A 115,343-nucleotide genomic window follows, 5' to 3' on the forward strand; every position below is an offset into this window, starting at 1 on the left:
ATGGATTTTTCTTTAACTTTTAAAACAGCCGATAAGTAATCTTCAACAATTATTTGCGAAAGTCTTAGAATACGGGCGGAGCCGCTGAAAGCGAACAATTCCCCGCCCGCTTGTATAGCCTTGACTTTTTATCCCGGCGGCGGGCTATCTTCGCGGTACAGGTGAATGAGGAATGGCTACCGCTCATACTTTGGGTTTATGGCCAGCCGTTTTTTTTTAAAAATGAATGTCATTTGCATTGAAGAAAATGCGTTTTACGAACTGATCGAAACGGTTGTCAAACGATTACAGGAGAAAAAAGTCCAGGATAATGTGTGGATTTCCAGTGAGGAAGTCATGAAGTTACTCCACATCAAAAGCCGGAGCACTTTACAAAAATTACGGGACACCGGCGAGATAAGGTATAGTCAATATGGCCGGAAAGTCATACTTTACGAGAAGGCCTCGGCTTTGGAATTTTTAGAAAAGTATGCCTGTGAAACATTTTAATTTGCGGTAATAAGTCTAAATTATAGACATCGTAATCCTGTAAATCAAATCCATTTATCTGTAAAATTAAAAAACGACAGGCCGGGTAATTTTGTAATGTAAATCAATAATCATGATCAGCATTATTCTAAAAATATTATCCGGCCTTTTCTTTATGATTTGGGATATCTATTGGGGCCTGGCCTTTGGTTTTATCCTTTCATCGTTAGTTAGGGCATTTGCCTCAACAGAAAAAATTTCATCCAAACTGGGGAAGGACACGGTGGCTTCAACGGCATTGTCTACGTTTTTCGGTGCCGTTTCCTCATCGTGTTCTTACGCGGCTGCATCAATGGCCAGAACACTGCTGATCAAAGGTGCTACCTGGTCTAATGCGGTATCATTCATGGTGGCCAGTACTAACCTAGTGTTTGAAATATTTATTGTGATCGTTTCACTGCTGGGCTGGTCATTTTTTGGCGGAGAGGTCATCGGCGGCTTGTTCTTTATCATTGTATCAGCCATACTCATTAACCGGTTTTTCCCGCCAAAAGTAAAAGACGAAGCGAAAGAGAATATACGGCATAATGAACACAGCGGTCATGATCACAGTCACGAACATCAGCCTGCTGCAACAAAATCTTGTTGCCACAGCATGCCCCAAAAAGAAGTTGCTAAGCCCGGCATATTAGAACGGCTCAAAACTGCCAGCGGTCATTTTTATATGGACGTAACGATGGTGGGGAAAGACATTGCTATAGGCCTTGTAATCGCTTCAATACTGATGGTGCTCGTGCCTGATAGTTTCTGGCAGGGCTTGTTTTTAACAGGCCATACCTCAATGCCGCACTTCCTGGTTTTAAGTTGGAATGCGATTGTGGGCATATTCATTGCTGTTATTGCCTTTGTTTGTTCGGTAGGCAATATCGTTATGGCGGCGGTGCTTTGGCAGGGCGGCATCTCGTTCGGCGGGGTGATTGCTTTTATCTTGTCAGACCTGGTAACCGTACCTATGCTCTTGGTTTTCAAAAGCTATTACGGCGGTAAAACAATGTGGTATTTATTAGTCTTCTTGGTGATCAGCATCTTCCTGACCTCGCTGTTTCTTGACTATTCTTTCGCGGCACTGCACTGGCTGCCAAAATCAAACAGCAGTGGTATGCAAATGGGTGCGCAACATTTTGTGTGGAATTACAATACCTGGCTTAACCTGATCTTTATCCCGGTTTCGCTTTGGTACTTCTTCCTGGGCCGGAAAAGCATGAAAATGTAATAGCTTTGTGCTATTATGCTGCTTCGTATAAAAAACATGGTTTGCGACCGTTGCCAAATGATTGTCCGTCAGCAATTGGAAAGTCTCGGCTTTCATGTAAATGAGGTTATACTGGGCCAGGCCGACATTACGCCTGAACCGGACGAGGAACAATTACAGTTGATTTCCTCGGCCTTGAAAGTGCCGGGATTTGAACTGATAAATACAGAAACGGAAAAAACCGTTGAGGCAATCAAAAATGCGATCATTGAGCTAGTACACCATTCCGACCTTTCTGAATTTAATACGTCCGTCTCAGATTATATCTCCAAAAGAGCAGGTAAAGATTATTCCTACCTGAGCAGGCTGTTTTCAAATGCGCAGGACACGACCATCGAACGGTTTATTATCGAACAGAAGATCGAAAAAATAAAAGAGCTGCTTGCTTATGGCGAACTCAACCTGAATGAGATCGCTTATCAGATGGGCTACAGTAGCAGTGCACATTTGTCGACGCAGTTCAAAAGTGTTACCGGTTTAACACCGAGTGAATTCAAAAACTCTGGTAAAATGAAAAGGAAGCCAATAGATAAGATCTGATACAATAGGATATAAATATTTGACAAAATGATGTAAGGATTGCTGAATAGAACCGTCTAACTTAGCACAATAATAATCGAGCAATAAGCGTATTCAATAAAACATGAAATATTTAGCTGCTTTCCTGGTAATGATCTTTATGCTATCCGCTTCGGTTCCCGGAATTGCGAGCGTGCGCAAAGATTGCCAATCAAGTACCAAAAGCTGTTTGCATAGCAATTGCTGCAAGGAAACTAAGCATGGGGCAAAAAGCGACTGCCCGAAAACCGGGTGCATCTGCGTTCTGTCTTGTTGCAACTGGGGACTTGTTAAATCAACGGTGATTTCTATCACGACTGATTTAAACGGTCAGTCTCATACCCCTTTCGTTATAGGAGACTTATCGGATTATAACAATAATAATTGGAACCCGCCGAAAGCATAATCCTTTAGCTTTCGGATCAATGCCAGCCACTGGCATCAATGTTTCAATTTATTATTAATTCTTAAAATTTAAAATCATGAAAAAGTTTCTTTTCATCACCATGGTGATGTTATTATCTGCTGTATCTATTACTTATGCTAATACCCCTTGCTGTAACAGTAAAATGAATCACTGTACAACCTGCGCAAAGAGTTGCGGGCCAAACTGTGAGGATTATTGCAGCAAGACCTGCAAGGCAGACGGTACTTGTAAGAAGGTCTGTAAATTGTAATTAACAGTAAGCCGCCTCTTAACCGGGGCGGCTTACAACTATATCATTCCTCAAGACGTATACTTTTATATATTTGCATTAATGAAACGCACCGCGCTCATCTTATTAACGGCAATCTACTTGATATCCCTCATGGGTATGAGTGTGAACCGTTCGTATTGCTGCGGTAAGCTGATAACTGTGAGTTCCAGTTTTGGCGCGGGTGATAACTCAAATAGCATATCCGGGAATAAGAATAAATGCTGCGGTCACGAGAAGCAAAGCTTCAAAGTCAAAGACAGCCATTTTAGCGCCGCCTCTTTTTCTCTGAATCATCCCTCGCCCGCTATTATTCCATCGTTTATCAGCGTTGTTGACGAACCTGTTGTCAGCATATTACACACTAAAATAGTTTACAAGGGGAATGCTCCACCCGGGCATTCGGATATACCTGTCTATACCCTTAACTGTACTTACCGGATCTGATCGTTATTTCTCTTAGCTGTACATTCTGTACGGGCTAACCTGTTATTCTCAATTCATCATCTTAATTTATAATTCACGCATCGGGCTTGCTCTATGCCATTTATCCATTCTTAATTTTTTTAAAAACATGAAAAAGTTCCTGCTTATGGCTGTTGCCATCATTTTTTCCGCCGCGACCGTTTTTGCAACTACTCCACACAACGGTACCATGACCGCCGACACCGCTAAAAAAGCTAAGGCCACTAAAGTGATCTACACCTGTCCTATGCACACGGATGTAGTGGCTTACAAACCTGGTAAATGCCCCAAACCCGGCTGCGGAATGACGCTGGTGAAAAAGAGCGATCTGAAAAAGAAATCAATGAAAATGTAATTCATTTAAGCCCGGTGAAATATCCGGGCTTAACAAAATCATTAAGATGATCAATCAACTTATTACCCTGTCCTTAAAGAACAGGTATATCGTTCTGCTGATCGCGCTTGGCTTATTTGCCTGGGGTGCTTATGCGGTCAATCAAAATCCGATTGATGCCATACCCGACCTATCGGATAACCAGGTGATCGTGTTTACCGAGTGGCAGGGTCGCAGCCCGCAGATCATGGAAGACCAAGTGACATACCCGCTGGTGAGCAACCTGCAGGGCATTCCCAAAGTGAAGGCTATCCGCGCTACATCCATGTTCGGGATGAGCTTTGTTTATATCGTATTTGATGACAAAGCCGATGTCTATTGGGCGCGCAGCCGGGTACTGGAACGACTAAACTACGCACAGCGCTTATTGCCGCAAGGTATTACTCCGACACTCGGGTCAGATGGCACTGGCGTCGGGCATATTCTTTGGTACACGCTTGACGCTAAAGGCATGGATTTAGGCGAACAACGTGCTTTGCAGGATTGGTATGTGAAGCTTGGTTTGCAGACAGTTCCCGGCGTTAGCGAGGTTGCCTCCTTTGGTGGCTTTGAAAAACAATACCAGGTCAATATCGACCCGAACAAGCTGAACTATTATAATATCCCGCTTTCAGAGGTGCTCAAGGCTATCAAAAGCAATAACAACGATGTCGGCGGACGCAAGTTTGAAATGAACGGTACGGGCTACATCGTACGCGGTCTTGGTTATATCAAAACGATACAGGATGTAGAGAACATACCCGTTGGCGTAATCAAAACTATACCGGTGGCTATCAAAGATATCGCAACGGTGCAAATGGGTGGTGATGAGCGCCTGGGCATTTTCGACCGTAATGGCAACGGCGAAGCTGTCGGCGGCATCGTGGTGATGCGTTATGGTGAGAATGCAGACCAGGTGATCAAATCGGTAAAAGCTAAAATGGCCGACATACAGAAAGGCCTGCCGTCAGGTGTTAGCTTCAATATTGCTTATGACCGCAGCGAACTGATCGAGAATGCTATCGGTTCAGTAAAACATACGCTGATCGAGGAAATGATCGTAGTGTCGATTATCGTCATTCTCTTCCTGTTTAGTTGGCGAAGTGCTCTGAGCATTATTATCCAGATACCCATTACCATTGCAGCCAGCTTTATCCTGCTCAATGCCTTTGGCATCAGTTCCAATATTATGTCCTTGACCGGTATTGCTTTAGCTATTGGTGTCATCGTGGATAACGGCATCGTGATGGTTGAAAACGCGCATCGTAACCTATCAATCGCACAACAAAAAGAAAAGTTATGACCACTATAGAAAGAATTAAAATCATCGAAAACTCCTGTAAACAGGTTGGCCGTGGCGTGTTTTTCTCTACCGTCATTATTGTAGCTTCATTCCTGCCGGTGTTCCTTTTATCGGGACAGGAAGGCAAACTGTTTGGCCCGCTGGCGTGGACGAAAACCTTTATACTCGGTATCGATGCTATACTGGCCGTTACGCTAGCCCCGGTACTCATCTCCTTTTTTCTGAAAGGAAAGCTGCGAACCGACGATCATAACCCCTTGAATCGGGGACTGGAAAGAATTTACCGGCCTGTGCTGGATTGGTGCATCAAATGGCGCAAGACCACTTTGACCATTAACATCATCGCCCTAATCGTTAGCATACCACTCCTTCTTTCATTAGGGAGCGAGTTTATGCCGCCGCTGGACGAAGGAACCATCCTGTTCATGCCGGTCACCCAACCGGATGTTTCAAACGCCGAAGCCAAACAGCTTTTACAAGTACAGGATAAGATCATTAAAAGTGTACCGGAAGTGGCTAACGTGCTGGGCAAAGCCGGCCGGGCCAATACCGCGACAGATAACTCACCAATCAGTATGACGGAAACGATCATTCTGTTAAAGCCGAAAGATCAATGGCGGCCGGGCATTAAAAAGGAAGATATTATCAATGAACTCAACGCCAAGCTGCAAATTCCCGGTGTGGTGAATGGCTGGACACAGCCCATTATAAACCGAATCAATATGCTCTCCACCGGTATCCGAACGGACGTGGGTCTGAAAATATATGGACAGAACCTGGATACAATCAACGCGCTGGCAACGCAAATGAAACAAGCGCTGCAAGGTGTAAACGGCGTCAAAGACCTGTATGTTGATCCGATAACAGGTGGCAAATACCTGGACATCCAGGTTAATAAAGAGGCCATCGGCCGTTACGGCTTAAGCATCGATGATGTTAACGAGGTAGTGGAAAGTGCATTAGGCGGCATGAACCTAACCACGACAGTAGAAGGTAGGCAGCGCTTCAGCGTCAATACCCGGCTTGCGCAGGATTACCGCAATAATCTTGAAGCAATCAAACGCACACTGGTACAAACAGAAAATTACGGGCCTATTCCATTATCATCTGTCGCGGACATCAAGATCAGCGACGGCCCGGCGATGATCCAGTCGGAAAACGCCTTGCTGCGGGGCACAGTATTATTCAATGTACGTGACCGCGACCTCGGTAGTACCGTTAAAGAAGCGCAAAACAAGCTCAACAACCTGGTCAAGGTTCTGCCAAAAGGCTATTATATCGAATGGAGCGGGCAATATGAAAACCTGATCCGAGCAGAGCGGACGCTAAAACTTATTCTGCCCATTGTATTGGTCATTATTTTCGCCTGTCTGTATTTTGCCTTTCATTCTATCAGGGAAGCATTCTTTAGCTTGATCAGTATTCCTTTCGCGCTTATCGGCGGTGCTTATATGGTGTATTTCTTTGGTGTGCATTTATCTGTTGCCGTGGCAGTCGGATTTATTGCGCTGTTCGGTATCGCCGTAGAAACGGGTATCGTGATGGTTATTTACCTGAACGATGCAATGCAGCAGCTGGTGGCCCTGCAAGGAAACTCACGGGAGACTATCACCAGGGAAGACTTACGGGAATATGTGATGAATGGCGCAGTAAAACGCCTGCGGCCAAAGCTGATGACCGTTTGCGTGGCCTTATTCGGCCTGGTGCCGGTATTATGGGCAACCGGAACAGGCAGCGATGTGATGCGACCAATTGTGTTGCCGATGATCGGCGGCGTATTGACATCATCCACACATATTTTACTGGTTACGCCATTGATCTTTTTGATGGTAAAAGAATATGAACTCAGAAAGCATGGCAAGCTGGACATATTGGAGGTAAAGGAATCATGAAAACGAAACTAAAAATCATACTCACCATGCTCATTTGCAGTGCGGGTGTCGTCAAAGCGCAGACATTGCCTTTGGACAGTGTGCTAGCAAAAGTAGCTGCAAACCCCTCGCTGCAAGCTTACGACGCAAAAGCTAAGGCACAGAATGCCTATGCAGATGGTGCGAAAAATCTCGATGCGCCAAAGCTAAGCGCGGGACAATACCAGGTGCCTTACCAGCTGAGTCCGAATGGCGGTTCGTTCATGATACAGGGAGAGCAAATGTTTACCAACCCGGCAAAGCTGCGCGCAAAAGAAGATTATTTGAAAGGCCAATCCAAAGTTACCTCAGCTGATAAGGACTATTTGAAAAACCAACTATTCGCGCAGGCCAAGCAATATTATTATGAACGCGTGGTACTGGAAAAAAAACTTGCCCTATTGCAGCAAACGCAAAGCTTGCTGGAATATATGCTGAAAGACGCCAATATCAGGTTAACATATAACAAGGAGAAGCTGCCTAATATCTATAAGGCTAAGGCTGAATTATATGAACTTGACAATACACGTGAGGAACTGCGCGATGGCATCAGCCAACGGAATATCCTGCTTAACACGCTGATGAACCGGGATAAAACTGCACCGTTCGCAGTGGATACCACTATTACGCTCAAAGATTATGAAGCGGCAATTACTGACACGACAGCTTTAGCAAATAGCCGTAGTGACATTAAGGGCATTAACCGAAATATCGACTTGCAGCAACTGAACGCTCAAATGGAATACAGCAAACGTAAGCCCGATTTTGGCATACAAGCGGCGCACATGTTTAGTTATGGAGGTTATCCTAATCAGTATATATTAATGGCTTCTATAACAATACCAATTGCGCCGTGGTCGTCAAAAGAATACAAGGCTAATTTGAAAGGCGTCAGGTTTGAAACAGAAGAATTGCAGCAGAAAAAATTGGATATCCTCAACCAAACCGCAGGACAGTTAGCTGGCCTTAAAGCCGGCATGGGCAGTAAGAAAAAGCAGCTTGATAATTATCAGCAAAATATTATCCCTGCCTTGCAAAACGGCTATAAAACGGCTTTGCAGGCTTATGACCAAAACACCGGCGATCTGCCATCGGTGCTTAACGGAATCAAGGATCTGCAAATGGCAAGAATGACTGCCCTTGACCGCTTACAGGAACTATTAACCTTACAGGTAGCTTATGAAAAAGAGATTGAAAAATATTAGCCTGATCGTAGCCATCTTATCCGGTGCGACGTTGATTTCTGCGTGTTCAAATGAGCAAAAGAAACCCGCCGCATCGCAAGTGAAAGCGGCAGTGAAATACACCTGTCCGATGCATCCGCAGGTATTGGAAGACCACCCCGGAACTTGCCCGATTTGTGGCATGACGCTGGTGAAAAAAGCGGGCCAGGCCAGTAAAGACGCAGGTATCAGTTTGAATACCGTTTTGAAACCGGTTAACAATTCGGTTGTGTCGTCGGTCGCGGCGATAACACCGGAGCAAAAAGCTATTCCGACAACCGTTTCAGCAAATGGTTACCTCGATTTTGATACCCGAACATTTAATAATATCGCCTCGCGCTTTTCAGGCCGTATCGAAAAACTGTATATTAAATATGCGTTCCAGGAAATTCATCGCGGCCAGCGCATCTTTGATATTTACAGCCCTGAACTGCTCACAGCACAACAGGACCTGATCTTTCTCAGCAAAAATTCATCGCAGGAAGCTGGAATAATGCAAGCGGCCAAGCAGAAATTGTTATTGCTGGGGATGACCGACGCCCAAGTTGAACAAGTTGTCAAATCCGAGAAAGCGTTCTACAGCTTGCCGGTATATAGTCCTTATGACGGTCATGTTCACGATATGCCGCATAGCCAAATGTCAGGCACTTCGGATAACCAAATGCCGCTTGACCTAACCGGAAACCTTCCGTTGTCAATCAAGGAAGGCATGTATGTCGAAAAAGGGCAAACACTATTCAATGTCGTCGACCCGCACATGCTTTGGGCGATTATTAAGGTTTATGCTTCATCTATTGCTGCTATAAAACTGCATCAGGCGGTTACGCTATCACTTGCCGACAACACGGATAAAACACTGAGCGGCCAGGTAGATTTTATCGAGCCAACATTGCAGGTCGGCGATAAAACGACAAGTATCCGAGTGTATCTGCATAATATGAACCATGAGCTAAAAGTGGGCAGCCTGGTAAAAGCTCAAATAGAGACCGGAAATGAGCGTGGCTTATGGATACCGCGAACTGCGCTGGTTGATTTGGGGCGAACAAAAATAGTCTGGCTAAAAACCGGGGCAGCATATAGCGTACACCAGGTCGAGACCGGTATCAATGAGGGGAACGAAATTCAGATCACAAAAGGAATAACTGTCGCGGATAGTATTGCGGTAAACGCGCAGTATTTGTCGGACAGTGAAAGCTTCATAAAAACGCAAAGCAATGAATAAGATAAAAATAGCAATAGGGTTCTTAGCTTTATTAGGACTTGCCGCATGCAAACCCAAACCGCAGCAACAGGCAGTCGCAAAGGTGCAGGCAAAGGCTTATTATACCTGCTCCATGCACCCGCAGGTACATGAGGATCACCCCGGCAATTGCCCCATTTGCAGCATGAAACTGATCAAGGTGGAGATTACGGGAACTGATGCGATGAATAGTAATAAAATCGTGTTGACAGCTACGCAGATCCGTTTGGCGGGTATTCAAACTGATACCGTTTGCGATGAAAACACCGGGGTTGAAAAAACACTGACCGGAACGGTAACAACAGACGAAAGCAAGACAGACGAATTGAGCGCGAGGGTTGCAGGGCGCATACAGCAGTTATTTGTTAGAACAGTTGGTGAAAAAGTAAGTATAGGTCAGCCAGTTTACACTATTTACAGTGAAGACTTACAGGAGGCAGAAAAAGAATATTTGCTCGCTCGGCAGCAGCAAAAAATACTGCACAACCCGGATGTTGATTATGGGCAACTCACTAGCAGTGCCGAAAACAAATTACTGCTATGGGGATTATCACCCGAACAGATCAGGAATCTAGCGCAATCTGGTAAGGTATCGGCTACAGTTACTGTATTGAGCAAAATCGCGGGTACTGTTAGCGATATAGCAATTCATGAGGGCGACTATGTTACTGAAGGAATTACTGTTCTCAAAACACAAGCCTTAAATACGCTTTGGATAGAGGCACAATTATATGCATCCGAGGCGGGAAATTATCACGTGAACGACAAAGTAAATGTTTCCTTACCCGACCTGAGCGGACAGATTGTTGCAGGCAAAGTTGAATTTATCAATCCGGAATTATCAGGCCAATCCAAAGTAGATTTGGTAAGAATCCGTATTTCCAACCCGCAGGGATTAATTCGCCCCGGTATGCACGCTTATATCTCTATCGGCTCGGAAGGCAAGCGTAGTTTGGCTGTACCAGCATCAGCCGTTTTGGTTGATGGCAAGGGAAGTTTGGTGTGGGTTAAAAATGCCGATGGCAGCTTTTCGCCAAAAATGGTGTCAATCGGTTCAGGCAATCAAAACTATGTGCCGGTAATTTCAGGGCTAAATAAGGGTGACGTGGTGGTTACAAGTGGTGCCTATTTAATGAACAGTGAAGCGATATTTAAGAATGGGAGCGACAACATGGCCGGAATGAAAATGTGATTTATGAACTGGCTACTTAACTGTTTTATAAATCAGTAAAGCCGCTTGTTGATGACCGTCTGCCCTGGCAGCGATAAGTAATATTCCCAATTCCGGAACCAGTAAGGAAGTACGGGCGCCGTCGCGGGTTTTGATATGTGCAACCTGTTTATAGGAAGTATCGCTTATTTGTTTAAAAATATCAACTGCTCCGCCACCACCACTGATATAAACACATTTGTTTTTCGCATCCCAATAAAGGTCATCCACATCGCCCACCATCGGGGCGTTGAAAATTTCCTTACCTGTATCGCTATCATAAATGATCAGTTTTGCAGGTACACGGTAGCCGATTATAATATGATGCTGCGTTTCGTCATAGGCCATTGGAAAGTTAGCGCGTGGCAACAGCTTTGACCATTTGGCTGTAGGCTTTAAGGTTTTTAAGTCACAAACCCCCACTATGCCCGAACCTGGCAGATTGACCCAAAGCTTGCCTGCTTTTGCATCCAATTGAAAGGATTCGGGGTGTGCAGGTAATTTAATATCCCCGATTAACTTATGGCTGGCTCCGTCGATAATGCCGATTCCACCCGTCCCGTAACCAACGTAAATTTTATCGGGATCCGCGTCATAGCGTACATCATCCGCGTCATCATTAAATTTGATGCTACCTGTTTTTGTAAATGTTTTAGCGTTATAAAAATAACATTCGCCGGTACCGCCGTTGGCCACAAACAATTCGTCATGTTTGGTAATATAAGCTACGCCTTGCGGCTCATCCAACCCGGAAATGCTCCCGGTCACTTTACCACTTTTCATATCAACAATCTCTAACGTATTATTACCTAAAGCGGCGATATATGCGATCTGATCTTTGATATTAATATCAATATGATCAATTCTTCCCTTGACATTTGGCAAGACAATCTCCTTTTCCAGCGTAAGATATTGTTTTCCACTTTCTTGAGCCTTACAACTACTAAAGCAACCCAGCACGATAAATAGAGGTATTAAACGATAGCAGTCCATATTGATGATTTAAATAACCGAATCTAGGATTTGTTTCTGTTATATTTCTGAATTTTCAATAAGCACCAGTACTGTTAACTTTACCATCTATGAAATGGATCACCCGCGAACATCCAAAAATTGACCGTATTGCCTGCCCCTGGCTAATTAAGCGATTCATTGATCCTAACGCTGAAATTATCTATGTACCCTTTGCTGAAGTTCTTACCAAAGCTAAGGAATTAGATGCCACGCCGTTCGATTTGCCGGGTGTGGAATACACCCATTACGAAGACCAATGCAGTTTTGATTATTTCATCAAAAAGCACCAACTGAAAGATGAGGCACTTTACCGTATTGCCGCCATCGTTCGGGGGGCTGATACCGACCGCCACGATTTTGCACCGCAGGCTGCTGGCCTGGAAGCGATATTTTCGGGATTGGCCTATAATATTAAAGACGACCATGAATTATTGGAATTGGGGATGACCGTCTATGATGGATTATATAGCTGGGCCAAACACCTGCACCAATTGAAGCATACCCAGGGTGGTCCCGTTGAGCAAATGCTACTGGAGGTTTACCATAAATATCTCAAAGACAATTCCAGGAAAGCTCCGGCCTGGACAAAAGAACTCAAGGAAATGATACAGGATCAGCTCGACACCAATATGAGTTTAAGCTTACAACAGCTTTCTCATGACCTGGAGATCAACCCTTCCTATTTGTCACGAGAGTTTTCGAAATACTTTGATAACCTATCATTTGGTGATTACATCCGGAAACTCCGCATTGAAAAGGCGACGAACCTGTTAGAAAAGACAAACTATTCATTGACGGAGATCGCTTACCTGACCGGATTTTCCGACCAGAGCCATTTTAACCGGATATTCAAAAAGCAGATGGGAATGACCGCCTCAGAATATCGGAAAACCCTGCAAAAAAAGTAAAATCTGTACCATTAGTAATAGCTGTTCTATTTTGCGCCACAACAAAAAGATAGTATTGCATAATATATACTATCAACTATGGAAACAAAGAAATTCTCCCGCAGGCAGGTCCTTCAGGCTACAGCCATTTTAGGAACAGCTTTATTATTACCGCTTCAGCACAGCGAGGCTAAAGTTTTACCTTCAGGTAATACTCCCGGTCTTACACCCGAAGAGATCGCGGCCATCGAAACCGCCATCGGTAAAAAGGGAAGCTATAAAGAAGCGGAATCGCTTCATACTACGGCCTTGCCCCGCAATGATTTAAAGATGACGCTCAAAGGCGCACCGATCCCAATCCCCTTTGGATTTGGCGGCTGGGTATCCTTCAAAAAATCGATCGACGGAAAAACAGCTATGGTGATGGGCGATACCGTTCTACTCCAGGAGGAAGTTAACCCGATGATATCGGCAGCGCAGGCGAACGGATTGGAAATAAGCGCGATACATAACCACTTTTTCTACGAGGAACCAAGGATATTCTATATGCATATTCAAGGGATGGGTAGTATTGCCGAACTTGCAAAAAAGTACGCGGATACCATTCGTGATAGTAAAATATTTCCAGCAAATCAACCTGCTCCGTCTGCACCATCAAGTATTACAGGAAAGGAAAATTTCGACATCCCTGCACTTGATGCGATTGTTAAATATACCGGCACCGTAAACGGCCCTACCTATAAATACACTATTGGCCGTGCCGATTTGAAAGTAATGATGATGGGCGTGGAAATGACGACCAATATAGGCCTGAATACCTGGGCTTCGTTTGCCGGCAAACATGATGACGCCCAGATCGCAGGCGATATAGCGATGCTACCCGACGAAGTAAACAGCGTCATTAAAACGCTCCGCCTGCATAACCTTGAAGTAGTCGCCGTCCATAGCCACATGCTGAATGATGATCCGCATATCATATTCCTGCATTACTATGGCCGGGGCAAAGCTGCGGATTTAGCGCAGGGCTTCCGTGCAGCTTTGGACGTGCTGGGTAAACCGATGGGTGGAATGAAAATGTAAAACTGGTTTTAATTTTTAGCTTATGAAATGGATCACCCGTGAACGGCCAAAAATAGACCGTATTGCCTGCCCCTGGCTCATCAAAAACTTTGTTGACAGCGAGGCGGAATTCATTTATGTGCCAAAAGAAGAAGTTTTTGAAAAGGCTGAAATGCTTAATGCGATCCCATACGATATACCCGGTACGGAATATTCGCATGAAGGGGAACGATGCACGTTTGATTATATCGTGAAAAAACACGAATTGACCGATCCGGCGATTTTGCAGATCGCTGAAATTGTACGTGGTGCTGATACCGCACGCTTTGACCTGGCACCGCAAGCAGCCGGTCTTTGGGCCATTTCTGCTGGATTGTCGTATAATTTTCGCAATGACCATGAGCAACTTGATTTTGGCATGCAGATTTACAATGCCTTATATAGTTGGGCGAAATATGTACAGGAGGAAAAACATACATGGCAGAACAACTGATCAAAAGTAAACCAGTGTACTCGCTTTGGGATATTACTAAATATTACCTGAAGCTGGGCACCTGGGGCTTTGGCGGCCCGGTAGCTTTAGTAGGTTATATGCACCGCGACCTGGTAGAAGATAAAAGCTGGTTGACCGAGGAAGAATATAAAGAGGGGTTGGCCTTAGCACAACTGGCACCAGGGCCGTTAGCGGCGCAATTGGGTATTTATATCGGCTTTGTACATTATGGCCTGATCGGTGCGACTTTAACGGGATTGGCTTTTGTATTGCCCTCGTTTATTATGGTTGTCTTAATAGGGATGGCTTACCGGCTCTACGGAGGGTTGCCGTGGATGCAAGCCGTATTTTATGGCGTTGGTGCTGCGGTCATCGGTATCATCGCCATGAGCGCATATAAGCTTACAATCAAGACGATTAGCAAATTTGAAATAGTTGCCATGAAAGGTAAATGGCTTCTGTGGCTATTTTACATTATCGGAATCCTTATTACCGTTATTACTCAAAAAGAAGAGATCATTTTGTTTTTGGCTTGCGGCATCCTGTATATGCTAATCAAAGCCCCGCCGCGCTGGATCAGGAAACCGACCGCTGTACCTGTCGGAATTTTGTTTTCCGTTAGTTTCTGGAAATATGACAGTAAGCTCCTACCTGAGATCGGCTGGTTCTTTTTAAAAGCAGGCGCATTTGTGTTTGGGAGCGGGCTAGCTATCGTTCCTTTCCTCCATGGTGGAGTGGTTAAGGAGTTTGGCTGGTTAAATGAAAAACAGTTTTTGGATGCTGTGGCAGTGGCAATGATAACACCGGGGCCGGTAGTGATCACGGTTGGTTTTATCGGCTATATAGTCGCCGGATTTCCTGGAGCCTGTGTAGCAGCCTTAGCGACTTTTTTACCGTGCTACCTTTTCACGATAGCCTTAGCGCCGTCGTTTAAAAAGATTGCTAAAAACGCAGGTATCAAAGCTTTCGTTGACGGGATTACCGCCTCTGTTATTGGGGCCTTAGTCGGCTCGGTGATTATCATCGGGTTGCGGTCAATTATTGATATTCCGACTACATTAATCGCAATTACTGCGGTATTAGCATTGATCTACAACAATAAAATAAAAGAACCAGCTATCATTGGGACTGCTGCGGTTATCGGCGCTGCGCTTAAATTATTGTAATTCTGTAAAAGCAGTTTGCAGATCGTATTTTAGGAAAATGCTGTTTTATGCCGCATTTCCTCTAAACAATATTTTTACTTATCGGCTTATTCCTGGGCCGCGGTCATAGCCCTGGTCTAAATCTTCTCCGGGGCCTCTGTCTTTTTTTTGTATCCGGTTTTGCTGTTGCTGCTGTTTCTCAGCGAGGAGTTGAGCCCGAGCCGAAATATTTTGTACCAGCTTATTTGCCCAATCCGGTATTTGTTCGGCCTGCTCTTTAATCTGCCCATTTTCAATTTTTAAATAGGGATGGAATTTTAAAGCTTGTTGATTGTCCGATGCAAAGCTTCTGACCAATAGCACCTCATCAAAATCCCGGAAATGATTTTGCAGGTTTTTGAGCCCCTCATTGTAATTGGCGGTAATGTTATCTAAAGTGACATCATGTCCACCCATTGCCACCCTTACTTTTACCCGTTCAACAGATGCCTCCAGGCTGTCCAGGCCAAAATAAACAAGCCGTGCTTCATATCCTTTGTTCTTAAATTGATTAACGGTGTTCATGACCTCTGCAGACCTGAAATTGGTTTCAAAAGCACAATCCATACGCCTTGTCTGCACCTGATCTTTCCAATCGGAAAAAATATGTCCGTTTACGGCTTCATACAGGTTTCCACTGTCAAGACCGGGGAATTTCTGTCTTAACAGGGCCAATTCTTTATCGCCGTCAAATACCGGGGTGCCCGGAGGCAGCATAGCGGCGGACAGCGTGCTCTTGCCGGCGCCATTAGGCCCCGCAAAAACATACAGTTTTGGCTGCTCCATTAGAAATTCCTATTGAGAATTTGGCTTTGCCCTGTGGTACTATCTGTCCTGACCAATTCCCTGTGGTCGGCATATTGGCGGACAAACATATTTTTAGATTTGGCATCCCCGGTGTACTGATAAACATTGTATTGACCGGCATTCAAATGCTGGGCTTCGACCTTTTCAATTTCCGGGCGCAGTCTGTCTTCAAGCTCTTTTAGAGAACATTCAAAGATCGGTTTATAAGTTAACTGCTCCATTAGCCGGTGTAATTCGGAATGCTTATCAATCGAGGGTGCTACCTTAGACCAGTGTTTTAACGGAATAAGAACACCGACGGGTTCCTGCCTGGCATTGACAAAAATACTTAGGGTGTCCTGCCCGGCAAATTCATTCAAATTTAACGATTTGTTCATGGCAATACAAATTATTGTTTAACAATCGGATAGCTATGGGCGGCTGATTTTCGCCCCATACCACCCTTTCTGTGCACGGGTTTTTCGGTAGCCGGGTGCTCATCAGGTAACGGGGCAACCGGTTGGATATTTCTGGTGTTGAGCATATCACTGAGCGTATGCACTTCCCAGCCAAATCCAATCGTCAAACCGCAGAAAATGGACCCGACAACTACCAAAAGAAAGTAAATAATGAACATCCATTTGGATTTTGCGTTGAAATGATGGTGGTGTTCGACCGGGATCACCTTGGGCACTGCATCTATCCGTTTATCCAGTATTGCGCAACGCGCCTCGAAATTTTTTTTGTAGTTGTCATTTAAACCTTTTAATTCATTCCTGATGGCTGCCAGTTCCGCGCTATGGTCAGGCGCATAAACCTTTGGATAGGAATCTGCTTTAGTTTCCAGCTTAGCAATCCTCTCGGCTTGTTCCTGGCTGTGCTTGACCAGTTGATCGGTAATCTCTTCCTGGCTGTTTAGCCGTTCTTTGAGTTGATTTTCCATACGATTTGTGTTGTATCATTTCCTAAATAATAACCTTTATAAATGCATCGAACTTTCATGATCTTGCGAATAACCCCGCCCCTTTTTCTTTTTTCGGCGGAACTGGCTGTCATCCATTGCCGGCTGATTGCCGAAATGAGACTCCTCCAACAGGGTGCCCAGCAATGATGGCCTGCTGCCCTTGATGCCAGGCGTCGATACGTGCTGCTGGCTGTTTTCACGCATGCGTTCGCGTAGCTGGTCGGCCAAAGATTGCCGTGGCCGTTGTTCCTGCGCTACACGCTGGCTGATGAATGCAGACAACCGACCATAACTGAGGCTGCGGTCGATTTCCGATCCTTTGAATTTATACTGCCCTTTAGTGAAACTGATGCCCTGAACCTCCTGCGTACCGCTTTTATACTTATACTGCATACCAATGCCTTGTTTCTTCAATTGTTGTTGCAGTTCATCCATGCTACGCACTTTTTGGCTAACGGTTTTAATGGTATCAAAAAGTTCGTATTTCACTTTATCCGGTCCTTTGAGCTGTTGACGGTTAACATGCTCCTTACCCTGGCTTAGGTGCAACCCCTGTTTCAGCGTCAGCGATTTACTGATCTTGACATTTTGCCAGCGTTGCATGCTGTCTGATATGGTTTTTCCGGCATAATCGACCCGGTTATACACGATATGCAGGTGTGGATGTTTAGTGTCGTTATGTTTGACGATCAGCATTTGGGTATCACCAATTTTCATCCTTTGTAAATACTCCTGCGCAATCGTCAGCATGCGTTCATTGGTCAGTTTGGGGGCGTCCTCGGGGCTAAAATTCAGCGCAATATGACCTACTGCTTGCCCCAGCCCCGGGTTGAGTTTCCGCTGCATATTAAAATCAGCAATGGTCTGCCTGATGTCCTCTGCACGTACTCCCTCGGCGTGTAATACCTCTGCTTTATTTTTGAGCATACAATACTCCACGCAGCCCTTAAAGCTCTTTCCCGATTTCACGATCTTGCCCATCATGGTTATTCAAGTATTTTAAAGTATCATCAATTTCGACCAGCAGGCTATCGCATTTACGGGCGATAAACAACAGCTTGCCGCTGTTTGCCTGTTTGGCCAGCTGATTCAGGTTGTTTGCCATCCCGGTCAGCACACGTAATACCTGCATTTGTTCGGGTGTCCAGCGCGATGATATTTTTGCAGCCTTGGCTGCCTGCCTGATCCAGGTGCTGGCGCGCATGCCGGCTTCCCTGGCTTTTGCCCGGATCAAAAACAGCTCCGCAGCATTGATCCTGATCCTTAATACCTGATCACGTCTGACCTTTCCTTTTGGCCTGCCGCCCTTACTTTTTGGGCGAACTGACGCGGATTTCTGTGCTGTTTTTTGCGGTACTGTTGTCATATTGGTTTTACTACACGACGCATAAATTCTTAATAAATCCTTGATTCTCTTTTTGCGACCATCGGGAGCAAAAAGCAAGTTTGCCTGCCTGCCGAAGGCATGGCGGGAGTTTTTGTGGTAACAAAAACACAAACTTGCTTCTTACTACGACGCAACTATCCCGATAGACTGCTAAATGTAAAATGCACTGCTATTAAAGCCCTGCTGTCACTTCAGGCCAGTAGATCAGACTGCCATTTTTCGGGTGGTAAGACGGCTGGTAGCGGATATAGCCAAAGCGATCCAGCTCTTTTATGCACTTATGGTAGGTGGCAATCGAAGCAATTTTGCTTAGGTTCATCAGTTCACGCCGGTTCACTGCGAACGGGCTGTTAAATTCACTGCGATGCCAGCAGATAAATAAAGCTGTAAACAGGCTGACGTGCGTAGCCAGCATCCTGCCATCGGTTGCCATGCGCCTGATCCATTTGCTGTAATCGGCCGTTTCTTTTTGATTCGCTGCCTGTATCATTTACGGCCCCCTTCCAGTACTTTATGGATATCCTCTAATTTATAGTACATCATCCCACCTATCTTGGTATAGCGCAGTGTGCCGTTGATCCGCAGGTTTTGCAATGTACCTGGAGAGATATTCAGCAGCTTCCTGACCTCAACGCTTTTCAGCCATTGTTTGCTTTGTGCCTGACCGGGCTGCAACAGGGCTTTCATTTCTGTTAATAACTCATTTTTGAATGTCGCCAGATCCTGCCTGGTAATTAATTCTACTTGCATCTTCTTTCCTTTCTGTTAATTATTAAAATTTTGTTGCATAATTTTGAGCACTTCGCTCTTTTTGAAATAGACCCTTTTGTGCAGGCGAAGAAAAGGCAGCCCTTTCTTCATCCAGTCGGTAAGGGTAACCAGTGACACGCCCAGTTCTGCGGCCAGTTCCTGTTTGGACAGCAGCCGCTCCTCGGCTGGCTGGCTGCCTGCTGTTCTAAAATGTTCCTGTAGTTCTGCCCTGACCGCTTCCCTGATGCACTGACTGAGGGCTTCATTATTGATGATCTGCATAGCATTTGTTTTGGGGCAAATGTGTGCTATACAGTTAAGTTTTCGTTACCATGCGGTTCCGCATGGTAAATTGAAGGGGTTTAAGTTAAGCCGATTTCGTTTGGCAATATGCTCAATATCAGCTTGATGGTATTAATGACAATAGCAGGCTGAAAAAAAATTGTGCGGCTGCTTTAACTGCGCTTTTTGATAGACTTAATCTCGAAAAGTTGTTGATCTGCGGCGATAGTAGCCGAACGGTTACTTGGTTTGCTTCTGTCTTTTGGGAAATAACGTCGGACCCGGTCAAAGTCGATCTCCTCGTGACCCTCCCGGAAATACTTGCAGATCAGTTTGACATAGACGATGGGAAATTCTGCAAATAACAACTCCTTACCTTCCGGCAGCTTAAGGTCCAGCATTTTGATGCCCAAATCAAGAAAAGCGAGCAGCCTGCCTTTGGGTATATTGATATACTGTTTGGTGTCGAGGCTTGTTGCTTTTTTCAATTCGGATTTCAGCGCTGCGATCTGTTGTTTAAGGGTATGGATTTCCGATTCCTGCTGCGCGATCACAGCGTCATTTGATTTGTGGAAATGCCATTGGTCAAGCGGAATCAGTATTTCGGTAAATTTTCTAAGCCGCTGGATTTCGCGCTCATTCCGGATATGGTTTTTATCATACACATCCTTACCGGTCAGCACTTTTAATTGTCTTTCGACCATATCCCATAAATATTTAAAAAAGGATTCTTCGTTACCGTCCGGATGGTTGGCTAAATAATAAGCCAAGTGGTGCCGGTAAAATTCGCCCAGCCGGTCATCACCAATGGCAAAAACGCGCTTAAAAAAGTGCTTTAGAAAATGGGCGCGGTTCCAGGAAAGCGGGTTGCCAATATCAAGTGTATCGCTTGCAAAATCAAAACGGTCACGGTGTTTGAAATAGGTATTACTCATAGGTTGTTTTAGTCATAGATGAACAAAGCTACTATTCGGTTCGTAGTTTGTCAAAAACAGGTTCGGGAACAATTTGGGTAAATTAAATTGTGATAATTTGTATGAATTCGTATCTTTGATGTAAGTCCTTTGCAGTCATTTAGTTGCAAAAAATTGGTGAGCATCTGGTGAGCACCAAGACAAAAACTTTGTTTTTAGCGAAATTAGGGCATAGTTCATGTCCCGTCCATTCCGCTAAGAAGCCTTAAAAGCTTCGTAAAAGCGCTTAGATTACTGGTCTAAGCGCTTTTTTTATGCTCAAAAAAACGCAAAACACCGCAGCATTTATGACCCAGCCAGCGACCTATTCGGTGACTGGTCCGGAACACCTAATTTAGTCATCAAATTGATAGTTAACTATTTGTAAATCAATTATTTGACCCCATAAAATCGAGCCTCAAAACAGCTCGTTTTATATCAAGTTTTAGGATTTGCAAACCGTCTGGATAAGGCCTGATATCGGATGAGTTTAAATCACCTCGGTCCCGTTTGGTCCGAGGGTTCGGGTCCCGGTAAAAATGATGCAAATCTTAATTTTGGTGACTATTGCGGTGACCTATTTTATCCACTTGAAAAAGGTCACCGAGTATGGGGTTAATTGATTGATTTTAAAGCGCTTGAATAAGTGAGAATTGGTCGCGAAAAGCGAGTTTTCGTGACCTGATTAATTATCAGGTATTTAAAATTTTATTCAAATGAAAAATGCACAGAAGTTTTCAGTCCTGATCTGGGCTGACAAAAGAAAAACGGATTCACAGGGAATGGTTCCGCTTTATGCAAGGATCACCTATCTGAGCAAACGTTGTGAGATTTCCCTAGGGCGAAAAGTTGATCCAAAAAAGTGGGACGCAGAAACAGGGTATTTAAGAGGCAACGGCTCGGAGGCTAGGGATGTCAACACTCAAATCATAGAAGCGACCAATGAGATCCGCCGGGCCTTTGACGATCTGAAACGTACGGAAGATTTTATTACGGCTGAAAAAATCAAACAGAAATACACCGGTGAAGGAAACATTCATCGCATGTTATTGGAGGTATTTGACGAGCACAATAATCAACTCGAAAAACTGCTGGATAAAGATTTTGTAAGGGCTACGCTTACCAAGTATAAAACCGTTCGTAAAAAGACAGCCGAATATATTCAGTTCCGGTATAAGAAACCTGATGTTTATCTGGAGTCTATCGATTACTCTTTCGTAACCGGTTTAGAGATGTACCTGAAAACTGAGGATAAGATCGAGCATAACACCGCCATGCGGTATATCAAAAACCTCAAAAAGATCATCAACCTGGCGGTCAATAATCAATGGATGAGCCATAACCCATTCAACCTTTTTAAATGCACTTATAATAAGGTCAACCGCGTGGAACTGGAATGGGAAGAGATCAATCTGCTGGCCGAGTATCATTTTAAAGTGAAACGATTGGCTGAAGTGCGCGATACCTTTTTGTTTTGCTGCTACACCGGTTATGCTTTTGTTGACGTGGATAAACTAACCCCTCAACATGTGGTTACTGGTACCGATGGGGTAACCTGGATCAAGACCACCCGAACCAAAACTGCTATCGAGGCCAACGTTCCGTTAATTCCACAAGCCATAGAAATTATTGAGCGCTATGCAGAGCATGACGCCCGCATAATCGAGAACAGGTTGTTGCCGGTAAAGAGCAATCAAAAGATGAATGCCTATTTAAAGGAGATCGGCGATCTGGCCGGTATCGAAAAGGTGTTAACCACCCACATCGCGCGGCACACTTTCGCGACTACAGTTACCCTTGAAAATGATGTGCCCTTAGAAACGGTAAGTAAGATGCTTGGCCATACCAAGTTAACGACTACGCAAATCTACGCGAAAATGAAAGATAAAAAGGTTAACCGGGATATGCAGGCGTTAAAGACCCGATTGAAAATTATGGGAGAAAGCAATCTAAATGAAATTGTTGAGGAGGAGATGGTATGAATTTAGAAAAATCAATTATTACAGATATTCAATCGATTATCAGTAAGGCGAGAGAATCAGCAATACGTGCAGTAGACCATGAACGCGTTGTAATGTATTGGCAGATCGGCAAAAGAATTTTTGAAGAAGATCAAGCCGGTGAAGAGCGGGCCAAATACGGTTCTCAATTATTGAAGTTTTTATCTGACGAGCTTCAGCCAAAATATGGAACTGGGTTTTCGCGGCGGAATTTAGAATGGTTCAGGCAATTTTACAGAACATTTCCAATTGCGTCCGCACTGCGGACGCAATTGAGTTGGACACATTACAAGCTGCTTTTAAGTTTAAGTAGTCAAGAGAAATTAGGTTTTTATTTAGAAGAAGCCGTCAAAAATAATTGGACGGCAAGGCAACTGGAGCGCCAAATAGGCAGTCAGCTTTATGAACGAATGTTATTAAGTACTGATAAAGAAAAGGTTTTGTCGGTTGCGAAAAATGAACAGCAGCCTGACAAACCACAGGATATCATTAGAGATCCAATGATACTGGAATTTTTAGGATTAAAACCAGAGGCTGCCTATTATGAAAAGGATCTTGAAAATGCATTGATTACCCATTTGCAGGAATTTATGCTGGAATTGGGTAACGGGTTTTCATTTGTAGCCCGTCAAAAGCGTATCCATCTTGATGGTGATGACTTTTTTGTTGACCTAATATTTTATAACAGGCTATTACAATGCTTTGTCATCATAGAACTGAAAACGCATAAGATCACGCACCAGGATATTGGTCAATTGCAGATGTATGTAAACTATTATGACCGCGTTGAAAAGCTCGAGTATGAAACATCAACGGTGGGTATATTATTATGCCTGGAGAAAAATGATACTGTCGTAAAATTCACTTTGCCCGAGAACAGTAACATATTTGCCTCAAAATACCAGCTTTATCTGCCATCAGCCGAACAGCTGGCCAGTGAAATAGAGAAAGAGATCAGCAAGCAAAAGGCATTGGGACAGGAAGATCCTTCAGTTGACACTCATTAGAATTGCTTTTCCAATTTGATTTCAAACGGATTGTGAATGCACTTCATTCACAATCCGTTTATTTTTTAGTAAAATTACGCCTATTGGATGACCCTGTCGTCCAAAACGCAGCGTCATGACCATTCAAACGATACCTTTCAGCAATCTGATATCGATCGATAGAACTTCCGCCATACCCTTATTCAGACAACTAGCGAACGCCTTATTGACGTTAATCAGAAATGGCAAAATTAAGCCGGGACATCGATTACCTTCAAGCCGTGAGATGGCTGCGATGATCAAGCTTAACAGAACGACGGTGATCGCAGCCTATGATGAATTGAGATCGCAGGGATGGCTGGAAGTTTTCGGAAAAAAAGGAATATTTATTTCCAGTCAATTGCCGGTGATCAATCCAAAATCTTTTAAACCTGAAAAGCGGTTCACTCCGAAGGGTCTAAGTCAATCAGATTTTTATCGCCAGATCAATTTCGATCGCCCCCCTTACCGGGAGATAAAGCCATTTCATTTGCTCATCAACGATGGTTACCCGGATTCAAGGATCACACCAATTGACTCCTTGTTCAATCGTTATAAAGCATTATTGAGCAAAGCCGATCTTCACAGCCCGTTAATGACTGGTAATGTGGCCGGAAGTTTGTCGTTAAGAAGGGAACTTGCTGATTTTTTATCAAAAACGAGAGCCTTAAATATTGAAACTGATAACGTACTGGTCTCACATGGCGCACAATTAGCAATTTATATAGCTGCAAGCATGGTACTGAAAGCTGGAAGTACGGTGATCGTCGCCGATATGAATTATATACTAGCGGATAAGCTGTTTGAACAATTAGGTGCAAGACTGGTGAAAGTCAAAGTTGATGAGAACGGCATAGATGTAGACGCGATCGAAGAAATTTGTAGCAGGTGCCTCCCAGACCTTTTATATATCATTCCGCACCATCATCACCCGACAACCGTAACCCTCAGCGCCGAACGGAGAATGAAACTAGTGGATATTATCCGCAGATATCAACTGCCGGTGATAGAAGATGATTACGACTATGATTTTCATTATAACAATAGTCCTATATTGCCGCTGGCCAGCGCAGATCATAACGGCTATGTGCTGTATGTTGGTTCTATCTCTAAAACTTTAGCTCCCACTATACGATTGGGCTATCTGGTAGGCGACGCAGATTTTATTCGACAGGCATCAAGGCTTAAACAACTAATGGAAATACGCGGAGACGTTTTGTTTGAAGAGTCTGTGGCATATTTATTTACTACGGGCGAATTCCAACGTCATTTACGAAGGTCGGTTAAATTATACCGGCAGCGTCGCGATCGGTTTTGCGAACTTTTAAAGACCTCGTTAGGCGATCTTATCCAATTTACCATACCGCAAGGAGGCATGGCTGTTTGGATCGTTTTTCCCCAAGATTACTCTATAAGCGAGCTTTCGAAGCGGCTTTATGCCAAAGGAGTTTATCTGAACGATGGCAGCCTTTATCGCTACTCAGATACCATAAACGGTATCAGGGTTGGTTTTGCTTCACTTAACGATGCCGAAATGGAAAAATTTGCCACAGCGCTTGCTCAAGTCAAATAACCAAAGGCATTACCTCAATGGAGCTACTCTCGGCTCAATATAGGTTAGGGTTCAGTTTGCTCTAAGCCAATCGTCAAATGTGATCAAACCGGCACGGAATTCGCCTAGTGGCACCAAAAGGTCTTTGGAAATGTCAAAAAACATGTATTTGTTATCATTGTTCGAGATAAGCACTTTGCTATCGCCTTTATGGTTGAGATATCTTTGAACGAAGTCGGTCATTGGAGCACGTTCCGGTCCGGCGATCTCGATCGTTCCGTTTTTGGGTTCCTCCAGCGCCAGCTTAACAACAAGCTCGACCACATCTATAGCAGCGATGGGCTGGTAATCAACTGTTGAAATGTTAACTTCTGTCTCTTTGCCCTGTACTGCAATTAGCGTTGTGATATGTTCATGAAATTGCGTGGAGCGAATGATGGTATAAGGAATGCCGGAATTTTTGATGTTATCTTCCTGTTCTTTTTTTGCTTGAAGGTACCCGATATACGCAACCCGGTCTGTTCCAACGATCGATAGTACGAGGTGATGTTTAACGCTCGCTTCCTTTTCGTACATGACAAGATTTTTACCCGCAGCACGAAAGAAGTTTAAGGCCGTTTCATCATCTGGTGAGGGGGAATTGGACAGGTCTATAACGATATTTGTTCCAACCAGTGCTTCTGCCAGGCCTTCGCCTGTGACAATGTTTATCCCCTTTGAAGGTGAACCAATGATTACTTGATGTCCTGCATCAGCCAATTTTCTGCTGACGTCTTTACCGATTAGTCCGGTCCCTCCAACTACTAAAATTTCCATAAGTTTATTGTTAGATTATTCATTACACCATTTAGTCTCTTTATAGAAACAAAATAAGGTGATTTTCAAATGTAGATGACCATCCAAACTTTATAAATGAGACCATCCACGAATAAACGCGGTCCTTTGATTTTTGATGCCTACTGTATGTCATTGACATCGCACTTCACGTAACTGTTAAAATTTTCCATCCGACTCGGATAGAGTCGGAGGTTTTAACTTTCAATATCTGCCAAATTTGTAACAAATTATTTCAAATGATATGCATTATGGCAGCAGAAATCATAACCAAAGAAGATTTGCAGGAGTTTGGCCAGCAACTATTGAATCAGATCAAAGGACTCTTAGGACAGGCAGTTGAAGAACCCAAAAAGTGGCTGAAAAGTTACCAGGTGAAAAATCTGCTTAAGATATCTGATAACACGCTTCAGACATTAAGAGATAATGGTACGATTCCCTTTACCAAGATCGGGGGAATTTTATATTACAGTGTTGACGATATTAACCGGGTATTGACCGGAGAAGTAAAAAGCAAAAGGATAAGGATCAGGGCTGAACGCGCAATCTGAACAGCGAAAGCTGACCCAACTGTTCAAATGGTGATCGGCTTTCTAAAACCTCATGGTCTTGTCGATTTCCGGCTGATTTTCACGGATGCTGGCTGTCAGTGGGCCAGGTGGCGGATGATTGATTTGGTTTAGCCCGAATGAAACGATCATTTTATCCCATTGAAGTTTTTGGCGGCCTACTCCTTTCATCCGTTCAGGCATTCAACGCATTGCCGTGCAATTTCAAGCTCTTCATTCGTCGGGGCGATCAATATTCGTACAGGCGATCCTTCGGTGCTAATGTCGCGAATTCCATGTTGTGTCCTATCGTTTTTTTCAGCGTCCAGGCGAATGCCCAGAAATTCCATCTCACTACAAATCATTTCGCGGATCAACTTGTCATTTTCTCCAACACCGGCGGTAAACACCAATGCATCCAGCCCGTTCAGGGCTGCTATGTAAGAACCAATATACTTTTTAATGCGATAGGCATAAAGCTCATAAGCTAACTTTGCGTCTGCATTGCCTTTGTTAATTTCCTTAGTAATATCGCGCATGTCACTGTAACCGGTCAGACCCAGCATTCCACTTTGTTTGTTAAGCAGAACACTTACAGTCGCCGGGTCGTAGCCCATCTCTTCAATCAGATAAAAAACTACGGTTGGATCAATGGTACCCGATCGGGTACCCATAATGAGGCCTTCCAGCGGTCCGAAACCCATACTGGTATCTACTGCCCTGCCATCCTTTATGGCACTGATGCTGCACCCATTTCCCAGGTGAATCGTTATCAAACGGGCATCCTTTTTGGCCAGGAATTTACAGGCTTCTTCCCCGACGTATTTGTGGCTCGTCCCATGAAACCCGTAAACGCGGATATGCTGTTGCGTGTAATAGGATTTCGGAATAGCATAACGAAAAGCTCTTTCAGGTAAAGATTGGAAAAACGCCGTATCAAATACGCCAATATGCGTGGCCTTCCTGAAGACTTTTTCCGCCACAACGATCCCGTTATAGGCTGGCGGGTTATGCAATGGGGCCAATTGAAAAGTGAGCAACAATTTCTCTTTCACCGCGGGAGTGATCACCGTAGTGCTGACAAAATATTCTCCTCCGTGCACAATGCGATGGCCGACAATGCTCACTTCGGACGTATTCTGCAATACGGGGTTCTCGCCTGTGGTTAACAGCCGGTTCACTTCCTGGATGGCTGAATTGTGATCAGGCATATTACAGGTGTGAGAAACAACCGCTTCTATATCATTCAAGAAGGTTTTGTGCGTGACGACCGCATTTGCCAGGCCAATCCGGTCGGCCAGGCCGACGCAGACCGGTTTGGGTGACGGCCAGTTAAAAAGCTGGTATTTAAGCGAACTGCTGCCCGCATTGATGACAAAGATATACATAGTTTCAACTAGACGATTTCCTGACATTGGATAGCAGTTATAATAACAGTATTAAAAACGTCATCAACCGTACATCCGCGGCTAAGATCGTTCACAGGTTTGTTAAGCCCCTGTAGCATGGGGCCGATAGCCAAAGCGCCTGTTTCGCGTTGTACAGCCTTGTAAGTATTATTACCCGTGTTCAAATCGGGAAATATGAGAACGCTGGCTCGGCCGGCAACTTCCGAGCCTGGCATTTTACTGCTTCCAACTGCGGCATCTACTGCCGCATCGTATTGAATAGGCCCCTCCACCATTAAGTCGGGCCGGCGGACCTTTACAATTTCTGTAGCCTTTCTAACTTTTTCAACCTCCTCACCCTCGCCTGAAGCGCCGGATGAATAGGAAAGCATGGCCACCCTGGGTTCAATACCAAATTTCATGCTGCTTTCGGCGGATGAAATTGCAATTTCTGCCAATTGCTCTGCCGTCGGGTTTGGATTTACAGCACAATCGCCAAAAACCGAAACCCTGTCGGGCAGGCACATAAAGAAGACGGAGGAGACGACTGAAATGCCCGGCCGCGTCCGGATAAATTGCAAGGCGGGCCGGATGGTATGCTGCGTAGTGTGCACAGCGCCTGATACCATACCGTCGGCATAGCCTTTATAAACCATCATGGTCCCGAAATAAGAAACGTCAGTCATTAAGTCCCTTGCCATTTCCATGTTAACATTTTTGTTTTTCCGGAGTTGATAAAGTGTTTCTACGTATTCGTGATAATGGCTGTCGGTCGCCGGGTTAACGACTTTGATATCAGCCAAATCGAGGTCGATGTCATGCCGTTGTATCACCGCGTTGATTTCTTCGGGGACACCCAGCAGGGTGAGTTCAACAATATCCTGCTTAATAAGCCTGGCAGCAGCTTTAAGAATCCGCTCATCGGTACCTTCAGGGAGAACAATATGTTTTTTATCGGCTTTCGCGCGGCTGGTAATCTGATACTGAAACATCCTCGGCGTTAAACCTGACGACGGGATAAACGTGATGATCCGTTTGTCCAGTTCAGAAAGATCAACGTGGGTATTAAAAGTCTCGATGGCCAACTCTATCTTCTTTAAGTCCATTGCTGTTATTCTTGACCGAATTGATCCGACTATATTACTGGTTTCGAACGTTCCGGTCGAAACGGCAATTATGGGGACGACGGTTTGTAAGCCTTCGATTAACCTCGTGATCGGCTCCTCGGGCTCATACCCGGCAGTTAAAATAATGCCGGCAACCTTCGGATAACTCGAGGATAAATTCGCCTGTAGCGCGCTGATCACTATATCTCCCCGGTCACCTGGGGTTACGATCAGGACATTTTCTTTAAGGTAGTTTAAAAAATTTGGCACCTGCATCGCGCCGGTGACAAAATGATCGACTCGGTTAGTGAGCTGTTCTGACCCGAATAATAGTCTGCCATCCAACTTTTCATGGACCTCTCTCATAGATGGATTTCGCAAGGCTTTATCTGCTGGTATGACCGCCAGCAGCGTTTCTGTTGGTAACTGCCTTTCCAGAAGCGCCCGCACATCGCTTAAGCTGGCTTGTTGCACTTTATTGACAACCACTGCCAAAACGCTGATCTCTCTTGCTTCAAATTTGTTTAGCGTAGTGAGCACGGTGTTAACGATCTGGGCAGTGGAACGCCCTTCTCCTGATATTACCGCTATTGCGGGCGCACGCAGGTTTTTCGCAATCTGCGCATTCAGTTCGAACTCAAATGCTCCGCCTTCCCCGCGATAATCCGTTCCCTCAACGACGATGAAGTCATATTGAGCTTCAAGATTTTTGTACTTTCTGATAATGATATCGATCATCTCACCTTCACCTTCAGATTCCATGTGGCGCGTGGCTTCCTGCCAGGTCAGTGCATAAGATTCCTCGTAAGAGATCGGCAGATCAAAATGGCTAATAATAGTATTGATATGTTCATCCTTCTGCTGGCTGTTCCGTTTGCTGATCACCGGTTTAAAGAAGCCAACTTTCCGGGCCTTGCCTAATATCATATTAATAAGTCCTAAAGAAATGACCGACTTGCCAGTATTTCCTTCAGTCCCTGTAATAAAAACGCTTTTAATCATGTTTTTTAAGTTGAAATCCTTATTCTTTGTCAAGTTTGCCAGTGAAGTCGTTCACATTTTATTGAATGGCAATATAGCTGGAAGAGTAGTTGATCCGGCCGACCAATCAGCCGTCCGTCCGGTTATCTTATTAGCGAACGGCGTTGTTGATTAAGTGGCATTTCTCCAGCAACTATCATACTGCATCCGCACGGCACTTTGCATCAGCAACAGATAGAAGGAGGCGACAGTTTCGCGTCATGTCCTTGTCTGAGCTATTATGAATGTAAAGATAGGCATTTGTCCAGCGGCGCTACAAAGGAATGGGAAGATAATTCAGCAAACCAGCCGCCTAAGCCTGATTTTTAGAATGGTGACGGAAAAAACAGAGACCTTTTCCGTTTGGAGCAATTTATCCGGCGAGACGACTATCTACACTGCGCGATAATAACAAGCCGTTTTAAAAGCTAATCTTTGCCCTCAGAAACCCCCTGTGGCGCATGCCCCTGAAGTTACTGTTCACCTCGGCAAAAAAGGATTGCCATACCAGATCGACATCCAGGTTGGTGATCAGGTTATACTGAATAAATGGAAAAAAAATAAAGAGGTTGGTGCCGGGTGCAAACAGGAATGTCGTATTTGCTGACAGCCGTGGCGAAAACTGTTTGCTTGTTGTAAGAATAAGGTTCCATTTCGTCGGCATCAGGTTTTTAGGCGAAATATTCAGATCAACGGCGTTTGCCTGGCTAATAGGCTTAGACAGTCCGTAGTTGTTATATAGAATCCCCAAATCAACATACCATTCCCCGGCGAATTTATAATCGCCTTCCAGCGTCAGGTTGAAATGCCCTGTTGAATCTTTTCCAGCAATAAAGTACTGCAACTCGCCTTTGAACCCTGCATCGCCAATATATCCCGTCCAGCCTGCACCTAAAGTAGGCTTATTATAATAAATGCCGGAAATGAACTGAAAATCGTAATTCCATTTGTTGAACGATAATTTTATAGCCCCGATATTTCCGTCCCGGAGCCGGGTACGGGCATAAGCTGCCTCAAGATTTACAGCGCCACCTGGGATATATTTAATTTTAGCGCCGTCAACACCCGGTCGCTCTTCATAATCAAAGTCGAGAAAATTGTAGCTATTGAATATATCGTTCGGGTTCCAGGTAGCCGCCATTCCCCAATTGATCCGTTGCCGGCCGAATCTCAAATCCAGTTGATCTGTCCGGTAATCCACATACAGCCGCTCGGCATTGCTGATAAAAACCACCTCCCGGGTGTTTATCCATACCGGCTGCATGTTCAAATATTCGTTTTCCGCGCGGAGGGCAACGGAACCGGCAGGCATATCTGGCGCCTTGCTGTAAAACAGCCGTGAACGGACTTCTGCCGCAGCGGTTATTTTACCGGTGGGTTTCCATTTTACATTAACCCGGTTGTGCACCAGGTTGGCCCATCCTGCATTGCTAAAGCTGCTGTCGAGGCTGAGCATCTGCATATCCTTGATATAACCGCTAATCACGAATTTGCGGGTTGCTGCAGTGTCCTGGGCCAATACAGTGCAAGCATTAACCAGTATTAAAAGCAGGATCAGCAACTTTTTCATGGGAGTAATTATTGAGTATGCGCAGTGGAAACAGCAGCGGTATCGCTTACAATGCGGCCGTCGACAAGCCTGATTACCCGCCTGGCCCGGTCAATCACGCGCTGATCGTGGGTAGAAAAAAGAAACGTCATACCTTCTTCCCGATTCAGTTTAAGCATAATATCCAGCAGGTTCGATGCGGATTGTGAATCCAGATTGGCAGTGGGTTCATCGGCCAATACGAATTTGGGCTTGCTTGCCAGTGCACGGGCAACAGCAACACGCTGTTGCTGCCCGCCTGATAACTGTGCGGGCCGGCTGTCGAGCTTATTTTCCATTTGTATTTGCCCGAACAATTGTTTTACGCGGCGGTCTCTTACTGACGACCCTTTCCCCTGCAGCAACATAATAAATTCAACATTTTCCCGGGCTGTAAGTACAGGGATCAGGTTGAATGACTGGAATACGAATCCGATGTTCTGCAACCGGAAGTCGATCAGCCGTCCTGAAGACAACCGGGTGATATCAACACCATTGATATAGATTTGGCCGCTATCCGGTTTATCGAGACCGCCGATTAAGTTGAGCAAAGTAGTTTTGCCCGAACCGGATGGCCCTACCAATGCGGTAAATTCTCCCTTAAGCAGATGAAGATGCACGTTGTTGACTGCATGCACAGGAACCGTGTCTGCGTTATAAACCTTGCTGATGTTATGCGCATCGATCACCGTTTCTTTTTTATCCGGTATTTTTTCAAGTGCTGCCATATCCATAATTACTAACTACTTATCGCATTAATGCTGCCGCCGGCCGTAGCCTTAAAGCTTTAATCGCCGGGAATAAGCTGGAAATAATCGCCGTGCCGATGACGATCAACAAGATACCCGGCAGCTTATCACCAGGAAACTCAGGATAGACCATTGTTCCGAAACCGAAGCTGCTCATCATTTCTTTGCCCATGCCGGCGATGTTAAGCCCTGATTTATTGAAATAACCTACCACAATCCAACCTGCAAGGATACCAGCAGGCGCGCCGGCGACCGTAATAAAAATAGTTTCGGTAAGTATCAGGAAAAACACACGTATACGCGTGGTACCGAGTGCCACCATCATCCCTATTTCCCGCGTGCGTTCAAGTATCGCCATCAGCATAGTATTAACAATGCCAAAAGCCAAAGCAAACATGATAATAACCATAATAATGTAAGAATACTGATTGGTTGTTTTGATCAGCAGATCTGTTTCGGGGGATATTTCGCGCCAGTTCTCGATTTGATAGCCGGGAAATCTGCGCTGCAACAATGTCTGTACGGAAACGACTTCTTCATCATTTTTAAGCAGAACTGCTATTTCATGAAATGCTCCCGGTATATTTAACAGGTTATCCAGGTCGGCGATCCTTACATACACATTTCTTTCGTCAAGCGGCGTATTGTTGCTTTGATAAATCGCAGCGACGCGGAATGCGCCGGATACCAGATTTCCGGTACTGTCTGTAAATGTCAGGACCAGTTTGGACCCGGTTTTCAACTTCATTTTCAGGGCTAGCTTTTTACCGATCATCACCTGGTTCCGGCGATTGGCATCAAAGGGCTGCCCGTCTGTGATTTTTGCCTTTAACTGCGATGTCCGATACTCCAGTTCGGGGATAATGCCATTGATCCGCACACCAGCGCTACCGCTTGCAGTGGCCAACATGCCGTTGGTGACACTCCGCGGAGATGCTGCTTTCACCTGCGGTAATTTATTAATCGTGTTGAACAGCATTTGACCGTCTGACAGTATGAATTTCGGCTCCTCGTCTTTCTTAAAACCAGGCTCGTGGATTTGCAGGTGGCCTTGTTCTGCATCGATCACATCACGCACACGGCTTTTCATCATTCCTTTATATAAACCCAGCACCGCAATTCCCGCAAAAAGGCCAAGTGCTATCGACAACACAATAACGAGGCTTCGCAGTTTATTGCGCCAGATATTCCGCCATGCCATCAAAAGTATCATCATTTATCGTTTCATTGCTGTTACCGGGTCAAGCCGGATGATTTTGTAAATCGGGTATAGCGACAAAACCAACCCGACTGCAAGGACAATTAATCCCTGGGTAATAAAATTCGAAGGATTGGCAGAGGTTGGGAATACGGCCTCAAAGCCGAATTTTTCATAGGCCTTTGCTGTTTCACCGCCCATTCGCAGGGGAAACTTATGAAGATAATACACCAGCGGTATGCTTACTACAATACCCAGGATGCATCCTGTGCATACCGTAAACATGGATTCAAGCATCAGTAAACCGGCCAGTCTTCTCTTTTTCATGCCGATAGCAAGCAACATACCCATCTCGTATTTACGCTCCACCATTACCATTAACAGGGTACCAAATATGCCGAAGCAGATCAGCAGGTATAAAATGCCCTGAATATATTTCATGCTGTTGGTGTCTGTGCGGATATGTTGCATTACTTCCGGCATGATCTCTTCCCAGGTCATCACCTCATAACCCGGACCTAAAGATGAACTGATGGCAGAGGCCGTTCCCTGAAGCCGAGTGAGGTCATGTAAAGAAAGTACATAGCTGGTGGCCATGCCGCCGGCGCCATACAAATCAGCCGCCGCAGATATCGGCATAAACAGTGTGCGGTCATTCAATTCCGGAGATCCGAATTTGATAATGCCTTTTACGGGGTACTTTCCGGCAGCCATTGCCCCGTGATATCCCTGGCCGATCAGGACAACCGTATCATTCACTTTAAGCTTGAGCTTACCGGCAAAGCCCTGCGCGATCAGCACCATCCTGTCCGTATCGACCAGGTATCTCCCGTCAACTATTTTCTGCCTTATCGATGTAATGTCGTTTTCCCTATCAGGATCAATGCCCACCACGAGCGCTCCTTTTGTTATATCGCCGGAAGACGCGAGTGCAAATGATTCCAGCCGCGGGGTCAGGGCAGAAACATTTTTATTCCGTATGATCTGATGCTGCAAAGAGGCCGTGGCCGGGAAACTATTATCTAATACCTGTTCATCCCAATACCCCTTTTGATGCACCTGCACATAGCCGGTATAAAAGCTGACTACATTTTTTACAAGGTTATCGAAAACACCTTCCTGAAGACTACTTGCCAATACGGACAGGATCACTGCAAAGAAGATGGCAGCGATGGTGATCATGCTTCTGCTCCGGTTGCGCCAGATGTTCTTCCAGGATAATTTGATTAACCACATATCATTAGAGCGTCTGTGTTTTTTCAACGGTGAAGAACCGGTCATCAATCGGTTGGTTGTAGCGGACGGCCTTATATATCATCTCGGTTTTATGGCCTTTTTTATCCGTCGGGATCATCTCAAAACGCGTTGGGATCAGCCGGTCATCCATTACTTTGATGTCATAGCTGTTCATGGTATTTATCAATTTACCATCCTCGTCATAAAAGCGGCAGTTCAGTTCCAGAAAGTCCTTTTTATCAATGCAGGTGATCACCTTGCTCCATACAACGGCCGCATCGGGTTTAGGTATCATCGTGATGATGAAGCAGGGCCGGTTTTGTATGACCGTATCCCCTGTAATGGTATGGTTATAATCTTCAACAACCGACGACTCTTTGACCAGGTCGTCATTGGTAAAATCCGTTCCCATCCAGTTTTGCCCCATCATCGAAGGCGGGAGTTTAACGGTTCGTTCCAGCGAAGGCACCCAGGTCCATACTTCTTTCTTTCTTTTCAGAAAAACTACGCCTTTGTCCTTTGCAGGCGCGGTGATCAGGATCATTGCAAGGCTATTTCCTTTCATCCATGTTTTGCAGTTCATTTCACGGGTCCAGGCAGGGCGTATCGTCCTTATCACCATTTCTGCCTGCATGGTACTTCCGCGCATTTTTTGATCTGCCTTCCAGACAACCTCAGTGGCTTGCTGCGCGGTTGCTGTCAGGGAAAAAAAAGCCATAAAAACTAAGCATGCGGATGTTTTCATGATCTGCTATTTAAATCCAAGTTACCGGTTGGCAAATGATGGCAACCTGATTGTCGTCAGGAAAAACAGTGAACCTGGTCAATTTTGGCGGACAGTTCTTTTCAACCACAACATATGGCAAATCAGTCAGCCTTATTTTTCAGCATCATAAGTAAAGCATAGGCCCCTTTGGTCACAAAAACAGCATTGGCATTCGCCATATCTACCTGAACGAAACCACCTTTTGATTCCCCGCAGTTTACACCGACCATCTGATAAGTTTTATCGCCGGTGACTTTAAAGACGTAAGATTTACCCTCAAACTGAACAATCGCATCTGCGGGCAGGGTGCTGGCCTTCCTGTTTTTCACCTCCACCTCCGCGTTCATGTAGGCGCCGGGCACCAGGGCCTTGTCATAAGTTTCAAAATGACAATGCACATCTGCTGCGCGGTCTGCTGAAAGGTCGTGCCCTATAAGCAGTACCCTGCAATTATATTTCTTATCCGGGTTGCTGTTGGTATAGGCCATCACGCTTTGGCCCAGGTATAACTGGCCCAGGTCTTTTTCAAATACTTTCAGGGCAAGATGGATGTCAGAAGGATTAACCAACTCAAAAAGGACCTCGGTCGGCGATACATATTTACCAATATTGACATTGACCTTCGATACAAAGCCATCAATTGGCGAATGCACATTGACACTTTTTTCGATATGGGTCTCGCTGATGCGTGCGGGATCGATACCGGCAAGCCGCAGTTTCTCTGTCAGAGAGGTTACCAGGATACGGTCAGCACGATAATCGGCCTCTGCCTGCTGGGTCACTTTATCGCTGGCAGCCCTGCTCGCGTTAAGGTCTTTCTGACGCTGGTAGTCTTTTTCCAGAACGGCGAGCTTAGCTTTTGCGGTAAGATAGTCCTGTTGCAATTGTATATACTGCTGGTCTTCAATTATGGCAATAACTTCACCTTTTCTCACGCGCATGCCCGGCAGCAAGTGGGTTGACTTCAGGTAACCGCCCAACGGCAAACTTATCGAAACCATATTCTGCGGCGGTACGTCCACCTTGCCGGTCAATCTAAGCGTGCCGGAAATTTCTCTTTCAACGATAGTTCCGGTAATAATGCCTGCGTTGCGGAATTGCGCATCGCTTAGTTTTACCGAATTTTCATTAGCCGCCACCGGTTTCTGACTGTCTGCTATAGTATTGTTTTTACCACGGCAGGCACCGAATAATACCGCCACAGTTATGATATATGTGCTTGTTTTCATTTTTGTCAAACTTATCTGTTGGTTAAATAGTTGAGCTGAATCACCGTTTCATTCAGGGTTCTGACCGCGTCCATGTATGCATTGCGTATGGTAATCGCCTGGCTGATTACCTGTACCCATTCCAGGTAATTAATGGTACCGGCAGCCAGCTGCTTGTTGGCGGTCTGGCTGATTAAGTCAGCGTTTTTCAGATAGCGCCCCTCAAAAGCCGCTACAGTATTTAAGGCAGTATGATACCGTTGCAGCGCCATAGCATATTCCGTTCTGAGGTTTTGTACACCTGCCTCATAAGTGTCTGCTGCTAATTGGCGGTTCACGCGCGCCCCTTTAATGCGGGACTGCTGACCGCCCGGAAAAACCGGGATTCCAATACCTACCAGCACGGAACTAAAACGGTGCCCGCCGTTATAATACCGGTCATCAGCCCCAAGCCCTTTGATGCTGCTGTTGGCATAGCCCAGTGAAAGCTCAGGCAAAAGCCTGCTTTTCTCCAGTTTCCATGCGAGGGAAGCGGTTTCCCGCTGCTGGGCAAGCATCATAAGCGCGGGGTGCTGAACCAAAAGCGATGTGTCGGTCGCTGCAGCATCAGGTGGTTCGATTTTCATACTACTTTGACCGGGATGAAAGCGAGTTTCCGTATTGAGCAATAATTGAAATTGCATTTGCAATACAGCTGCGTCCTGTCTCAGCTCACTCTGCTGTATTTCGATCTGCGCCAGCAAAGCTTCGGCACTGCTTTTTTCCAGCAGGTTACTTTCACCTTTTTCCAGGCGCAACTTCGCCCGGCTATAAAAAGCCGCATACAGACTATCCGTATAATCCAGCAGGCGCTGCTTTTGATTCAGGTAAAGCATTGCTGCATAGACCTGCCCAACCTGTTTTTTTAGTTCAGCTTCTTTGACGGCAATATTCCATACACTGGTTTTCCATTCCTGGCGAAGCAAGTCCTTTTGCCGGGCATATACTGTTGGAAAACTGAAGGATTGATTGAGGGAAAAACGGGTATCGATGTAGATGCTATTGATCTGCCCGATGTCGGCCGTCACACTGGTTTGCGGAAGGCCACGGCCACTGCCTATAAGAATTTGCTGATAGGCCGCTTTTAACCGCTCATTTTTTACCTGCCGGTTGTTCTTTATTGCGGTGTCGATTGCAGCCTTCAGGCTGATCGGAGTTTGTGCGGAGACCGGGGTACTGTTACCTGTAAAAATGGATAGAAATATCAAGCCGGTTGCAGCCCCGGCTTTACGTATCCTGAACTTTAAGCCTTGCTCGAAAATGATGTACAGAACCGGCAGTACGAAAAGCGTTAGAAATGTCGCGATAAGCAAGCCGCCGATGACGACGGTAGCCAAAGGCCGCTGCACTTCAGCGCCGGCGCCATTACTTATTGCCATAGGTAAAAAGCCCAGCGAGGCCACAAAGGCAGTCATCAGCACGGGGCGCAGGCGTACTTTTGTACCCATCAATACCACGCGTTTCAAATTCGTTATGCCGTTTTGTTTAAGCTGGTTAAATTCAGCTATCAGCACAATGCCGTTCAATACGGCGACGCCGAATAGGGCAATAAACCCTACGCCCGCGCTGATACTGAAAGGCATCCCGCGCAGGGCCAGAAACAATATACCGCCGATGGCGGAGAGCGGAATGGCAGAATAGATCAGTAAGCCTTGCTTAACTGAATTAAAAGCGAAGTACAGCAGCAGGAATATCAGCAGCAGAGAGACCGGCACGGCAATCATCAGCCGCTGCTTTGCTGCGTTGAGGTTCTCAAATGCCCCGCCATACGTGACGTAATAACCGGCCGGTAACTTAAGCTCACGCCCTGCCTTGACCTGCAGTTCCTGAACGATGCTTTGCACATCACGTCCGCGAACATTGAAGCCAACAACGATGCGGCGTTTTGCGTCTTCCCGCTGTATCTGGTTGGGACCGTCCTTAATACTGACATCAGCCAGTTGGTAAAGCGGCACTTGCATACCATTAGGTGCAGCTACCAGCAGGCTCTGAATATCTTTCAGATCTTTCTTTTGTTCCCCGCTGAGGCGTACCACCACGTCAAAGCGCTTTTCACCCTCGAACATCATGCCAGCACTTTGACCAGCCAGGGCGGTATTTACTGTCCGGTTGATATCGTCAATATTTAAGCCGTATTGCGCAATAGCGTCCCGGTTATAGCTAATCAAAATCTGCGGCACGCCGCCAACGGCCTCTACGTATAGGTTTTTAGCGCCGTCAACGGTGCTGATAATTTTGCCTAACCGGGCAGCATACCGGGCCAGTGTATCCATGTCTTCGCCAAATATCTTACAAACCACGTCCTGCCGGGCGCCGGTCATCAGCTCATTGAAACGCATTTGTACCGGATACTGAAAGCCAGCCGTAACGCCCGGAACTGCCTGCAGCGCACCGCCCATTTTTTGTGCCAGTTCATTAAATGTTTTGGCAGTTGTCCATTCGGCCTTAGGCTTCAAAATCACCATCATATCACTGGCGTCCATCGGCATCGGGTCTGTCGGAACTTCACCGCTGCCAATTTTGGTGACCACCTTTTCCACTTCCGGAAACTGTGTTTTCAGGATATGGGCAGCTTGCTGGGTATTGGCAATAGTCGTGTTTAAGCTGCTGCCGGTTAACACCCGCGTATCTACTGCAAAGTCGCCTTCTTCCAGAGCCGGGATAAACTCCCCGCCAAGCTTAGTTAACACAAAAACAGCAACAATGAACAGCCCCGCCACTGTAACTACTACGGTTTTGGGGAAGGCAAGCACTTTTTGCAGAGCGTGCTGGTAGGCCTGTTCTATTTTTGCCATCAGCCGGTCTGAAAAATTAGGAGCATGCTTCACCTTTTTACTGAGGAAAACCGAGCTCATCATCGGTATATAGGTAAGGGACAGTAAAAAAGCGCCTAGCAACGCAAAGGCCACCGTCTGGGCCATTGGTTTGAACATTTTGCCCTCAATGCCCTGCAAGGTGAAAATGGGTAAATAAACCACCAGGATGATGATCTGGCCGAAAACTGCGCTGTTCATCATTTTGCTGGCGGATTCTTTTACTTCCTCGTCCATCTGCCGCTGTTCCAGCCGGTTGATCTTCGCAAAGTGTTTGCTATGGCTTAACTTGTGCATCACCGCTTCAACAATAATCACCGCCCCGTCAACAATCAGGCCGAAGTCAAGTGCGCCAAGGCTCATCAAATTGCCGCTCACGCCAAACAGGTTCATCATGATCACGGCGAACAGCATCGCCAGCGGAATAACCGAAGCCACTAACAGGCCCGCCCTTACATTGCCCAAAAACACGACCAAAACAAAAATGACGATGAGCGCGCCTTCCAACAGGTTTTGCTCAACAGTTCCGATCGCATTATTTACCATTTTGGTACGGTCAAGAAAAGGCTCGATAATCACGCCGTCGGGAAGCATTTTCTCTATTTCTGCGACACGTTTTTTTACATTTTTGATAACGGCGCTGCTGTTGGCCCCTTTCAACATCATCACCACGGCGCCTGCAACTTCGCCCTGATCGTTATAACACATCGCTCCATAACGTGTTGCATAGCCGGTTCTGACGTCTGCCACGTCGCGTATGAATAAGGGCTGCCCGTTATCAAGCGATTTAATAACCGTATTCCTAATATCCTCTGTGCTGCTAAACAAACCCTGGGTCCGGATATAAAGCACAGCCGGCCCTTTTTCAATATAGCCTCCTCCTGTATTTTTATTATTCCGTTCAACGGCATTGAAAATGTCGGCTATCGTCACCCCATGTGCCTGAAGGCGGTTAAGATTTACTTCGATGCTGTATTGTTTTAGCTTACCGCCAAAGCTGCTCACTTCTGCCACACCCTTTACGCTCAACAACTGGCGGCGCACAATCCAGTCCTGTATCGTACGAAGTTCCATTGCGTCATACCTGCTTTCATAGCCGGGTTCAGGTCTGACCACATATTGATAGATTTCTCCGAGGCCAGTGCTTACGGGGCCTAATTCAGGGTTGCCCACGCCGGCAGGTATTTCGGTCTTTACTTGTTGAAGACGCTCTGCCACCTGCTGACGCGCCCAGTAAATATCTGTTTGGTCATCAAAAACAATGGTGACCAGGGACAAGCCGAAACGCGAAAAGCTGCGGATCTCTTTCATGCCGGGGATATTGGCATTTGCCTGTTCTATCGGATAAGTGACCAGCCGTTCAATATCAGTTGCGCCGAACGATGGCGCTGTTGTGATCACCTGCACCTGGTTGTTGGTGATGTCAGGCACGGCGTCGATAGGCAGCCGCGTAAGCTGAAAGGCGCCGTACCCGATAAGCGCTATGAGAAATAAGCCTATAATTAACTTGTTTCTCACAGAAAATTCGATAATTCTGTTAAGCATAATAAAAAGATTAAATGATACTGCCCATGCAGGACACAGGAAATCAGAACAGGTTGATTTTCCTGTTCTGTCAGTTTAAATGGATTGCTTAACAAAATTGCGGCGGTTGCCAGATGCCGGAAAAATAACCGCCGGGAATGAAACGGTCTCTATAAAATGTTATACCATGCGGGACTAATTCTAATGGCTTGGTTGAAATTGTTACGCCTGCCGGTAATACGAAAACGACCGACTGGTTTACCGGGCATTTATCGGTGCTCTTAAACGGCAGCTTCATATCCTCCTCGTAGTCCTTGTCTTTCGGGCTGCCATGAACATAATGAATATCCAGAAATGCCGCGAACGAAAGGTGGCGATCCAGCTTGTGATGCTCAGCAAAATGTTCAAAAATATAAGGCAACTTCAACAACTGATATGCGTCTGTTGCTGAAAGCAGAAAAACTGCCAGGAACCCTATGGCAATAAACTTTTTCACTAACGATCAAATTATTTAATACCGCCCTTTCATCAGCCAAAATTATTTAATTCACGGCCTGAGAATAGTGACAAATATCACCCGGCATCCTGATTTTAATCTGAATTTTGACCGCCGAGTGAGTCTTAGCCAGGCGATAGTCGCCGGAAATTTAGTTTTCGTAGCCGGGCAGATTCCCATAGACACATCTGATGGCAAATTAGTGCCCCGGGGGAATAAGGGCAAACCCAACAAGTTATGAAATACATCGGGGCTATATTTACTGAGGCAGGACTGGATTTCAACCATGTTGTAAAAGCCAGCCTTTTCCTCACGGATTTGCAGGTATTTGCCGAGGTGAACGAAGTGTATAGCAACTATGGCACCCTGCCCCGGACTTTACAAATAGCCATAAAAGGCTGTTTCCCCGTACATAGGGAATAAGCAGCCCTTATCTGCGGCTGAATACGGATTTTGAATTTATAAATTCTATCAATGCCGTACGGTAAGATGCGCCGATTGGAAGATCCTGTTTTCGGACAAGCCTATGGTATTGCCTTCAATACTCCTGATCTCTGTCAAGTTGATAATAAAAGATTTATGGGTTCTCATGAATACCGTTCCCGGGAGCGCGGCCTCGATCTCTGTCATGGTCAAGTAAGCGACCTGCTTACCGCCGCCCCCCCCTTTTTACTGGCCTACCATAAATACTGCGTTGCTAAACAACAATTTACCGTTTTCCCAGAAGCTGCGGAATAGCGGGTCGTCGGCAAAATAAATTACGCTTCCCCGTCCCATTGGCTGTTCGCCTATAAGCATACCATCCTTGATCTTTTCTTTGCTTTTCTGACCAACAAAGCCCGACACCAGGCCGTTCTTTTTTACAGTTCCGACGTTCCACCCGCCGTCGCCGAAATAATCATAAATATCATCGCTTAGCTTTATGGTGTAATAATAAGAAGGTAAGCCGAACCCAAGCGGATGAGTGTTGTCGAGGTTTACTTTATAGATGGCACCCGGCACACTCGAGCGGATCGCATCCCGGTCGCGGTCGCTGTAGGTCACCATGTTGGGCATTTTATCTTTACCCTCGCTTTTGTCGTCTTTCTTATCTTCCTTATGTTTAACCATGAAGCCTTTTTTATCAACCAACTGCCCAATAGCATTTTGCAGGGCGATCAGCCTGCCGCCATCGTGCACCCAATTCTCCAGTTTTTCAGAAGGAAAATTATCATAATCGCCGTCAGGAAAAATAGCGACATCAAAATCACTTAACCTGGCACGATTCAAATCGCGGTAACGTATCTGCGTTACCGGATAGGCTATCTGCTGCTCAAAATAATGCCATATTTCGCCCATGGCTTCAGCGTTTATGTCATCGCCGGTGACCAGCATCACCCGTGGCTGCTTTATATAACGCACCGCATCTGAACCAAGGTCATAACCTTTATCAACAAAACCGGATGTTAAAGGCGTCAGATCCTGGTTTAACGAGGCCGCAATACGGGCTACGCTTTCATCGAAACCGGCTTTGTCATTCCCTGCGCGCGTTATCAGTAGCGATCCTGCATTAAAGTGCTTTCCGGCTGCGTCGAATGGTTTTTCTGAATAACGAACTTTAATACCGTTTTTTAACAATGCGGCCAGAAAGCGCACATCGTTAACCGATTGCCATGATGAAACATAGGCATAGGCATGCACGTTAACCAATACCGATGGCCGCGCTGCGCTGAAGGTAGCCGTAGTTGGCTTTAACGATTCCTTCACTCCGTAAGCTTTTAATCCATAAACATACGGCAGAGACCAGGCTGTAATATCATAAGTGTTTGAATCGGTTACAAAGGTTTTTGGCTCAAGCAGCACGTCCAGCAATACCGATTTGGGCTGATAAGCATTTATCACCAGGTCGTTGGGGCTGATTTCATATTGTTCGTTTTTGCCGGTTATGTAATCATATCCGTTTATGGTATTTTTTAAGCCGAAGCCATATTGAATGCCGTTACGGTCAAGCAAAGTGGTCAACGCATTTACTTTGTCTACGTTGTCATTTTTTATCACATAAGTTTTATACTCGCCCGGAGGGTTGGAGCGGCTATTATCAAAAAACCTTTTAAACTCGGTTAACAGTTTTTGCGCATAAGCCGAAGTGATTTCGAGTGTGCTTAAACTTGTTGAGTGATGGTGTGCCACACGCTGTACCAGAGTTACGGTGTCGCCCGAGCGGCTAACTACTGCCAGGCCCGCACTTATGCCCCCCTGCTCGTAAGTCATCCCAATTGAACCGTTATATATCGGATAAGTATCGCCGTATGAAGGGTACAACAAATCAAACTCCTGCTTGGTAAAATACAGCCACCCATTCTGGTCGAAATATTTGGCATTGTTTTTCCCGATGGTTGTCTGCATTTCACGCTGCCATGGGGTAATAACCTTGTGGAACGGCTCGGCGGCGGGAGCAAAATAATACGGTGCATTATAACCTTGTTCGTGATAATCCACATGTACCTGTGGCAGCCACTGGTTATAAAGAGCGAGGCGAGCCTGCGTTTCCTTCTGTGTTTGCCATGCCCAATCCCGGTTAAGGTCAAAATAGTAATGGTTCACCCTGCCGCCCGGCCATGGCTCTGCATGCTCGCGTGAATATGGATTAGCATCTGGTCTTTCGCCTTTAACAGAATTATAGAAATTTACATACCGGTCACGGCCGTCCGGATTAATACAGGGGTCGATAACTGCTACCATATTTTTCAGCCATCCCTGGGTACGGGCGTTGGATGCATCTGCCAGGTCGTACAATGTCAACATCGCAGCCTCAGACGACGCCGGCTCATTACCATGAACATTATAGCTCAGCCAGCAAATAACCGGTGTTTTGGTTGTGGCAGCCGAAGATGAAGCAGAACCCGTTTTAACTGCACTGTTGCTGGCACCCGTAACCGCCACCGACTCCAGGCCCGCCAATCGCAAGTTATTAGTCCGGATCTCTTCCAGGCGGCCAATATTTTCATCAGAAGCGATAAACATTGCTATCAATGGCCTGCCCTCGCTGGTAGTACCATATTGCTGCAGCTTTACGTTTTTAGAGTGAGCCGCCACATACTTAAAATATTCGATAATTTTATAATGGGGAGTAAATTGTTCACCAAGTTTGTAGCCTAAAAATTGTTCTGGCGACTGTATGTTTTGAGCGGAAGCAAAATAGCAGACACCGGTAAAAAGGAGTGACAGGAGTAGCTTTCTTATCATAGATAATCAGTTAAGTTAAAGGCTAATTTATAAAATTATTTTAAAGAGCGCCATTTCTCGCAGCATCAGCAGGAATATATTACCAGTAGCTCTTTATTTTCAGATCCTGTCCAAAAACGGTTGCCAATAATTATTACAGGACATTAGCCCCCCTCTAAATCTCCCCCGGATGGGGGGACTTTAGCTTAAGGATATTTTAAGCCCTCCCTTCCTGGGAGGGTTTGGGTGGGGCTAAAACCGGTATATTTATATTTTTAGACAGCTTCTCAGATTTTAAAATGCCAAAATTTTTAGCATATTTGCATGTCACACAGCCCGGTTAGCATATAATGACCCCATCACAAGCCCTTCAAAAATATTTTGGTTACAGCGCGTTCCGCCATCAGCAGGAAGCTATCATAAACAATATCCTGGACAAAAGGGATGTACTCACGCTGATGCCTACCGGCGGCGGAAAATCCTTATGCTATCAATTACCTGCTGTATTGCTTGATGGACTGACCCTGGTGATCTCGCCGCTTATAGCTTTGATGAAGGACCAGGTTGATGCGCTGAATGTGAATGGCATACCGGCTGCTTTTTTAAACTCGAGCCAGTCGCCTAATGAACAAACCGAAATCGGCATAAAACTCAAAAATAATCATATAAAACTGCTGTACCTGGCACCAGAGCGTTTATTTGGAAAAGATGCAAGGCTGATGGATTTTCTGAAAAAGCTGCCTGTCTCACTCATAGCCATAGATGAAGCACATTGTATATCGCATTGGGGGCACGATTTCCGGCCGGAATACCTGGCGCTTTCGGGGCTAAAAGAAGAATTTCCAAAAGTGCCGGTAATAGCATTAACCGCAACAGCGGATAAACTCACCAAAAAAGATATACTCGAAAAGCTGAACCTAAAAAACCCGGAAGTTTTTGTTTCTTCATTCAACCGGGAGAATATTACCTATAAAGTAGCGGCCAAACGCAATAGCTTTAACCAGCTGCTGGCCTTTCTGGAGGGCCACAAGGATGATTCTGGCATAGTATATTGCCTGTCTCGTAAATCGACAGAAAAGCTGGCGGAAGATTTAAAAACAGCAGGCTACCGGGCCGAAGCTTATCACGCGGGGTTGGACTATACCGTTAAAGCCCGTACGCAAGAAGCCTTTCTGCGGGATGAAGTTCGGATAATAGTAGCAACGATAGCCTTTGGAATGGGCATTAATAAATCGAACGTGCGGTACGTAGTGCACATGGACCTGCCAAAAAATATTGAAGGTTACTACCAGGAAACAGGCCGTGCGGGGCGCGATGGCTTGCCCTCAGATGCGCTGTTACTTTTCGCCCCGGGAGATGGCATGAAGCTAAAGCAATTTGCAATGGTTGAAGACAACCCGGAGCAAAGCCGTATTATGCTGAAAAAGCTGGATGATATGGTAAAATATTGCCAGCTCCACTCTTGCCGACGCCAATACTTATTGAATTATTTTGATGAGGCTTTTCCTCCAAACTGCGGGGCTTGTGATGTTTGCTTAACAGAGTTTAAAACCTTCGATGCCACACTCATCGCACAAAAAGCACTTTCTGCGGTGGCAAGGCTCAGGGAGCGTTTTGGCAGTGCATATATAATCGACTTTCTGCGCGGCTCAAAAAGCGAAAAGATTTGGCAAGAACATAAGCAGCTTAAAACCTACGGCATAGGGAACGATATCAGCAAACCTGAATGGCAACGCTACTTGAGTGAACTCATGCGCCAGGGTTATTTGGAGGCCACCAATGATATGTACCCGGTATTAAAACTTACAACTAAAAGCGAGGCGGTACTTAAGGGGATGCAAAAAGTTGAATTGCCGGAGATTGAAAAAGTGGAGGAACAACAACGGCATCAAGTATTACCGTTCGAAGCGCCGCTGCTAAACGATCTCAGGAGCCTGCGCAGTAATATCGCTCATCATGAAAACGTTCCGCCTTATATTATTCTTTCAGACCTGGGCTTGCAGGAAATGGCAACTTACCTGCCGCTAAGTTTGGACGAACTGCGGCTCATCTCTGGCTTCGGCGACGTGAAGCTTGCCCGTTATGGCCGCGAGTTTTTGGAGCCTGTAAAAACATACGCCAGTAAAAACGGGCTGGCGTCAAGGATGCAACAAAAATCATCCAAACGGGAACGCAAAACAAACGGAGAGCGATCGTCGGTTCCCAGGTCATCTGACACAGCCAGGGAAAGTTTTACGATGTATCGTTCGGGTAAGTCGGTGGCAGAAATTGCCGAATCACGCGGATTGGCCGCCGCCACTATAGAGGGCCATTTAAGCTTTTACATCTACAAAGGAGAAATGGAGGTAACAGAATTAGTTACGCCGGACAAAATACAACCCATAAAAGACGCCGTGGAAAGCTATGGCGCAGAAAAACTATCGCCTTTAAAAGAGGTTTTAGGCAATGACTTTAGCTATGGCGAAATTAAAGCCGTAGTGGCCTGGGTGCGGAAGAACGGTGAATTATAAGACAATTATAAAATCGGCCCGGGCGGCATAAAATAAAGTGTGTCTGCACCTATAAAGCGTATGAATACATCGCAGCTTATCATTTTAAATTACGAGGAAATAAGGCGACGCAGCATTATTCTCTGGAATAGCATACCCGAAAAACTTTATGATTGGCGGCCGGATAACGAGGCAATGAGTTTAATTGAACTGGTACGCCATGTGCTGGAAAGCGAATACATCTATCAAAAAATAATCATAGCCCGTGGCGATAAAGGCGACCTAAGCACGCCATGGGAAAACCGTCCATATACAACAATAGCCGGCGAGCTAATTTTTGCCGCCCCTTACCGGGAAGATTATTTTAAAATGATAAGATCATTTTCTGAAAAAGGCCTCGAGGAGATAGAGATTATCAGACCAGCACTTGGCCAGCAAAGAAAATTAGGGGATTACCTGATGAGGATCGCATATCATGAAGCCATTCACGCCGGTAATATAATGAGTTGCCTAAGAACAGTCGGGATAACGCGCCCCAATATATGGGATTAGTTGGCGCAGTCTAAAGTCCAGAGTCATGAGTCTTAAGTCTGTAGCCGGCTTTGGACTCATTACCCCAGGCTAATGATTTATTCGCTACTCCTGGCCTGCCCGGCCTTTCAACGTTTCAAGATTCTGACTCAACGCCTCTTTAAGATCCATATCATTCTGGAAACCGAAAAGGGCGCTTTGTAATTTCATCCTGTCGTTATGGTCAAGCGCAGGCAGCGCTGCTATAATATCGTCTATTGTTAATTCGATGTGATTTGACATACCCGAAAATACGTGCTAATTTTAATACTAAGTGTTAAAAGTTGTTAACGGCTGTGCAAAAGTTAGCTCAAATTTAAAACTTCCGAAATCTTGGGGACTTTTTAAATTTGATGAGATGCTCAAAACAAAATCAACTTATTTCGTCCTGATAATTGCAACCATTGCTTTAGGCCTTTTATCGAGACATGTTAACGGTATTCCGCTTTTTATCGGCGATATTTTATGGGGATTGATGGTTTATTTTATCGTGCGTTTCCTGTTAATTGGTAAAAAAATTAAATGGGCTGTTGCTGTAAGCTTAATATTCAGCTATAGCATTGAGGCCAGTCAGCTTTACCAGGCTCACTGGATAAATAACATCAGGCACACCATCATAGGCGGCCTGATTTTAGGCTATAGCTTTTTATGGAGCGATATGCTTTGTTACACTGCCGGAATTGGGGTAGGAGCGCTAATCGATATAAAACTAGTGGCTAACCAAAATAACATTAGTAGGTAATAATAGCCATTCGTGATGGCTTATTCCCGTTCAGAATATACTTGTCTGCCTGCCTTTCCGTGGCACAAAAAGTGAGTAATCAAATTCAGGCATTTCCCGGCCGGCCATAAACCGGGTATAGGCCATCTTAAACATCTGGTGGATAGATTCTGCAACTTTTCCTTCGCCACTCATTCGTCTTCCAAATTCGCTGTCGTTAAGGTTGCCGGCATGGCAAGACTTTATCATATTCAGCACCTTTTCAGCGCGGTCGGGGAATGCTTTATAAATCCAGTCAGTAAATATTTCACCTATGCTGCCGTTTAAGCGCACTATCGTGAAGCCTGCGGCCAACGCACCGCGGTCTGCTGCGGCTTTTATTATCGCAGGCACTTCGTTGCTATTCAATCCGGGTATTATCGGCGCTGCCATTACCCGGCAAGGGATGCCTTTTTCGGTCAACTTTTGAATTACTGCCAGGCGGCCGGTAGCCGTCACCGTCCGGGGTTCAAGTTTTTGCCGGGTTTGCTCGTTTAATGATGTAATAGACACATTCACATGCACAAGGTTCATTGCGGCCATCTCGGTTAAAATATCTATATCACGCAATATCATATTGTTTTTGGTGATTATACTTACAGGGTTTCTGTATTTAAGGAAGACCTCGAGTAGCGAGCGCGTTATCTTTAGTCTGCGTTCTATTGGCTGATAACAATCCGTATTGCCCGACAGCAGGATACACACGGGCCGGTAATTCTTTTTATTGAAGTAGTCCTCTAAAAGTTGCGGCGCATTGCGCTTCACGATTATTTTGCGCTCAAAATCCAGCCCTGCGCTAAAACCAAAATACTCATGAGTGTTACGGGCATAGCAATATATACAGCCATGCTCACATCCCTGATAGGGGTTAATGGAATACATGTGGCTTAGGTCAGGACTGTTGGACTCGCTGACGATCTTTTTTGGATTCTCTTCAAAAAGCTGAGTGGCGGTATTTTCAAGCAGGGGTTCATCAAGCCCCTCAATATGCTCCAGTACGTATTTATTTTTTAAATACTTGTTATGAGTATTTACCTGCGCTCCCCGCCCTTTAAAAAACTCCGGATTCTCCTCATGTGACATGAGAACAAATTTACTAAAAATATTAGTAAATTATACCTCTATCAGTTTATGTTTTATTGCATATAATACCAGGCCGATACGGCTTTTTACTCCCAGCTTTTCAAATAACTGGTCGCGGTAGCCGTCAACTGTACGTATGCTGATGCACATTTGGGTGGCTATTTCTTTATACGTTAACTCTGAAGCCGCCAGCTTGATAAATTCCAGTTCACGGATTTGCAATGTAACCTGGTCATTCTGTTCATTAAAGGTATTTATCAACAGCCGGGTAACAAATTCAGGGTAATAAACCTCGCCAACCGACACTTTTTGCAAAGCGCGCTCAAATTCGTGTGGTTCTGAGTCTTTTAGAAGATAACCCTTTGTACCCAGCTTGAGCATCGTGAGCACTTTTTCGGGGTCTTCCAGCATCGACAATACGATAATCCGGATTTCGGGATAATTTTCCTTTAGCCACAAGGCTGTAGCTGCCCCGTCCATCACCGGCATGTGGATATCCAGGAGCACAATGTCGGGCTTAAGTTTTGAAGAAATCCGGCGAATCATTTCTTCGCCGTTGCCAGCCTCAAAAAGTATCTTAAACCCTTTAAAGTTATTGATTAATGACGCGATCCCGCTCCTGAAAAGCTTATGGTCATCAACTAATGCTATCTGCACATTTTCCATTAATGTAATGCGATTTTTTGTTGTAACAAGTTTAGGTGAACATTTACAGTGCATCCTTTGCCAGGCGAACTATCTATTTTTGAGACTGCACCTATCACCGCTGCCCTATTTTCAATATTCATCAAACCAGAACCCTGGCTATGGTCCAATGAGTTAGCTGAAAACCCAACGCCATCGTCACTGATGGTTAAATTAAATACTCCGGACTTATAATCCAAACCAATTTTAAGATGTGCCGCGCCAGAATGCTTCATTGTATTATTAACAACCTCCTGAAAAATGCGGAACAATACCAGCTCACGTTGTTCCCCGAGAGGATAAATATCGCCGTTCACAGTAAATACTGCTTTTATAAGGCCGCTTTTATTGAGTTTATCTACCTCCTTTTCAACGGTCTTTACGAGTCCCTGCTTGGTGATATACTCAAAGCTTAAACTTTTTGACAGGTCCCTGAGGTCGGTAATTACCTGGGCGATCAGATCGCGGTTCTCGTTTAATTTAGTCTGCTGCGGCTCGGTCACGTTGTTAATCATAGCCAGGTTAAGTTTCACGAAGGATAATACCTGGTTTATGTTATCGTGCAACTCCCGGCTTACATGGGCAAAGGTCTGCTCCTGTATCTCCAAACGCGCTTTTAAAAACTCCTGCTTAAAATTAGCTTCCAGGCCTTCACGTTCCGCTTTGTTTTGAACCTGGCGTTTTTGATAGAGTACAATAAAATAGATAATAAAGCCGGCCAGGAAAACAAAAAAAACGGTTGTAGCGACAAACACCACGTATAATTCACTGCTGTTTGGAGCCGCGCTAACCATTATTCAGCACGCTAATTTTTGTTTTTCTATTATCTATAAGCAATGATATGCCGATTACAATATAGAATATAAAATTAACAAAGACTGAAAAATAAACCAAAGGAACAGCGTCCAGCTTGTTTTCTATAAAATAGCTCAGCAATGCAAAGTTTAAAAACATGGTTGTGGCGTAAAAAAGCATATTGAGATTGAACCAAAACAAGCTTTGTTTAAATAAACTTTGTTCTGCAGGCGATAGCAGCATCTGCCGGAACAATAACAGCGCATAAATAACATATACGATGTGCGACGCTTCCAGTATAAGTGATGGAAATTGCGTTAGTTTTTCAAAGAAAATAATGTTAGCGATCTCCAGCAACACCATCCCTCCGATTACATAAATTATCGACCTTTTTATTGCCGCCGAGTTGATGAGATAATAATAAGTGAGTGAAAATAAAGCAAACTCTATTACGGCCCAAACGTGTGCCTGCGGCATACTATTATGAGAGATTTTGCCGTAAATTTTCTTTGTGCCCTCGCTTATTAACGTACACAGTATTGTTATTGTCAATAACCTGAAAGCTTTATTAAGCTGCCTGTATCGTGCAAGCCCGGAGATGATTACAAAAAGTAACACCACCAGGTAAATCAAAAATATCTCATCAAAACTCATAATTGCTTATTTAACAAAGGTCAGTACAAAATGGCGGACACGGAGTAAGCTGATCCCATGTTTCGTATCGGCCCACATAAGGTGCGGCGCCGGGTACTTCAGGATAGTCCGGGTTGATTTCTGCCCCGGTAAGTATAAGGGTAAATTTGTTGTCGGCCGATGTGGGGAAATCAGGATGCTTGGCGAAGAATACGCTTACACCAACGTTATTTTTATCGCTCAAAATAGCGTCGAGGCTTCGGCGGCTAATAAAAAAACCATTTAAAAATTGACCGTCGGGTGTTAGGAGCGCCGGACCGTTGGTGTCTGAGTTTCGGGCCTGGTAGGCCGCAATTAAATCTTTCGCAGTGTCTTTGTCAATTACAGATGCCATATCAATTTGTCTATTAGGGTTAGATAATGCTGGCTAAATATAGCGTTTAACCACATAAATGACATCGTTAAATAACCGTTTTTTCGTCGTTTTTTAACGTTAAAAATACCGTTATTTAACGGGTTGACAATGTGACCAAATATTGCGATATAGCCGACCTCCGGATGAGCACAGTAGTTAAACAAAAGCCCGCTGCAGCCGTTAACAAACTGATGCGTAAATTTTTACAAAAACTTTTAACACGGCCGGCTATACAGCTGGCTAACCGCATATCCTCGCAGCCCGATAAAGGCCGGGTTGAAAAGGCCTTAGCCAAGCTTTACCGGCAGATTGCAGCAGGTGACACCAGGCGGGGGAAATTATTAAATTTCGATTCTGCAAGAGATAAATTTATAATTCTGTCTGATCAGCACAAAGGCGCGCGGGACGGGGCTGACGTATTCGCCAATTGTGCCAAAAACTATGTGGCTGCATTGAACTATTACAATGAAAAGGATTTTTTTTATATAAATCTTGGCGACAGTGAAGAACTTTGGGAGAATCTTTTCGCAACCGTAAAACGACATAACAAGTTAACTTTTGAAGCCGAAAAAAGATTCCTGGGGCGAAATGCTTTTATTAAAATATTCGGCAATCACGATTTGTACTGGGATAATGATCCGCTGGCACAAGTCAATCTGGCGAGCATTTATGGCAACCCTGTGGATATTCATGAAGGGGTTATCCTTAGAACCAGCATCAAAGATCGTCCGCTCGAAATTTATATGACACATGGTCACCAGGGAGATTTGCAAAGCGACGGCAATTGGTTTAGTAAATGGTTTGTATCTGACATTTGGGGGCCGTTCCAGGCGTATCTTAGAATAAATCCGAACACGCCTGCTAATAATGACCAGCTAAAAACCGACCATAATCGAATTATGTATGAATGGAGCTCGAAAAGGGAAAACCTGCTGCTGATAACCGGCCATACGCATCAACCGGTATTTAGATCGATGACGCAGCTGGAGATACTTTTCGATAAATTGCATATCGCCAAAAAAGAAAACAACACCAGCGAAGCAGAGAAAGTGCAAAGTAAAATAGATAGTCTGCACCTGAAAACCAGTCGCCCGCCTGATTTTAATGGTTACCTGGATACTTATTTCAATACCGGCTGCTGTTGTTTTGACGATGGTGACATCACAGGGATTGAAATTGCTAATGAATGCATCCGGTTAATTAAATGGCAATATGCGCCAGGCAGGGAAAGCGACAGGGTGGTATTGGAGGAATGCAGGCTGAATGAGTTAAAACTGCAATAACCCTGATTATTCCTCCAGCAAAAACACAAAAAGCTCCTTAGGCCCGTGCGCGCCTAAAACCAGCGTCTTCTCGATATCTGCAGTGCGGCTGGGCCCGGTAACATTGCTTATCATGGACGGTATGTTACCCTCATATTTATTTTTTATCAGTTTAAGGCCATCCTTAATGTCGACAACTAATTGCGAAGTATACGCCAGCACAATGTGAACCGGCGGGTAAATGCTCAGCCTGCGGCCCGCCATATTTCCATTTGAAAGCAGGATGCTCCCATTCCGCGCTATCAAAGCTTCACAAAGCGTAAATCCGACTTCGGCTTCTTCAAAATCTTTATCAGTTGAATAGTAGGGATATTCAAAACGGTCGAGTATGGCCTGTAGGTCAGGTTCCCAGCAGTAAATTTTATGCCATTTACGCGCTTCGGCCAGTTCGAGCAAGTTTTCTATAAATTGCACCTCGTCCTCACAAAAAAGGAACTGCCCGGATATGGCGGTAAACTGCTCGGCAAACATAACTTCCGGCAACTCTTCAGGCTGGGGATAGTGTGGCAGATCTTCAACGTTCGGATAAGGGTTATCCCTTTTCTCCAAAAGAGCCTTCCGGATCTTCTTTAATAGTTTTTCTTTTGGTGTAGTTATATCCCTCATAGTTAGTCCTTAGTCGAAAGTCTGGAGTCAAATTAAAAGGTCTTAAGCCTTAAGTCCAAAAAAACTTTCGACTCAAGACTTAAGACCTCTGGCTTAAGACTATTATTAACTGTTTATATCCTTCTCTTCAGGATTGCGGTTAAATGTTCCAGAATGATCCGCAACACCCTCTGGTATCAGCGCAGATGCAGCAGGGCCCTGGTCGCCTTCAGGACCGTTCACAAATTCATCATAAGTGGTGCGATTGTCGAACGGTCTTTTGCCTAATATTTCCTCCAGATCACTCTGGAAAAGTATTTCTTTTTCCAACAGCTTGTTAGCCAGCTTCTCGAGACCCTCGCGCTTATCTATCAGCAGCTTTTTAGTCATCTCGTAAACAACAGCTATCTGGTTGCGAACCTCTTCATCAATCATTTCTGATGTTTTTTCCGAATATGGCTTGTTGAACTGGTATTCCCCCTGCGTATCGTTAAATGATACATTACCAACCTTTTCGTTCATACCATAGATTGTCACCATGGCGTACGCAAGTTTGGTGATCCGTTCCAGGTCATTTTGTGCGCCGGTCGATATTTTTCCGAAGGTTATATCTTCGGCCACCCGGCCTCCAAGCGTCATACACATACCGTCAATCAATTGCTCAGTGGTGTACAGAAACTGTTCTTTAGGCAGATACTGAGCGTAACCCAGGGCAGCAACACCACGCGGAACGATAGAAACCTTAACCAGCGGGTCGGCGTGTTCCAGGAACCAGCCTGCAATAGCATGGCCGGCTTCATGGTAAGCTACAATGCGTTTTTCCTCAGGAGAAATGATCTTGTTCTTTTTCTCCAAACCACCTATTACGCGGTCGATAGCATCCTGAAAGTCCTGCATATCAACAGCCTCTTTATTCTTGCGGGCAGCTATAAGTGCAGCTTCATTACATACGTTGGCAATTTCAGCACCGGCGAATCCCGGAGTTTGAGCTGATAATTTCTTTGCGTCTACACCCTCAGCAAGTTTAACCGGCTTCAGGTGTACTTTAAATATTTGCTCACGGCCAATCAAATCCGGTTTGTCTATAGACACCTGGCGGTCAAAACGGCCCGGGCGCAATAAAGCAGAATCTAACACATCAGGGCGGTTGGTAGCAGCCAGGATAATGATGCCTGAATCGGTGCCGAAACCATCCATCTCAACCAGTAACTGGTTCAGCGTGTTTTCTCGCTCGTCATTACCGCCAACAATGTTATTTTTACCGCGGGCGCGGCCAATAGCATCGATTTCATCAATGAAGATGATACACGGCGCTTTGTCTTTAGCCTGGCGGAATAAATCGCGCACACGCGAAGCACCCACACCTACAAACATCTCCACAAAGTCGGAACCCGACAGCGAGAAGAAAGGCACCTGCGCCTCGCCGGCAACAGCTTTTGCAAGCAACGTTTTACCGGTACCCGGCGCGCCTATCAACAAGGCGCCTTTTGGTATTTTTCCGCCCAGGTTGGTATATTTTTTGGGATTTTTAAGGAAATCGACAATTTCCATTACTTCCTGTTTAGCTTCTTCAAGGCCGGCAACGTCATTAAATGTAACCGAAACCTGTGCTTCTTTATCAAAAAGTGTAGCTTTTGATTTGCCGATATTGAATATCTGGCCGCCGGGGCCGCCGCCTGCTCCACCGCTCATGCGGCGCATAATAAACAGCCAAACAGCAACCAGCAATACAGCCATTATAATGCACTGTACAAACCAGTTTGAAAGCAGGCTTTCATGGCCCGGTTCAATGCTCACATCTACTTTCTGGGCATCGGTAAAGCCGGCTTCTTTCTCAGCATTATTTATCGATGTTTTTATACCTTCAAAGGTTGCATCGGTAAATGTGTATTGCGGCGAGTCATTAGCGCCGCCAAAGCCAATTTTGTTTTGCTCTCTTTTAGCGTCGCGATACTGCTGCTTTGTTGATAAGCTTTCAGGCTTAATATAAACTTCGGCCACTACGAGGTCGCCGCTACGGTAACAAACCACTTTCGATACATCATGCTGCTTCAGCATCTCTTCCGAAAACCTCTGGAAGGTAATGTTGTTGGTAGTGGTAGTGTTTAAAAGACTGGCAACAACCAGCAGCACAACAACTATTATGGCATAAAACCACATAAAGCTGGGCCTGGGTGATTTTGGCGTTATCTTTTTGTTCGGTATCTTCCTTATCGGTTTTGGATTTTCCAATTTCTTATCTTTCATTAATTTACAAACTCAAACTTACAATCTTTATTTTAAAATTCACGGTATGACGATGACGCGCAATAAACCCTGATTGTTGCGAATACTTACGCGCTTTTATACATTTTAACTTCAGCATCGCCCCACAAATCTTCCATTCCATAAAACTCACGTTTATCCGTGCGAAAAACGTGCACAACCACATCTACATAATCCAGCAGTATCCATTCAGCATGCTCAAGGCCCTCTTTGCGGTAGGGTTCCTGTTGCGTGGTTTTATAAATTTCTTCTTCTACACTATTGGCTATGGCTTTTACCTGGGTAGCCGACTCAGCATGTGTTATCACAAAATAATCGGCAACAGAACTAAATATATTACGAAGGTCTAACCTGATAATATCGTTTCCTTTTTTTTCCTGGATGCCATGAATGGCTAACTCCGAAATATAGGCCGCTTCACTTAACGCTTTGTTTTTTCCCATCAAAAAGAATTAGTTTTGAACGATTCGGTATTTAATAATATTATACTTTGCAAAATAACATATTTTCAGGATTATTTGTTGGTCAAAATTTATTGACAATTCAACAAGTAGACTCAACCAACAATTATCTTAAACAGTTAGTGTCAAATTCCAAGCCATTGATTGAAGGAACGGTCATTATGGCAGTCGATCAATACGCAGGCCGCGGTCAGCATCAAAACGGCTGGTTTGCCGAACCTGGTAAAAATTTAACCTTTAGTATTTTATTAAAGCCATCTTTTTTACCGGTTTCACAGCAATTTGACCTTGTGAGGGCCATTAGCCTGGGCGTTTTTGACGCCTTGCATCCATTGCTTGGCGACGGCCTAACCATAAAATGGCCCAACGATATCTATTACGGCAACCGTAAACTTGGTGGTATGCTGATTGAAAATATGATACAGGGCTTACAAATAAAAAATTCCATTGCGGGAATTGGCATAAACATTAACCAGGAAGGCTTCCCCGAAAACCTGCCAGGCGCCATATCTGTAAAGCAAATCTTACAGCAGGATTATGATTTAAAGTATTTATTATCCGAAATTTGCCGCCATGTGGAAGCGTACTATTTAAGTTTGAAAGCTGATAAAATTTCGCTTGTAAGGAATAAATATTTGTCGCGACTATACCGGTTAAACGAAGAGGGGGAATTTAAGTCAAAAGAAGGAAGATTTTCCGGAATGATACACCGGGTTACCGATTCGGGTTTATTGGTGGTGAAAAACAATAAGGGTGAAGATTTAGAGTTTAGCCTGAAGGAAATCGAGTTTTTGCATTAGCATATTGGAGTAATTTATGGTATGCAATTGTAATAAATGCCTTCGCCGGAGAATATGAATTTTTCTATCCCGATTGCCGACTAAAAAAATTTAACACGAAAATTAATATAAACTATAAAAATGAAAAAAGTACTGTTAGCTGCTGTTGCCCTGGTGTTAAGCTTTGGCGCTAAAGCACAAATTGAGTCGCATGTAAAATGGTCTTATGCTGCGAAAAGGCTGAGCCCCACCGAAGCCGTTGTTTTTCTGAAAGCAACTATTGATGATGGCTGGCATGTTTACGGCCTAAACGTTCCTGATGGCGGCCCGATAAAAACATCGTTCACTTTTGCTAAATCAAAAGATTATAGCCCGGTTGGCGTACCTACACAGCCAACCCCTATAAAAAAATATGAGTCGACGTTTAAAATGGACGTAACCTATTTTGAGAAGTCGGTAATATTTCAGCAGAAAATAAAGCTTAAATCAGCAGGCGCAACTACTGTAAAAGGTCAGTTGGAATACATGACCTGTAACGACCATAAATGCCTCCCTCCCGAAGATATTGATTTCACCATACCGGTAGGTAAATAATTTAAGGCAGCAATGAAGTTATTTAAAGGCCGTGGCGCCATAAAAACCGGACTGTTCCTGCTGGTCGCCTTTGTTGTGTTCTTCGCACTCGGTGTAAAACCAGTTAAAGCTTTTCAGAATAAAAAGTCCGATACCGCCGTATCCACATCTGATGTGCAATTTACGGATATACCGACAGCGGCAGACAGCGCAAAGGAGTTTCAGAAAAAACAAGCTGAACTAAAAAAGAAACAGGCTACGATAACAACAGCCCAACCCGCCGCAGAGAAATCTCAGACACTATGGGAGATATTTATTGCCGGCTTCGTGGGCGGTTTACTGGCCATTACTATGCCATGTATCTACCCTTTGCTGCCGTTAACGGTAAGCTTTTTTACCAAAAAAACCGGTTCGAGAGCCAGGGGTATCCTGCATTCTCTTTTATATGGGCTGTCAATCATCGTAATTTATGTGTCGCTGGGTCTGATCATAACCTTAATTTTCGGCCCCGATGCGTTAAATGCCCTGGCAACCAACGGAATATTTAACATATTTTTCTTCCTGTTGCTGATCGTATTCGGCATCTCTTTTTTGGGCGCGTTCGAAATCAATCTTCCAAGCTCCCTAGCTAATAAACTGGATCAGAACTCAGAAAAAGGCGGCATTATCGGGATATTTTTTATGGCTGCTACACTGGTAGTTGTGTCGTTCTCATGTACCGGTCCGCTGGTTGGCAGCCTGCTGGCCGCTGCCGCCACGAAAGGCGACCGCCTTGCACCGGCTATGGGTATGTTTGGCTTTTCGCTGGCGCTTGCTTTGCCATTTACGCTGTTTGCTTTGTTCCCGTCAGCTTTAAAAAGCCTGCCTAAATCAGGCGGATGGCTTAACAGCATTAAAGTTGTACTGGGCTTTTTGGAACTCGGTTTTTCACTTAAGTTTCTATCCAACGTCGACCTGGCATACCATTGGAACTGGTTCGACAGGGAGATATTTTTGTCTTTGTGGATAGCACTGGCACTATTGATGGGCTTGTACCTGATAGGCAAGATCAAGTTTTCGCATGACGACGACTTGCCGCACCTTTCTGTACCACGCACCTTTATAGCGATAATTGTATTTGCCTTTACTTTTTACATGATACCCGGTTTGTGGGGCGCCCCACTCAAAGCTTTAAGCGGCTTTTTGCCCCCACCTGCAACACAGGATTTCGATCTTTCGAGAATAAGCGCCGGTACTGCTGCCGAGCCTGTTCAAAACGTATCCATCAAAGAAAAGAAATACGAAAAAGTATTTGAACGCGGGAAGCATGCAGGCCTGAATGAATGGTATGACTATGATCAGGCATTGCAGGTTTCTAAGGAGCTTAAAAAGCCAATTTTAATTGACTTTACCGGTTGGAATTGCGCAAATTGCCGTAAGATGGAAAACGATGTGTGGCCAGACCCGCGCGTGCGAAAACATATGCAAAACGACTTTGTGCTGCTTGAACTATATGTGGATGAAAAAGTAGCGCAGCTTCCCCCAAATGAGGTGTATACATCGACTTATAGTGGAAAGAAAATTACTACCGTTGGCGGTAAAAACAGCGACTACGAAACGGTTAAGTTCAATACTAACTCACAGCCATATTATGTTATCACTGATAGCGAGGGCAATGTGTTGGTACCGCCGCAAGGCGCAAATTTTAACGTAGATAATTACGTTAAATATTTAGAAAGCGGTTTGGCCGCCTATAAGAGCAAACAATAGCACAGTCTTGCATTTTTGTCATTGAGCAAGGTACAAGCGATCCTGTCGTTTTGTAATCCGCCAGATATACCGACGAGGTTGCCTTGCTTGTATCTTGCTCGCCAATGACAAAGTTTGTTATACGGGGTATATCCTCTTTTACAAAAACCCTCCCCTATCATCAAAAAATAGTGTAAATTCGCGGCGGCTTTAAAAACGTATCATTAATCCACTGTTTTTGCGTTATTAAAGCATTGTTTTTCGGACTCTTTACACAGCGAACAGCGCCAAATACGAAATGACGCAAATTAAAAACATAGGGCTTTTTACTTCAGGCGGCGACTCGCCGGGCATGAATGCCGCCATCAGGGCGGTTGTGCGTTCGGCTATTTATTATGGCATAAATGTAACCGGTATCCGCCGCGGTTACGAGGGTATGATAAAAGGGGATCTGTTCCCAATGGACCGCAAGTCGGTAGCTAACATACTGCAGCGCGGCGGTACCATGCTGAAAACAGCCCGCAGCGACTACTTCCGAACACCTGAAGGACGTAATGAAGCCCATGAAAATTTAAAAAAACACAACATAGATGCGCTTGTAGCCATAGGCGGCGACGGTACCTTTCGCGGTGCGCGCGTGTTTGGTGAAGAATTTGACTTTCCGGTGATCGGCTTGCCCGGTACAATCGATAACGACCTTTGCGGCACTGACTTTACCATAGGGTACGATACTGCTATAAATACGGTGATCGACGCTGTTGATAAGATCCGCGACACGGCCGAATCGCACGACAGGCTGTTTATTGTGGAGGTGATGGGCCGCGACTCGGGCTTGATCGCTTTGCGTACCGGCATTGCAGCCGGCGCAGAAACCATCCTGATCCCGGAAACAAAAACCGACCTACAGTCTGTTTATGACAAACTGGAAAGCGGCCGTAAAGATAAATCCTCAAAAATTATCATGCTCGCCGAAAACGGCGAAGCAGGGGATGCCTTCGAAATCGGCCGCCAGATAAAAGAGCGTTTTCCGAATTACGATACCCGCGTGTCTGTACTGGGCCACATACAGCGCGGCGGCAGGCCATCGTGCATGGACCGCGTACTGGCAAGCCGCCTGGGGGTTGCCGCGGTAGAAGCTTTAATGGCCGGCCGTCGTAACGAGATGGTTGGCTTGATACATAACGATATTGTGTATACGCCATTCGAGCACGCCACCAAGCACATTGCCGAAATCAATCCTGACTTTTTAAAGATCGTTGAGATTTTGGCGATATAACCGGTTCCGGGAAATGATCAGGCTAAACCGGTGCATTTTTTAATCAGCGGTTGTTTCACGGCGATTGATATTTCTCCCACGAATTGCCGCCTTGCCCCATAAATGTTTTATCGACGATAAGACGGATAACCTCGTCAATTTCATTGCCCACCGTTAGCAGATGTTCTATAATTTCCCTGTTGTCGGGATTAAAAAAGTTCACCCTGTCCATAATAGCAATGAGGCCCAATAAACTGGCTACCGGGCGTCGCAGCTCGTGGGAAGTTAATGAGGCAATGTGACGCAGGCGATCGTTCTGCTCAATAATGGCTTTTTCGGTCTTGAGCCTTTCTGTAATGTTACGTGCAAAGCAGCCCACGCCAATTATTTCATTTTTAGACGTACAGATGGGGTTAAAACTCACTTCAAACGATAGCGTTTCACCAGTATCCGGGGCTACGCTTTCACTAACAATAGAATATGCTTCGCCGGCGAGCGCACGGGCGTAATAACCCTTCCAGGCATTAACCGAATCCTCATTATATCCCGAATGCAGGTAGGAATAATCACCGGGCCGGGGCGCAACACCGGTTAAATGTGCAACCCGGCTGCGGTAAGCCTGGTTCATGTAAACATACCTGGTTTCTTTATCAACCGACCAGATCTGGTCTTCGGTGTTATTAATCAGGGCTTCAAGGCTGTTTTTCGTGCCGATCAATTCCTGCTCCCGTAATAGCGCTTCTTCCTGGTAACGCAATTTATCAGTTACGTCAGCAGCAACCACAATGCGGCAATTCGTATCTTTATATTGTATATCGTGACTGGTAATTTCAACGTAAACAGCGTGGCCCGCTTTCGTTCTATGCTTCCACATGCCTGAGCGGACGATACCTTTGGTTGCAGCTTGGTTTACGCTATTTTCATCAAGGTGATTTTCAAGCTCTTTTACATCTTCCTTACTCCTTAAATCGCGAATGGTAAGCGATAAAAACTCTTCTTCATTATAACCGTAGCTGCGGATTGCTGCATTATTTACTTTTAAAATGCGCAGGGAGGCTATATCATAAACCCACATCGGGCTGGGGTGATCATCAAAAAAGAACCCAAGTCCGTTAAGAGGTAAATCCTGCATATATTAAATTAAGTCCCTTGGGCATATTGTAAAAATAACAATTATTTTTGCGATAGTACTGATTACAGTTGGTTTTTGAAAGAGGTTTTTGGTTTTTTGTGATCAAATGTTGAAGGCCTTGCATCAAAAATAGTTCAAAGCTTAGTAAGGCCGCCGAATAATAAACAACCATTTGAGGCGCCTTACTACTGATAAACTAATCTTAATGAGATTTTTAAATAATAAATAAAAATCCCTACCTTTGCCTCCCCGCAGAAAGAACTCCGGGGATAATGTTGAATACATAAAATTAAACAATGGCAACTAAAATCAGATTGCAAAGACACGGTAAAAAAGGCAAGCCCTTTTATTACATCGTGGTAGCCGATGCGCGCGCGCCGCGTGATGGCCGTTTTATTGAGCGTTTAGGCTCATACAACCCTAACACCAACCCTGCAACTATCGACATCAACTTCGATAAAACGCTTGATTGGGTGAACAATGGCGCACAGCCAACCGATACCTGCCGTGCAATCCTTTCTTATAAAGGTGTATTGTACAAAAAACACTTGCAGGGCGGCCTTAAAAAAGGTGCATTGACTGAAGAGCAGGTTGAATCGAAATTCCAGGCATGGCTTGACGCTAAAGAAGGAAAAATCACCGGAAAGAAAACAGGCCTGGTGAACGCAAAAGAAGAAGCTAAAAAAGCTGCCTTAGCTGCTGAAGCTAAGAAGAAGGAAGCTAAAGCCGCTGCAATTGCTGCTAAAAACGCTCCGGAACCAGAAGCTGCTGCCGAAGAAGAAGTATCTGCTGAAACTGAAGCACCTGCAGAAGAAACACCAGCTGCTGAATAATTTCTATAGCAAACTAATTATAATGGCGAAGCGACCTAGGGTTCTTCGCCATTGTTGTTTTAATATATCAAAGTTATAACCATCACGATGGGTTTAAAGCCCTTAGCTATGGTTGAAATGCCTTCATCATGACAACAGATGATTGTTTCCGCATAGGCAGTACCGTAAAAACCAAGGGGCTGAAAGGTGAGCTGCATGCTTATATAGATTTTGACGACATCGGGAAGATAAAATTCAACTCGGTTTTCCTGGAAATCAACGGCAAGTTGGTGCCTTATTTTATCAGTTCGATGAAATACCTGCAAAAAAACGCGGCCTACCTGGTTTTAGAGGATGTGGATACTATTGAAAAAGCTGCGCCGCTTGCAAAAAAAGATATTTATCTGCCCAATAAGCTGAAGCCTAAAAAGAAAAAAGAAGAATTTACCCTATTCGATTTGGCAGGCTTTACCGCCATAGACGACCACGAAGGTGAATTGGGCAAAATAACGGACGTGCAGGAATATCCCCAGCAAATACTGGCCACCGTTAACTATCAAAACTGCGAAGTACTATTCCCTTTGAATGCGGAAGTAATAAAGGGCATTGATGCAGTAAAAGAAATTCTATACGTTGATTTGCCCGAAGGATTATTGGATATTTATTTGGGGTAATCAGATCTGTTTTATCATATTTAAGAATGCAACTTCATAAAAGTATAAAAGCTTGTTCGCTATTCGATGGGGGTATGCAACGCATTACAAGTACAAATACCTTGGTCTTGTATGATATTGATTATCAATTACTCTCCATTTTTCCGGCTGCGAAAAGCGTAAGCCTGGCCCCCTCCATAAATCACTGTAAGTCAGCTTTTTTTAAAAATGGTAAAACTGCAAAAAGCTGATTATTAACATTTTATACAGCGTTCGGGGTGTTCGGTGTTGAGAAAAACGGAACACCTTTCGACGAAGGGTGATTATTAGAAAGATAAGCTTCAGCCCATCGGTAATTCATTAAGCAGTTAGATTTCCACTTTTTACAAAATTTACTTGATTGAATGTAAAGTTTATTTTACATTTGGTAAATTAACCTTTACAAAATGAAATCGGGCTTCCTTTTTCCTTATTGGTTTCGATTTTTGGGCTGGGGATGTGTTATTGCGCATGTGCCACTGTCAGTTATAGGCCGCAGCCAGGGCATGACCAATGCGCTGGACCAACCAACCGCAGCGCAAAATCTTTTCAATTCTGAGCATTTATTTTTTATCGCCACTGCGCTCTTAATGACGCTCGGGCTTTTCTTTGTAGCATTTGCGAGAGAAAAAATCGAAGATGAGCAAATATGGCAGCTGCGGCTCAACTCGTTACGCTGGGCTATTTATATCAATTATAGTATCCTGCTTGTCAGCCTGGTTGCTATCGGTGATACAGTGCACATCCTGGAACTGAATTTATGGGTACCCTTATTATTTTTTATTATACGTTTCAGGTGGCTTATCTATCGGCTTAACCGCCCGGCAAACGAAACGGCTGGGTTATGAAGAACACGATACGAATTGAGCGGGCCATAAAAAACATTACGCAGGCCGAACTTGCAGCAGCCGTTAACGTGTCCCGCCAAACAATTAATACTATCGAGAGTAATAAATATGTGCCCTCGACTATCCTGGCATTAAAAATAGCGCGGGTATTTGGCAAACCGCTTGAAGAAATATTCATACTGGAAGATGGGGATTAAAAAAATCAGGAAATAATACAAGCGAAAAGTATATGAAAACTAAAACGACATTTGCGCCGGAGCTGATCATCCCGAATGGAATAACCGATATCAGCTTTTATAGCAAAGCCTTTAATGCGGTTGAATTGTGGCGGCTGAACAATGATGACGGCTCGGTACATGTAGCCGGTTTTACCATTGATGACGCACTCTTTCACATTCATGAGCAAACTGCACATAATGGCGGGTTCAGCCCGGATAAGTACAACGGCACAACTGTTGCTATCGGTTTAATGGTAGATGATGTACATGCGGCGGTCGCCCAGGCCGAAGCCGCCGGCGGTCAGATCACCTCGCCGGTAACAGACTATGATTACGGTTATCGGCAGGGCAGTATTACCGATCCGTTTGGGCATCATTGGACTATTGAGAAGATCATCGATCCTGATATTTTAACAAGCGGCAATTATGGAAAATAACGTAAACGGAAATTTTGAAACAGCCATACGGCCAACGCTGTCGGTAAGCAACGGTATTGCCGCGGTGGAATTTTATAAAAAGGCTTTTAATGCAGCAGAGCTAATGCGTGTGAGCACCCCGGATGGTGCTATTGTCGCAGAGCTTTCCATAGAAGGGGCGCGTTTTTTTGTGGCTGACGGCGCTGCAGATAATGAGCATACACCCGTAGGCGGAGCCATTCCTATACGAATGGGGCTGATCGTTGCTAATCCGGATGCCGTTGCCGCCAGCGCAAAGGCAGCAGGCGCTATTGAAGTTTATCCGGTTGCCGACCAGCATTATGGTTATCGCCTTGGCCACTACATCGACCCTTTCGGGCATCACTGGGAGATTTGCAGGCCGCTGCATTCACACTGATTTACAAATTATATAGGCTGATTTTACCGGAACTACATTAAAACCTTTCGGCTTCCGCCTTTAGCTTTCACCTCCGAAAGAGTTATCTTTGCCCCATGCGTTTTGATATCATCACGGTTTTGCCGGGCCTGCTCGAAAGTCCTTTTGCCCACTCCATTTTACAGCGTGCACAAAAAAAAGGGCTCTCGGAAATCGTGGTGCATAACCTGCGCGACTATTCTGACCATAAACAAAAAAGCGTAGACGACTATCCCTACGGCGGTGGCAGCGGCATGGTAATGACCATACAGCCTTTTGCCAATTGTATAGAAAAGTTAAAGGCCGCGCGCGAATACGACGAAGTGATCTTCATGTCGCCCGATGGCGAAACGCTGAACCAGCAAATTGCCAACCAGCTGTCTGTAAAAAAAAATATCATTATACTGTGCGGTCACTACAAAGGCATAGACCAACGCATACGCGACATTTTTGTAACACGCGAGATATCCATCGGTGATTATGTATTGTCTGGCGGCGAATTACCAGCTGCCGTATTGGTGGACGCAGTAGTGAGGTTGATACCCGGCGTGCTGTCTGACGAAACCTCTGCGCTATCGGATTCCTTCCAGGATGGGCTGCTCGACGCCCCTGTTTATACCCGCCCCGCCGATTGGAATGGCCATAAGGTACCTGATATACTGCTCAGCGGCAATACCCCCGAAATTGAAAAGTGGCGCTTTGAGCAGGCCGTTGAAAGGACCAGGGCAAGAAGGCCTGATTTGTTGGAAGAGTGACAAATTGCAAACCGCAGTGGCGTGTTGCATACACACCAACTATCCATACAAAGTAATGTTTACAGCATTAAATCTCCAGCGTTTGCTGCATGCGCTAAAGGTCTATTCAACCTAAAAGTGTAATTTAGATTGCAACCAAAATGCACCCCTTGCATTATAGTGCTGCAGCCATGAACCGCCAGCAGGAAGAACATCTTATTGAAGAATGCCGTACCGACAGGGCTGCCTTCGGACAGGTGTTTGATTATTGGTATAAACCGATATTCGGCTATATATTGCGCCGCACGGCCGACTACGACCTTTCAAAAGACATTGCCGCGGAAACTTTTCTTAAAGCATTTTTGAAAATCGGCAGCTTCCGTTACCGGGGCATCAGCCTTTCCGCCTGGCTTTACCGCATCGCTACCAATGAGCTGAATCAATATTATCGCAACAGTAAATACAAGCCACGGTCGCTGCAGCAATTGCTGGAGAACCCGCAAATGGAAAAATTGCTGCACCAGCCGTGCGATGATGAACGCGAAATAATGGAAAGAGAGCTGCAGGCCTTTGCCGACTTTAACGAGATACGCGCCAATCTGCTGAGGCTGGATATTAAGTACCAGGAAGTGATTGCGCTGCGCTATTTTGAGCAGAAAACCAATAGCGAGATCAGCACCATACTAAATAAAAATGAAGGAACTGTAAAGTCGCTGCTATCGCGCGGGCTTGAAAAATTAAGAAACTTGCTTTAACGCTGCAACTAATCACTGCATTTGCATTATAAGGGTAATTAACATGAAAGAGGAAAACGAATTTTTAAAGAAAATGGAGACCCTGAAAGTACCTGAAGTAAACCCGGCGCAGCACCCCGGCATGGTAAAAATGGCCATCATGAATGCGCAGCGTTCGGCGGCGCTGGGTGTTTGGCTGATAATAGTGCCGTGCTATTTTTTGCTTTGTGTTTTAATGTATTACTATTTTCATATTAAGGCGGGGTGGTTCGGATCGATGTTCACCCAGATAGCAGGCCTGGAAAATATAAAAGGCATGGTTTTTTTTGCTCCGGTCATTTTCCTGTTATTGCCGGTTATTTGCATCATTATTAATGCACTGGCTATCACACATGTAAGCTTTCAGCGGATGGACCTTGATCGCAGCAAGGCGCGCGAATTGAATATCACCATAAAAATAAAAATGTTAAACATTGTGCTTATCTTGATTAGCATAGCAATACTGTTTGCTTTTTTAAGCTTTGCAATGACTGAATCCATATCTATTAAAAATTAAGATCATGAGGCTAAACTGGTTTACACGCAAAGGAATATTTTATAAACCCGCATCAGTGACCGGCTGGGTGTTGTTCGTCATTGCCGTTGTTTATGCGGTTTATACGTTTATCGACATCGACAAACGTTCGCATTCAGTTAGCGATACGCTCATTAACTTTGTTTTTAACCTGCTGCTGATAGGGGTGGTTTATTCTGTTATCGGGTATTTTACGGAGGCAAAAGTGGAAAAGACTGAACGCGCTGAATAGATTATATAGGGTTGTTAGCAACATCACAACACGGCGACTTAATCAACTCAATCCAACATAATCAACCGCGCACAAAAAAATTTACAATCCCCCTTTTTTATATTAAAAAAAATCTCTATAATTGCAATCCGATTTTTACGGGCTAAAAATCGGCTTTAAGAGCTAAAAATCATGGATTTAGTAAAATTTGTTGAGGAACAATCAGTAGAGAAAAGAGAACTTCCATCTTTTAAATCAGGAGATACGGTAAGCGTTCATTATAAAATCAGGGAAGGAAATAAAGAACGTATCCAGGTTTACCAGGGTGTAGTTATTCAGCGCAACAGCGCCGGAAGCACTGAAACCTTTACTGTTCGTAAAGTATCAAATGGAATTGGTGTAGAGCGTATTTTCCCGATCAACTCGCCAAATATCGACAAAATCGAAGTGAATAGCTTTGGTAAAGTTCGCCGTGCAAAACTTTACTACCTGCGTAATCTTACCGGCAAAGCAGCCCGCATCAAATCAAAGCGAGTTTAATTACACTGACCTCAAAAAGGTAGTTAGTTACGATACACAACGGCCTTTCTGGTATTCCGGAAGGGCTTTTTGCTGTTTTAATTTTTGCGGCGACACAGAACGGTACTTCGCTATCCTTCCCATAACGGCTAACTCGCTATCTTTTTAACAAATGCATGATTTTAATTTCCGGTTAAAACAATCAGGAATGTTTTGTGTTTCATCAGACACAGTGGTGTAAAGTCCCTAACATTGATAAACCAGCAAGATTATAATCCAAGCACGCCTGCGGATAACCCGGTTGATTTCCTTTTGTTCGAGAATCTGCCTATCGCGATATATACCTGCGACAAATCGGGTAAAATTACTTCATTTAATAAAGCGGCTGAATCACTTTGGGGGCGTATTCCGGAGGCCGGGGACAAATGGACCGCCAGTAGAATATTTACAATTACCGGCGAGGAGGTCATGCCGGAAAATAGTCCACTGGCACGAACAGTAGCTTCAGGCGTACGGGGTAATGTCGACGAAATTATAGTTCAACGGCCCAACGGCGACCGCTTATATGTACAGTCGCATCCTGTTCCGGTTTTCAATGCTGCCGGCGAGGTTACAGGCGGAATCAATACCCTTATTGACGTTACAGAAAAACGCAGCAGCGAAAACAAACAGGCAATGCTTGCGGCTATTATTGAATCGTCCGAAGATGCCATTGTAAGCAAAACGCTCGAGGGTATTATTACTACGTGGAACCACTCGGCCGAAAGAATGTTTGGTTATAGTGAAGCCGAGATCGTAGGCAGATCCATCATGACGATTATACCCGATAACCGCAGGCAGGAAGAAGATTTAATTATCAGTAAGATAAAAAAGGGTGAAAAAGTTGAACACTACGAAACTTACCGCCTCACTAAATACAATACAGAAATACCCGTTTCGCTTACGATATCGCCAATAAAAAACAAAAATGGACAGGTAATAGGCGCTTCAAAAATCGCCCGGAATATTACAAAACAAAAAGATGCCGAAGAAAGTCTGCAGCGTTACGCCAATAATCTTGAAACGCTGAATACCGTAAATAATATGATTTCTGAACACCTGGATGTGCAGGAAATATTGCAGCAGGTAACGGATGTTACCACACAGGTAACAGGTGCGGCGTTTGGTGCATTTTTTTATAATAAGGTGGATGAGCGCGGTGAATCATACATGCTTTATACCTTATCGGGCGCCCCGAGAGAGGCTTTTGAGAAATTTAGTATGCCGCGCAATACGGCTATTTTTCATCCTACATTCAGTGGCGAGGCAACGGTGAGATCTGACGACATTACCAAAGACCCGCGTTATGGCAAAAGCGCACCGCATTATGGTCAGCCAAAAGGCCATTTGCCGGTAGTGAGCTACCTGGCTGTACCTGTAATTTCTAAATCAGGCGAGGTGATTGGTGGTCTTTTTTATGGTCACCCTCAGCGGGGTAAGTTTACTGTTCACCATGAGCACTTAATTGAGAGCGTGGCCAAGCAGGCAGCCATAGCACTTGAAAACGCGACACTTTATGAAGAGATCCGTAAGCTTAATTCCAAAAAGGATGAATTTATTGGCCTGGCCAGCCACGAGTTAAAGACACCTGTGACCAGCCTGAGTGGCTACCTTCAGATTATTAACCGCCGCCTTCCTGAAGGTGATGCTAATAAATCTTTTATAGAAAAAGCCCTGGTGCAAATTAATAAACTTACCGGGCTGATATCTGACCTGCTTGATGTATCGAAAATTGAAACCGGACAACTGCCGCTGTCGTTTACCCAATTCGACCTGGTGCAATTAGTCAATGAGGTTACAGAGCTTATACAATATTCGGCTAGCACCCATGTACTGAGGCTTAACTCAACGGTTGATAACCTTAGCGTGACCGCCGACAGGCAGCGCATAGAGCAGGTAATTATTAATTTATTGTCAAACGCCATAAAATATTCCCCGGGAGCAAGCGCCGTTGACATTTCAGTGTCGGCAGACGGAAATAAAGCGCTTGTGTCGGTACGCGACTTCGGCCCCGGAATAAATAAAGGCCAGCAGGAACGCATTTTTACGCGCTTTTACCGTGTAGAAGACATGGCGGTCCATATATCGGGCCTGGGCATTGGCTTATTTATAAGTAAAGAGATTATAGAGCGGCACAACGGTCGGTTATGGGTGGAAAGTGAGGTGGATAAAGGCTCCGTATTTTTCTTTGAGATCCCTTTAGATTAACGCTGCTCCCTTTCAGCGGCATTTCCCGGGGCGATCTGCCCGACGCCGAAATACTGCTCCAATTCATTTAAGGTTGATGAGCTAGTGGCAATATCTTTAATAATTTTTCCTTTTTCCATCAACAGCACCCGGTCGCATACGTCAGTGATATGATTTAGGTCATGGCTTGATATTAACGTAGTTACGCCCCGGTTTTTATTAATGTCCTTTAAAATGCTTTTTAACCTGAATTGTGTGCTTGGATCTATGTTGGCAAAAGGCTCATCCAGCATCAACAATTCCGGACCTTGCAGCAGGCATGAAGCTACGCCAACCTTGCATTGGTTACCTTTTGAAAGATCGCGAATATATTTGCCTTTTTTTAAAATTTCCCCGTTGAAAAAATCGGTAAGCCCTGCCATAAAATCATCTACATGAGCCCGGCTTTGCTGATGAAGGCTACCTATGAAATAAAAGTATTCCTCGGGAGTAAGGTAATCAATCAAAAAACCTTCATCAAGGTATGAAGCCGTGTAATTCTTCCAATTTTCATGTCCGGCCACATTTTCGCCATTTGATGATACATGCCCGGCATCTGGCCGTATCAGGTCGAGCATCATTCGAAACATCGTAGTTTTTCCGGCGCCATTATTACCCACCAGGCCGACGCTTTCGCCCTTATTTATATTTAATTCCTGAACGTTTACGACGACAGCGCCGCCATAAACTTTTTTAAGGTTTTTAATTTCAATCATATTATTTGTTTCTAAACCCTTCTGCTATTGTATAACGTTTATTGTAAAAATCGGCCGCCAGCTTGTTAATCCAGAAACCGCGGGTAAGTACGCCTGTCAAGCCTATAAGTCCCAGGAGGGCCAGCCCGGTATTGGCCTGGTGAAGCAATGCCAGGGGGCCGTAGATGAGGAATGGCGTAATCAATAAAGGGAGCGATAAAATCCACTGATTGCTGCCGATGCCTTCCCAGTTAAATGCAGCGCCCCTGGAAAGATCCATACGCTTATAATTACGGTTCGCAAAAAACAGCACGATAGTGGTATTTACGCCGATGTTCCACATATACATTATAATCTCGATCACCAGCGTTTTCCAGCCGAAATAAACATAGGGAGTGGTAAGCAATAAAAACAGTGTCGAAATAATAGTGAATAACAGGTACTTGGCCTTCAAAAAATCAACGAAGTTTACTTTGCTCACCAGCAGCCCATCAAAATGCGAAGCCTGCCAGCTGTACATAAACTGCCCGTAATTAATGATGAAAATACCGGTCATAAACATGCTTACAAAAACCTTATACCCCTCGCCGCTCATTTTTGGATTGGTATAAAATATGAGTCCGTAAAACATGATGAATAAGCCCATAATAAACGCTGAGCGGGACCGCTTGTTACGGAATATCAGTTTAAGTTCATTGCCCACCAGATCTCCGATATTGCCAAAATGATTAAGTAAGGGATAATCGGTGCTGTTTTTATATCTGGCTACTTTACGGGAGCCAAGTTCTTCCAGGTAAAGATTATCCTTCAGATATAAAAAATTAAGATAATACATAGCTGCTCCTAGTATTACGGGAACAATGGCCAGTACCGGATAGTGAATTAAGTTGCCAAAAAACAGGTAAGAAAAATTACGTATTGAAAAAATATGCCACAGAAAATCAGATAAGCCGATCAGGATGATTACGGCGGCCGCAACTAAAAATATCCAGCCGTTTAAATTCGCTTTTCTTTTCAAATAAAGGGCCAAATAGTTATTAAAAACGGTAAGCCCTGCTATGGAAGCAATGAAAGCTATAGCGGCAAGGCCACCTGATACCGGCGCAATAACCTTAAAAACAAAAGGCACGAACAGCAAAAAGGGCCAAAGATTAAATACCGAAAAAAGCGCAGTAAATGCAAGATAGCGAACCAGTGAGTTCCGTTTTACCGGCAGCTGCAAGTATGGCTGTACACGTAATGTAGGCAAGTCCTGTAATTGCAGGCGGGAAAAAAGGTCGGTTAAATAATACAACAATATGATACCGCAATAAGTGATCATCATATCCTTTCCCGCAGCTTTTTCTAAAAATTTATCGAGACCAAAGCCGATAACGCTAACAATAGCCAGGAAATATAAAATCAACAGGCCCATAACAATACGCACAGCAATGCTTTTACCGGTATTTTTGGAACGCCAAAAGGCCTTTAACTCATGCCGAAGAAAAGTCGACGTCATAAATGCGATTAGTTAATAAGGGTAATGATAGGCAAAAAAACGCAGTTTAGGGGCGTTCAGGCAAATTTGATAAAAATAAGTGTTGGATTCAGGTGTAATCCTAAAACAATTTTCTGAAAGTGTAATAAGTCAATATTTATATCTCTCGCCCCAAAGCTTTCTTAATTTTTCTTTGGTTTCATTTTCGCGCGGATTGTTACCAGGCTCATAAAGCTTGGCGCCTTTTATAGCGTCGGGCAAAAAATCAAGGTCAGTAAAATTGCCTGCGTAGCTGTGGGCGTATTTATAATCCTTTCCGTAGCCGATATTTTTCATCAGCCTGGTAGGTGCATTACGCAGGTGCAGCGGTACAGGCAAGTCGCCGGTTTCCTTAACCATCGCTATAGCAGCGCCAATTGCCGTGGTTGCTGAGTTGCTCTTGGCTGATGTAGCCAGGTAAATAGCAGTTTGCGATAAAATCAATTGCGATTCGGGCATGCCAATTTTGTTCACCGCCTCAAAACAGCTTTGCGCTAATAACAGGGCGTTAGGATTTGCATTGCCAATATCTTCCGAAGCCAATATCAGCATCCTGCGCGCAATAAACAACGGATCTTCACCCCCAACAATCATCCGCGCCAGCCAGTACACGGCGCCGTTAGGGTCGCTGCCGCGCATGGATTTTATAAAAGCGGAAATGATGTCATAATGCTGCTCACCGGTCTTATCATACAGTGCCATATTTTGCTGCACATGTTCCAGCACATTCTGGTTTGTAAGCGTAATTTTCTTTTCGGTAAAGGCGCTTACCAACAGCTCAAAAATATTCAGCAGCTTGCGTGCATCGCCCCCGGAAAGGCGTAGCAGGGCCTCAGTTTCTTTTATGGCGATGTTTCTTTTCTGCAGTACTTCGTCTTCCTTCATTGCTTTGACTAACAAACCCATCAGGTCGTCTTCGTTCAAAGGCTGTAAAATGTAAACCTGGCAGCGCGATAACAACGCCGAGATCACTTCGAAGGATGGATTTTCTGTAGTGGCGCCAATCAGTGTAACGATGCCGCGCTCTACAGCGCCAAGAAGAGAATCCTGCTGCGACTTGGAGAAACGGTGGATCTCATCGATAAATAAAACCGGCAATGCCTCGCCTTCTGATTTTAAGACCGAGGCCCTTTCAATCACTTCCCGCACATCTTTTACGCCCGAATTGATAGCGCTCAACGAGAAAAATGGCCTATCGAGCGTTTGAGAGATGATATAAGCCAGCGTAGTTTTACCTACGCCTGGCGGTCCCCAGAATATCATCGACGGCAATGAGCCCGATTCAATAGCTTTACGCAATACCGCACCCGGGCCAACCAAATGTTTCTGACCCACATAATCGTCGAGACTTTTCGGACGCATACGCTCCGCTAAAGGCGGCAGGTTGTTCATAGGGTAAAAATCGCAAAAGAAAACGCCATATCCTAAAAAAGTTAGTAATTTTAAAACAATAACATGAGCAATAAGTTTACACGCGATACTCACCATTTCCTCTGCGATGAGCTCGCCAAACGCGACAGCGACCTCGCCACTATCCTTGATAATCACGGCTATCCGCCTTTCTGGAACCGGCCGAACAGCTATGAGACGTTAGTGCATATCATCCTGGAGCAGCAGGTATCTCTGGCATCCGCGCTGGCGGCTCTCAATAAATTGAAAGAACGTTTAGGAGGATTGACCCCGGCGAAACTGCTTTTATTGAGTGACGAAGAAATGCGGGCTTGTTACGTAAGCCGCCAGAAAACTATCTACCTGCGATATTTGGCGGAAGCGTTATTAAGCGGGCAACTGGATTTATCAGCCCTGGAAGATATGCCCGGCGATGAAGTTCGCCTGAAGCTAACAGCTTTAAAAGGCATTGGTAACTGGACGGCCGATATCTACCTGATATTTGTTTTGCAACATGCCGATGTGTTTCCAATCGGCGATCTGGCAGCAGTAAATGCCTTAAAGCGGGTAAAAAATCTTCCGTTAGCTGCAACACGTGAGGAGATTTTGCAAGTAGCGGAACAATGGCAGCCATACCGAACCATTGCCACTATGTTACTGTGGCATTTTTATTTATCGGCGCCGGGAACAAAGAAATAGCCGGACTTCCGGGGGCTCGAAAATTCCGGCAGTTTTATCAGGAATTCTCCTTTCATGCCCCACCGCTTTCAAAATTCGTGTATTCGGAAAAACTTTGCAGCATTCTTTTATCTAAATAATAAATTTTGCCTTTGGTGCAACGCAAGCATCAAAATAGTAGTCTGTTACATTAAACAAACCGAATGTTATGAAAACATACTTAACCTTACTACTAGTAGTATGCCAAAGCGCTGCAGTATTAGCCCAGACCGATAAAACGCCCTACCTCACCAAATCATTAGCTAACAATGCCATCAACAATGTTGTTGTATCCACCTCCGCCGGCGGTATTATGGTGAGCGGTGAGAGCGGACAATCACCTCGTATTGAAGTTTACATCAAGAGCAACAACAACCAGGAATTATCAAAGCAGGAAATCGCCAAACGCCTGGAAGAAGACTACCTGGTGAATATAGACGTAAACGGCCATGAGCTAAGCGCTACCGTTAAAAACAAACATAATTTCGTAAATTGGAGACGCCAGCTGAGCATCTCTTTCAAGATATATGTGCCGCAGGCGGTATCTACCCATTTAAGAACCAGCGGCGGAGGGATCAGTCTCGACAATCTGAAGGGGAACGAAGAATTTTCGACCAGCGGCGGAGGCCTTGACGTTGAAAAGGTAACCGGTGTGATCCGCGGGCGTACCAGTGGCGGCGGCATTAACGTACGTGATTGCGGAGACGATATCGACCTGCATACCAGCGGCGGCGGTATTGACGCCAGGAATTGTACCGGAAAGATCTCATTAGTAACCAGCGGCGGCGGCCTTGAATTGAATGACCTGAAAGGTACCATCAACGCACATACCAGCGGTGGAGGGATTAATGGCGGAAATATTGAAGGTGAATTAATAACCTACACTTCTGGCGGCGGCATAGATTTAAGGAATATGAACTGCAGCCTTGACGCCGGTACCAGCGGCGGCGACCTCCGTGCCGAAATGAAAGGTACAGGAAAGTACGTTAAACTGCGCGCCAGCTCCGGCAGCATCGACCTGGTTTTGCCAACAAAGGGCTTTAACCTTGACATCGCTGCCCAGCAGGTTAGCCAGTTAAAACTCACCAACTTTAGCGGCGAGTGGAACAGGAACCATATTCGCGGCGCCTTGAATGGCGGCGGCATTCCGGTTGAGGCCCATGCATCAAGCGGCAACGTTAATATCAGGTTCAATTAATCAGGATAACCCGTTACCTGCTAAAACAAGAATGGCCGGCTTTTTGACAAGTCGGCCATTCTTGTTTTTATACAATCGTGTGATCTTTTCCCTATCGGTAAAATCCAAAAAATTAAAATTCTGCGTTTTTAGGAAACCTGGGGAACGGTATCACATCCCGGATGTTACCCATACCGGTTACAAATAATACCAAACGCTCAAAGCCTAAGCCAAAACCTGCATGCGGGCAGGCCCCGAAACGACGCGTATCCAGGTACCACCAGAGTTCCTCTTTAGGTATGCCCATTTCGTCCATACGTTTCTCCAGCCTGTCGAGGCGTTCCTCGCGTTGTGAACCGCCGACGATTTCTCCGATACCAGGGAACAGGATGTCCATTGCGCGGACAGTTTCATTGCCATTTGCATCCGGCTCGTTCTGGCGCATGTAGAATGCCTTTATTGCTTTAGGATAGTCGGTTAATATTACCGGCTTTTTAAAATGCTTTTCAACCAGGTAACGCTCATGCTCCGACTGCAGATCAGTGCCCCAGCCTTCAACCAGGTACTGGAATTTCTTCTTCTTATTCGGAGTAGATTCCTTTAGTATATTGATGGCCTCGGTATATGTAAGACGCTCGAAATCGTTGTTCAAACAAAATTCCAGCTTCTCGATAAGCGACATTTCTGAACGGTCCTGCTGTGGCTTTTGTTTTTCCTCCTCGGCTAAACGCTGACTTAAAAATGCCAGGTCGTCGGCATTTTTGTCCAGCGCATATTTTATGACGTATTTCAACAGCGCTTCTGCCAGATCCATGTTGTCATTCAGATCATAAAATGCCATTTCGGGCTCAATCATCCAAAATTCAGCCAGGTGACGGGTGGTATTTGAATTTTCAGCACGGAAAGTTGGGCCAAAAGTATAGATATCGCTCAGGGCCATGGCGCCTAATTCACCCTCCAGTTGGCCGGATACGGTAAGATTGGTTGGCCTGGCAAAAAAATCTTCAGAAAAATCAATTTCTCCGGTGTCAGTTTTTGGCGGGTTAGCCAAATCAAAGTTGGTAACGTGGAAAGTTTCGCCTGCACCTTCCGCATCCGAAGCAGTAATAATTGGTGTATGCAGATAGACAAATCCTCTCTCCTGGAAAAATTGGTGTATAGCAAATGACAAGCTGTTACGCACCCTGAAGATCGCGCCAAATGTGTTGGTACGGAAACGAAGATGTGCGATCTCCCGCAAAAATTCAAGGCTCGGGCGGTTTTTCAATTGCAGCGGGTAGCTTTCCGGATCACAATCGCCCAATATTTCAATTTCCTTTGCTTTTAGTTCTACACGCTGACCTTTGCCCATCGACTCTACTAATAAGCCTGTCGCACTAATTGCCGCGCCAGTGGTTATGCGTTTCAGCAGGGCAGCATCTGTATTTTCAAAATCAACAACAACCTGCAGTGTATTATTGGTCGAGCCATCATTTAAAGCAATGAACTGATTATTACGGAACGAGCGTACCCATCCTTTAACAGTAATTTCAACGTTTGTTTCAGTGCTCTCTAGTAATGCTTTAATCTTTTTCCGCTGGCTCATATATTCATGTATTTTGAGGCTCAAAAATACGATAATTTGCTGTTTGTCTGAACCGGAATTAACAGAATTACCGAATTGACAGTATGCGTTTTATTATCCCTGGGCAATAACGGCTTAAAAATATCCGGTTCCTTTCAATACCGTTGCCTATTTAGCTAAGTTTGCCCATCATGAATCCAAAAGCCAGCCTCGTTATAGGCATCCTTTGCATATCCTTTTCGCCCATATTTGTAAAGCTTACCGACGCTTCACCCATTACCTCCGGGTTTTACCGCATTTTCATTGCCTGGCTTTGCTTGTTGCCCTATTGCGTCGCTAATAAAAGTTTAAGGATCGCGCGAAGAGATCTGATAGTAGCTCTTATTGGCGGTATTATTTTCGCATCGGATATTGCGGTCTGGAACCTGTCGCTCATTAAAATATCGGCGACGGTATCAACACTCATCGCTAACCTTGCACCGGTGTGGGTAGGGCTGATCACCTGGATTTTATTTAAGAAACAAGCCGGCAAGTTGTTCTGGATTGGAACTGGTCTGGCGATAGCCGGCATGGTGATACTGGTTGGTTATAAGCATTTGTTGTCGCTGCAGTTTAACATAGGTATTCCTCTGGCCCTACTGGCAAGTTTGTTTTATGCCATTTACATCATTATAACTCGCGGCATTCTGCAAAACATCAGCACCATAACCTTTATGTTTTACAATATGCTTGCCGGTAGTATTTTTCTGCTTATTGTAAATTTGGTAATGGGTGTTGAGATGATTCATTTCCCGGTGTCAGGCTGGCTGTGTTTCCTGGGAATGGGGTTGTTATGCCAGCTGGCCGGTTGGTTAACGATCAATCATTCCCTGCGTTTTTTGGAATCCACAAAGGTATCTATTGCATTATTGAGCCAAACTGTAATAGCCGGCTTTTTGGCGATCTGGTTCTTAAAGGAGACATTGGAAATAAATGAGATTATTGGCAGCGCTGTTGTATTGGCGGGTATCGCCGTAACATTTTTGAAGAAGAGAAATGTGGCAGTGTAATTTTAGATATAATATTCATAAAATGGGGGCGCTCATTGCAGTTAACTGTGATCATAGTGCTGCCAAAAAACATCGTGCCTAGCGCGGCGCATCCCGGACTGGATTGCCTGCGTTAATATGGAGTTTCTTAAAAAGGTGCTCCCGGTAATTAGCCCCTATTGGTATTTCGGCATTGTTTAATTCAATAATATTGCCCTTAACTGCTGCTATCTTTTCCATATTTACGATATATGAACGGTGTACCCTGAAGAATTTGTTCTGCGGCAGCATATCTTCCAATATCTTAAGATGCAGACTGGCCAACAGCCGCTTATTATCAATATATACCGAGCAAAAATCACGTTCAGCCTGTATGTAGCTGATCTCGCTATGGTTTACACGGATCAGCTTGCTGCCTTGCCTGATAAAGAGGTAATCGGGTACATCCTCCTTTTTACCTGGCAACTGCGTATGGTTTTGCATCCGCTCCATAGCTTTCTGCACTGCCTGGTAAAAACGTTCAAACACAATGGGCTTTAGCAGATAATCGACCGAATTCAGATCGAAACCTTCTACAGCATATTGCGAATAGGCAGTTGTAAACACCACCAGGGGCGGTTTCCTTAGCGAGCGCAGAAACTCTGTACCGCTGATAACCGGCATCTGAATATCCAGGAAAACCAGATCGACGGCGTATTCGTGTAAGCCTTCATAGGCCTCAGCTGCATTAATACAGCTTTTTACCAGCGAAACTTCCGGGATTCGATCGATATAAGTTTTCAGGATATCTCTTGCTATCGGCTCGTCATCAACTATCATGCATTTTATTTTCATACTAACTGTATTGTTAAATCCGCTGAATAAGTTGGTCCAGTTATCGAAGACTCGTATGAGTAGTCCTCCGGGTAGTAAAGCCGCAATCTTTTCTCAAGATTTTTTAAACCGATGCCGCCGTGCCTGGAGCCGCTCCGTTGCCGGTCAATATCGTTTTCAACCGTAAAGCGAAGCCGTCCATTCAATATGTCAAAAAAAATACTGATAAGCGACCCTGGTTCGTCCGGACTAAACTTAAATGCGTTCTCTATAAGCGGAATCAGCAACAATGGCGCTATTTCATAACCTGTATCATCCATGCTGCAATCGAAAACCACTTTTGTAAAATTCAATCTTACTTTTTCCAACTCAATATAATCATTGATTAATTTAACCTCTTTTGTTACCGGCATGCTATCTTCGTTCGAGTCATACAGTATATAGCGCAGCAGTTCAGAAAGACGCGATACAAGATTGGCGGATCGGTCTTTATCACCACTCATGATCAGGCCATAAATGTTATTCATGGTGTTGAATAAAAAATGAGGGTTTAGTTGTGCCTTAAGAAAATTAAATTCCAGTTGAATATTTTCTTTTGCAAGCTTTAAGCTATCTATACTGCTGCGGTAGGCATTTACAGCGATTTTAATACATAAAGGAATAAAAAGCGTCAATATCAGCGAAAATGGCGTCCCAAAACTCAATAAGCGCTTCAGCACAATGCTGGTAATATCCGACCGGATTAAACTGTAATAACCAGGCTGATGCTTTGCTAAGGTAATCATACAGTCCGGGCAGGCTTTTAACAAAATGCGTTCCGTGATGGTGTCAGCTATTGTATAAAGTATCAATAGTATAATTAGTAAAGCAAAAGTTTTAGCATACTTTTTTTTACGAAGAAGATGCTTCCAAAGAACCCCAGTCAGCACATAGTAAAAAGCAGCCACAAGGCCTGTGCTGAATAAACTCAACAGGGCCAATGTTGGTGGAGGAAAACCGCTGTAAACATTAAATGTGATCAAGGTAAGGTAAAACCGCAGCACAAACAGCAATCCCCAAAAAGCCGCGTGCAGGGCAATCCGGGCCAGCGTTTTCGGGTATAACAAATCGGTGATCTTAATTATTGGCATAAGTAAATTTGCCACTTTATGTTTATTACACCAATAAAAAAACGACGAACGTAACAAAAACGCCTGCAAACAAACGGTTCATGCCCATAGTAAAACGTTCAGAATTGTGGTATCAAAAGATAAACGAAATGCCGGACTGCTCTTATGTTAAGGCACAAATGCGCAAACATGAGCACAGTGCCTGTGGCCAAAAAAGGTAAAAACTCAGTTAGTGCAACAATCCGTCTTATCGCACCGGTTCATCGTGATAGAAGTAATTATTTAACTCAACTCGGGATGATAGCGTAGACCGGGTGTAAGAAAATACAGGAGCAGCATGCGGGAATAACGGTAATTAAAGGGGGAAAGAATTGTTACGAAACTTAGCATGATTACCAGGTAAAGCCAGGGATTATTGCTTCCGGTCAACACGGCAATCGCCACAGCGGAAGTAATAAGTTCTGCAACAACAAAAGCGTAACCTACATACATGGCTGCATAAAAATAGCCTGGTTCTTTTTCGTAAACCAACCCGCAATGGGCGCATTGTTTACGTATTTTGTTATCGAAAAACCTGTATGGGCCGTGCTCATATACCTTACCGACCCGGCATTTCGGACATTTGTAGCTTATTAATGCAGGTAATAAGGGAATGTACCTGGGGGATCTGTTAGCTTCCATACTTTCTGACTTTTGCTACAAAAATAAAAATATGGTTTTTCCTGATTGGTGACAATTGTCACCTTTTTTAATGCGGTTGCAATGGTAATTTAGAGCCTCCATGCATACTGGTCATCTATTAACGCCCGGTTGGACCCCTTGCTTTAGAATGTTTATCTTAATTGCAATAAAGAATAAGATATGAACAGGTTAAAATTGTTACTAACCCGGAAGAATGTGGCTAACTTAGTGATGGTGCTGATTGCAATTGTCCTTATAGTCAGTCCGCAGGCAAAAGCAATACTGATAATGGGTATGTTGAAGCTGGGATTGATGCGCGCCCCTACCGAAAGCACCGCTCCGGCAAAAACAGCACCGGCATTAAATATTTTGTTGCGTTCAGCAGACGGGGAAATTCTGCAAACGAGCCAGCAGCAGGGTAAAGTATTGATAGTTAATTTCTGGGCAACCTGGTGCCCTCCCTGCATAGCCGAAATGCCCTCAATCGATAAAATGTCCCGCCATTACCAGAACAATGCGGGTATAATGGTGCTGCCCGTAGACGTGGATGGCAATTTATCCCGGTCATCGGCATTTATGAAGGATCATCATTACGGCCTCCCGGTTTACCAGGTTGATACAGGGTTGCCGGAGGGTGTGTTTTCTGGCTCCATCCCAACCACCCTTATTATTAATAAGCATGGACAAATAGTTGCCAGGCATGAAGGCGCCGCCGATTATTCGGATAAGGCGTTTTACGATTATTTAAATAAGCTGTTGCAGGCTCCGTGACTGGCCAATAATAGGCTAACGTCTGTGAGGCATGGGCCCATCCCGTCTTTTTTGTTATTTTTGTGCTGTAAACTCCCCGCCTATGTCAGCCATATCCAACCTGCTTCATGATCATTTTCCGGAACTGGATAGCCAGCTTAAAGAATTTATTGCCAATGTGGCTGCCGTAAAAGCCATTCCTGCCGGCACTGCAGTGATGCGCAGCGGTCAGTATCTAAAAAACACAATGCTGATTGCTGAAGGACGTATTAAAATATACAGGGAAGGCGATGACGGGAACGAGTTTTTCATGTACTACCTGGAGCCGGGGGATGCCTGTGCGCTGTCGATGATCTGCGCTGCTACGGCCAGGGAAAGTGAGATAATGGCCAGGGCGGTCGAAGATTCTACTATCATCATGATACCGGTTCAGTATATGGAAGAGCTGATGAAAAATTACAAAAGCTGGTACCGGTTTGTTGTGGAAACTTACCGGCACCGCTTTGAAGAACTGCTGGAAGTGCTGGATAGCGTGGTATTTAAAAACATGGATGAGCGGCTGGAGATTTATCTTAAAAATCAATTCAGGCTGCTTGGCGCCAACGAGTTAAAGGTTACCCATCAACAGATCGCATCAGACCTGAACACTTCGCGCGAAGTGGTTACCCGGCTGCTTAAAAAAATGGAGCAGCGTGGCGACATTAAGATTCACCGTTCCCATATCGAACGAATAGCTTAACGTTTTCGTGCAGGATTATCAACACCAGCCCATTCTAATATCTTTTCGAGCGGGCAAAAACGCGTAAGCGAGGACTGCACCAAATTTACGCCAACAAATGCGCCCAGTAACATCCAATATGGACCAACTAACCAGGTAAGCAGCAAGCTAACCAGTACCAACGTACCGGCAACAGCTCTAATAATTCTTTCTTTCATCGTAATAAATTTTATTAGATATAAGCTTCAACAGGCATCACAAAACCCCTTAAAGGGAAGCCATTATTTCTCAGTTCATTATCCCGGGCTATAAGGTCGAGTGCATCCGACGCCTGGCTGGCTCCGGTGAAGCTGAAACCAATTACCGCCTCTGCATTACTCCCTCCTGCGGCAAACCAATCGCCGGTAAGCGGCTCTTTAAAGTCAGGTCGCTCGCCAATGGCATCGACCAGACTAAATACGTTTATACCTGCTTTTTTTAATAACCCCGTTATATGTGCAGCATCCTCCCTGATGCCCAGCACAACCAATACTTTCATCATATCAAACTTTGGTTAATTGCTTTTTCCTCATCATTTTAAAATACAGTAGCGGCACCACCAACAGGGTCAGAAAAGTGGAAGTGATTGTTCCTCCCATCAGTGAAATAGCGAGGCCCTGGAAAATTGGGTCGAACAAAATCACGATAGCGCCCAACGCCACAGCCCCTGCGGTTAGCAGGATTGGGGTCGTTCGCACGGCCCCGGCCTCAATGATAGCCTGTTTGAGGGGAATGCCTTCCCTGAGCCTGATATTTATGAAATCGATCAGCAAAACCGAGTTGCGCACCATTACTCCGGCCAAAGCAATAAAACCTATCATGGAAGTGGCTGTAAAGAATGCGCCCATCAGCCAGTGCCCAACTATGATCCCGATAAGCGAGAGCGGGATAGCCGCCAGCATGATAAGGGGAACGGTAAAGTTTTGAAACCAGCCAACTATCAGCATGTAGATGATAATAATTACCACCAGAAACGCAATACCCAGGTCACGAAATACTTCGAAGGTAATCTGCCATTCGCCGTCCCATTTCAGCGAGAAATTATCTTCAAATGAAGGTTGCTTAGTGTATTCTTCGGTTAACGTATATCCACTGGGCAGCTTTACCTCTTTCAGCCGGTCAGAAATATCACTCATGGCATAAGAAGGGCTTTCAAGCTTACCGGCCATGTCGGCTGTTACATATACCACGCGCTTTTGGTTTTTACGGTAAATGGCTTTTTCTTTTATCTCGTTTACTACCGTAACCACGCTACCTACGGGCACCGGGGCACCCTGCTGGTTAATTATCTTGAGCCCAAGCAGATCATTAACATTTGTTTTGCTGCCGTCGCCTAACTGCAGCGAGATGTTTACCGGCTCTACTGTGTTATCTGTATGTAATATACCCGCGCTCTGTGCCCCCAGCGCAGCATTCATGGTAGCTGCCACTTGTGCCGGGGCTATACCCAGCCTCATAGCTTTGTCCTTATCCACCACAAGGCGGTAACCAGGCTGGTCATGCTCTACACGCCAGTCTACGTCTACCACGTCGGGTGTTTTTTGCATGAGGGCTTTAATCTGCCTTGCTACGGCAATCTGCTGGTTGTAGTCCGGCCCGTATATCTCGGCAACCATTGTCGATAGTACCGGCGGTCCCGGCGGCACTTCTACCATCTTCACATTCGCATTATATTTACGACCTATGGCCTGCACCGCATCACGCATACTTTTTACTATAGCGTGGCTTTGCAGGCTGCGATGTTCCTTATCAACCAGGTTTACCTGTACATCTGCCACGTTGTCGCCGCGCCGCAAGTCATAATGCCGTACCAGGCCGTTAAAGCTGATCGGCGCCGCTGTGCCGATATATTCCTGGTAATTAACAACCAAAGGCTGTTTGGCTATGTAGGCAGCAATCTCGCGGGTTACGGCGGCTGTTCGTTCAAGTGTTGTGCCTTCGGGCATATCAATCACTGCCTGAAACTCGTTCTTATTATCAAACGGAAGCATTTTTACCGCCACCGCTTTGGTATAGAACATAGATATCGATGCAAACAGAACAACTACTGTACCCATAATAAAGGCCCAGCGCTTCCAGCGTATTTCAAGCATGGGATTAATAAAGCGGTAGTAGATGCGGTAAATGCCCGTCTGCTCCAATTCTACCGGCGGCTTTTCTTTACCTGGCTTTTCCTTTTCACGCAGGAATATATAGCCGAGGTAAGGCGTAAGTGTCAGCGCCACTATCAGCGAGAGCAGCATGGCAATGGATGCGCCAATGGGCATCGGGCTCATATAAGGCCCCATTAGTCCGGATACAAACGCCATCGGCAATACAGCCGCAATTACTGTAAAAGTTGCCAGAATGGTAGGATTACCCACTTCATTAATGGCATAAAGGGCTGCCTGCAAAAATGGCAACCGCTTCATTTTAAAATGCCGGTGCATATTTTCGGCGATAATGATGGAGTCGTCTACCACAATCCCGGTGATGAATACCAGGGCAAAAAGGGTGATACGGTTAAGCGTATAATGCAGAAAATAATAAGCAAAAAGCGTTAGCGCAAAGGTGACGGGGACTGAAAGGAATACCACCAGTCCGCCGCGCCAGCCCATAGCCAGCATCACGAAAAGCGTAACCACCACAATGGCGATAAAAAGATGAAGCAGCAATTCGCTTACCTTGGCCGATGCGGTTTCACCGTAATTCCGGGTAGTAGCAACCTGTACATCAGCAGGGATTACCGTCTTTTTCAGGTGTTCAATCTTGTTTAGTATCGTTTCGGAAATGCGCATGGCATCAGCGCCTTTTTTCTTTGCGATTGAGAGTGTAACAGCCGGGAAATCGGCCCCTTTTATTTTCGAGGTATCTGCAGCGCCCTTGCCGAAATAAACATACTGGCTCGGTGTTTCGGGCCCGTCTGTTATTGTGGCTACCTGTTTTAAGTAAACCGGCTGCTGACCATTTGTGCCAACTATAATATCTGCCACCTCATCTGCGGTGTGCAGAAAGTTACCGGTCTCCACGGCAAAGGCTGTATCGTTTTTATACAAATTCCCCGCGGGCAACTGTACATTATTCGCCTGTAACTGGCGGGCAACAGAAAGAAAATCGACACGGTTGCCCGCCATTTTGGCTTTATCCAGTACAACTTTTACCAGGCGGCTGCGGCCGCCAATAATGTTTACGGCTGCAACATCCGGTATTTTCTTAATTTCACTGCTTAATACCTCGCTTATCTGCCGAAGGCGGTAGTCATCATATTGTTTACCCCATACGGTAAGGCCAAGCACCGGTACATCGTCAATGGCCCGGCTTTTAATTAACGGCATGGTCACCCCCTGCGGCATTTTGTCCATATTCTTCAACAACTCGCTGTATAGCTTTACCATTGATCGCTCTACATCTTCGCCTACATAAAACTGAACGATAAGCATAGCCTGCCCCTGCATGGTTGTAGAGTATACATACTCTACACCTTTAATATTGGCAACTATTTTTTCCATTGGGGCTGTCACCCTTGTTTCAACCTCCTTGGGCTGGGCCCCGGGGTAACCGATCATAATATCAGCCATCGGCACCTCTATCTGTGGCTCCTCTTCGCGCGGCATCAGAAACGTACTGTAGGCGCCGATCAGCAAAAAGGCGATCATCAGCAGTATAGTAAGCTTTGAAGTAATAAATGCTTTGGCAATGTTGCCGGCAAATCCTTTTTCCATTTTTGTTCAGTTAATGCTGATGAAACTTATTTAATGCTAACCGGCGCGCCGTTATATAGCCGCCCATCGGCTTGGGTTACAAACAATTCCTTATTGTTCAAACCAGACAATACTTCCACCTGGCTACCGGCAGTTTTGCCAAGACGTACCCATCGCAGTAAAACTGTATTAGACGGGCTAATGATATAAAGCCCGGACAATTCATCCTGGTGAACAATAGCTGATGCCGGAACCATAAGCTGATCGTTGTTGACAGCAGATGCGGCCCCCGGGAGCGTAATAATTACGTTCGCAGACATCCCTGCGTATAAGCCGGACTTTTGTCCGTCGGGAATATCAGCTTTTATAAGGTATTGTCCACCGCCGCCTTCGGCTGATACGCTGATCTGGCTGACCCGGCTGTTGAATGTTTTGGCTGCTGACGGCACATTGATGCTAACCGGCACGCCCTCTTTAACCATTCCCACCTGGCCTTCTGTTAAATAGGCGCTTACCTGGTAACTGCCCGATTTCTCGAGGGTAAGCAGTGGCTGACCGGGGCCGGCCATACTGCCCGCATCGGCCATTTTTTGCGTAATCACTCCTGTAAATGGTGCGGTAATGTTGGCGTATGCTAACGATGCACCTGCTTCGTTGCGCATTGCTTTGGCAGCTTGAAGTTGCGATTGAGCCGCATGATATTGCAAGGTAACATTGTCCAATTCTTTTTGTGTAGCGCTTTGCTGCTTAAAAAGCGTTGTAAACCTATCCAGGTCTTTCCTGGCATTGTTATAGGCAGCTTCGGCCGCAGCAATTGCCGCTTCTGCCTGTGCCTTTTTTGCGCTGATATCCTGGCTGCTTATACTTACCAGCAACTGGCCTTGTTTAACGTGATCGCCTACCTGCACGTGCATGGCGGTTATGTATCCCATAACGCGGGTACTGATATTGGCAACTTGAGTGGACGAGATTTGCCCTGTAATATTTATTTGTCCGTCACCCGTGGCCGAAGCATGAGCCGCTGTAACCGGAATAGGGGCCGTTTTATCCGTCTGGTTCGCTTTTCGCTCAGGCGAGGTACAAGCGGCGATGAATAGCATAAACAACGCTGCACCTGTTATCTTCGTGGTTAAGTAGTTCTTTTTCATGATTGAGTTACTGGGGGTTTTCTGTTGCGGTAAGTAAGCTGATGTATGCCAGCGTAAGGTTTTGAGTGAATTTAGCCTGGGCCAGTGCCAGCTGACGTTGCGCCAGTTGTGTTTGTGCTGATAAAAGATCTATAGTATTGACCAGCCCCTGCTCATACCGGTTTTGTAAAATACGCAGGGCTTCTGCGGCCTGATCTGCCGCGGTGCTTTGCTGTTGCATAGCAAAACGGGCATCGGCAAGGTCACGCAAAGCTTTACTCAATTCCAGTTGCGCCTGTTCTTTTTGCTGAGCCATCTGCCCGGATAATTTTCTGCTTTGGAGCGTCTTTTCAGCAACATCGCTGTGTGTGCGGTTACCTTTAAAAATATCCCACGAAAGCTGCAAGCCTGCGAAATATGAATTGGCATTAAACCCCGTTAACCGGCTATCGTTATACTGGAAATTACCAAAGGCATTGAGTTTGGGAAGAAAGTTCATTTTGGCCGAACGCACCATGAGGACAGAGGCGTCAACTGCTTTTTGCATGGCCTGCAGATCGGGCCGCTCGTTCGGAACAGTTGTCACTGTTTCTGAACTAAACGAAAAATCTCCTTTGATACGATAAACAATGCCAGCCGGCGCGCCTGTCAATATGCCTAATTGATCGGAAGCATTTTCGATATTGCTTTTGGCTTTGGCCAGATCGGCCTCGATAGTGCTCACTTGCACCTGGGCGTTTAATACATCCGATTTTTGGATCAGCCCCTGCTTATAATGATCGTTGGCAAATTTGTATGCCGAGTGTGCAGTAGCCAGCGCCTTTTCAAGTACAGCACGGCCTTCGTATGCCAGTTGCAATTGCAAACAAGCCTGCTGCACCTCGAATACTACGTATTGCCTTGTACGCAAATTGCTGTAACCGTAAACATTTGTTTGCATCTTAGCAGCCTTACGTGCCAGCCACATATCCGGGTTAATCAGGGGCTGTTTAACTTCAAGCTTCGCATTAAAATTCCCTTTTACATCGGGATGGTTTAATAACGCAGGGTTAAAATCGTTGGAAGTAATACCACGCTGCTCCAGCTTAAACCCAAATGCCGATAAAGGGTCGTTTGTGATAAGTGCAGTATAAGTGGCCGTTACTTCGGGTAAAAAAACTGCGTCTGTTTTATGATAATTCGCCTCAGCTATTTTAACATCAAGCCCTGCTATGGCAATTTGCCTGTTATTTGCAAGCGCAGCATGTATGGCACTATCGGGAGTAATTTCTACCGGCGCATCCTGCGCAAATATCCTGCCGCCTGCAAGCATTAGCGCCAACAGGCCATATCGCATTATTGGGGAGCCATATTTTCTCTTCATTTATCGAATAAATTTTTATCAAATGTCGGTAGCGCTTCATGGTCTTCTCGGTGACTTAAATCACTCAAACGCCTTTAATAAAAAAGGCAGCCGTACAGCCGCCCGCATAAATAATATAACGACGCTATTTAGATTGCCTGCAGGTACTTATGCCCAGCGGCAGGTAAAGCGGGCAAAAACCAACTAAACTGGTTAACACAAATATTGCTGCGACAATCAAGAATATTATGGACCATATACCTGTTAGTATATGGGTGAAATAGAGGGTGATTATTATCAACGCCACAACAATACGCAACACACGGTCGAACGTTCCCATATTCTTTTTCATATCTTAAGTTTTAAAAGTTATTTATTACATTAACGCGGCCAGGAGTTTATTCCGCCGACTAAATTGTAGGCGGTAAATCCTGCCTGCTTCATTTTTCTTACCGCAGTAGCGCTACGGGTGCCGCTGCGGCAAAAAACAAAGTAAGTCTTGTCAGCTTCGAGCTTCTGTATCTTTGCGTCAAAATCCCGCGACATAAAATCGATATTTATAGCCTTGCCAATTGTACCGGAGGTAACCTCAGCTGGCGTTCGAACGTCTATTAACTGGGCCTTAGATATACTTTCAAATGCTTTTTTAAACTGGTGGCCCTCCAGATCATGCTCACTCTTACCGAAAAAATCCTTCAACATTGCTTTTATTTTTGAAAATGCCATGGTTTTAATAATCTGTTATATGTGTTTTATTATAAATTTCATTATTATCCGTCAGGCTGGGCATGACAGTCGTCATCCAATTAATTGACTTTCAGCACAGATAGAAAGATTAGTTTGTTATGACCAGGGACAGGCGGACTCGATTAGCCGGAAGTTGCCCGACTGTTTTATGGCCTTGAAGCCACCCTTAACATCAACGAGGTTGTAATAACCCCTTGCACGCAGCATGGAGTTAAAAATCATAGAGCGGTAGCCTCCGGCACAGTGTACATAGTACGTCTCGTCCTTATCTATATCCGCCATATGGCTGTTAATATCGTCTAAAGGCAAATTTCTGGCTCCGGTCACATGTTCAGCCATGTATTCGGATGCTTTTCTCACATCCAGCAGGTGAAGCGGCCTTCCAGAATTCAGCTCCTGCGCCAATTCATCAGCTGAAACAGACCGGATATGATCTGTTTCCTTTCCGGCTGCAGACCAGGCCTCTATTCCGCCCTCCAAATAGCCGGCAGTGTTGTCAAAACCCACCCGGGCCAGGCGTGTTACTACTTCTTCCTCGCGGCCCTTATCAGTAATCAATAATATAGGTTGTTCTATATCAGGGATCAGTGCGCCTACCCAGGGCGCAAAATTGCCATCGATGCCGATGTTAATGGAATTGGGAATAAATGACCTTGCAAATACCTCCGCGTCCCTGGTGTCGAGCAGCAAGGCGCCTGATTCATTTGCAATCACCTCAAAAGAATCAGGCGAAAGAGGCGCCATGCCATTATGGATGACATTGTCGATGCTTTCGTATCCTTCCTTGTTCATTCTAACGTTTACCGGAAAATACGCCGGCGGTGTTGTTAACCCCCCTGTTACTTCGGCAATAAATTCATCGCGTGTCATGTTTGCGCGCAAGGCATAGTTGTATCTTTTTTGATTGCCCAATGTATCGGTAGTTTCTTTACTCATGCTCTTTCCGCAGGCAGAACCAGCGCCGTGTGCCGGATAAATAATCAAATCGTCGCTAAGCGGCATAATTTTATTCCTGAGCGACTCGAATAGTGTGCCTGCTAGTCCTTCCGTAGTCATGCCTGCAGCCTTTTGCGCCAGGTCCGGCCGGCCAACGTCGCCAATAAACAACGTGTCGCCGGAGAATAAGGCTGTTTCTTTACCATTTTCATCTGTCAGTAAATAACAAACAGATTCCATGGTATGCCCCGGTGTATGTATGACGCGTATAGTTACGGCTCCGAGTTTCAATTCTTCACCGTCCTTAGCAATATATGCCCTGAACGAAGGGGCGGCTGTAGGCCCATAAACGATTGTTGCCCCGGTTTTTTCGGCAAGGTCAATGTGTCCTGATACAAAGTCGGCGTGAAAATGGGTTTCCAATACGTACTTGATTCGGGCGCCGGCCTGGTCTGCTTTTTCGATGTAAGGGTAAACTTCGCGCAGCGGATCGATAATGGCTGCCTCGTCCCCCGATTGAATGTAATAGGCGCCCTGCGCCAAACATCCGGTATAGATCTGCTCGATGATCATTGCATTGATTTTTATCTGTACAAAGTTTCCAAACTTCTTCATCATAAACTGTGACTTCTGTCACTCAAATAATTTAGCAACGTACAGTACTTATTTATCATCGGGTGTCCGGCGCAATGGCATAGCGCATGAACCGCCACAGCAGCCTGTATTTGTAATTACCTGGTAAAGTACAAATACTCCGAGCAAACCGATCAGCCAGTTACTTTCAGATATTGCCATGTATATAATTGCGGCGGACATCATCAGTCTGACAATCCGTACCATAGTCCAGCCGGTTAACAGCTGCGCTTTAAAATTCTCCATAATTTATTTTTTTAACAGTAACTCCTTAATAATAATATAGATACCCATAGCCAGCACAAACCAGCCAAACCCCTTCTTTAGTTTGCTGCCATCGATCTTTTTACCGAGGTAGCCGCCGATAAAAATCCCGGCGATTGCGATGGCTGTGATTTTTCCAAGAAAAAGCCAGTCGATATTAAAGTGACCCAAATCGCCTGTAAATCCTATAAGGGAATTAAGTGCAATGATCAGCAACGAAGTACCAATCGCTCTTTTCATCGGCAGCCCGACAAATAACACCAATGCCGGTATCAGTAAAAATCCGCCGCCAGCACCCAGGATACCTGTTGCCAGGCCAATGGCAATACCATAGCTCATAAACTTTGGAATATTTAATTTTTTGTCCTTTCCAGCTGCTTCTTCCTTGTTTTCGCCACTCCTGATCATGGCTCTGGCTGCCCATATCATTAATATGGCAAATAGTACCATTGTAAGGATATTCTCAGTTAGTTCAAACGAACCAACCCAGGCAATGTGCTTAGGTATGGCAGGTATAATAAATCTTCGGGTCATGAAAACCGTTGTAATCGAGCTAAGCCCAAAGAGAAGTGCGGTTTTGATGCTTACCAGTCCTTTAAGATAATTATTGATTGCTCCGACCAGGCTGGCGGAACCCACAATAAACAACGAATAAGAAGTTGCCAATAAGGGTGTAGTGCCAAACAGATATACCAAAACCGGCACTGTCAAAATTGAGCCGCCACCGCCAATAAGACCGAGCGAGATGCCAATCAGAGCTGCAGCGAGATAAGCCAGTACTTGCATATGCAAAATTTAACAAGCAAATATGGCTAAGCATCTGCTCAATAAGGGTGACTAATGTCACTGAGGGAAACATAAACGTAATAATTTTAACAGCTGACCAAAAATCTTCAAGTGCATACAAACAATTATCCTCAAAGCTTGTTCCCGTTTATGTTTTTATTACGGTACTAAAAACCGATTACGACCTTTTACCTGCTGATGCCAAAATTGAAAACCAGGACGCCATATCGCATGACTAAAAACCGGCGTTTTTTATTCCCTGATTTAACCATAAATCATCCGGACGCTTTATGAAACTTGCGACCCAAATATCGCTGGGGTTGTTTATAGCTATCTCTATTGACCTGGTTGACTCGTATGTAAATTATTCTTTAACGAAAAAAGTTAATACGAACACCGATTTTCTGACTACATCGGAGGCTATCATCCGGACATCCAGCAACTTAAACCGGAGCATTATTGACATGCAAAACGGTTTGAGGGGGTTCTTGCTTTCGGGCAATCAGAGGTTTCTTGTGCGTTACGAAAGCGGATTAAAAACGATCCCTGAACTACTGAAACAGGAAAAAGGTCTGATTATTTCCTCAGCGCTGCAAACGGCCCGTCTTGATTCTATCAAAGCTATTCATAACGTATGGCTCACTTTTGCCAATCAAATTATTGATGCAAAAAAGAAGGCCATTGCCGATCCCCGCTTGAATAATAACTACCGGAAATTATTTGAAGAGCAAACCAATTTAAATACCGGCAAAAATTACAACGAAGAAATCACAGCTCTGTTTGCATCATTTGATCAGTACGAATATGATGTGCGGGCAAAAAGGAGAAAGGCGCTTACCGATTCAATTGCCGCGACGGACAGATTTTCACTTTTTTTTAGTTTATTACTCATTGTAGCCGGATCCGGGCTATCAATTTACCTGGTGAGGAAAATAACTCAACGTATAGACTCCATGGTGAAATTAGCTGAAGATATCTCTGCGGGGGAGTTCCCTACGGTAACCGATGACAAGAAAGACGAGCTTACAAGCCTTTCGCTGTCGCTCAACCTGATGTCGCAAAAACTCAGCCGGAATATTACCGAACTGGAGAGAAAGAACGATGAACTGGATCAGTTTGCCTATGTGGTTTCGCATGACCTGAAAGCTCCGATAAGAGGTATTTCAAACGCAGTACAGTGGATAAAGGAAGACTTGCCGGAGGAAATGTCTCCCAGCATGAAGAAGTACCTAGGCATTATTCCGGAACGACTGAAACGCATGGCCGATCTTATTGACGGGCTACTGGCGTATGCGCGGATTGGGCGGGGAAAATATCCCAGGGAAATAGTGAATGTAGCCGACTTAATCAGGGAAATAGCGGATCTTGTTGTTCCTGAGGGATATCAACTGACTATGAAAAATCTTCCGGTACTATCTACCGAAAAGATATTGCTTGAACAGGTATTCGGAAATTTGCTGAGTAATGCCGTAAAGTATACACCGCAACAAGGTGCGCAGATAGAAGTAAGCTGTAGTGAACACCGGAATTTTTATGAGTTTGCTGTGTCAGACAACGGCATTGGTATTGAACAGGAGTACCATAAAAAAATTTTTGAAATGTTTCAGACGTTAAGAGAAAAGCATGACGAAGAAAGTACCGGGATTGGCCTTGCTATCGTAAAAAAAATTATTGAAGGAAATGAAGGGACAGTCAGGGTTGTATCTTCGGCGGGCAAAGGCACGCGTTTTTTGTTCACCTGGCCTAAGAACTAACATGAAAAAGATTTTATTAGTTGAAGATGACGAACTCGACGTTATAAGCGTACAGAGGTCTTTGAGAAAGATTGAAGTGGAACACGAACTGGTTACGGCCTATAATGGCGTCGAAGCTTTGGATAAGCTGCGGGGAAACCAGCGCAATCCCCCCATGAACCCTTTGCCTGATGTTATATTATTAGATATAAACATGCCGAAAATGAATGGCTTGCAGTTTTTGTCGATATTAAGAGACGACCCGCTACTAAAGCACCTTAAAGTTATTATTATGACAACTTCGGGAGAAGAACACGACAGGGCAGTAACCGGAAGACTGGGTGTTTCGGGCTATCTTATTAAGCCGTTAAATTTTACCAATAACGATAAGCGGCCTGACTCTATGGACGGTTTCGTCCAATTCCATCTCCGTAATATCTTAGCGAATCTGGAATAAGGCCGAAAAAGCGCCCCTGCACTGATATTTATTGCTAAATTGCCATGGTAACTTTTTACTATGACCATTAGCGAAATTTTATCCATCACCATTGTTTTAGCCGCGGTATTCGCCTACGTTAATCACCGGTTGATTAAATGGCCGCCTACTATAGGTATAATGGTGATCTCGCTCAGTTTATCGATGTTGCTGGTTGTGTTCGGCAGTTTACACCCGTTTCTGTCAAAAAAGGCGCTTCAGCTGGCGTCATCTATTGACTTCCAGTATGTGCTGATGAATTTTATGCTGAGCTTTCTTCTTTTTGCAGGGGCGATACACATTAATGCCGACCAGCTAAGAAAAGAGAAGTGGCCTGTATTGCTTTTTTCCACACTCGGGACGCTCATTTCAACCACGATCGTAGGTTCTGCTACGTGGCTGCTATTCCAGGTATTTCATTATCCTGTTCCGTTCATTTACTGCCTGCTTTTCGGGTCGCTCATATCACCAACCGATCCGATAGCCGTGCTGGCTATCTTAAAAAACGCGAAAATACCATCCTCGTTAGAATTGAAAATATCAGGCGAGTCCCTTTTTAATGATGGGGTGGCAGTGGTAATATTTATCACACTTTTCGAGGCCGCTCAAACGGGTGCGGCTACTATTGATTTTGTGAGTGTATCCAGGCTGTTTTTACAGGAGGCCGTCGGAGGGGTTGTGTTTGGGGCTGTATTAGGTTATGCCGGCTATTATGCCCTCCGGCCGATTGACGACTACAAAGTGGAAGTGCTTGTTACCCTGGCGATAGTAATGGGCGGTTATTTTATTGCCGGGCGGCTGCACATATCCGGACCATTAGCAATGGTAGTAGCCGGAATAATTACCGGTAACAAAGTAAAGGACCAGGCCCTCTCTCATGTAAGCAGAGATTATTTAGGCAAGTTTTGGGAACTGATAGACGAAATATTAAATGCTGTATTATTTCTATTTATTGGCCTGGAAATGCTTGTCATTAAGATTAACACAACAGTGCTGATTATAGGTGCGATCATGATCTTAGTCGTGCTGTTAGCTCGCTGGGTTTGTGTTCTGCTTCCTGTTCAACTGTTACAGTTTAAAATCCGGTTCGAAAAACATGCAATTGCGATTTTAACTTGGGGCGGTCTGCGGGGCGGCCTTTCGGTGGCGCTGGCCTTGTCATTAACCGCAACAATGCATCGGGACGAATTTGTTTTGATAACCTATATGGTGGTTGTTTTTTCAATACTGGTGCAAGGGCTGTCAATTGGTTGGGTCACCAGGCGACTGCTTCGTGAAAATTAAGACAGCACATATCTGATAGACTTACTTACAATACCTCACCTCATAAAGCCATTTTAACTGGCACTCTGCTTATTTACGTAATATCACGCGACTTAATACGTAAAACTACGCGATGTTAAAATAATAAACGCGGGATTTTGATTAATTTAGGCTGAAAACAAGCTAATTACTGCTTTTATGCAGTTTATATCTTGCCGGGCCGACTTGTTTTGAAGTTGAAATAATAATTAATAAGTATTAGTTTTATAGCGACTATTATTAATAACCTATTAATTTGAACTCAAATGAAAACCACAACTGGTCCGTCTGTACTTACAGGTAAGGAAGGCGGCGAACTTGACCTGGAGCAAGCAAAAACCTGGATAAAAAATCACCAGGACAGGCATCCGCACGAGCCTCATTCACATTATTTCGGAAAAGAGATATTACAAAAAATTTTAAACCAGGAAGGTTGTGTTGGCTTGCGTTTTCATCACGGCCACAGTGGTGCATTGGGTGAAGAAGGTGGTTCCCGCCATCTCGTCATAACAGGGGTAACTGCCAACGGCAGTGATATGATGAATGTTAAGCCGGCAAAGCTAAACAAAACAGAAATGGCATCAGTAACTGCGTTTGATACCGTCGGCGACCAGTCGGTACCCTGCCCTGGTTCGTTAGGCTGCCCTTAACAAAAACAACATGCTTCAATTTTTAACTTTATTAAGCGTTGTGTCGGGTTTATTTCCCGTCCTGGCAGCGCTTTTGAATTATAAGCACCTCGATAAGGTGTTAAAACTTGCAACAGCTTTTTTCCTGATGAATGTACTGTCAGACCTGTTGCAGGTTTTAACTTTGGTGTTAAGGACAAAAAATAATCAGCCTATCTTACATGCCAATATTATTTTAAGCGTCCTGTTTCTTATCGGTATTTATTATTATTCTTTTGTTTTTATCAGGTTAAAAAGATTCGTATTATCAACAGGCTTAGTTGCTGTACTTGCCTTGATTTACTGCCTTATCTATATTAACGGCATTTGGGACTATCCCTCATCGGCAAATACCGTTTTAAGCCTGCTGACTATACTCTTCTCCATAATTTATTTTGTGCAGTTATTAAACCAGCAGGAGTTTGTACACATTGAGCGACTCGGCTTTTTCTGGATAAACTCCGGATTATTGTTTTATTTTTCAGTCAATATCTTCCTTTTTATGCTTTTTAAAAGGATGATTGCCAACCACCTGCAGGAGTATTATATGATACACAATGTAACGAATATCATAGCCAACATACTGTTTTCCGTGGGAATGCTCTGTAAACCGCAAAAAAGCGCATGAGCGGCTACGTTCAATTTCGGCCTGCGTACTACCACTGAACTTGTTACGTAAAACTACGTGATTATTTACGGGCAGTGCTTTTGGTCAAATCTGTAACAGTCTGATTAAAAGAAAATTACACTAAACAGGGCAGATTCGTCTTCCCTGAGTGTTCGCTCCCTTAAGTTGAAATACTAACTAATTAGCTTTAGTTTTAGATAGTATTTGCAATATCCCCAACGATTAAACTATGGAAAAAGAATCAAGGTCTGCCGAATTGACCGGCAGGGAGGGCGAAATATTTAACTTTAAACTGGCTGCCCAATGGACAAAAAACTATCGTGATATAAACCGCGGAGAGATTATATCCCAGTTTTTTGGACGCGAGATTCTGAATAAGTTGCTTGAACAGCCCGGATGCATGGGTATCCGGATGTACTATGCTAATGATAAACCAGTTAACGGCTGGCAGCGAATTATACTTTCAATAAGCCGCTTTTTGTTGAAAGTTATAGGCAATATAGAAGGCAAGCCCCACCTGATATTGGTTGGCGCCTCCAAAGACGGCAGCGACATACTTCCCGAGGCTGATTTAGAGGCCGAAGCACCGGAACAGCTGACAAGCGCCGGCATGAGGGCTGCAACAGCTGCGGCAGCCCCAACAGGGCTGGTTGTACAAATAGCTATGCCCTGCCCGGGTTCGGCAAACTGCCCCAAAAATTCACTATCGGGCAAATAATACCTTTACACTAATGTCTTTAGAGAATATCCTGAACTATTTATCGCTTTTCTCGGGTCTTTTTCCGGTTATTGCAGCTATTTACCGATATAGAACATTAAGCTCTGTGTTAAGGCTGATGGCAATATTTTTCTTTATTTCAGCCCTTGTTGACACCCTCCTTCTGATAACACCCCGGATAGGTATTCTTAATAATGCTCCGTTGATCCATGGCTTCACCGTAATTATCGTCATTTTTTTTGGTATAGTTTATTACCGCTCTTTCTATATACCCTCACTAAAAAAAATAACTCTCGGGGCTTGCATACTGGCTTTTGCAGGAATTATATATGGCTTGATTATCGAGGGAATCATGTCTTTTCCATCCTTTGCCAACTCATTTTTAAGCGTGGTCTTCACGCTGTTGTCACTTTTATATTTCTACCAGTTGCTAAATGCGAAAGAGTTTGTGCACATTGAAAGCCAGCCCATGTTCTGGATAAATTCTGCAGTGCTGTTTTATTTCGGAATAAATATATTTTTGTTTATGCTGTTCGATAAATTTTTTAGTCACAGCACTGATGATGTTTGGATAATTCACGACCTTACCAACGTATTTGCTAATATTTTTTATTCAATAGGATTGCTTTGCCAAAACCGACGGACGAAAACGACCTTATACCGATACTGATTACCGGCACGCTGGTAATTGTTATCCTGATTGTTTTTTTATTCTTTTTCGTGATTATCTATCAGCGAAAAATGATAAAGAACCAGGCCGAGGTGCGCAAACTGCACGACGAGAAACAGACCGACCTATTAAACGCAGTTTTTGAAACGCAGGAAAGTGAGCGAAAGCGCCTGGCCGAAGATCTGCATGACAGTGTGGGGCAGGTATTATCAGCTATAAAGCTTAATCTGCACCGGCTCGAAAAAAAATCGGCTGATAAAATTGCCGACCCTTTGCTGGCTGATACCCGGCGCCTGACCGATGAGAGCATACAGGAGATACGAAACATCATCCATAATGTATTGCCACCGGTTTTAACAGACTATGGCCTTAAAGAAGCCCTTGAAGGCCTATGCCTGAAAATGCAGGAAACAACAAGCGTTAAAGTGCATTGTAAGACTAACCTCGATGAAATAAGGCTGCGGCCCGAACTAGAGCTGGCTTTTTACCGCATGGCCCAGGAATTATTCAGCAACGCTATAAAACATGCCGATGCCAGCATCATTCATTTAACCATTACCAAAGAGGATGGATGGCTGGTGATGGAATTTAAAGATAATGGTAAAGGATTTAACATGGATGAAGTGAAGCATGGTTTCGGGCTCAAAAACCTGCAAAGCCGGATTCAATTGCTGAACGGCGATGTTAAAGTTTACACAAAGCCGCAAAACGGCACTATTACGATTATAAGGGCAATGATATAATAACCGCTTTTGCTACCTTTATTTACTTTTAAGCAACTATGGAAAAAATCAGACTAGCAATTGCGGATGACCACAAGATTTTTAGAAATGGTTTAAAGGCTACGCTGGAAGATTGTGACAACTTCGACCTCATTATCGAAGCATCCAACGGGAAGCAGCTGATTGGCATGCTGACCGAACTTACCCCTGATGTGATCTTGATGGATATCAAAATGCCCGAAATGGATGGCATACAAACCACCACTGCCGTAAAGCAGAAATATAAGGACATTAAGGTGCTTGCCTTATCAATGTTTAATGAGGACAAGTACATTGTCGACATGATGAAAGCAGGGGCTTCAGGCTATCTTCTGAAAAATGCGGAGCCAGAAGAAATCATTGAGGCCATACAAACGGTATATCATAAAGATTACTACTTTAACGAACACCTTTCAATAACCTTAATTAAACAGCTGGCAGGAAACAACGCAGGGGGTGGCCCGTCACAATCACTAGCTGATTTTAATGAGCGTGAAATAGAAGTTTTACGCCTGGTATGCCAGGAGTATTCCAACCAGGAAATTGCCGATAAAATTTGCCTGAGCGTGCGCACTGTTGAAGGCTACCGCGCCCGTCTGTTCGAAAAAACACGTTCCAAAAACCTGGTGGGCCTGGTGATTTTTGCAATCAGGACAGGGATAATTAATGTTTGATTTTAACCTAAAAGCAGAAAGACCAAAGCTAACGCCTATACGAGCTTTAACCTTTCTGCTTTTAGCTAACGTTATGCTTCCACCGACAACTTTTCGCCAATCTGTTGCCTCCACATGGCGTAATACAAGCCTTTTTGCGAAAGCAAATCAAAATGACGGCCCGATTCCACTATCTTACCTTTTTCAAGGACGTAAATCTGGTCGGCGTGCATAATGGTTGAAAGGCGGTGGGCTATCAGTATAGTGATATGATTATCCAATACAGACACATCGCGGATGGTTTCGGTAATCTCTTCTTCGGTTATAGAGTCAAGCGATGAAGTAGCCTCATCAAATACTAAAATATCCGGCCTGCGCAACAAAGCGCGGGCTATGGATAAACGCTGTTTTTCGCCACCCGATACCTTCACACCGCCTTCGCCAATAACCGTACTTAATCCTTTGTCTGCCCTGGCCAGCAAGGTTTGGCATGCAGCCCGCTGCAAAACTTCCATACATTCCTCGTCGGTAGCGCCGGGGCGTACGAACAACAGGTTCTCGCGAATGGTGCCTGAAAACAACTGGGTATCCTGTGTAACAAAACCAACCTTTTCGCGCAGTTGGTCCAGGTCTAGTTCTTTACTTAACGTACCGTTATATAAAATATCGCCTTCAAGCGGCTGGTACAAGCCAACCAACAGTTTCACCAATGTGGTTTTTCCTGAGCCTGACGGACCAACAAAAGCAATGGTTTCCCCTGTATTAACCTCAAAGGTGATATTATTGAGCGCGTTGCGGTTAGCGGTTAAATGCTTGAAGGTTACATTATCGAATGTAAGGGTTTTAACTTTTTCAAGCAATACAGGCTTTTCCGGCTTAGGGTCAATAGGAGTATTTAATATACCCTGAAAGTTTCCTAATGACACCTCGGCTTCGCGCCAGGCCACAATAACGTTACCTAATTCCTGCAAAGGGTTGAACAGGAAAAACGAATAAAATAAAAAACTAAAATATTGCCCGGGAGATATCGTTTGCTTAAATATCAATAGCAACAACACCACAACCATCATACTGCGCACAAAGTTTACAGTGGTTCCCTGCACAAAGCTCATACTTCGCACATATTTTACCTTTTTGAGTTCAAGACCGAGTATCTTGTATGTGGTATTATTAAGCCGCTCGATTTCCTGCTTAACAAGACCAAGACTCTTAACAAGCTCGATATTCCGCAATGATTCAGTTGTGGAGCCCGCAAGAGCTGTGGTTTCTGCTACGATGGTGCGTTGTATTTTTTTAATGCGGCGGCTCATGGCCATACTTACGAACGCAATTATGGGGATGGCGCCAAAATAAACGAGGGTAACCTGGTAACTTACCCTGAGCGAATAGATAATTACAAATATCATCCCGATCAGGCTCACAAACAATATTCCGATAAATGAAGTGATGAATTTTTCATTATCCAGCCTTACTTTTTGCAGGATGCCTAACGTTTCGCCACTTCGTTGGTCTTCAAAAACCTGGTAAGGCAATTCCAGCGAGTGCTTCAGGCCATCGGCATACATTTCGGCGCCGGTTTTCTGGGTAATGATATTGGTAAAATAATCTTGAAAGTTTTTTGCTATGCGCGATACCATGGCAACGCCGATAGCCATGCTCACCAGCACAATAATATTGTGCACGTAGGTTGAATATTCGAGTGTAGCGCGTTTCTCAATCACCTCGTCCACAATGCGGCCAGTGATGTATGGATCCAGCAGTGAGAAACCAATATTGAGGGCGGCCATTAAGAGAGCCAAAGCAACTACCCAGCGATGTTTTGATAAATATGATAGGAGTATTTTCATCCGGCAAAAAAATTTTTCAGCAAAAATAATTAAAGCACGGCCCTAAGCATCTCATTGCCATTAATTTGACATTTGGCGTATCTTTTTGCTAATGCTCCTTAATCACGGATGTACGGAGTGACAGAACACATCCCGCCACCCTGCAAACAACCGGCATTAACTATCCGGGAGTTGGCTTGCATGTAGAAAGCACCATTCATCATGTATTCGCGGAGGTATCATATATTAAGGTATGGCCTGCGTCTTAGGTTTGCTTAAGATATTGATAAACAACCTATAAGCACCCGGAACACCGGCGGGCAACTGCCTGAAAAACGCCAGCGAAGTATAAACAAACCGGCCTTCTCCGTAGCTGGTGGTTATCAGGGCGCCATTGTTGGGGCTTTCGCCGGGGTCATTCATTTGCAGCGGTGTTTTATATTTCGGGTCGATGCTGCCGGCAAAATATAAGCCGCGTTCCTGAACCCAGCCGTTAAAATCGCTGTCATTGATTTTATTGGGATAATTAAGCACCGGGTTCTGACTGTCCAGTACGGTTATTTTTGCATGTTCATCGGTTACGCGCTGATTCACCGGCTTAAACGGATATGGGCCAATTTGCTTTGTTACCAAGCCGTTATTATTGTTGTACTGAATTACAAGGTTGCCGCCATTTTTTACATAATCCAACAATTTTGGCTGTTCAACAGCCAACCGCGGGTTTACATTGTATGCCCGAACGCCGGTAACAATGGCGTCGTAACCAGACAGGTCTCCATTCATAATTTCCTTTTCCGTAAGTTCATGTACATCATAACCAACCTGACGTAAAGCTTCGGGAACTAAATCTCCTGCACCCTCTATATATCCAATCTTTTTACCCGCGATTTTAAGGTCGATGTTTACCAGCTTAGCTTCGGCAGGTGGGAACAAGGTAATATCCGGAATATGTTCGTATTTAATTTCCTTTATGCCAAGGCTGAATGGTTTGTTGTAGCCATCTACAGAAACTTCTACCCTGATCACCCCGTTTTGCGCGGCCGCATTTGCCGGAGAAACCCGGAAACTCTCTGTCCACTCATCACCTTCGGCCTTGTTTGTTATCTCTATTTTCTCAGGGCTAACCGTCCACCCTGCAGGCGCCTGCAGCTTTACAGAGCCGCTGGTAACCTTTTGGAAGCTCTTGAGTTTCACCATCAGATTTTGCGGCGAAGGGTTATTAAAAATATAATCGCGGCTGCCAATATCAGCAGTTACAGGGGGCGCTATTACCAACGGTTTATAAATTTCGCCATAAACAGGGCTTACATATTTGTAATACAAACGGCGGTCATAACGGATGGCCTTGCCCTCAATCACAAACTCAAAATTTACGGTTGGTAAATCAGGGTTTTCAGGATTACCCACGTATTGCTGGCCCGGTATGTTATAAGAACCGATACTGTGCGGTGTTTCAAGCCAGTAAGGTTGCGTTACTTTATAATCACCGGCGAATACGCGGCTGTCGAAGTTTTGCAGTTCATTTGCCGGTATTACCTGGCTGTTATATCCTTTTTCTGTTTTGCCTATACGGATGGCATTTAACTTAACCTTGTTGTTATACCTGTCGAGCACCTGCGAATGTATCACAATGCTATCGCCAATTCCATAAACAGGTTCGGCGGAATAGGCCTCGAACCACAAGCCGGCACAGGCCGCAATCAGGTTATGAAGGTCTTTAGTTTTTTGAGCGCGCCAATAAGCGTCGGGTATCTTTTCAACCCCCGGCAGTAACTTAACCAATGCAGGCACAGAAGTTTCAGGATTATCGGCATCAAAGGCCTTCCGGATGACACCGATTGCTGCAGCAATATCCTCGCCGCCCTTCACTCTTTTCCACGTTGTGTTTATCCCATCCATTAAATCATCTTTTGGTGCATCGCCTAAAATAGTTTTAAAATATTCGTATGATTCGCCTCTTTGCTTTGCCGAGCCGAACCCTTGCGTTTTGTGGTTCGAACGGCTTTCGGCAGCAAGCTCGCCATAGCCTTTACCGAGGGTTGGATTATAAACACCAACATTTATCTTAAACTGGTCGGGCCTGATGGTATTGGTATTGCCGAAGTTAAAAGTATTCCAGAGCAAACGTTTGGCCTGCCATGGCCGCACAAATTCCAATTGTTCAGGAAACCGCTTCGGGTCGGCAGCTGCAGTAAATGCTTCCTGCGCCAAAATTGCCGATGAAGTATGATGACCATGGCCCCCCTCGCCTGTTGTGGGGAAGCGGCAAATGATCACATCCGGCCTGAACTTCCTGATAACCCAAACTACATCGCTTAAAACTTTTTCTTTATCCCATATCTTCAAGGTCTCCTCAGGCCCCTTTGAAAAGCCAAAGTCATTAGCCCTGGTAAAGAACTGCTCCGCACCGTCAACACGGCGGGCTGCCAACAACTCCTGGGTTCGGATCAATCCTAAAAGCTCGCTTTGCTCATTCCCTAGAAGGTTTTGCCCTCCGTCGCCGCGCGTCATCGACAGATAGCCCGTACGATAGTGTTTTTCCTGGGCGAGGTAAGCAAGCAGGCGGGTATTTTCATCGTCCGGATGTGCAGCGACATACAGCACACTGCCCAGTACATCCAGCTTTTTGAAGTTTTGTTGGATAGTTGCAATATCGGCTGGAGGGTTGGTTTGAGCAAAGGCAAAAGATGCCGTAAACAACAGTACGGCAATAAGTTTGATGCGGTTCATGCTAACAAATATATTGAAAGATGTGTGGAAGTCCGAAAGTCGGGAAGACTGAAAGTCCGAAAGATGATTTTGAAGTGAGAAAAAGTTGCTTATTGAGATATGAGGAGTGATTTATAACAAAAGCTTTACATAAACCAGTTGATACAGCTTAGCCGGCATGTGGCTATGTTATTTCTATTAATCCTCTCATCCGTGACGATATCTCAACAGCTACCCTCTTTTGTGGGATTGTTATATTTCTTTAGCTTTGGAACGCGGTACCTGGCAGCACATGAAGAACTATTTAAAAATCATAAATATAGACGAATACTCCATTACGCCGAAGTATCTTCAGATAAGCAATTCTATTTTGCGGGGTATTGAAGAACAGAAGATCGAAAAAGATGATATCCTCCCATCAATAAACGACCTGAGCATTGCGCTCGAAGTATCCCGTGCCACCATCGAGCGGGCGTATAAGGAGCTTAAAAAGCACGATGTAATTAAATCTGTGGCCGGAAAGGGCTATTTTATCTCAAATACGTCCTTTAATCAGCCTGTAAAAGTGTTGTTGTTGTTTAACAAACTGAGCAGTCATAAAAAGATAATCTACGATGCGTTTGCCGAAACGCTGGGAACCAATGCTGCCATTGATTTCTATATTTATAATAATGATTTTAATGTTTTTAAAAAACTCCTTTCCGGTAATATAGAGCATTATTCCAAGCTGATCATCATTCCACACTTCATCGAAAATCCGGAAAATGCGCTTACTATTATCGACAGCTTGCCAAAGGAGAAATTAATCCTGATGGACAAGCTCCCTGAAGGACTTTCCGGAAATTTTGCTGCTGTTTATGAGGATTTTGAACGGGACATCTACTTCGCCCTGGAAGAGCTATTAGAAAGGCTCGGTAAATATCACACTATTAAAATCATCTTTCCGGATAACAGCTATCACTCTAAAGAAATACTGAAAGGTTTCCTTAATTTTTGCGGCCAGTATGCCTTTGATTATGATATTATCCATCATGTAAAAAACGAGAGCCTGCAGCCAGGCACTGTCTATATCAACCTGATGGAGGACGACCTGGTAGAGCTTATACAAAAGCTTATCTTGGGCAACTTAAAAATAGGCGAAGATATCGGCGTAATAAGCTATAACGAGACACCGTTGAAAAAGATCATCCTTAATGGCATCACTACGATTTCGACCGATTTTAAGCAAATGGGGAAAAAGGCTGCCGAAATGGTTCTGACCAGCAGCAAAGAACATGCAGCTAATCCGTTCAGGGTTACCGTTAGAAATTCATTATAGGGGATTACTTGCGGCGGCGGTTGCTGTCAACAGCTGCTTACTGCTAAAATCCTCCTGGTAAACTACGTGCTTATCATCGCCCAGTTTAACATTTTTTATCTCTCCTGCGCCTTCGAAGCCGATCATGATGCCACGTATCTTTCCGATACTTCGTCTAACTGCATCAGCAAAAATTATCTTGCCATTAAGATAAACCATAAACTTATGATCTTTAACAGAAAAAGCGATGTGTTGAAAATTTGAAAAATCGCAACCAAATGCGCTTAGATCAGCGTCTTTCCCGCTAATATCCTTCTCGCCGTTATAGAGACTGAGGGCGGCAATACAACCCTTGTCGGCCAGGGGAACACTAAGTCCGTTACCGCTGCCAATAATACTAATCAGCATTTTGCGGCAGGACGATTGCTCCCGGGTGGAGGTGTTTCTGACGGTCGCCTCAAAACTAAAATTATCACCAGCCAGCCCTCCGAATTCACGGACGTTGTAAAATAAGGCCCACGAATCATTAAATACCGGCAATCCATTTATCCGCGCAAACGTCTGCCCGGTTATCCCTAATGCGTTCGGCATATGGATGGAATCGCTGTTGAGGTAAGATGGAACAGGGGACTTATCAATAAGGCCCAGCCACCCGGCCGTTTTAATAAACACCGGCTGCTCCTTTTTAATCTGCCCGTCGACAACAAGCTTTGCATCGAAATAGCCGGGTAGATAATAAATAGAGGTATGCTGTTTGCCACTTCCCGAGACTTGTTCACGACGCCGGGGATCCCAGCTTTGCTGGATATATACACTGTCGGAGTGATAGCCAGAGGCGTCGTAGTTAAACACCACTGAATTTGGCATTTTGTCGCTTACCACCCTCGCAGTAAATTGAGGAGTGAAATTTCTGTCGGGAATGGACTTTTTATTGGCTACGAGAGACAATAAAAGATACAAAACGCCAACCGCCATGATAACCGATAAAGCGACGGTCTGAAATTTGTTTTTGCGCACCTTCTTTAACGGCGCAACCACTTCTTTTTCAATCTTTGCAGCTGGCTCCAAAATTCTGGCATCGTCCGTGTGTCTCTTAAATTGTCGCCAATCGGCAAAGCCCAGAAACAGCGCGAGAGAATTAAGCGTAATAATTGTGGGCGTGCTGTCGTATTTTACCTTTCCCCAAATCCTTTTCAAAGTCGATACACTCAACCGGGTATTTGTTTTTTCGAATATGAGCTCGCTTAATTTTTCAAAGTCATAGTCGCCCCAATTGCTGCTGTTATCCCAGCCAAGCATCTGCTCTGCCAGTTCGCGCCAGGTAACTATATATGGCTTTTCGGTACCCATGAGTTTGAAATGTTTGTATAAACTTACTAACAGATCTGAAAATTACAGCACTTTATAAAAGTAAAGTTAACCAGGCTATTCTGACGGTTGAAATACTCTTTTGTAATGACGTGTGAAAGCACTTTTTGTTACAACAGCGACATTAGCCTGAATGGACTTGAATATCTCTTAAAATCTGCTTGAACGGGCTTAATCCTGCTATAAGCTAACCTTTGCTTCGTAATCAATCTAATAGCTAAGATGAGTTTTTTGAAACAGTTTTAACGACGTCGGTGACCGAAATGAAAATCTGGCAGCAGAAAAACTGTAAATTTTTCATTCAGAGTGAAAAATTTACAGTACAGCGTCCGGAAATTCAGGTTGGCATTTAAGTTGAATACGGTTGGATGAGTTTAATTAATTATAAGTTCAATCATTAAAATTATTTAAGGAGGAAAACCCATGACATTGGTTAAATTTAATTCCGACAAAAAGAACAACGCATTAATGCCGGGCTTTAATGATGTTTTCGATTCTATTTTTAACGACACCTTTTTTTCTGACCGCCTGGTAACCCGTGTACCTGCCGCTAACATAAGCGAGACAGCCGACCATTACCACATCGAACTTGCTGCTCCGGGATTGAAAAAAGAGGACTTTAAATTAAACCTGGATCGGAACGTGTTAAATATTTCGGTCGAGCAGCATATGGAGAACTCTTCAGACAGAAATTACAGCAAACGCGAGTATAGCTACAGTTCCTTTGTACGCGCGTTTACTCTTCCTGATAGCGCCAATACCGAAAATATCGATGCTACTTATACCGATGGGATCTTAAAGATAGATATCGCCAAAAAGGAAGAAGCAAAAGCCGTGCGCAGGCAGATAGAAATAAAGTAAGCGATTTAGTTGAATGATAGCCGAAGGCCTTCCATAAATTGGGGGCCTTTGCCTGTTTAATATGATTATGAAAAAGCAATTTTACCTGCTGCTCAGCCTGAAGACAACAAAAGGATTTGCAACTTACGGCCAATACTTTTTAGGAGATGAGCGCCCCAGTGCCGAATTGATATTTAATGGTTTAAAAGGAACCACAAAAATTAATGAGCACGCTTTACTGCACCTTGATTTTATGGAGACGGTAAATGACCTGCCTGTAAAGGTAAAAACAAAATGCTGTACGCTGGAAGAACTGGGAGAAAACTGCAAATGGATAGCTAAAGAAACATTCAGGTTGTTAAACCTGGAGGAATGGAATAGCAAAAACTAAGCAGCGGCTGGCAAAGGCAGTAGCTTTTTGATAACGCCGATTAAAGTATCTACATCAAAAGGTTTATGAACAAAGCCATCTGCGCGGCAATTTTTTGCAATGTCGGCGATATCGGGGGCAGTCGAGAAAATTACAACCGGTACCGACTGAAGTGCTTCTATGGCTTTTATTTCCTTACAAAGCATATGACCTTCCCTGTTGTTCACCCACTCGTCAAGCAATATTAAATCTGCTTTTAATTTGATCAGGGCCGAGCTGCTGTAGCGTGCGCCCAGCACCGCATATCCCTCTAATTCCAGGATGTAGGTTACGATCTGCTTAATTTCCTCATCGTTTTCAATAACGAGTACCTTTTTTTTCACGTATGCCTTTTTTAATTAGAAGTAAAACTAATGAAATATTTGTTATTGCAAAATAACTAAAGTTAATAATTGCGGCACAATCTAATCGTTAGAAAGACTGCTAAAAAAAGACTCACATTTGGTCTCTAACACATATCTTTCTCGGAATAATTATTGGATATTAACAGCACCTGCATATTTAGAAAAATAAATGGCTAAATTGAACCTGCTTTAAGGAGATTTTTCAGGATTAAAAGTATCAGACTTTACGACCTGCTTAAACATCTGATTGCATTAACTCGCCGATATGACAACAAGGATTTTAATTTACGCATGGGTTGGGGCATTTACATTGGGAACATTGTATGTAAACGCCCAAACAAAAAAACACCAACCGGTTGATGCTAAAATAGATGCGGTGATAAAAAAGCTTACGCTCGAAGAAAAAATAAAGATGCTGCACGCCAATAGCAAATTTGGCAGTGCGGGTGTGGAGCGCCTGGGCATACCGGGATTGATGACCGACGACGGGCCATTGGGCGTGCGTGAGGATGTGAAAGAAAACTGGTCGTCGGCGAATCTTACTACCGATTCGGCCACATTTTTTCCAAACGGTTCTGCGCTGGCAGCGACCTGGAATCCTTCGCTCGCCTATCGCTACGGGCATGATATCGGCGAAGAGGCACGTGCGCGTAAAAAATACATCATTCTGGCGCCGGCCTTTAACATCTGCCGCACCCCGCTCTGTGGTCGCACTTATGAATATTTTTCTGAAGATCCCTTCTTAAATTCCCGGCTTGCTGTGCAAAGTGTAAAAGGTATTCAAAGCCAGAATATAGCTGCCTGTATAAAGCATTTTGCTGTAAACAACCAGGAGTTTGAGCGCGGCAGGGTCAATGCAGAAGTGGATGAGCGCACTTTACAGGAAATATACCTTCCTGCATTTAAGGCTGCTGTAACCGAAGCTAATGCATGGACTATAATGTCTGCCTACAACAAACTGCGTGGCGTTTACTGTGCTGAGAATGCTTACCTGCTGAATGATTTATTAAAAAAACAATGGGGGTTTAAGGGGATTGTTATCAGCGACTGGGGTGGAACGCATAGCACGGTAGCGGCGGCAAACGACGGTCTAGATCTGGAGATGGGCTCATTTGGCGCTTATGATAATTATTTCTTTGCTAACCCGCTGCTCGACTCGGTAAAGGCCGGCAAGGTTAGCCTGAAAACTATCGACGAAAAGGTTCACCGCATTTTATGGGTGATGTACCACACCTCGATGAGTGAAAATCCGTCGCCCGGAAAGATTAATACTCCACAACATGTCACTACGGCCTACGATATTGCTGCCGAATCAATTGTGCTGCTGAAAAACGATAAGCAATTGCTGCCGCTAAACACCTCGCATATTAAATCGATTGCAGTGATCGGCGATAATGCTACCCGCACCTTCCACTTAGGTGGTTTCGGGGCCGGGGTAAAGGTTCGTTACGAAGTTACAGCCCTTGCGGGGTTAAAAAGCAGGCTGAATAATAAAGTAAAAATTACCTATGCGCAAGGTTATAAAGGCGTTTATAAACCCATGCGAAAAAATGTCCCAAACGAACCTGATAAACAGGATACAACTTTGCTGAATGAAGCCGTTACTAATGCTAAAAGCGCTGATTTGGCCATAGTATTTATTGGTGGTAACAGGGAGTACGAAAGCGAAGGGCACGACCGTAAAGATTTAAGTCTCCCCTTTCATGAGCAGGAACTGGTTGACGCTGTAACCGCTGCAAACGCTAACACTATTGTGGTATTTGTTGGTGGCGCTCCCTACGATCTCAGCAAAATAAAAAAGAATAACCATACCATCGTTTGGTCGTGGTATAACGGACAAGAGAATGGTAACGCGCTGGCCGATGTGCTGGTCGGTAAGGTAAATCCATCCGGCAGGATGCCGTTTACCTTTCCGGCCGAACTAAAAGACTCTCCGGCACACGCGCTGAACGCTTACCCTGGCGAGAACCTGAGCGTTGAATATAAAGAAGGGCTGATGGTAGGCTATCGCTGGTTTGATACCAAAAAAATTGAGCCTTTATATTGCTTTGGTTATGGCCTGTCGTATACAAATTACCAGTATCAATCAATTACAATAGCAAAAAAAGCATATAAAGCAGGCGAAAATATTGCTGCTGTAATTAAATTAAAAAACACCGGAAAATTTGCAGGTAAGGAGACCATACAGCTGTATGTTAGCAAAGCCAACTCTATGGTTGAGCGTCCTGCAAAGGAACTGAAAGCTTTTAAAAAAGTAATGATAAGGCCGGGTGAAACTGCGAATGTAGCACTTAGTGTCCCGGTTAAGGATTTAGCTTATTTCGATACAAAAACCTCCGGCTGGGTAGTTGAGCCGGGAAAATATACTTTGCTTGCCGGCGGCTCGTCGGGAGATATAAAAGTGACAGGAAATATAACAGTGGTAAACTAATGCGTCCGTGTCATTAAGAACAGCGATACGGCGGCTATTTTTTTTGTTGGTCAATTGCCATGAAGAAATGCTTCCCGTTTTCTATCTGTCATATGTCCATAGTTTTGCCTCGCTGGTGGATGATGGCCGTTTTTATTTTTGTCCAGATCCGGCGTGCGGGCAATTTTGCAGGAAATAATCTGCATCTGGTCGATTTTTTTTTCACAGGAACGGAGTTTTATCGCTCTTTGAATAAAAAGAGCATCATGAAAGCATTAATTCAAACGTTCCCCTCCTGGTTAAAGGTATCGATCTATTTTTTGATCATGTGGTTGGCCACCTTTATTGCCGGTATCTTTCCGGCGCTGAACAGTCTTTTCTATTTTTTTGCGGTATCGCTGTTTGCCAGCTGGCTTTTAATCCGTACTGATCATTCTAACCTGTCTTCACTCGGTTACTATCCGCGGGGGCGGCGACATTGGAAACAACTATTTTATGGTACTCTGTTCGGCGGCGTTATGCTGGTTATAACAGCTGTTATTACACTTGCAACTACAAAAGCAGATTGGCATTTCAACAAATTAACGGATCCGATGTACATGCTGATAGCCTTCGCGATGTGCGTTTGTTCAGCCTACATCCAGGAATTCGTTTTCAGGGGTTATCCTTTTCAGGCTTTATTAAAGAAATACAAGCCCTGGGTTGCACAACTGGCAATTGCAGTCCCATTCGGCCTTATGCATATTAACCACGCAATGCAGCTGCAGGATATAGCAACGGTGATGCTGACAACCGGGCTGGGCTCAGTACTGTTTGGCCTTGCATACATTAAAACCAGGAACCTGATGCTGCCTGCAGGTATACATTTAGGGTGGAATTATGCACAGGTGCTCATACCCCGCACCTCCGGCACCTATCCCAACGCACTGATCTCTGTTACGGGCGGTCAAACCAGTTACGGTTCATCTTTCATTCTGACGCCGTATTTCGTGGTAGTTACAGCTGCAATCCTATTATTATTGTTCATGGACTTTGATTATACCAGACCAGATAAAGCGCCACAAAAAGCGAATGTATCGTTGCAAAATGATTTAGACAGTTAAAAATATGACGATAAAGAACAACAAGGCGATATTTGCGCCGATAATAGTAATCGCAAGAGTATTATTATTTTATATATTATGTACCATATCGTTCATCGCAGCCACCGCTTTAACAGAGAATGTTGCTCCGGGACTAAAGGATCATTTATCCGTCACACTGGGCATTATTTCAGCACTGTTGCTGATCGTCCTGTTCAGTCGTATCGAAAATATAAAATTAAAAGATACGGGAGTATTACCCGGACGGACGACTACTCCCCGCTTTTTTTGCGGCTATCTTATCGGCTTGACTATGGCTTTCGGCCAGGCTTTTATATTGACGGGCTTCGGACATGTTCACCTGGAACTGAATCCTCATCTTTCCATTATCCAAATACTTTCGTTCTTTATATTATACATGCTCGTAGCGCTAAGGGAAGAACTGGTATTCAGGTCTTATGCATTAACCATTTTTAAAAAATCTTTGGGGCTGGCTGTCGGCCTCTCCATTATAACCGTTATATTCATTATTGAACATGTGGCTGCGGGCATGCCGCTCGTCACCGCCATAATTGGCTCCGGTGCAGGCGGCTTTCTATTCGGTTATGCAGCATTAAAAACCAAAGGGCTGGCGCTCCCGTTGGGCCTCCATAGCTCGTGGAACTTTGGACAATGGATGTTGGGTTTTAAAGGCCGCCCGGGAATTTGGCAGGCCATTACAGAAAAGCTTTTTACCGCACATGCACAGCACACCGGCATGGCAGCTTTTGCCTTTGTAATGCTGATAAGCATTGCCGGCATTCATTTTTATTACAAGCAGAGCCGCAAGAAGATTGAGATCAAAGATAGAATTTCTTAACGCCGAGGTAATCAAACCCAGTGGCATCCGCGAGCCTCTTAATTCAATAGTATGCGCCCGTCATGTATCGTTTCCATATCGGGCCATACCGAATCGACCACACAGAACCATGCTGTCCAAAAATATACAAATTTGATGTACCCCACGCTGTAAGGCGCCGCAATAAGTGCTTTAACGCTCTCAATTGCGTATGCAAAACAGCGCAGGCAACGGTTTGCATTACTGCCCCAATATCCAGGCAAATATTAACGGAGCAACAATTGTCGCGTCGCTTTCGACGATAAATTTCGGTGTGTGTATATCCAATTTGCCCCACGTGATCTTCTCATTTGGCACCGCACCGGAATATGAGCCATAAGAAGTTGTCGAATCAGAAATCTGGCAGAAATAGCTCCAGAACGGAATCTCGGGCATTTCCATGTCCTGGTAAAGCATCGGTACTACACATATCGGGAAGTCGCCGGCAATACCGCCACCTATCTGGAAAAATCCTATCCCCTTGCCTGATGAGTTTTTTACGTACCAATCAGCAAGCCAGGCCATGTACTCGATGCCGCTCTTCATAGTAGTGGCTTTTATCTCACCTTTTATTACGTATGAGGCAAAGATATTGCCCATCGTACTGTCTTCCCACCCCGGTACTACAATTGGCAGATTGCGTTCCGCGGCTGCCAGCATCCATGAGTTTTTAGGATCAATTTCATAATATTGCTCCAACTCGCCGCTCAGCAATATCTTATACATGTATTCATGCGGAAAATAGCGTTCGCCATTGGTGTCAGCATCTTTCCATATTTTATGGATGTGTTTTTGCAGGCGGCGGAACGCCTCTTCTTCAGGGATACAGGTATCGGTAACACGGTTATAGTGGTTTTCGAGCAGATCCCACTCATCCTGCGGGCTTAAATCCCTGTAATGCGGAACGCGTTTATAATGTGAATGAGCAACTAGATTCATAATATCCTCTTCCAGGTTTGCCCCGGTACACGATATGATATCTATTTTACCCTGGCGTATCATTTCGGCAAGGGAAATGCCCAACTCGGCAGTACTCATAGCACCTGCAAGGGTAACCATCATTTTACCGCCCTCAAGCAGGTGCGTTTCGTATCCTTTGGCTGCATCAACCAGTGCCGCAGCATTGAAATGCAGATAATTTTTTTCGATAAACTGGGAAATAGGGCCTTTTGTAGTGCTCATATTGCAGATTTATAATTTTGTGCAAAAGTATGGATTTTGACGGATTGTACCATTAAAAGAAAAATAAGCCTGCAAGTGCACGAATAATATCCAGAAAACGAACAAGGTCTAAATTTCCTGAACTCTTTCGCAGCCTGGCCCATCGCCGTTAAAAAAACGTCCCCGACCAAACATTATACTGAAAATGCCCTTATCTTCGCAGCATCTGCATTACATGAAAAAAATCTTTGTACTGTCTATCTTCCTGCTCAGTTTTCAATGCGTATTTGCGCAGCTAAATTTTCTGCCAAAGTTCATCAGGCAAATGTATTTTAAGAAAGACACCGACAGAAGGCCAAGCTTTGTGTTGCTGCCTGCGTTCAGTTCGTCGCCCGAAACTGGTGTCGAATTTGGGGGCGCAGCACTGCTGTCTTTTTATAGCGATACCACTAACCATACCACAAGGGTATCTAACTTGTTTGGTTATTCAACCCTTACCACCAAGGGCCAGGTAAAGCTAAGCCTGAATGCCAATTACTGGACACCTCAGAACCGTTATCATTATACGGGCGTTATCGCTTTTTATAACTATCCGTCCAATTTTTACGGAGTGGGCAATAATACCCGCGCTGCCGATGTTCAGCATGTAAACGAAAAGCGCTATAAGCTGGGCTTTAGCGGTGAAAAAAAGATAAGTGACAATTTTTACCTCGGCGTGGTGGCTGGTGTTATTAAATACTTTTACCCGTATGATTACAATTACAACGATATAATTTATGCCCCGAATGTTGAGAGCAGGCATGGTGGCGCGAGCGCATACATCGGCCCAAGTTTTACGTTTGACACCCGAAATAATAATACCTATACCACGCGTGGCATGGT

114 protein-coding genes and 1 pseudogene (1 of these 115 running past the window's edge) are annotated in these 115,343 nt (G+C 44.6%); 60 read left to right on the forward strand and 55 right to left on the reverse strand.

From position 1 onward, the window contains the following. Positions 1-222 precede the first annotated feature (222 nt). The 10 genes from Q3W13_RS16930 (at position 223) to Q3W13_RS16975 (ending at position 10,739) form a co-directional block, all read left to right on the forward strand. On the forward strand, positions 223-489 hold the full coding sequence (locus Q3W13_RS16930) for a helix-turn-helix domain-containing protein (protein WP_302865753.1): 267 nt from the start codon (positions 223-225) through the stop codon (positions 487-489). A gap of 112 nt (positions 490-601) precedes the next feature. Next, positions 602-1,741 carry a permease gene (locus tag Q3W13_RS16935; protein ID WP_302865756.1) on the forward strand — a complete coding sequence of 380 codons (1,140 nt, stop codon included), beginning with the start codon at positions 602-604 and terminating at the stop codon, positions 1,739-1,741. A gap of 15 nt (positions 1,742-1,756) precedes the next feature. Then, positions 1,757-2,320 carry an AraC family transcriptional regulator gene (locus Q3W13_RS16940; protein ID WP_302865758.1) on the forward strand — a complete coding sequence of 188 codons (564 nt, stop codon included), beginning with the start codon at positions 1,757-1,759 and terminating at the stop codon, positions 2,318-2,320. A gap of 776 nt (positions 2,321-3,096) precedes the next feature. Next, entirely contained in the window at positions 3,097-3,480 is a 384-nt protein-coding gene (locus tag Q3W13_RS16945) for a hypothetical protein (protein WP_302865760.1), read from the forward strand. Between the two features lie 127 nt (positions 3,481-3,607). Beyond that, positions 3,608-3,853, forward strand: coding sequence for a heavy metal-binding domain-containing protein (locus Q3W13_RS16950; RefSeq protein WP_302865761.1), 246 nt, complete (start codon positions 3,608-3,610; stop codon positions 3,851-3,853). 46 nt (positions 3,854-3,899) lie between these two features. Then, the gene (locus Q3W13_RS16955; RefSeq protein WP_302865762.1) at positions 3,900-5,174 is read left to right on the forward strand and encodes an efflux RND transporter permease subunit; all 1,275 of its coding nucleotides are present in this window, start codon (positions 3,900-3,902) and stop codon (positions 5,172-5,174) included. Further along, entirely contained in the window at positions 5,171-7,066 is a 1,896-nt protein-coding gene (locus tag Q3W13_RS16960) for an efflux RND transporter permease subunit (RefSeq protein WP_302865764.1), read from the forward strand. The genes Q3W13_RS16955 and Q3W13_RS16960 overlap by 4 nt, the downstream gene beginning before the upstream one ends. Beyond that, complete coding sequence (locus Q3W13_RS16965; protein ID WP_302865766.1) at positions 7,063-8,289, forward strand: TolC family protein; 1,227 nt, start codon at positions 7,063-7,065, stop codon at positions 8,287-8,289. The genes Q3W13_RS16960 and Q3W13_RS16965 overlap by 4 nt, the downstream gene beginning before the upstream one ends. Next, the gene (locus Q3W13_RS16970; protein ID WP_302865767.1) at positions 8,264-9,529 is read left to right on the forward strand and encodes an efflux RND transporter periplasmic adaptor subunit; all 1,266 of its coding nucleotides are present in this window, start codon (positions 8,264-8,266) and stop codon (positions 9,527-9,529) included. The genes Q3W13_RS16965 and Q3W13_RS16970 overlap by 26 nt, the downstream gene beginning before the upstream one ends. After that, entirely contained in the window at positions 9,522-10,739 is a 1,218-nt protein-coding gene (locus tag Q3W13_RS16975) for an efflux RND transporter periplasmic adaptor subunit (RefSeq protein WP_302865769.1), read from the forward strand. The genes Q3W13_RS16970 and Q3W13_RS16975 overlap by 8 nt, the downstream gene beginning before the upstream one ends. 12 nt (positions 10,740-10,751) lie before the next feature. Here the strand turns inward: Q3W13_RS16975 and Q3W13_RS16980 are convergent, their stop codons facing one another. Then, positions 10,752-11,750 (reverse strand): YncE family protein, encoded by a 999-nt coding sequence (locus Q3W13_RS16980; protein WP_302865771.1) that lies wholly within the window; start codon positions 11,748-11,750, stop codon positions 10,752-10,754. Between the two features lie 89 nt (positions 11,751-11,839). Between Q3W13_RS16980 and Q3W13_RS16985 the strand changes: the two genes are divergently transcribed. From Q3W13_RS16985 to Q3W13_RS17000, 4 genes are all read left to right on the forward strand, one after another. Further along, positions 11,840-12,679, forward strand: coding sequence for a chromate resistance protein ChrB domain-containing protein (locus Q3W13_RS16985; RefSeq protein WP_302865772.1), 840 nt, complete (start codon positions 11,840-11,842; stop codon positions 12,677-12,679). 78 nt (positions 12,680-12,757) lie between these two features. Further along, positions 12,758-13,738, forward strand: coding sequence for a DUF1259 domain-containing protein (locus tag Q3W13_RS16990; RefSeq protein ID WP_302865773.1), 981 nt, complete (start codon positions 12,758-12,760; stop codon positions 13,736-13,738). A gap of 22 nt (positions 13,739-13,760) precedes the next feature. After that, on the forward strand, positions 13,761-14,210 hold the full coding sequence (locus tag Q3W13_RS16995) for a chromate resistance protein ChrB domain-containing protein (protein WP_302865775.1): 450 nt from the start codon (positions 13,761-13,763) through the stop codon (positions 14,208-14,210). Beyond that, positions 14,195-15,376, forward strand: coding sequence for a chromate transporter (locus Q3W13_RS17000; RefSeq protein WP_302865777.1), 1,182 nt, complete (start codon positions 14,195-14,197; stop codon positions 15,374-15,376). The genes Q3W13_RS16995 and Q3W13_RS17000 overlap by 16 nt, the downstream gene beginning before the upstream one ends. A 78-nt stretch (positions 15,377-15,454) precedes the next feature. Here the strand turns inward: Q3W13_RS17000 and Q3W13_RS17005 are convergent, their stop codons facing one another. The 9 genes from Q3W13_RS17005 to Q3W13_RS17045 form a co-directional block, all read right to left on the reverse strand. Then, entirely contained in the window at positions 15,455-16,180 is a 726-nt protein-coding gene (locus Q3W13_RS17005) for a zeta toxin family protein (protein ID WP_302865780.1), read from the reverse strand. Then, entirely contained in the window at positions 16,180-16,560 is a 381-nt protein-coding gene (locus Q3W13_RS17010; RefSeq protein ID WP_302865782.1) for a hypothetical protein, read from the reverse strand. The genes Q3W13_RS17005 and Q3W13_RS17010 overlap by 1 nt, the downstream gene beginning before the upstream one ends. A 29-nt stretch (positions 16,561-16,589) precedes the next feature. After that, on the reverse strand, positions 16,590-17,123 hold the full coding sequence (locus Q3W13_RS17015) for a hypothetical protein (RefSeq protein ID WP_302865783.1): 534 nt from the start codon (positions 17,121-17,123) through the stop codon (positions 16,590-16,592). 36 nt (positions 17,124-17,159) lie between these two features. Next, a complete protein-coding gene (locus Q3W13_RS17020) occupies positions 17,160-18,128 on the reverse strand; it encodes a relaxase/mobilization nuclease domain-containing protein (RefSeq protein ID WP_302865785.1) in 969 nt (322 codons plus the stop codon). Continuing rightward, a complete protein-coding gene (locus Q3W13_RS17025) occupies positions 18,091-18,510 on the reverse strand; it encodes a MobC family plasmid mobilization relaxosome protein (protein ID WP_302865786.1) in 420 nt (139 codons plus the stop codon). The genes Q3W13_RS17020 and Q3W13_RS17025 overlap by 38 nt, the downstream gene beginning before the upstream one ends. Before the next feature lie 193 nt (positions 18,511-18,703). Then, on the reverse strand, positions 18,704-19,021 hold the full coding sequence (locus Q3W13_RS17030; protein ID WP_302865788.1) for a hypothetical protein: 318 nt from the start codon (positions 19,019-19,021) through the stop codon (positions 18,704-18,706). Then, positions 19,018-19,281, reverse strand: a complete 264-nt coding sequence (locus tag Q3W13_RS17035) for a helix-turn-helix domain-containing protein (protein WP_302865790.1) — start codon at positions 19,279-19,281, stop codon at positions 19,018-19,020. Before Q3W13_RS17035 ends, Q3W13_RS17030 begins: the two co-directional genes overlap by 4 nt. A gap of 15 nt (positions 19,282-19,296) precedes the next feature. After that, positions 19,297-19,563 carry a helix-turn-helix domain-containing protein gene (locus tag Q3W13_RS17040; RefSeq protein WP_302865791.1) on the reverse strand — a complete coding sequence of 89 codons (267 nt, stop codon included), beginning with the start codon at positions 19,561-19,563 and terminating at the stop codon, positions 19,297-19,299. A 173-nt stretch (positions 19,564-19,736) separates the two neighbouring features. Continuing rightward, positions 19,737-20,498: a hypothetical protein gene (locus Q3W13_RS17045; RefSeq protein ID WP_302865793.1), complete on the reverse strand. Its 762-nt coding sequence runs from the start codon at positions 20,496-20,498 to the stop codon at positions 19,737-19,739. 734 nt (positions 20,499-21,232) lie between these two features. Between Q3W13_RS17045 and Q3W13_RS17050 the strand changes: the two genes are divergently transcribed. The 3 genes from Q3W13_RS17050 to Q3W13_RS17060 all read left to right on the forward strand — a co-directional run bounded on the left by Q3W13_RS17050 (position 21,233) and on the right by Q3W13_RS17060 (position 25,114). Further along, entirely contained in the window at positions 21,233-22,498 is a 1,266-nt protein-coding gene (locus tag Q3W13_RS17050; protein ID WP_302865795.1) for a site-specific integrase, read from the forward strand. Continuing rightward, complete coding sequence (locus Q3W13_RS17055) at positions 22,495-23,523, forward strand: YhcG family protein (protein ID WP_302865797.1); 1,029 nt, start codon at positions 22,495-22,497, stop codon at positions 23,521-23,523. The genes Q3W13_RS17050 and Q3W13_RS17055 overlap by 4 nt, the downstream gene beginning before the upstream one ends. A 115-nt stretch (positions 23,524-23,638) precedes the next feature. Next, entirely contained in the window at positions 23,639-25,114 is a 1,476-nt protein-coding gene (locus tag Q3W13_RS17060; RefSeq protein WP_302865799.1) for a PLP-dependent aminotransferase family protein, read from the forward strand. 51 nt (positions 25,115-25,165) lie between these two features. Here the strand turns inward: Q3W13_RS17060 and Q3W13_RS17065 are convergent, their stop codons facing one another. Next, positions 25,166-25,909 (reverse strand): SDR family oxidoreductase, encoded by a 744-nt coding sequence (locus Q3W13_RS17065; protein ID WP_302865801.1) that lies wholly within the window; start codon positions 25,907-25,909, stop codon positions 25,166-25,168. Positions 25,910-26,178: 269 nt separating this feature from the next. Between Q3W13_RS17065 and Q3W13_RS17070 the strand changes: the two genes are divergently transcribed. Further along, positions 26,179-26,478 (forward strand): helix-turn-helix domain-containing protein, encoded by a 300-nt coding sequence (locus tag Q3W13_RS17070; RefSeq protein WP_302865802.1) that lies wholly within the window; start codon positions 26,179-26,181, stop codon positions 26,476-26,478. 185 nt (positions 26,479-26,663) lie between these two features. Here Q3W13_RS17070 and Q3W13_RS17075 read toward each other — a convergent pair whose 3' ends face one another. The 10 genes from Q3W13_RS17075 to Q3W13_RS17120 form a co-directional block, all read right to left on the reverse strand. Then, entirely contained in the window at positions 26,664-27,890 is a 1,227-nt protein-coding gene (locus Q3W13_RS17075; RefSeq protein WP_302865803.1) for an acetate/propionate family kinase, read from the reverse strand. After that, positions 27,872-29,971, reverse strand: coding sequence for a phosphate acetyltransferase (pta, locus tag Q3W13_RS17080; protein ID WP_302865805.1), 2,100 nt, complete (start codon positions 29,969-29,971; stop codon positions 27,872-27,874). Before pta ends, Q3W13_RS17075 begins: the two co-directional genes overlap by 19 nt. Before the next feature lie 439 nt (positions 29,972-30,410). Then, positions 30,411-31,559 (reverse strand): DUF1302 family protein, encoded by a 1,149-nt coding sequence (locus tag Q3W13_RS17085; protein WP_302865806.1) that lies wholly within the window; start codon positions 31,557-31,559, stop codon positions 30,411-30,413. A gap of 8 nt (positions 31,560-31,567) precedes the next feature. Further along, positions 31,568-32,305, reverse strand: a complete 738-nt coding sequence (locus Q3W13_RS17090) for an ABC transporter ATP-binding protein (RefSeq protein WP_302865808.1) — start codon at positions 32,303-32,305, stop codon at positions 31,568-31,570. A 19-nt stretch (positions 32,306-32,324) separates the two neighbouring features. Continuing rightward, on the reverse strand, positions 32,325-33,542 hold the full coding sequence (locus Q3W13_RS17095; RefSeq protein ID WP_302865809.1) for an ABC transporter permease: 1,218 nt from the start codon (positions 33,540-33,542) through the stop codon (positions 32,325-32,327). Continuing rightward, positions 33,543-34,760 carry an FtsX-like permease family protein gene (locus Q3W13_RS17100; protein ID WP_302865811.1) on the reverse strand — a complete coding sequence of 406 codons (1,218 nt, stop codon included), beginning with the start codon at positions 34,758-34,760 and terminating at the stop codon, positions 33,543-33,545. Positions 34,761-34,764: 4 nt separating this feature from the next. Beyond that, the gene (locus tag Q3W13_RS17105) at positions 34,765-35,505 is read right to left on the reverse strand and encodes an outer membrane lipoprotein-sorting protein (RefSeq protein WP_302865812.1); all 741 of its coding nucleotides are present in this window, start codon (positions 35,503-35,505) and stop codon (positions 34,765-34,767) included. A 122-nt stretch (positions 35,506-35,627) separates the two neighbouring features. After that, positions 35,628-36,755 (reverse strand): efflux RND transporter periplasmic adaptor subunit, encoded by a 1,128-nt coding sequence (locus Q3W13_RS17110; protein ID WP_302865814.1) that lies wholly within the window; start codon positions 36,753-36,755, stop codon positions 35,628-35,630. Positions 36,756-36,766: 11 nt separating this feature from the next. Continuing rightward, complete coding sequence (locus Q3W13_RS17115; protein ID WP_302865816.1) at positions 36,767-41,131, reverse strand: CusA/CzcA family heavy metal efflux RND transporter; 4,365 nt, start codon at positions 41,129-41,131, stop codon at positions 36,767-36,769. Between the two features lie 88 nt (positions 41,132-41,219). Then, a complete protein-coding gene (locus Q3W13_RS17120) occupies positions 41,220-41,606 on the reverse strand; it encodes a hypothetical protein (protein WP_302865819.1) in 387 nt (128 codons plus the stop codon). Positions 41,607-41,840: 234 nt separating this feature from the next. On the opposite strand from Q3W13_RS17120, the pseudogene Q3W13_RS17125 reads away from it, so the two are divergent. Next, a pseudogene (locus Q3W13_RS17125) lies at positions 41,841-42,029 on the forward strand (Rid family hydrolase); the annotation flags it as partial. Positions 42,030-42,077: 48 nt separating this feature from the next. Here the strand turns inward: Q3W13_RS17125 and Q3W13_RS17130 are convergent. Both Q3W13_RS17130 and Q3W13_RS17135 read right to left on the reverse strand, forming a co-directional pair. Next, positions 42,078-42,242, reverse strand: a complete 165-nt coding sequence (locus Q3W13_RS17130) for a LytTR family transcriptional regulator DNA-binding domain-containing protein (protein WP_302865821.1) — start codon at positions 42,240-42,242, stop codon at positions 42,078-42,080. A gap of 33 nt (positions 42,243-42,275) precedes the next feature. Then, positions 42,276-44,831 (reverse strand): M14 family metallopeptidase, encoded by a 2,556-nt coding sequence (locus Q3W13_RS17135; RefSeq protein ID WP_302865822.1) that lies wholly within the window; start codon positions 44,829-44,831, stop codon positions 42,276-42,278. Between the two features lie 329 nt (positions 44,832-45,160). Here Q3W13_RS17135 and recQ point away from each other — a divergent pair, with 329 nt between their 5' ends. After that, positions 45,161-47,320 carry a DNA helicase RecQ gene (gene recQ, locus Q3W13_RS17140; RefSeq protein WP_302865823.1) on the forward strand — a complete coding sequence of 720 codons (2,160 nt, stop codon included), beginning with the start codon at positions 45,161-45,163 and terminating at the stop codon, positions 47,318-47,320. A 60-nt stretch (positions 47,321-47,380) separates the two neighbouring features. After that, positions 47,381-47,851, forward strand: coding sequence for a DinB family protein (locus Q3W13_RS17145; protein ID WP_302865824.1), 471 nt, complete (start codon positions 47,381-47,383; stop codon positions 47,849-47,851). 84 nt (positions 47,852-47,935) lie between these two features. Here the strand turns inward: Q3W13_RS17145 and Q3W13_RS17150 are convergent, their stop codons facing one another. Beyond that, the gene (locus Q3W13_RS17150; RefSeq protein ID WP_302865825.1) at positions 47,936-48,112 is read right to left on the reverse strand and encodes a hypothetical protein; all 177 of its coding nucleotides are present in this window, start codon (positions 48,110-48,112) and stop codon (positions 47,936-47,938) included. A gap of 115 nt (positions 48,113-48,227) precedes the next feature. On the opposite strand from Q3W13_RS17150, the gene Q3W13_RS17155 reads away from it, so the two are divergent. Beyond that, positions 48,228-48,611 (forward strand): DUF2809 domain-containing protein, encoded by a 384-nt coding sequence (locus Q3W13_RS17155; protein WP_302865826.1) that lies wholly within the window; start codon positions 48,228-48,230, stop codon positions 48,609-48,611. A gap of 30 nt (positions 48,612-48,641) precedes the next feature. On the opposite strand, the gene Q3W13_RS17160 is transcribed toward Q3W13_RS17155, so the two are convergent. From Q3W13_RS17160 to Q3W13_RS17180, 5 genes are read right to left on the reverse strand one after another with little or no spacing between them, the layout of a single operon-like run. Beyond that, positions 48,642-49,712 (reverse strand): PA0069 family radical SAM protein, encoded by a 1,071-nt coding sequence (locus tag Q3W13_RS17160; protein ID WP_302865827.1) that lies wholly within the window; start codon positions 49,710-49,712, stop codon positions 48,642-48,644. Between the two features lie 30 nt (positions 49,713-49,742). Beyond that, positions 49,743-50,378 (reverse strand): response regulator transcription factor, encoded by a 636-nt coding sequence (locus tag Q3W13_RS17165; RefSeq protein WP_302865828.1) that lies wholly within the window; start codon positions 50,376-50,378, stop codon positions 49,743-49,745. Next, the gene (locus Q3W13_RS17170) at positions 50,378-51,190 is read right to left on the reverse strand and encodes a sensor histidine kinase (RefSeq protein ID WP_302865830.1); all 813 of its coding nucleotides are present in this window, start codon (positions 51,188-51,190) and stop codon (positions 50,378-50,380) included. The genes Q3W13_RS17165 and Q3W13_RS17170 overlap by 1 nt, the downstream gene beginning before the upstream one ends. Beyond that, the gene (locus Q3W13_RS17175) at positions 51,183-51,845 is read right to left on the reverse strand and encodes a hypothetical protein (RefSeq protein ID WP_302865831.1); all 663 of its coding nucleotides are present in this window, start codon (positions 51,843-51,845) and stop codon (positions 51,183-51,185) included. The genes Q3W13_RS17170 and Q3W13_RS17175 overlap by 8 nt, the downstream gene beginning before the upstream one ends. Positions 51,846-51,855: 10 nt before the next feature. Beyond that, a complete protein-coding gene (locus Q3W13_RS17180) occupies positions 51,856-52,218 on the reverse strand; it encodes a hypothetical protein (RefSeq protein ID WP_302865833.1) in 363 nt (120 codons plus the stop codon). Positions 52,219-52,349: 131 nt separating this feature from the next. Here Q3W13_RS17180 and Q3W13_RS17185 point away from each other — a divergent pair, with 131 nt between their 5' ends. Next, on the forward strand, positions 52,350-53,522 hold the full coding sequence (locus Q3W13_RS17185; RefSeq protein WP_302865834.1) for a metallophosphoesterase: 1,173 nt from the start codon (positions 52,350-52,352) through the stop codon (positions 53,520-53,522). 6 nt (positions 53,523-53,528) lie between these two features. On the opposite strand, the gene Q3W13_RS17190 is transcribed toward Q3W13_RS17185, so the two are convergent. The 3 genes from Q3W13_RS17190 to rsfS all read right to left on the reverse strand — a co-directional run bounded on the left by Q3W13_RS17190 (position 53,529) and on the right by rsfS (position 56,854). Beyond that, complete coding sequence (locus Q3W13_RS17190) at positions 53,529-54,167, reverse strand: lactate utilization protein (RefSeq protein WP_302865837.1); 639 nt, start codon at positions 54,165-54,167, stop codon at positions 53,529-53,531. 105 nt (positions 54,168-54,272) lie between these two features. Beyond that, positions 54,273-56,393, reverse strand: coding sequence for an ATP-dependent zinc metalloprotease FtsH (ftsH, locus tag Q3W13_RS17195; RefSeq protein WP_302865839.1), 2,121 nt, complete (start codon positions 56,391-56,393; stop codon positions 54,273-54,275). An 86-nt stretch (positions 56,394-56,479) separates the two neighbouring features. Beyond that, the gene (gene rsfS / locus Q3W13_RS17200) at positions 56,480-56,854 is read right to left on the reverse strand and encodes a ribosome silencing factor (RefSeq protein ID WP_302865840.1); all 375 of its coding nucleotides are present in this window, start codon (positions 56,852-56,854) and stop codon (positions 56,480-56,482) included. A gap of 92 nt (positions 56,855-56,946) precedes the next feature. On the opposite strand from rsfS, the gene Q3W13_RS17205 reads away from it, so the two are divergent. The 4 genes from Q3W13_RS17205 (at position 56,947) to pfkA (ending at position 61,228) form a co-directional block, all read left to right on the forward strand. Next, complete coding sequence (locus tag Q3W13_RS17205; protein WP_302865843.1) at positions 56,947-57,672, forward strand: biotin--[acetyl-CoA-carboxylase] ligase; 726 nt, start codon at positions 56,947-56,949, stop codon at positions 57,670-57,672. A gap of 120 nt (positions 57,673-57,792) precedes the next feature. Then, the gene (locus tag Q3W13_RS17210) at positions 57,793-58,245 is read left to right on the forward strand and encodes a protein-disulfide reductase DsbD domain-containing protein (RefSeq protein ID WP_302865845.1); all 453 of its coding nucleotides are present in this window, start codon (positions 57,793-57,795) and stop codon (positions 58,243-58,245) included. 12 nt (positions 58,246-58,257) lie between these two features. Beyond that, entirely contained in the window at positions 58,258-59,973 is a 1,716-nt protein-coding gene (locus tag Q3W13_RS17215) for a protein-disulfide reductase DsbD (RefSeq protein WP_302865847.1), read from the forward strand. Positions 59,974-60,250: 277 nt separating this feature from the next. Then, positions 60,251-61,228 (forward strand): 6-phosphofructokinase, encoded by a 978-nt coding sequence (gene pfkA, locus Q3W13_RS17220; RefSeq protein WP_302865848.1) that lies wholly within the window; start codon positions 60,251-60,253, stop codon positions 61,226-61,228. Positions 61,229-61,283: 55 nt separating this feature from the next. Here pfkA and Q3W13_RS17225 read toward each other — a convergent pair whose 3' ends face one another. Further along, positions 61,284-62,339 (reverse strand): PAS domain S-box protein, encoded by a 1,056-nt coding sequence (locus Q3W13_RS17225; protein ID WP_302865850.1) that lies wholly within the window; start codon positions 62,337-62,339, stop codon positions 61,284-61,286. A gap of 296 nt (positions 62,340-62,635) precedes the next feature. Between Q3W13_RS17225 and Q3W13_RS17230 the strand changes: the two genes are divergently transcribed. From Q3W13_RS17230 to Q3W13_RS17285, 12 genes are all read left to right on the forward strand, one after another. Continuing rightward, positions 62,636-63,172: a 30S ribosomal protein S16 gene (locus Q3W13_RS17230; protein ID WP_302865853.1), complete on the forward strand. Its 537-nt coding sequence runs from the start codon at positions 62,636-62,638 to the stop codon at positions 63,170-63,172. Positions 63,173-63,300: 128 nt separating this feature from the next. Then, positions 63,301-63,825, forward strand: coding sequence for a ribosome maturation factor RimM (gene rimM, locus Q3W13_RS17235; RefSeq protein ID WP_302865856.1), 525 nt, complete (start codon positions 63,301-63,303; stop codon positions 63,823-63,825). Positions 63,826-64,250: 425 nt separating this feature from the next. Next, entirely contained in the window at positions 64,251-64,691 is a 441-nt protein-coding gene (locus tag Q3W13_RS17240; RefSeq protein ID WP_302865858.1) for a hypothetical protein, read from the forward strand. Beyond that, positions 64,688-64,888, forward strand: coding sequence for a helix-turn-helix transcriptional regulator (locus tag Q3W13_RS17245; protein ID WP_302865859.1), 201 nt, complete (start codon positions 64,688-64,690; stop codon positions 64,886-64,888). The genes Q3W13_RS17240 and Q3W13_RS17245 overlap by 4 nt, the downstream gene beginning before the upstream one ends. Before the next feature lie 32 nt (positions 64,889-64,920). Further along, a complete protein-coding gene (locus Q3W13_RS17250; RefSeq protein WP_302865862.1) occupies positions 64,921-65,346 on the forward strand; it encodes a VOC family protein in 426 nt (141 codons plus the stop codon). Continuing rightward, on the forward strand, positions 65,336-65,743 hold the full coding sequence (locus tag Q3W13_RS17255; RefSeq protein WP_302865864.1) for a hypothetical protein: 408 nt from the start codon (positions 65,336-65,338) through the stop codon (positions 65,741-65,743). The genes Q3W13_RS17250 and Q3W13_RS17255 overlap by 11 nt, the downstream gene beginning before the upstream one ends. 95 nt (positions 65,744-65,838) lie before the next feature. Further along, positions 65,839-66,516, forward strand: a complete 678-nt coding sequence (trmD, locus tag Q3W13_RS17260) for a tRNA (guanosine(37)-N1)-methyltransferase TrmD (RefSeq protein ID WP_302865866.1) — start codon at positions 65,839-65,841, stop codon at positions 66,514-66,516. Positions 66,517-66,656: 140 nt separating this feature from the next. Further along, the gene (locus Q3W13_RS17265; protein WP_302865868.1) at positions 66,657-67,250 is read left to right on the forward strand and encodes an RNA polymerase sigma factor; all 594 of its coding nucleotides are present in this window, start codon (positions 66,657-66,659) and stop codon (positions 67,248-67,250) included. Between the two features lie 43 nt (positions 67,251-67,293). Beyond that, positions 67,294-67,785 carry a hypothetical protein gene (locus tag Q3W13_RS17270; RefSeq protein ID WP_302865870.1) on the forward strand — a complete coding sequence of 164 codons (492 nt, stop codon included), beginning with the start codon at positions 67,294-67,296 and terminating at the stop codon, positions 67,783-67,785. A gap of 4 nt (positions 67,786-67,789) precedes the next feature. After that, positions 67,790-68,035, forward strand: coding sequence for a hypothetical protein (locus Q3W13_RS17275; protein ID WP_302865871.1), 246 nt, complete (start codon positions 67,790-67,792; stop codon positions 68,033-68,035). Positions 68,036-68,206: 171 nt separating this feature from the next. After that, on the forward strand, positions 68,207-68,554 hold the full coding sequence (rplS, locus tag Q3W13_RS17280; RefSeq protein WP_302865873.1) for a 50S ribosomal protein L19: 348 nt from the start codon (positions 68,207-68,209) through the stop codon (positions 68,552-68,554). Between the two features lie 231 nt (positions 68,555-68,785). Further along, positions 68,786-70,780, forward strand: coding sequence for a PAS domain S-box protein (locus tag Q3W13_RS17285; RefSeq protein ID WP_302865874.1), 1,995 nt, complete (start codon positions 68,786-68,788; stop codon positions 70,778-70,780). Here the strand turns inward: Q3W13_RS17285 and Q3W13_RS17290 are convergent. The 3 genes from Q3W13_RS17290 to Q3W13_RS17300 form a co-directional block, all read right to left on the reverse strand. Further along, complete coding sequence (locus Q3W13_RS17290) at positions 70,777-71,514, reverse strand: ABC transporter ATP-binding protein (protein WP_302865875.1); 738 nt, start codon at positions 71,512-71,514, stop codon at positions 70,777-70,779. The two genes, Q3W13_RS17285 and Q3W13_RS17290, sit on opposite strands and share 4 nt — an antisense overlap. A gap of 1 nt (position 71,515) precedes the next feature. Next, positions 71,516-72,991, reverse strand: a complete 1,476-nt coding sequence (locus tag Q3W13_RS17295; protein WP_302865876.1) for a DUF5687 family protein — start codon at positions 72,989-72,991, stop codon at positions 71,516-71,518. Between the two features lie 129 nt (positions 72,992-73,120). Next, entirely contained in the window at positions 73,121-74,401 is a 1,281-nt protein-coding gene (locus Q3W13_RS17300) for a replication-associated recombination protein A (RefSeq protein WP_302865877.1), read from the reverse strand. A gap of 63 nt (positions 74,402-74,464) precedes the next feature. On the opposite strand from Q3W13_RS17300, the gene Q3W13_RS17305 reads away from it, so the two are divergent. Both Q3W13_RS17305 and Q3W13_RS17310 read left to right on the forward strand, forming a co-directional pair. Further along, positions 74,465-75,097 carry a DNA-3-methyladenine glycosylase gene (locus Q3W13_RS17305; protein WP_302865878.1) on the forward strand — a complete coding sequence of 211 codons (633 nt, stop codon included), beginning with the start codon at positions 74,465-74,467 and terminating at the stop codon, positions 75,095-75,097. Positions 75,098-75,284: 187 nt separating this feature from the next. Beyond that, the gene (locus tag Q3W13_RS17310; protein ID WP_302865880.1) at positions 75,285-76,313 is read left to right on the forward strand and encodes a DUF4097 family beta strand repeat-containing protein; all 1,029 of its coding nucleotides are present in this window, start codon (positions 75,285-75,287) and stop codon (positions 76,311-76,313) included. 112 nt (positions 76,314-76,425) lie between these two features. Here Q3W13_RS17310 and asnS read toward each other — a convergent pair whose 3' ends face one another. Beyond that, positions 76,426-77,877: an asparagine--tRNA ligase gene (asnS, locus tag Q3W13_RS17315; protein WP_302865882.1), complete on the reverse strand. Its 1,452-nt coding sequence runs from the start codon at positions 77,875-77,877 to the stop codon at positions 76,426-76,428. Between the two features lie 170 nt (positions 77,878-78,047). Between asnS and Q3W13_RS17320 the strand changes: the two genes are divergently transcribed. After that, on the forward strand, positions 78,048-78,905 hold the full coding sequence (locus Q3W13_RS17320; protein ID WP_302865883.1) for a DMT family transporter: 858 nt from the start codon (positions 78,048-78,050) through the stop codon (positions 78,903-78,905). 78 nt (positions 78,906-78,983) lie between these two features. Here the strand turns inward: Q3W13_RS17320 and Q3W13_RS17325 are convergent, their stop codons facing one another. From Q3W13_RS17325 to Q3W13_RS17335, 3 genes are all read right to left on the reverse strand, one after another. Beyond that, the gene (locus Q3W13_RS17325) at positions 78,984-79,718 is read right to left on the reverse strand and encodes a LytTR family DNA-binding domain-containing protein (protein WP_302865885.1); all 735 of its coding nucleotides are present in this window, start codon (positions 79,716-79,718) and stop codon (positions 78,984-78,986) included. Beyond that, positions 79,715-80,827, reverse strand: coding sequence for a sensor histidine kinase (locus Q3W13_RS17330; RefSeq protein ID WP_302865887.1), 1,113 nt, complete (start codon positions 80,825-80,827; stop codon positions 79,715-79,717). Before Q3W13_RS17330 ends, Q3W13_RS17325 begins: the two co-directional genes overlap by 4 nt. A 261-nt stretch (positions 80,828-81,088) precedes the next feature. Continuing rightward, positions 81,089-81,487 carry a DUF983 domain-containing protein gene (locus Q3W13_RS17335; protein ID WP_302865889.1) on the reverse strand — a complete coding sequence of 133 codons (399 nt, stop codon included), beginning with the start codon at positions 81,485-81,487 and terminating at the stop codon, positions 81,089-81,091. 180 nt (positions 81,488-81,667) lie between these two features. Between Q3W13_RS17335 and Q3W13_RS17340 the strand changes: the two genes are divergently transcribed. Continuing rightward, positions 81,668-82,258 (forward strand): TlpA disulfide reductase family protein, encoded by a 591-nt coding sequence (locus Q3W13_RS17340; protein WP_302865890.1) that lies wholly within the window; start codon positions 81,668-81,670, stop codon positions 82,256-82,258. An 82-nt stretch (positions 82,259-82,340) separates the two neighbouring features. After that, complete coding sequence (locus Q3W13_RS17345; protein ID WP_302865892.1) at positions 82,341-82,976, forward strand: Crp/Fnr family transcriptional regulator; 636 nt, start codon at positions 82,341-82,343, stop codon at positions 82,974-82,976. On the opposite strand, the gene Q3W13_RS17350 is transcribed toward Q3W13_RS17345, so the two are convergent. The 10 genes from Q3W13_RS17350 to Q3W13_RS17395 all read right to left on the reverse strand — a co-directional run bounded on the left by Q3W13_RS17350 (position 82,973) and on the right by Q3W13_RS17395 (position 92,509). After that, entirely contained in the window at positions 82,973-83,173 is a 201-nt protein-coding gene (locus Q3W13_RS17350) for a DUF2892 domain-containing protein (RefSeq protein ID WP_302865893.1), read from the reverse strand. The genes Q3W13_RS17345 and Q3W13_RS17350 overlap by 4 nt on opposite strands. Positions 83,174-83,187: 14 nt before the next feature. Then, positions 83,188-83,496 carry a hypothetical protein gene (locus tag Q3W13_RS17355; protein ID WP_302865894.1) on the reverse strand — a complete coding sequence of 103 codons (309 nt, stop codon included), beginning with the start codon at positions 83,494-83,496 and terminating at the stop codon, positions 83,188-83,190. Between the two features lies 1 nt (position 83,497). Further along, entirely contained in the window at positions 83,498-86,695 is a 3,198-nt protein-coding gene (locus Q3W13_RS17360) for an efflux RND transporter permease subunit (RefSeq protein WP_302865896.1), read from the reverse strand. Between the two features lie 26 nt (positions 86,696-86,721). After that, the gene (locus tag Q3W13_RS17365) at positions 86,722-87,822 is read right to left on the reverse strand and encodes an efflux RND transporter periplasmic adaptor subunit (RefSeq protein WP_302865897.1); all 1,101 of its coding nucleotides are present in this window, start codon (positions 87,820-87,822) and stop codon (positions 86,722-86,724) included. Between the two features lie 7 nt (positions 87,823-87,829). Further along, positions 87,830-89,164: a TolC family protein gene (locus Q3W13_RS17370; protein ID WP_302865899.1), complete on the reverse strand. Its 1,335-nt coding sequence runs from the start codon at positions 89,162-89,164 to the stop codon at positions 87,830-87,832. Positions 89,165-89,288: 124 nt separating this feature from the next. Further along, positions 89,289-89,495, reverse strand: coding sequence for a DUF2892 domain-containing protein (locus Q3W13_RS17375; RefSeq protein WP_302865901.1), 207 nt, complete (start codon positions 89,493-89,495; stop codon positions 89,289-89,291). 29 nt (positions 89,496-89,524) lie between these two features. After that, entirely contained in the window at positions 89,525-89,869 is a 345-nt protein-coding gene (locus Q3W13_RS17380; protein ID WP_302865902.1) for a rhodanese-like domain-containing protein, read from the reverse strand. Between the two features lie 117 nt (positions 89,870-89,986). Further along, positions 89,987-91,444: a rhodanese-like domain-containing protein gene (locus Q3W13_RS17385; protein ID WP_302865903.1), complete on the reverse strand. Its 1,458-nt coding sequence runs from the start codon at positions 91,442-91,444 to the stop codon at positions 89,987-89,989. 45 nt (positions 91,445-91,489) lie between these two features. Beyond that, entirely contained in the window at positions 91,490-91,705 is a 216-nt protein-coding gene (locus Q3W13_RS17390; RefSeq protein ID WP_302865905.1) for a hypothetical protein, read from the reverse strand. A gap of 3 nt (positions 91,706-91,708) precedes the next feature. Beyond that, entirely contained in the window at positions 91,709-92,509 is an 801-nt protein-coding gene (locus Q3W13_RS17395; protein ID WP_302865907.1) for a sulfite exporter TauE/SafE family protein, read from the reverse strand. 290 nt (positions 92,510-92,799) lie between these two features. On the opposite strand from Q3W13_RS17395, the gene Q3W13_RS17400 reads away from it, so the two are divergent. From Q3W13_RS17400 to Q3W13_RS17440, 9 genes are all read left to right on the forward strand, one after another. Then, positions 92,800-94,263 (forward strand): ATP-binding protein, encoded by a 1,464-nt coding sequence (locus Q3W13_RS17400; protein ID WP_302865908.1) that lies wholly within the window; start codon positions 92,800-92,802, stop codon positions 94,261-94,263. Between the two features lies 1 nt (position 94,264). After that, positions 94,265-94,699: a response regulator gene (locus Q3W13_RS17405; RefSeq protein ID WP_302865911.1), complete on the forward strand. Its 435-nt coding sequence runs from the start codon at positions 94,265-94,267 to the stop codon at positions 94,697-94,699. A 60-nt stretch (positions 94,700-94,759) separates the two neighbouring features. Next, positions 94,760-96,001, forward strand: a complete 1,242-nt coding sequence (locus Q3W13_RS17410) for a sodium:proton antiporter (protein ID WP_302865913.1) — start codon at positions 94,760-94,762, stop codon at positions 95,999-96,001. Positions 96,002-96,285: 284 nt separating this feature from the next. Next, positions 96,286-96,669: a hypothetical protein gene (locus tag Q3W13_RS17415; RefSeq protein WP_302865915.1), complete on the forward strand. Its 384-nt coding sequence runs from the start codon at positions 96,286-96,288 to the stop codon at positions 96,667-96,669. 10 nt (positions 96,670-96,679) lie between these two features. Next, positions 96,680-97,315, forward strand: coding sequence for a hypothetical protein (locus Q3W13_RS17420; protein ID WP_302865916.1), 636 nt, complete (start codon positions 96,680-96,682; stop codon positions 97,313-97,315). Between the two features lie 229 nt (positions 97,316-97,544). Then, a complete protein-coding gene (locus Q3W13_RS17425; RefSeq protein WP_302865918.1) occupies positions 97,545-98,033 on the forward strand; it encodes a hypothetical protein in 489 nt (162 codons plus the stop codon). Positions 98,034-98,046: 13 nt separating this feature from the next. Next, positions 98,047-98,703 carry a hypothetical protein gene (locus Q3W13_RS17430; RefSeq protein ID WP_302865920.1) on the forward strand — a complete coding sequence of 219 codons (657 nt, stop codon included), beginning with the start codon at positions 98,047-98,049 and terminating at the stop codon, positions 98,701-98,703. Beyond that, a complete protein-coding gene (locus tag Q3W13_RS17435; RefSeq protein ID WP_302865922.1) occupies positions 98,661-99,446 on the forward strand; it encodes a sensor histidine kinase in 786 nt (261 codons plus the stop codon). Before Q3W13_RS17430 ends, Q3W13_RS17435 begins: the two co-directional genes overlap by 43 nt. Before the next feature lie 38 nt (positions 99,447-99,484). Continuing rightward, positions 99,485-100,138: a response regulator transcription factor gene (locus tag Q3W13_RS17440; RefSeq protein WP_302865924.1), complete on the forward strand. Its 654-nt coding sequence runs from the start codon at positions 99,485-99,487 to the stop codon at positions 100,136-100,138. A 71-nt stretch (positions 100,139-100,209) separates the two neighbouring features. Here Q3W13_RS17440 and Q3W13_RS17445 read toward each other — a convergent pair whose 3' ends face one another. After that, positions 100,210-101,964 carry an ABC transporter ATP-binding protein gene (locus Q3W13_RS17445; RefSeq protein ID WP_302865926.1) on the reverse strand — a complete coding sequence of 585 codons (1,755 nt, stop codon included), beginning with the start codon at positions 101,962-101,964 and terminating at the stop codon, positions 100,210-100,212. 225 nt (positions 101,965-102,189) lie between these two features. Continuing rightward, entirely contained in the window at positions 102,190-104,673 is a 2,484-nt protein-coding gene (locus Q3W13_RS17450) for a PIG-L family deacetylase (protein ID WP_302865928.1), read from the reverse strand. 247 nt (positions 104,674-104,920) lie between these two features. Here Q3W13_RS17450 and Q3W13_RS17455 point away from each other — a divergent pair, with 247 nt between their 5' ends. Beyond that, positions 104,921-105,970: a GntR family transcriptional regulator gene (locus Q3W13_RS17455; protein WP_368077636.1), complete on the forward strand. Its 1,050-nt coding sequence runs from the start codon at positions 104,921-104,923 to the stop codon at positions 105,968-105,970. Here the strand turns inward: Q3W13_RS17455 and Q3W13_RS17460 are convergent. Continuing rightward, complete coding sequence (locus tag Q3W13_RS17460) at positions 105,965-107,299, reverse strand: hypothetical protein (RefSeq protein ID WP_302865930.1); 1,335 nt, start codon at positions 107,297-107,299, stop codon at positions 105,965-105,967. The two genes, Q3W13_RS17455 and Q3W13_RS17460, sit on opposite strands and share 6 nt — an antisense overlap. Before the next feature lie 441 nt (positions 107,300-107,740). Here Q3W13_RS17460 and Q3W13_RS17465 point away from each other — a divergent pair, with 441 nt between their 5' ends. Both Q3W13_RS17465 and Q3W13_RS17470 read left to right on the forward strand, forming a co-directional pair. Beyond that, complete coding sequence (locus Q3W13_RS17465) at positions 107,741-108,178, forward strand: Hsp20/alpha crystallin family protein (protein WP_302865932.1); 438 nt, start codon at positions 107,741-107,743, stop codon at positions 108,176-108,178. 67 nt (positions 108,179-108,245) lie between these two features. Next, entirely contained in the window at positions 108,246-108,548 is a 303-nt protein-coding gene (locus tag Q3W13_RS17470; RefSeq protein ID WP_302865936.1) for a hypothetical protein, read from the forward strand. Here Q3W13_RS17470 and Q3W13_RS17475 read toward each other — a convergent pair. Beyond that, entirely contained in the window at positions 108,545-108,910 is a 366-nt protein-coding gene (locus tag Q3W13_RS17475) for a response regulator (RefSeq protein ID WP_302865938.1), read from the reverse strand. The two genes, Q3W13_RS17470 and Q3W13_RS17475, sit on opposite strands and share 4 nt — an antisense overlap. A 286-nt stretch (positions 108,911-109,196) precedes the next feature. Between Q3W13_RS17475 and Q3W13_RS17480 the strand changes: the two genes are divergently transcribed. From Q3W13_RS17480 to Q3W13_RS17490, 3 genes are all read left to right on the forward strand, one after another. Continuing rightward, a complete protein-coding gene (locus Q3W13_RS17480; RefSeq protein WP_302865939.1) occupies positions 109,197-111,362 on the forward strand; it encodes a glycoside hydrolase family 3 C-terminal domain-containing protein in 2,166 nt (721 codons plus the stop codon). A gap of 245 nt (positions 111,363-111,607) precedes the next feature. Further along, on the forward strand, positions 111,608-112,444 hold the full coding sequence (locus Q3W13_RS17485) for a CPBP family intramembrane glutamic endopeptidase (protein WP_302865941.1): 837 nt from the start codon (positions 111,608-111,610) through the stop codon (positions 112,442-112,444). Positions 112,445-112,448: 4 nt separating this feature from the next. Continuing rightward, positions 112,449-113,282 carry a CPBP family intramembrane glutamic endopeptidase gene (locus Q3W13_RS17490; RefSeq protein WP_302865943.1) on the forward strand — a complete coding sequence of 278 codons (834 nt, stop codon included), beginning with the start codon at positions 112,449-112,451 and terminating at the stop codon, positions 113,280-113,282. 219 nt (positions 113,283-113,501) lie between these two features. Here the strand turns inward: Q3W13_RS17490 and Q3W13_RS17495 are convergent, their stop codons facing one another. Beyond that, on the reverse strand, positions 113,502-114,482 hold the full coding sequence (locus Q3W13_RS17495) for a deoxyhypusine synthase family protein (protein ID WP_302865945.1): 981 nt from the start codon (positions 114,480-114,482) through the stop codon (positions 113,502-113,504). Between the two features lie 214 nt (positions 114,483-114,696). Here Q3W13_RS17495 and Q3W13_RS17500 point away from each other — a divergent pair, with 214 nt between their 5' ends. Beyond that, positions 114,697-115,343: the 5' portion of a polymerase gene (locus Q3W13_RS17500; RefSeq protein WP_302865946.1), read on the forward strand. The gene runs 490 nt beyond the window's last position; the window shows 647 of its 1,137 coding nt (coding positions 1-647); the start codon lies at positions 114,697-114,699; its stop codon lies off the right edge, out of view.

The sequence above is a fragment of the Mucilaginibacter sp. L3T2-6 genome (assembly GCF_030519355.1).
Lineage (GTDB): Bacteria > Bacteroidota > Bacteroidia > Sphingobacteriales > Sphingobacteriaceae > Mucilaginibacter.

Coding starts and splice junctions, on each gene's coding strand:
- Q3W13_RS16930 (WP_302865753.1), top strand. CDS start 223: ATGAATGTCATTTGCATTGAAGAAAATGCGTTTTACGAACTGATCGAA.
- Q3W13_RS16935 (WP_302865756.1), top strand. CDS start 602: ATGATCAGCATTATTCTAAAAATATTATCCGGCCTTTTCTTTATGATT.
- Q3W13_RS16940 (WP_302865758.1), top strand. CDS start 1,757: ATGCTGCTTCGTATAAAAAACATGGTTTGCGACCGTTGCCAAATGATT.
- Q3W13_RS16945 (WP_302865760.1), top strand. CDS start 3,097: ATGAAACGCACCGCGCTCATCTTATTAACGGCAATCTACTTGATATCC.
- Q3W13_RS16950 (WP_302865761.1), top strand. CDS start 3,608: ATGAAAAAGTTCCTGCTTATGGCTGTTGCCATCATTTTTTCCGCCGCG.
- Q3W13_RS16955 (WP_302865762.1), top strand. CDS start 3,900: ATGATCAATCAACTTATTACCCTGTCCTTAAAGAACAGGTATATCGTT.
- Q3W13_RS16960 (WP_302865764.1), top strand. CDS start 5,171: ATGACCACTATAGAAAGAATTAAAATCATCGAAAACTCCTGTAAACAG.
- Q3W13_RS16965 (WP_302865766.1), top strand. CDS start 7,063: ATGAAAACGAAACTAAAAATCATACTCACCATGCTCATTTGCAGTGCG.
- Q3W13_RS16970 (WP_302865767.1), top strand. CDS start 8,264: ATGAAAAAGAGATTGAAAAATATTAGCCTGATCGTAGCCATCTTATCC.
- Q3W13_RS16975 (WP_302865769.1), top strand. CDS start 9,522: ATGAATAAGATAAAAATAGCAATAGGGTTCTTAGCTTTATTAGGACTT.
- Q3W13_RS16980 (WP_302865771.1), bottom strand. CDS start 11,750: ATGGACTGCTATCGTTTAATACCTCTATTTATCGTGCTGGGTTGCTTT.
- Q3W13_RS16985 (WP_302865772.1), top strand. CDS start 11,840: ATGAAATGGATCACCCGCGAACATCCAAAAATTGACCGTATTGCCTGC.
- Q3W13_RS16990 (WP_302865773.1), top strand. CDS start 12,758: ATGGAAACAAAGAAATTCTCCCGCAGGCAGGTCCTTCAGGCTACAGCC.
- Q3W13_RS16995 (WP_302865775.1), top strand. CDS start 13,761: ATGAAATGGATCACCCGTGAACGGCCAAAAATAGACCGTATTGCCTGC.
- Q3W13_RS17000 (WP_302865777.1), top strand. CDS start 14,195: ATGGCAGAACAACTGATCAAAAGTAAACCAGTGTACTCGCTTTGGGAT.
- Q3W13_RS17005 (WP_302865780.1), bottom strand. CDS start 16,180: ATGGAGCAGCCAAAACTGTATGTTTTTGCGGGGCCTAATGGCGCCGGC.
- Q3W13_RS17015 (WP_302865783.1), bottom strand. CDS start 17,123: ATGGAAAATCAACTCAAAGAACGGCTAAACAGCCAGGAAGAGATTACC.
- Q3W13_RS17020 (WP_302865785.1), bottom strand. CDS start 18,128: ATGATGGGCAAGATCGTGAAATCGGGAAAGAGCTTTAAGGGCTGCGTG.
- Q3W13_RS17025 (WP_302865786.1), bottom strand. CDS start 18,510: ATGACAACAGTACCGCAAAAAACAGCACAGAAATCCGCGTCAGTTCGC.
- Q3W13_RS17030 (WP_302865788.1), bottom strand. CDS start 19,021: ATGATACAGGCAGCGAATCAAAAAGAAACGGCCGATTACAGCAAATGG.
- Q3W13_RS17035 (WP_302865790.1), bottom strand. CDS start 19,281: ATGCAAGTAGAATTAATTACCAGGCAGGATCTGGCGACATTCAAAAAT.
- Q3W13_RS17040 (WP_302865791.1), bottom strand. CDS start 19,563: ATGCAGATCATCAATAATGAAGCCCTCAGTCAGTGCATCAGGGAAGCG.
- Q3W13_RS17045 (WP_302865793.1), bottom strand. CDS start 20,498: ATGAGTAATACCTATTTCAAACACCGTGACCGTTTTGATTTTGCAAGC.
- Q3W13_RS17050 (WP_302865795.1), top strand. CDS start 21,233: ATGAAAAATGCACAGAAGTTTTCAGTCCTGATCTGGGCTGACAAAAGA.
- Q3W13_RS17055 (WP_302865797.1), top strand. CDS start 22,495: ATGAATTTAGAAAAATCAATTATTACAGATATTCAATCGATTATCAGT.
- Q3W13_RS17060 (WP_302865799.1), top strand. CDS start 23,639: ATGACCATTCAAACGATACCTTTCAGCAATCTGATATCGATCGATAGA.
- Q3W13_RS17065 (WP_302865801.1), bottom strand. CDS start 25,909: ATGGAAATTTTAGTAGTTGGAGGGACCGGACTAATCGGTAAAGACGTC.
- Q3W13_RS17070 (WP_302865802.1), top strand. CDS start 26,179: ATGGCAGCAGAAATCATAACCAAAGAAGATTTGCAGGAGTTTGGCCAG.
- Q3W13_RS17075 (WP_302865803.1), bottom strand. CDS start 27,890: ATGTCAGGAAATCGTCTAGTTGAAACTATGTATATCTTTGTCATCAAT.
- pta (WP_302865805.1), bottom strand. CDS start 29,971: ATGATTAAAAGCGTTTTTATTACAGGGACTGAAGGAAATACTGGCAAG.
- Q3W13_RS17085 (WP_302865806.1), bottom strand. CDS start 31,559: ATGAAAAAGTTGCTGATCCTGCTTTTAATACTGGTTAATGCTTGCACT.
- Q3W13_RS17090 (WP_302865808.1), bottom strand. CDS start 32,305: ATGGCAGCACTTGAAAAAATACCGGATAAAAAAGAAACGGTGATCGAT.
- Q3W13_RS17095 (WP_302865809.1), bottom strand. CDS start 33,542: ATGATGATACTTTTGATGGCATGGCGGAATATCTGGCGCAATAAACTG.
- Q3W13_RS17100 (WP_302865811.1), bottom strand. CDS start 34,760: ATGTGGTTAATCAAATTATCCTGGAAGAACATCTGGCGCAACCGGAGC.
- Q3W13_RS17105 (WP_302865812.1), bottom strand. CDS start 35,505: ATGAAAACATCCGCATGCTTAGTTTTTATGGCTTTTTTTTCCCTGACA.
- Q3W13_RS17110 (WP_302865814.1), bottom strand. CDS start 36,755: ATGAAAACAAGCACATATATCATAACTGTGGCGGTATTATTCGGTGCC.
- Q3W13_RS17115 (WP_302865816.1), bottom strand. CDS start 41,131: ATGCTTAACAGAATTATCGAATTTTCTGTGAGAAACAAGTTAATTATA.
- Q3W13_RS17135 (WP_302865822.1), bottom strand. CDS start 44,831: ATGATAAGAAAGCTACTCCTGTCACTCCTTTTTACCGGTGTCTGCTAT.
- recQ (WP_302865823.1), top strand. CDS start 45,161: ATGACCCCATCACAAGCCCTTCAAAAATATTTTGGTTACAGCGCGTTC.
- Q3W13_RS17145 (WP_302865824.1), top strand. CDS start 47,381: ATGAATACATCGCAGCTTATCATTTTAAATTACGAGGAAATAAGGCGA.
- Q3W13_RS17150 (WP_302865825.1), bottom strand. CDS start 48,112: ATGTCAAATCACATCGAATTAACAATAGACGATATTATAGCAGCGCTG.
- Q3W13_RS17155 (WP_302865826.1), top strand. CDS start 48,228: ATGCTCAAAACAAAATCAACTTATTTCGTCCTGATAATTGCAACCATT.
- Q3W13_RS17160 (WP_302865827.1), bottom strand. CDS start 49,712: ATGTCACATGAGGAGAATCCGGAGTTTTTTAAAGGGCGGGGAGCGCAG.
- Q3W13_RS17165 (WP_302865828.1), bottom strand. CDS start 50,378: ATGGAAAATGTGCAGATAGCATTAGTTGATGACCATAAGCTTTTCAGG.
- Q3W13_RS17170 (WP_302865830.1), bottom strand. CDS start 51,190: ATGGTTAGCGCGGCTCCAAACAGCAGTGAATTATACGTGGTGTTTGTC.
- Q3W13_RS17175 (WP_302865831.1), bottom strand. CDS start 51,845: ATGAGTTTTGATGAGATATTTTTGATTTACCTGGTGGTGTTACTTTTT.
- Q3W13_RS17180 (WP_302865833.1), bottom strand. CDS start 52,218: ATGGCATCTGTAATTGACAAAGACACTGCGAAAGATTTAATTGCGGCC.
- Q3W13_RS17190 (WP_302865837.1), bottom strand. CDS start 54,167: ATGAGGGATATAACTACACCAAAAGAAAAACTATTAAAGAAGATCCGG.
- ftsH (WP_302865839.1), bottom strand. CDS start 56,393: ATGAAAGATAAGAAATTGGAAAATCCAAAACCGATAAGGAAGATACCG.
- rsfS (WP_302865840.1), bottom strand. CDS start 56,854: ATGGGAAAAAACAAAGCGTTAAGTGAAGCGGCCTATATTTCGGAGTTA.
- Q3W13_RS17210 (WP_302865845.1), top strand. CDS start 57,793: ATGAAAAAAGTACTGTTAGCTGCTGTTGCCCTGGTGTTAAGCTTTGGC.
- Q3W13_RS17215 (WP_302865847.1), top strand. CDS start 58,258: ATGAAGTTATTTAAAGGCCGTGGCGCCATAAAAACCGGACTGTTCCTG.
- pfkA (WP_302865848.1), top strand. CDS start 60,251: ATGACGCAAATTAAAAACATAGGGCTTTTTACTTCAGGCGGCGACTCG.
- Q3W13_RS17225 (WP_302865850.1), bottom strand. CDS start 62,339: ATGCAGGATTTACCTCTTAACGGACTTGGGTTCTTTTTTGATGATCAC.
- Q3W13_RS17230 (WP_302865853.1), top strand. CDS start 62,636: ATGGCAACTAAAATCAGATTGCAAAGACACGGTAAAAAAGGCAAGCCC.
- rimM (WP_302865856.1), top strand. CDS start 63,301: ATGACAACAGATGATTGTTTCCGCATAGGCAGTACCGTAAAAACCAAG.
- Q3W13_RS17240 (WP_302865858.1), top strand. CDS start 64,251: ATGAAATCGGGCTTCCTTTTTCCTTATTGGTTTCGATTTTTGGGCTGG.
- Q3W13_RS17245 (WP_302865859.1), top strand. CDS start 64,688: ATGAAGAACACGATACGAATTGAGCGGGCCATAAAAAACATTACGCAG.
- Q3W13_RS17250 (WP_302865862.1), top strand. CDS start 64,921: ATGAAAACTAAAACGACATTTGCGCCGGAGCTGATCATCCCGAATGGA.
- Q3W13_RS17255 (WP_302865864.1), top strand. CDS start 65,336: ATGGAAAATAACGTAAACGGAAATTTTGAAACAGCCATACGGCCAACG.
- trmD (WP_302865866.1), top strand. CDS start 65,839: ATGCGTTTTGATATCATCACGGTTTTGCCGGGCCTGCTCGAAAGTCCT.
- Q3W13_RS17265 (WP_302865868.1), top strand. CDS start 66,657: ATGCACCCCTTGCATTATAGTGCTGCAGCCATGAACCGCCAGCAGGAA.
- Q3W13_RS17270 (WP_302865870.1), top strand. CDS start 67,294: ATGAAAGAGGAAAACGAATTTTTAAAGAAAATGGAGACCCTGAAAGTA.
- Q3W13_RS17275 (WP_302865871.1), top strand. CDS start 67,790: ATGAGGCTAAACTGGTTTACACGCAAAGGAATATTTTATAAACCCGCA.
- rplS (WP_302865873.1), top strand. CDS start 68,207: ATGGATTTAGTAAAATTTGTTGAGGAACAATCAGTAGAGAAAAGAGAA.
- Q3W13_RS17290 (WP_302865875.1), bottom strand. CDS start 71,514: ATGATTGAAATTAAAAACCTTAAAAAAGTTTATGGCGGCGCTGTCGTC.
- Q3W13_RS17295 (WP_302865876.1), bottom strand. CDS start 72,991: ATGACGTCGACTTTTCTTCGGCATGAGTTAAAGGCCTTTTGGCGTTCC.
- Q3W13_RS17300 (WP_302865877.1), bottom strand. CDS start 74,401: ATGAACAACCTGCCGCCTTTAGCGGAGCGTATGCGTCCGAAAAGTCTC.
- Q3W13_RS17305 (WP_302865878.1), top strand. CDS start 74,465: ATGAGCAATAAGTTTACACGCGATACTCACCATTTCCTCTGCGATGAG.
- Q3W13_RS17310 (WP_302865880.1), top strand. CDS start 75,285: ATGAAAACATACTTAACCTTACTACTAGTAGTATGCCAAAGCGCTGCA.
- asnS (WP_302865882.1), bottom strand. CDS start 77,877: ATGAGCCAGCGGAAAAAGATTAAAGCATTACTAGAGAGCACTGAAACA.
- Q3W13_RS17320 (WP_302865883.1), top strand. CDS start 78,048: ATGAATCCAAAAGCCAGCCTCGTTATAGGCATCCTTTGCATATCCTTT.
- Q3W13_RS17325 (WP_302865885.1), bottom strand. CDS start 79,718: ATGAAAATAAAATGCATGATAGTTGATGACGAGCCGATAGCAAGAGAT.
- Q3W13_RS17330 (WP_302865887.1), bottom strand. CDS start 80,827: ATGCCAATAATTAAGATCACCGATTTGTTATACCCGAAAACGCTGGCC.
- Q3W13_RS17335 (WP_302865889.1), bottom strand. CDS start 81,487: ATGGAAGCTAACAGATCCCCCAGGTACATTCCCTTATTACCTGCATTA.
- Q3W13_RS17340 (WP_302865890.1), top strand. CDS start 81,668: ATGAACAGGTTAAAATTGTTACTAACCCGGAAGAATGTGGCTAACTTA.
- Q3W13_RS17345 (WP_302865892.1), top strand. CDS start 82,341: ATGTCAGCCATATCCAACCTGCTTCATGATCATTTTCCGGAACTGGAT.
- Q3W13_RS17350 (WP_302865893.1), bottom strand. CDS start 83,173: ATGAAAGAAAGAATTATTAGAGCTGTTGCCGGTACGTTGGTACTGGTT.
- Q3W13_RS17355 (WP_302865894.1), bottom strand. CDS start 83,496: ATGATGAAAGTATTGGTTGTGCTGGGCATCAGGGAGGATGCTGCACAT.
- Q3W13_RS17360 (WP_302865896.1), bottom strand. CDS start 86,695: ATGGAAAAAGGATTTGCCGGCAACATTGCCAAAGCATTTATTACTTCA.
- Q3W13_RS17365 (WP_302865897.1), bottom strand. CDS start 87,822: ATGAAAAAGAACTACTTAACCACGAAGATAACAGGTGCAGCGTTGTTT.
- Q3W13_RS17370 (WP_302865899.1), bottom strand. CDS start 89,164: ATGAAGAGAAAATATGGCTCCCCAATAATGCGATATGGCCTGTTGGCG.
- Q3W13_RS17375 (WP_302865901.1), bottom strand. CDS start 89,495: ATGAAAAAGAATATGGGAACGTTCGACCGTGTGTTGCGTATTGTTGTG.
- Q3W13_RS17380 (WP_302865902.1), bottom strand. CDS start 89,869: ATGGCATTTTCAAAAATAAAAGCAATGTTGAAGGATTTTTTCGGTAAG.
- Q3W13_RS17385 (WP_302865903.1), bottom strand. CDS start 91,444: ATGATGAAGAAGTTTGGAAACTTTGTACAGATAAAAATCAATGCAATG.
- Q3W13_RS17390 (WP_302865905.1), bottom strand. CDS start 91,705: ATGGAGAATTTTAAAGCGCAGCTGTTAACCGGCTGGACTATGGTACGG.
- Q3W13_RS17395 (WP_302865907.1), bottom strand. CDS start 92,509: ATGCAAGTACTGGCTTATCTCGCTGCAGCTCTGATTGGCATCTCGCTC.
- Q3W13_RS17400 (WP_302865908.1), top strand. CDS start 92,800: ATGAAACTTGCGACCCAAATATCGCTGGGGTTGTTTATAGCTATCTCT.
- Q3W13_RS17405 (WP_302865911.1), top strand. CDS start 94,265: ATGAAAAAGATTTTATTAGTTGAAGATGACGAACTCGACGTTATAAGC.
- Q3W13_RS17410 (WP_302865913.1), top strand. CDS start 94,760: ATGACCATTAGCGAAATTTTATCCATCACCATTGTTTTAGCCGCGGTA.
- Q3W13_RS17415 (WP_302865915.1), top strand. CDS start 96,286: ATGAAAACCACAACTGGTCCGTCTGTACTTACAGGTAAGGAAGGCGGC.
- Q3W13_RS17420 (WP_302865916.1), top strand. CDS start 96,680: ATGCTTCAATTTTTAACTTTATTAAGCGTTGTGTCGGGTTTATTTCCC.
- Q3W13_RS17425 (WP_302865918.1), top strand. CDS start 97,545: ATGGAAAAAGAATCAAGGTCTGCCGAATTGACCGGCAGGGAGGGCGAA.
- Q3W13_RS17430 (WP_302865920.1), top strand. CDS start 98,047: ATGTCTTTAGAGAATATCCTGAACTATTTATCGCTTTTCTCGGGTCTT.
- Q3W13_RS17440 (WP_302865924.1), top strand. CDS start 99,485: ATGGAAAAAATCAGACTAGCAATTGCGGATGACCACAAGATTTTTAGA.
- Q3W13_RS17445 (WP_302865926.1), bottom strand. CDS start 101,964: ATGAAAATACTCCTATCATATTTATCAAAACATCGCTGGGTAGTTGCT.
- Q3W13_RS17450 (WP_302865928.1), bottom strand. CDS start 104,673: ATGAACCGCATCAAACTTATTGCCGTACTGTTGTTTACGGCATCTTTT.
- Q3W13_RS17460 (WP_302865930.1), bottom strand. CDS start 107,299: ATGGGTACCGAAAAGCCATATATAGTTACCTGGCGCGAACTGGCAGAG.
- Q3W13_RS17465 (WP_302865932.1), top strand. CDS start 107,741: ATGACATTGGTTAAATTTAATTCCGACAAAAAGAACAACGCATTAATG.
- Q3W13_RS17470 (WP_302865936.1), top strand. CDS start 108,246: ATGAAAAAGCAATTTTACCTGCTGCTCAGCCTGAAGACAACAAAAGGA.
- Q3W13_RS17480 (WP_302865939.1), top strand. CDS start 109,197: ATGACAACAAGGATTTTAATTTACGCATGGGTTGGGGCATTTACATTG.
- Q3W13_RS17485 (WP_302865941.1), top strand. CDS start 111,608: ATGAAAGCATTAATTCAAACGTTCCCCTCCTGGTTAAAGGTATCGATC.
- Q3W13_RS17490 (WP_302865943.1), top strand. CDS start 112,449: ATGACGATAAAGAACAACAAGGCGATATTTGCGCCGATAATAGTAATC.
- Q3W13_RS17495 (WP_302865945.1), bottom strand. CDS start 114,482: ATGAGCACTACAAAAGGCCCTATTTCCCAGTTTATCGAAAAAAATTAT.